The 95330-nt window shown below is 72.8% G+C and carries 77 protein-coding genes and 3 pseudogenes; 43 read left to right on the top strand and 37 right to left on the bottom strand.

Annotated elements, in window-relative coordinates:
• Positions 1 to 62: 62 nt before the first annotated feature.
• The 4 genes from BLT82_RS29135 to BLT82_RS29150 all read right to left on the bottom strand — a co-directional run bounded on the left by BLT82_RS29135 (position 63) and on the right by BLT82_RS29150 (position 4488).
• Positions 63 to 1922 (bottom strand): choline/carnitine O-acyltransferase, encoded by a 1860-nt coding sequence (locus tag BLT82_RS29135; RefSeq protein WP_093660189.1) that lies wholly within the window; start codon positions 1920 to 1922, stop codon positions 63 to 65.
• A complete protein-coding gene (locus tag BLT82_RS29140) occupies positions 1922 to 2764 on the bottom strand; it encodes a class I SAM-dependent methyltransferase (RefSeq protein WP_093660191.1) in 843 nt (280 codons plus the stop codon). Before BLT82_RS29140 ends, BLT82_RS29135 begins: the two co-directional genes overlap by 1 nt.
• A gap of 219 nt (positions 2765 to 2983) precedes the next feature.
• On the bottom strand, positions 2984 to 3853 hold the full coding sequence (locus BLT82_RS29145) for a HalD/BesD family halogenase (RefSeq protein WP_093660193.1): 870 nt from the start codon (positions 3851 to 3853) through the stop codon (positions 2984 to 2986).
• Positions 3854 to 4140: 287 nt separating this feature from the next.
• Positions 4141 to 4488 carry a hypothetical protein gene (locus tag BLT82_RS29150; protein ID WP_244529705.1) on the bottom strand — a complete coding sequence of 116 codons (348 nt, stop codon included), beginning with the start codon at positions 4486 to 4488 and terminating at the stop codon, positions 4141 to 4143.
• A 129-nt stretch (positions 4489 to 4617) separates the two neighbouring features.
• Between BLT82_RS29150 and BLT82_RS29155 the strand changes: the two genes are divergently transcribed.
• Positions 4618 to 4977 carry an ArsC/Spx/MgsR family protein gene (locus BLT82_RS29155; RefSeq protein WP_093660195.1) on the top strand — a complete coding sequence of 120 codons (360 nt, stop codon included), beginning with the start codon at positions 4618 to 4620 and terminating at the stop codon, positions 4975 to 4977.
• Between the two features lie 884 nt (positions 4978 to 5861).
• Positions 5862 to 6203: pseudogene (locus BLT82_RS38975) on the top strand (hypothetical protein); the annotation flags it as partial.
• A gap of 214 nt (positions 6204 to 6417) precedes the next feature.
• On the opposite strand, the gene BLT82_RS29165 reads toward BLT82_RS38975, so the two are convergent.
• A complete protein-coding gene (locus BLT82_RS29165; RefSeq protein ID WP_093660199.1) occupies positions 6418 to 7329 on the bottom strand; it encodes a Gfo/Idh/MocA family protein in 912 nt (303 codons plus the stop codon).
• 499 nt (positions 7330 to 7828) lie between these two features.
• Between BLT82_RS29165 and glnII the strand changes: the two genes are divergently transcribed.
• Entirely contained in the window at positions 7829 to 8860 is a 1032-nt protein-coding gene (gene glnII, locus BLT82_RS29170) for a glutamine synthetase (protein WP_093660201.1), read from the top strand.
• Between the two features lie 599 nt (positions 8861 to 9459).
• Positions 9460 to 10101, top strand: a complete 642-nt coding sequence (locus BLT82_RS29180) for a winged helix-turn-helix domain-containing protein (protein WP_093660205.1) — start codon at positions 9460 to 9462, stop codon at positions 10099 to 10101.
• Between the two features lie 67 nt (positions 10102 to 10168).
• Here the strand turns inward: BLT82_RS29180 and BLT82_RS29185 are convergent, their stop codons facing one another.
• Complete coding sequence (locus BLT82_RS29185; protein WP_093660207.1) at positions 10169 to 11644, bottom strand: PepSY-associated TM helix domain-containing protein; 1476 nt, start codon at positions 11642 to 11644, stop codon at positions 10169 to 10171.
• A 47-nt stretch (positions 11645 to 11691) separates the two neighbouring features.
• Positions 11692 to 12309: a hypothetical protein gene (locus BLT82_RS29190; RefSeq protein ID WP_167746120.1), complete on the bottom strand. Its 618-nt coding sequence runs from the start codon at positions 12307 to 12309 to the stop codon at positions 11692 to 11694.
• Between the two features lie 234 nt (positions 12310 to 12543).
• On the opposite strand from BLT82_RS29190, the gene BLT82_RS29195 reads away from it, so the two are divergent.
• Positions 12544 to 13536 (top strand): NAD-dependent epimerase/dehydratase family protein, encoded by a 993-nt coding sequence (locus BLT82_RS29195; RefSeq protein WP_093660211.1) that lies wholly within the window; start codon positions 12544 to 12546, stop codon positions 13534 to 13536.
• 286 nt (positions 13537 to 13822) lie between these two features.
• Positions 13823 to 15361 (top strand): DUF1996 domain-containing protein, encoded by a 1539-nt coding sequence (locus tag BLT82_RS29200; RefSeq protein WP_093660213.1) that lies wholly within the window; start codon positions 13823 to 13825, stop codon positions 15359 to 15361.
• A 115-nt stretch (positions 15362 to 15476) separates the two neighbouring features.
• Here the strand turns inward: BLT82_RS29200 and BLT82_RS29205 are convergent, their stop codons facing one another.
• Positions 15477 to 15947, bottom strand: a complete 471-nt coding sequence (locus BLT82_RS29205; RefSeq protein WP_404205487.1) for a hypothetical protein — start codon at positions 15945 to 15947, stop codon at positions 15477 to 15479.
• A gap of 111 nt (positions 15948 to 16058) precedes the next feature.
• Here BLT82_RS29205 and BLT82_RS29210 point away from each other — a divergent pair, with 111 nt between their 5' ends.
• From BLT82_RS29210 to BLT82_RS29225, 4 genes are all read left to right on the top strand, one after another.
• The gene (locus BLT82_RS29210; protein ID WP_093660217.1) at positions 16059 to 16871 is read left to right on the top strand and encodes a tyrosine-protein phosphatase; all 813 of its coding nucleotides are present in this window, start codon (positions 16059 to 16061) and stop codon (positions 16869 to 16871) included.
• Between the two features lie 30 nt (positions 16872 to 16901).
• Positions 16902 to 18848, top strand: a complete 1947-nt coding sequence (locus BLT82_RS29215) for a hypothetical protein (protein WP_404205489.1) — start codon at positions 16902 to 16904, stop codon at positions 18846 to 18848.
• A gap of 100 nt (positions 18849 to 18948) precedes the next feature.
• Positions 18949 to 19854, top strand: coding sequence for a metal-dependent hydrolase (locus BLT82_RS29220; protein ID WP_093660219.1), 906 nt, complete (start codon positions 18949 to 18951; stop codon positions 19852 to 19854).
• Position 19855: 1 nt separating this feature from the next.
• Positions 19856 to 20920: a PDR/VanB family oxidoreductase gene (locus tag BLT82_RS29225; protein ID WP_093660221.1), complete on the top strand. Its 1065-nt coding sequence runs from the start codon at positions 19856 to 19858 to the stop codon at positions 20918 to 20920.
• A gap of 51 nt (positions 20921 to 20971) precedes the next feature.
• Here the strand turns inward: BLT82_RS29225 and BLT82_RS29230 are convergent, their stop codons facing one another.
• Entirely contained in the window at positions 20972 to 21355 is a 384-nt protein-coding gene (locus tag BLT82_RS29230; RefSeq protein ID WP_167746121.1) for a hypothetical protein, read from the bottom strand.
• A 62-nt stretch (positions 21356 to 21417) separates the two neighbouring features.
• Here BLT82_RS29230 and BLT82_RS29235 point away from each other — a divergent pair, with 62 nt between their 5' ends.
• The gene (locus BLT82_RS29235; RefSeq protein ID WP_093660223.1) at positions 21418 to 22161 is read left to right on the top strand and encodes a TetR/AcrR family transcriptional regulator; all 744 of its coding nucleotides are present in this window, start codon (positions 21418 to 21420) and stop codon (positions 22159 to 22161) included.
• Between the two features lie 28 nt (positions 22162 to 22189).
• Here the strand turns inward: BLT82_RS29235 and pulA are convergent, their stop codons facing one another.
• From pulA to BLT82_RS29270, 7 genes are all read right to left on the bottom strand, one after another.
• Positions 22190 to 27517: a pullulanase-type alpha-1,6-glucosidase gene (pulA, locus tag BLT82_RS29240; protein WP_093660225.1), complete on the bottom strand. Its 5328-nt coding sequence runs from the start codon at positions 27515 to 27517 to the stop codon at positions 22190 to 22192.
• 245 nt (positions 27518 to 27762) lie between these two features.
• Complete coding sequence (locus tag BLT82_RS29245) at positions 27763 to 29451, bottom strand: carbohydrate-binding module family 20 domain-containing protein (protein WP_093660227.1); 1689 nt, start codon at positions 29449 to 29451, stop codon at positions 27763 to 27765.
• 229 nt (positions 29452 to 29680) lie between these two features.
• Complete coding sequence (locus BLT82_RS29250; protein ID WP_208868074.1) at positions 29681 to 30757, bottom strand: LacI family DNA-binding transcriptional regulator; 1077 nt, start codon at positions 30755 to 30757, stop codon at positions 29681 to 29683.
• The gene (locus tag BLT82_RS29255) at positions 30742 to 32418 is read right to left on the bottom strand and encodes a glycoside hydrolase family 13 protein (protein WP_093660229.1); all 1677 of its coding nucleotides are present in this window, start codon (positions 32416 to 32418) and stop codon (positions 30742 to 30744) included. Before BLT82_RS29255 ends, BLT82_RS29250 begins: the two co-directional genes overlap by 16 nt.
• Before the next feature lie 49 nt (positions 32419 to 32467).
• On the bottom strand, positions 32468 to 33328 hold the full coding sequence (locus BLT82_RS29260) for a sugar ABC transporter permease (protein ID WP_093660231.1): 861 nt from the start codon (positions 33326 to 33328) through the stop codon (positions 32468 to 32470).
• Positions 33325 to 34338 carry a carbohydrate ABC transporter permease gene (locus tag BLT82_RS29265; RefSeq protein WP_093660233.1) on the bottom strand — a complete coding sequence of 338 codons (1014 nt, stop codon included), beginning with the start codon at positions 34336 to 34338 and terminating at the stop codon, positions 33325 to 33327. The genes BLT82_RS29260 and BLT82_RS29265 overlap by 4 nt, the downstream gene beginning before the upstream one ends.
• Positions 34339 to 34358: 20 nt before the next feature.
• Positions 34359 to 35630, bottom strand: a complete 1272-nt coding sequence (locus BLT82_RS29270; RefSeq protein ID WP_093660235.1) for an extracellular solute-binding protein — start codon at positions 35628 to 35630, stop codon at positions 34359 to 34361.
• A 320-nt stretch (positions 35631 to 35950) separates the two neighbouring features.
• On the opposite strand from BLT82_RS29270, the gene BLT82_RS29275 reads away from it, so the two are divergent.
• The 3 genes from BLT82_RS29275 to BLT82_RS29285 all read left to right on the top strand — a co-directional run bounded on the left by BLT82_RS29275 (position 35951) and on the right by BLT82_RS29285 (position 39680).
• A complete protein-coding gene (locus tag BLT82_RS29275) occupies positions 35951 to 37594 on the top strand; it encodes a glycoside hydrolase family 13 protein (protein ID WP_093660237.1) in 1644 nt (547 codons plus the stop codon).
• Positions 37595 to 37619: 25 nt separating this feature from the next.
• Positions 37620 to 38651: a LacI family DNA-binding transcriptional regulator gene (locus BLT82_RS29280; RefSeq protein ID WP_093660239.1), complete on the top strand. Its 1032-nt coding sequence runs from the start codon at positions 37620 to 37622 to the stop codon at positions 38649 to 38651.
• A gap of 165 nt (positions 38652 to 38816) precedes the next feature.
• On the top strand, positions 38817 to 39680 hold the full coding sequence (locus BLT82_RS29285; protein ID WP_093660241.1) for a phosphatase PAP2 family protein: 864 nt from the start codon (positions 38817 to 38819) through the stop codon (positions 39678 to 39680).
• A gap of 233 nt (positions 39681 to 39913) precedes the next feature.
• Here BLT82_RS29285 and BLT82_RS29290 read toward each other — a convergent pair whose 3' ends face one another.
• Entirely contained in the window at positions 39914 to 42907 is a 2994-nt protein-coding gene (locus BLT82_RS29290) for a bifunctional [glutamine synthetase] adenylyltransferase/[glutamine synthetase]-adenylyl-L-tyrosine phosphorylase (RefSeq protein ID WP_093660243.1), read from the bottom strand.
• A gap of 553 nt (positions 42908 to 43460) precedes the next feature.
• Here BLT82_RS29290 and BLT82_RS29295 point away from each other — a divergent pair.
• From BLT82_RS29295 to BLT82_RS29315, 5 genes are all read left to right on the top strand, one after another.
• On the top strand, positions 43461 to 45725 hold the full coding sequence (locus BLT82_RS29295; protein WP_093660245.1) for a PIG-L family deacetylase: 2265 nt from the start codon (positions 43461 to 43463) through the stop codon (positions 45723 to 45725).
• 113 nt (positions 45726 to 45838) lie between these two features.
• Positions 45839 to 46393 carry a pyridoxamine 5'-phosphate oxidase family protein gene (locus BLT82_RS29300; RefSeq protein ID WP_093660247.1) on the top strand — a complete coding sequence of 185 codons (555 nt, stop codon included), beginning with the start codon at positions 45839 to 45841 and terminating at the stop codon, positions 46391 to 46393.
• Between the two features lie 180 nt (positions 46394 to 46573).
• Positions 46574 to 47008 (top strand): VOC family protein, encoded by a 435-nt coding sequence (locus BLT82_RS29305; protein ID WP_093660249.1) that lies wholly within the window; start codon positions 46574 to 46576, stop codon positions 47006 to 47008.
• A gap of 189 nt (positions 47009 to 47197) precedes the next feature.
• Entirely contained in the window at positions 47198 to 47662 is a 465-nt protein-coding gene (locus BLT82_RS29310; RefSeq protein ID WP_093660251.1) for a VOC family protein, read from the top strand.
• Between the two features lie 129 nt (positions 47663 to 47791).
• Positions 47792 to 48232, top strand: coding sequence for a VOC family protein (locus BLT82_RS29315; protein ID WP_093660253.1), 441 nt, complete (start codon positions 47792 to 47794; stop codon positions 48230 to 48232).
• A 96-nt stretch (positions 48233 to 48328) separates the two neighbouring features.
• On the opposite strand, the gene BLT82_RS29320 is transcribed toward BLT82_RS29315, so the two are convergent.
• Positions 48329 to 49690, bottom strand: coding sequence for a glutamine synthetase family protein (locus BLT82_RS29320; protein ID WP_093660255.1), 1362 nt, complete (start codon positions 49688 to 49690; stop codon positions 48329 to 48331).
• A gap of 141 nt (positions 49691 to 49831) precedes the next feature.
• Between BLT82_RS29320 and BLT82_RS29325 the strand changes: the two genes are divergently transcribed.
• The 3 genes from BLT82_RS29325 to BLT82_RS29335 all read left to right on the top strand — a co-directional run bounded on the left by BLT82_RS29325 (position 49832) and on the right by BLT82_RS29335 (position 51718).
• Complete coding sequence (locus BLT82_RS29325; protein WP_093660257.1) at positions 49832 to 50293, top strand: hypothetical protein; 462 nt, start codon at positions 49832 to 49834, stop codon at positions 50291 to 50293.
• Between the two features lie 97 nt (positions 50294 to 50390).
• Positions 50391 to 51038 (top strand): DUF3105 domain-containing protein, encoded by a 648-nt coding sequence (locus BLT82_RS29330; protein ID WP_093660259.1) that lies wholly within the window; start codon positions 50391 to 50393, stop codon positions 51036 to 51038.
• Entirely contained in the window at positions 51035 to 51718 is a 684-nt protein-coding gene (locus BLT82_RS29335) for a DUF305 domain-containing protein (protein ID WP_093660261.1), read from the top strand. The genes BLT82_RS29330 and BLT82_RS29335 overlap by 4 nt, the downstream gene beginning before the upstream one ends.
• 325 nt (positions 51719 to 52043) lie before the next feature.
• On the opposite strand, the gene BLT82_RS29340 is transcribed toward BLT82_RS29335, so the two are convergent.
• Positions 52044 to 52484: a DUF5990 family protein gene (locus tag BLT82_RS29340; RefSeq protein ID WP_093660263.1), complete on the bottom strand. Its 441-nt coding sequence runs from the start codon at positions 52482 to 52484 to the stop codon at positions 52044 to 52046.
• A 105-nt stretch (positions 52485 to 52589) separates the two neighbouring features.
• Between BLT82_RS29340 and BLT82_RS29345 the strand changes: the two genes are divergently transcribed.
• Positions 52590 to 53009 (top strand): CBS domain-containing protein, encoded by a 420-nt coding sequence (locus BLT82_RS29345; RefSeq protein WP_093660265.1) that lies wholly within the window; start codon positions 52590 to 52592, stop codon positions 53007 to 53009.
• 87 nt (positions 53010 to 53096) lie between these two features.
• Here BLT82_RS29345 and BLT82_RS29350 read toward each other — a convergent pair whose 3' ends face one another.
• Positions 53097 to 53942: an alpha/beta fold hydrolase gene (locus BLT82_RS29350; protein ID WP_093660267.1), complete on the bottom strand. Its 846-nt coding sequence runs from the start codon at positions 53940 to 53942 to the stop codon at positions 53097 to 53099.
• Complete coding sequence (locus BLT82_RS29355; RefSeq protein ID WP_093660269.1) at positions 53939 to 54655, bottom strand: DUF998 domain-containing protein; 717 nt, start codon at positions 54653 to 54655, stop codon at positions 53939 to 53941. Before BLT82_RS29355 ends, BLT82_RS29350 begins: the two co-directional genes overlap by 4 nt.
• Before the next feature lie 93 nt (positions 54656 to 54748).
• On the opposite strand from BLT82_RS29355, the gene BLT82_RS29360 reads away from it, so the two are divergent.
• Together BLT82_RS29360 and BLT82_RS29365 are read left to right on the top strand one after the other, a co-directional pair.
• Entirely contained in the window at positions 54749 to 56494 is a 1746-nt protein-coding gene (locus BLT82_RS29360; RefSeq protein WP_107490280.1) for a multicopper oxidase family protein, read from the top strand.
• 150 nt (positions 56495 to 56644) lie between these two features.
• Complete coding sequence (locus tag BLT82_RS29365; RefSeq protein WP_208868075.1) at positions 56645 to 58405, top strand: NAD+ synthase; 1761 nt, start codon at positions 56645 to 56647, stop codon at positions 58403 to 58405.
• Here BLT82_RS29365 and BLT82_RS29370 read toward each other — a convergent pair.
• The 4 genes from BLT82_RS29370 to BLT82_RS29385 all read right to left on the bottom strand — a co-directional run bounded on the left by BLT82_RS29370 (position 58371) and on the right by BLT82_RS29385 (position 63471).
• The gene (locus BLT82_RS29370) at positions 58371 to 59603 is read right to left on the bottom strand and encodes an MFS transporter (protein ID WP_093660273.1); all 1233 of its coding nucleotides are present in this window, start codon (positions 59601 to 59603) and stop codon (positions 58371 to 58373) included. The two genes, BLT82_RS29365 and BLT82_RS29370, sit on opposite strands and share 35 nt — an antisense overlap.
• A 149-nt stretch (positions 59604 to 59752) precedes the next feature.
• Positions 59753 to 60700, bottom strand: a complete 948-nt coding sequence (locus BLT82_RS29375) for an endonuclease/exonuclease/phosphatase family protein (protein WP_404205507.1) — start codon at positions 60698 to 60700, stop codon at positions 59753 to 59755.
• A gap of 354 nt (positions 60701 to 61054) precedes the next feature.
• On the bottom strand, positions 61055 to 61732 hold the full coding sequence (locus BLT82_RS29380) for a TetR/AcrR family transcriptional regulator (protein WP_244529712.1): 678 nt from the start codon (positions 61730 to 61732) through the stop codon (positions 61055 to 61057).
• 119 nt (positions 61733 to 61851) lie between these two features.
• On the bottom strand, positions 61852 to 63471 hold the full coding sequence (locus BLT82_RS29385) for an MFS transporter (protein ID WP_208868076.1): 1620 nt from the start codon (positions 63469 to 63471) through the stop codon (positions 61852 to 61854).
• Positions 63472 to 63655: 184 nt separating this feature from the next.
• Between BLT82_RS29385 and panB the strand changes: the two genes are divergently transcribed.
• The 3 genes from panB (at position 63656) to BLT82_RS29400 (ending at position 66716) form a co-directional block, all read left to right on the top strand.
• On the top strand, positions 63656 to 64522 hold the full coding sequence (panB, locus tag BLT82_RS29390) for a 3-methyl-2-oxobutanoate hydroxymethyltransferase (protein ID WP_093660351.1): 867 nt from the start codon (positions 63656 to 63658) through the stop codon (positions 64520 to 64522).
• Positions 64523 to 64905: 383 nt separating this feature from the next.
• Positions 64906 to 65901, top strand: coding sequence for an ATP-binding cassette domain-containing protein (locus BLT82_RS29395; RefSeq protein WP_093660281.1), 996 nt, complete (start codon positions 64906 to 64908; stop codon positions 65899 to 65901).
• The gene (locus BLT82_RS29400; RefSeq protein WP_093660283.1) at positions 65898 to 66716 is read left to right on the top strand and encodes an ABC transporter permease; all 819 of its coding nucleotides are present in this window, start codon (positions 65898 to 65900) and stop codon (positions 66714 to 66716) included. Before BLT82_RS29395 ends, BLT82_RS29400 begins: the two co-directional genes overlap by 4 nt.
• Here BLT82_RS29400 and BLT82_RS29405 read toward each other — a convergent pair.
• Positions 66691 to 70338 carry an AfsR/SARP family transcriptional regulator gene (locus tag BLT82_RS29405; protein WP_093660285.1) on the bottom strand — a complete coding sequence of 1216 codons (3648 nt, stop codon included), beginning with the start codon at positions 70336 to 70338 and terminating at the stop codon, positions 66691 to 66693. The two genes, BLT82_RS29400 and BLT82_RS29405, sit on opposite strands and share 26 nt — an antisense overlap.
• 174 nt (positions 70339 to 70512) lie before the next feature.
• On the opposite strand from BLT82_RS29405, the gene BLT82_RS29410 reads away from it, so the two are divergent.
• Positions 70513 to 71319 (top strand): site-2 protease family protein, encoded by an 807-nt coding sequence (locus tag BLT82_RS29410; RefSeq protein ID WP_093660287.1) that lies wholly within the window; start codon positions 70513 to 70515, stop codon positions 71317 to 71319.
• A 43-nt stretch (positions 71320 to 71362) separates the two neighbouring features.
• Here the strand turns inward: BLT82_RS29410 and BLT82_RS29415 are convergent, their stop codons facing one another.
• On the bottom strand, positions 71363 to 71542 hold the full coding sequence (locus BLT82_RS29415; protein WP_093660289.1) for a hypothetical protein: 180 nt from the start codon (positions 71540 to 71542) through the stop codon (positions 71363 to 71365).
• A 225-nt stretch (positions 71543 to 71767) separates the two neighbouring features.
• A complete protein-coding gene (npdG, locus tag BLT82_RS29420) occupies positions 71768 to 72478 on the bottom strand; it encodes an NADPH-dependent F420 reductase (RefSeq protein ID WP_093660291.1) in 711 nt (236 codons plus the stop codon).
• A 102-nt stretch (positions 72479 to 72580) separates the two neighbouring features.
• Between npdG and BLT82_RS29425 the strand changes: the two genes are divergently transcribed.
• Both BLT82_RS29425 and BLT82_RS29430 read left to right on the top strand, forming a co-directional pair.
• Entirely contained in the window at positions 72581 to 73189 is a 609-nt protein-coding gene (locus tag BLT82_RS29425; RefSeq protein ID WP_093660293.1) for a hypothetical protein, read from the top strand.
• Positions 73190 to 73233: 44 nt separating this feature from the next.
• Complete coding sequence (locus BLT82_RS29430; protein WP_093660295.1) at positions 73234 to 74526, top strand: MFS transporter; 1293 nt, start codon at positions 73234 to 73236, stop codon at positions 74524 to 74526.
• A 184-nt stretch (positions 74527 to 74710) separates the two neighbouring features.
• On the opposite strand, the gene BLT82_RS29435 is transcribed toward BLT82_RS29430, so the two are convergent.
• Complete coding sequence (locus BLT82_RS29435; protein ID WP_167746123.1) at positions 74711 to 74941, bottom strand: hypothetical protein; 231 nt, start codon at positions 74939 to 74941, stop codon at positions 74711 to 74713.
• Between the two features lie 111 nt (positions 74942 to 75052).
• Here BLT82_RS29435 and map point away from each other — a divergent pair, with 111 nt between their 5' ends.
• Together map and BLT82_RS29445 are read left to right on the top strand one after the other, a co-directional pair.
• Positions 75053 to 75910, top strand: coding sequence for a type I methionyl aminopeptidase (gene map, locus BLT82_RS29440; protein ID WP_093660299.1), 858 nt, complete (start codon positions 75053 to 75055; stop codon positions 75908 to 75910).
• 124 nt (positions 75911 to 76034) lie between these two features.
• Positions 76035 to 76688 (top strand): biliverdin-producing heme oxygenase, encoded by a 654-nt coding sequence (locus tag BLT82_RS29445; RefSeq protein ID WP_093660353.1) that lies wholly within the window; start codon positions 76035 to 76037, stop codon positions 76686 to 76688.
• A gap of 120 nt (positions 76689 to 76808) precedes the next feature.
• Here BLT82_RS29445 and BLT82_RS29450 read toward each other — a convergent pair whose 3' ends face one another.
• Both BLT82_RS29450 and BLT82_RS29455 read right to left on the bottom strand, forming a co-directional pair.
• A complete protein-coding gene (locus tag BLT82_RS29450; RefSeq protein ID WP_244529713.1) occupies positions 76809 to 77471 on the bottom strand; it encodes a PhzF family phenazine biosynthesis protein in 663 nt (220 codons plus the stop codon).
• A gap of 8 nt (positions 77472 to 77479) precedes the next feature.
• The gene (locus BLT82_RS29455; protein ID WP_208868077.1) at positions 77480 to 77854 is read right to left on the bottom strand and encodes a hypothetical protein; all 375 of its coding nucleotides are present in this window, start codon (positions 77852 to 77854) and stop codon (positions 77480 to 77482) included.
• 376 nt (positions 77855 to 78230) lie between these two features.
• Between BLT82_RS29455 and BLT82_RS29465 the strand changes: the two are divergent.
• From BLT82_RS29465 to BLT82_RS29475, 3 genes and pseudogenes are all read left to right on the top strand, one after another.
• Positions 78231 to 78410, top strand: a pseudogene (locus tag BLT82_RS29465) (iron uptake system protein EfeO); the annotation flags it as partial.
• A 173-nt stretch (positions 78411 to 78583) separates the two neighbouring features.
• On the top strand, positions 78584 to 79525 hold the full coding sequence (gene efeU, locus BLT82_RS29470; RefSeq protein WP_093660303.1) for an iron uptake transporter permease EfeU: 942 nt from the start codon (positions 78584 to 78586) through the stop codon (positions 79523 to 79525).
• Positions 79431 to 80420 (top strand): SCO2278 family lipoprotein, encoded by a 990-nt coding sequence (locus BLT82_RS29475; protein ID WP_093660305.1) that lies wholly within the window; start codon positions 79431 to 79433, stop codon positions 80418 to 80420. Before efeU ends, BLT82_RS29475 begins: the two co-directional genes overlap by 95 nt.
• A 192-nt stretch (positions 80421 to 80612) precedes the next feature.
• Here BLT82_RS29475 and BLT82_RS29480 read toward each other — a convergent pair whose 3' ends face one another.
• Positions 80613 to 81377 carry a bifunctional DNA primase/polymerase gene (locus tag BLT82_RS29480; RefSeq protein ID WP_093660307.1) on the bottom strand — a complete coding sequence of 255 codons (765 nt, stop codon included), beginning with the start codon at positions 81375 to 81377 and terminating at the stop codon, positions 80613 to 80615.
• A gap of 198 nt (positions 81378 to 81575) precedes the next feature.
• Positions 81576 to 82181 (bottom strand): TetR/AcrR family transcriptional regulator, encoded by a 606-nt coding sequence (locus tag BLT82_RS29485; RefSeq protein ID WP_093660309.1) that lies wholly within the window; start codon positions 82179 to 82181, stop codon positions 81576 to 81578.
• A 112-nt stretch (positions 82182 to 82293) separates the two neighbouring features.
• Here BLT82_RS29485 and ddaH point away from each other — a divergent pair, with 112 nt between their 5' ends.
• Positions 82294 to 83157, top strand: coding sequence for a dimethylargininase (gene ddaH, locus BLT82_RS29490; protein ID WP_342029428.1), 864 nt, complete (start codon positions 82294 to 82296; stop codon positions 83155 to 83157).
• A gap of 231 nt (positions 83158 to 83388) precedes the next feature.
• Here the strand turns inward: ddaH and BLT82_RS29495 are convergent, their stop codons facing one another.
• The gene (locus BLT82_RS29495; protein WP_093660313.1) at positions 83389 to 84378 is read right to left on the bottom strand and encodes a small ribosomal subunit Rsm22 family protein; all 990 of its coding nucleotides are present in this window, start codon (positions 84376 to 84378) and stop codon (positions 83389 to 83391) included.
• 140 nt (positions 84379 to 84518) lie between these two features.
• Here BLT82_RS29495 and BLT82_RS29500 point away from each other — a divergent pair, with 140 nt between their 5' ends.
• A complete protein-coding gene (locus tag BLT82_RS29500; protein ID WP_244529715.1) occupies positions 84519 to 85856 on the top strand; it encodes a hypothetical protein in 1338 nt (445 codons plus the stop codon).
• A gap of 93 nt (positions 85857 to 85949) precedes the next feature.
• Here BLT82_RS29500 and BLT82_RS29505 read toward each other — a convergent pair whose 3' ends face one another.
• A complete protein-coding gene (locus BLT82_RS29505; RefSeq protein WP_167746124.1) occupies positions 85950 to 87386 on the bottom strand; it encodes a multidrug effflux MFS transporter in 1437 nt (478 codons plus the stop codon).
• Between the two features lie 56 nt (positions 87387 to 87442).
• On the opposite strand from BLT82_RS29505, the pseudogene BLT82_RS38255 reads away from it, so the two are divergent.
• Positions 87443 to 87604, top strand: a pseudogene (locus BLT82_RS38255) (gfo/Idh/MocA family oxidoreductase); the annotation flags it as partial.
• Positions 87605 to 87696: 92 nt separating this feature from the next.
• Here the strand turns inward: BLT82_RS38255 and BLT82_RS29510 are convergent.
• The gene (locus tag BLT82_RS29510) at positions 87697 to 89328 is read right to left on the bottom strand and encodes an alkaline phosphatase D family protein (RefSeq protein WP_093660317.1); all 1632 of its coding nucleotides are present in this window, start codon (positions 89326 to 89328) and stop codon (positions 87697 to 87699) included.
• 134 nt (positions 89329 to 89462) lie between these two features.
• On the opposite strand from BLT82_RS29510, the gene BLT82_RS29515 reads away from it, so the two are divergent.
• Positions 89463 to 90218 carry an SDR family oxidoreductase gene (locus BLT82_RS29515; protein ID WP_208868079.1) on the top strand — a complete coding sequence of 252 codons (756 nt, stop codon included), beginning with the start codon at positions 89463 to 89465 and terminating at the stop codon, positions 90216 to 90218.
• Positions 90219 to 90635: 417 nt separating this feature from the next.
• The gene (locus BLT82_RS29520) at positions 90636 to 91490 is read left to right on the top strand and encodes a PhzF family phenazine biosynthesis protein (RefSeq protein ID WP_093660321.1); all 855 of its coding nucleotides are present in this window, start codon (positions 90636 to 90638) and stop codon (positions 91488 to 91490) included.
• 111 nt (positions 91491 to 91601) lie between these two features.
• Here the strand turns inward: BLT82_RS29520 and BLT82_RS29525 are convergent, their stop codons facing one another.
• A complete protein-coding gene (locus BLT82_RS29525) occupies positions 91602 to 91925 on the bottom strand; it encodes a nuclear transport factor 2-like protein (RefSeq protein ID WP_093660323.1) in 324 nt (107 codons plus the stop codon).
• 524 nt (positions 91926 to 92449) lie between these two features.
• Here BLT82_RS29525 and BLT82_RS29535 point away from each other — a divergent pair.
• Both BLT82_RS29535 and BLT82_RS29540 read left to right on the top strand, forming a co-directional pair.
• Complete coding sequence (locus BLT82_RS29535; protein WP_093660325.1) at positions 92450 to 92914, top strand: hypothetical protein; 465 nt, start codon at positions 92450 to 92452, stop codon at positions 92912 to 92914.
• 261 nt (positions 92915 to 93175) lie between these two features.
• Positions 93176 to 95032, top strand: coding sequence for a glycoside hydrolase family 15 protein (locus BLT82_RS29540; protein ID WP_093660327.1), 1857 nt, complete (start codon positions 93176 to 93178; stop codon positions 95030 to 95032).
• Positions 95033 to 95330: the final 298 nt, after the last annotated feature.

Below are 95330 nucleotides of genomic sequence, written 5' to 3' on the forward strand. Positions count from 1 at the left end.
CCCGGGCCGCGGAGGGCCGCCCCGTGCTCGGTGGGGCGGGCCCTCCGCGTCGGGCGCGGGACTCAGCCGAGCACCCGTGCACCTCCGGGCTCCAGCAGGTCGCGGAGTTCGGCGACCGCCTCCCGCAGGCGGTCCGCGAACGTGTGCATCTGGTCCGCGACCGGCAGCGGCGTGCTCAGGTAGAGGTTGAAGCGCTCGGGGAGCAGTACGTAGGCCACGCCGATGCAGCGGCTGCTGGTGGAGCCGAAGCCGAAGAACTGGATGTTGCGGGAGGGCGCGGAGCTGGTGCTGAGGTAGTCGTCGCGCATCTTCAGCCAGCCCGGGGTGCGGTAGAGCGCGGGCTGTTCGGTGACGCCGAGGTCCGCGCCGCGGCGGCGCTGGATGAGTTCCAGTTCCCACAGGTGCTGTTCGGGGGCTTGGCCGGCCTGGGAGGCCTTCGCTCGGGCCACATGGGCGTCGGCGGCGGCCCGGAAGGCCGCGAGCCGTCCGGCCGGGGATTCGGCGGGGTCCTCCATCGCCGTGACGAACGCCCCCATCTCCGGGGTGACGACACGCATGGCCTCGGTGCGCCCGTTGCGGTACTGCCGGGTGGCGATCGACTCGTACGTGGCGCCCAGGAGGCCCTTGGCGCGCTGGTGGGCGAGCTGGTAGGCGCACTGGACGAAGGCGTCCGGGGACATGCCGAGGGACTTGGCCGTGGTGCTGCCGAAGTCCGGGAAGGACACGGTGGCGGTCGCGGTGGCGTCGCCGTACGCGGCGAAGGACTCGGCCGCTGCCCGCACCTTCTCGCCGAGCGGCGCGTCCACGGCGAAGACGACCGGCTCCGGCGCGGGCGGACCCTGGGGGCGGGCGCCCGAGAGCCGGGAGTGCTCCTCGGCCGGGGTGTTCAGGAGGAAGTCGGTGAAGCCGAGGATGGTGGTGCCGTCGAGTTCGCAGTGCTCGACGTTGATGCCCGCGCGGCCGTCCGCGAAGACGACGAACGACACGGCCTTGTCGAACCAGCGGTTCCCGCGGTCCCCGTACAGCAGTTCGTCGCAGGCCTCCTGGACGCCGGCGGGTGCGAAGTCCTCGAGGCAGACGCAGAAGAGCGCGGTCTCGACGACGTCGAGCGACTCGGCGTTGCGGGGGTCGGCATGCAGCAGTTCCTCGCGTGCGGCCGCCCACTCGGCGCGCGCCATGGTGGTGAGGTGACCCACCGAGGCGGCCGGTGCGTCGGGTTCGGCACCGGCCTTCATGACGGCGCGCAGTCCGGCCTCCAGGTCCTCCAGCCCGTACGGGACGCCGTCCGAGCCGAGCACGTCCAGCCGGAACATGCCGCCGCGGAAGAAGACCACGATGTGGCGGGCGCCGGACGGCCCGGGCCAGTCGTCGCTGTACGGGGCGCGGACGGTGTCCTGCCGCTCGCCGGGGATCCGGGTGGCGGAGTACAGGAACCGGTTCTGCACCATGGACTGGGGCACTCCGCGCTGCACCACGGGCGGGAGCTCCTCCCGGTCGAGAAGGCCCTTGTGGTGCAGCGCCCCCGCGATCAGCCCGGCCGCGCGCTCCGTCTGCCCCTCGCCGCTGTCCCGGAACAGGAAGAAGAAGTTGGCGTTGAGCGCGATCCGGTCCCGCCGGCCCAGGTAGCGGTACGGCCAGAAGGTGTCCAGCCAGCTGTGCACTCCCTCGGTGGCGTCGTACTCCTCCAGCGCGCCGTGCAGTACGCGGCCGGGGCCGTCGGGCCGGAGGAAGGCGGCGACCTCCGCCTCGGTCGCGGCGAGTTCGTCCGCGGTGAGCAGCGGGGCGCACCAGGCGAGGAACCTCTCGCAGCTCGCCTCCGGCGTGGGCAGCGGTACGCGCGGCAGGCTCTCCTCGTTGGCGAAGGTGGAGGGTGCCGTGCCGGGCGCCGGGGCCGCCGGCGGGGAGGTCTGACGGTTGTTCACTACAGGTCTCGTTTCGGGTCGTCGGTGCCTGGGGTGTCGTACGGCCGGGAAAGGTAGAGCTGTGCGTGGAGCCAGCCTTCCGCCTCGAAGCCCCGCGCATCCACCCCGGCGGCCGCCATGCCGTCGAGGACGAGCGCCTGCTCCTCGGGGGAGGCGAACCGCCGCTGCTTGAAGACCTCGTCGACGCGGGTGGTGCGGTATCCGAGCCCGGCCAGGGCCTGTTCGACCGGGTCGAAGGGGAACATCCGCAGCACGAAGTGCGCCATCCAGGGCAGGCGTCCCCCCTGGGCCCGGACGACGCGCGTCAGGGTCCGCTCGGTGACGTAGCCGAGGCAGCCCGTCGAGATCACCAGGTCCGTGCCGGCGAGTTGGGCGCGCTGGCGGGGTGTGGGGTCGTGGTTCTCCAGGTCGGCGTGGACCGCGTCGTCGAGGAAGCCCGCTTCCTGGGCGTAGGCCAGCGCGCTGCCGGCGGCGTCCAGTCCGACGAAGCGGAGGGGCTGCGCGGGGCGGCGGGAACGGGCCAGTTCCCGGTCGCGGGCCAGCAGGGACTCGCGACTGTGCTCCCGGGCCCGGGCATCGCCGTAGCGGTCGTACAGCTCGTCCATGGTCGCGTCGTACTTCACCAGGGCGGCGTTGATGCCGTAGGAGCAGCCGATGTCCAGTACCTGGGGCACGGCGGTCCGCCGGGACTCGCGGTAGTCCTGGATCAGCTTGGTGAACCAGGGTTTGGCCTGCTGGGGAACGCAGTAGCCGAGAGGGCGGAGCACGCTGAAGTACGTGCGGGGGTCGGGCTGGGTGTAGATGTGGTCGAGGGAGACTTTTCCGGTGGCGTCGAATCGCACGGGGTTCTGCTCCTCCGTGGGTCACTGTGTGGGAAACGCCTGTGGGGGCGGGACGGATACGCGGCCGGGCGCGGCCGTCCGGCCGCGTATCCGGCGGGGCGGGTCGTGGGACCGGTGCGCCGAACGGGCGTGGACGCGCGGGACCGGTGTGCGGGCCCCGGCGGTGGGCCGGTGCTGCGGACCCGGACCTCGGCGGTTGCCTGCGCGGCTTCGGACGCCTCAGTCCAGCAGGCCGTCGCCCCGAACGGCCCGGCCCTCGGCCGCCAGGTGCTCGGGCAGCACCCGCCCGAACAACTGCCGGGTGCGGGCGACGCTCCCGATGACGCCGGGGCGCTCGCTGTAGGCGAAGATCGCGGAGTGGCGGGCGGTCGCGCCCCGTACGGGGCTCACCCGGTGCAGGGAGTAGCGGCCCTTGAAGAGCTGCAGATCGCCGGGCCGCAGGGGCAGGCTCCGGATCAGCCGGTGGCCGCGGCCGTCGAGGACGTCCCGTACGTCGGCGAAGTTCTCGTCCTGCGCGGTCCTGATGTTGGGGCAGTACTCGAAGACCCCGCCGTCCTCCGCCTCACGGGTGAGCATGCTGACGGTGAACTCGTTGGTGTCGAAGTGCCAGGGGTGCTCCATGCCGGGCGGCACCACGTTCAGGACCAGTCCGGAGAGCGGGTCGGCCAGTTCGTACAGCCTCGGCAGGCCGAAGCAGCGGGCGACGAAGTCCCTGAACACGTCGTTCGAGTAGAGCCGGCCGATCAGGGAGTCCGCGGGGATGCGGTCCCTGGCGACGAACGCGTTGCCCCGCTGGAAGGTCCTTCGGCCGGGATGGTCCTCGGGCAGGTCCGAGTCGACGGCGATGTTGTAGACGTTCACCGTTTCGATGTCGTGGTACGCGCCGGGGGCGAGCGACGAGCCCTCCTCGCGCAGGACGTCCTGGAGGGACGGACGGATGAAGTCGGGCAGGACGGTGCAGCCGAGGGCCGACAGCTCTCGGCAGGCCCGGGCGACCACCGCCTGTCCCTCGGCACCGTCGAGCTCCGACAGCGGATACCTGTTCGTGTCGACCACCTGGTCAAGCGTCATGGCTTCCAGCGTGCTCATTCGATCCTCTCGGCAGGCGGGCCGCCGTGCGGCCCCAACTCAACTGAGGAACAGCAGAGTTGAACTTCCCACAGCCCCGGCCGCTTGTCTGTGACACGTCACACGAGAACGCGACGGGAACGGGCCCTGGCCGAGGGTGCCACCGACGGCCCCCGGGCACTTGCGCCCGGGGACCGTCGGTGGTGCGCTTCGGCCGTCGGGCCGGCAGGCGTCGGCCGCCAGGTTCGTCGACCGGCGCCCGTCGGCCCTCGGCCGTCGGCCGGGCGCCGTGGATCGGTGGTCGACCGTCAGTCGGCGTCGTGGATCAGTGAACGCACCAGGCGGCACGTCGTGTCGGACGGCGGATGGATGCCGATGCGCTCGGCCGTGGTGCGTATCCGCCGGTTGCTCGCGTTCGCCGGGTGGTACACGCCCGTGTCGAGCAGCGCGATGGCCAGGCGCATGGCCTTGAGCCTGCGGTTGTGGGATTCGTACCACTCGCGCGGGAGCCCCGCGGGCAGTGGCCGCTTCGCCTGCTCGGGCAGTGCGGTCCGGCGCTCCGGCCGCCTCGCCCCCTTCGTCGTGGCCCTTCGGCCGGCCCCCGTCCTCATGCCCTGCTCCGTCCCCGTCATCGTCGTGATTGCGGCAACGCCCATCGGCGACCTCCTGGCGCGGTGGTTGGTCCCTCACGAACTAGTTCGATTTTATCGCCCGCCACTGACAATCGCCCCTGGCCAAACGGTGTTCACGGTGTTCGAGTGGCCCACGGGGAGTACGGTGGCGGAATGGAGATCTGGATCAATCCCGCGTGCTCGAAGTGCCGCAGTGCGCTGCATCTGCTCGACGAGGAGGGCGCGTCGTACACGGTGCGCCGCTACCTCGAGGACGTTCCGTCCGAGAAGGAGATCCGCGAGGTCCTCGAACGGCTCGGGCTGGAGCCGTGGGACATCACCCGGACCCATGAGGCGATCGCCCGGGAACTCGGCGTGAAGGACTGGCCGAGGGACGCGGACTCGAGGCCCCGGTGGATCGCGGCGCTCTCGGAGCACCCGAAGCTGATCCAGCGCCCGATCATCACGGCGGACGACGGCACGGCGGTGGTGGCGCGCACCGACGAGGCGGTACGGGACGCGCTCGGCCGCTGAAGGCGCGGAGCGGGCCGGGCGCACGAAGCGCACCGGAGGCCGCGACGGCCGTAAGGGCGCCCGCCCGTCGGGCGCCCTTCAGCTTCCAGGTCCCCGCCCACCTGCGAAAACTTAAGCCTCAGTTAAGGAAGTCACCGCTGAGACATTGAGCAGGGCCTTCGGCCTACTCGTACGTAACGGCACACGCAACAACCCATCCGGCCGCCGTTCGGAGCCGGGGACAGGAGCCTTACGTGTCGCGCAAGAAGACCCTCAGCGGCAAGAAGAAGATCGCGCTCATGATCGGTGCCGCGGCACTGGTCGGCGGTACTGCGGTTGTCATGACCGGGACAAGCAATGCCTCGGCGGCCTGTGACGGATTCGCCCAGGCCGTTCGCAACAACGAGAACTTCATCGCCGGTCAACGGGCCAATCCCGACGCCCAGTCGGCAGCACGGATCGCCAACCGCGAGGCGGTGATCAGGCAGATCAACCTCCAGCAGGAAGCCGCGGGATGTGCGGACGGCTCCGGCGGCGGAGACCAGGCAGCGGCTCCGGCCCAGCCCTCGGCCGGTCAGGGCCAGGCCGCGGGCGGCGGGGCCGCGGACGCGGGTGCGGGTGCGGGTGCGGGTGCGGGTGCGGCCGGCGAGGTCGTCTGCGCCGGGCAGAACCTCACCTTCTCCAACGACGGGGGCGCACCCGCTGCCTCCAGCGGCCAGTTCCCGATCGGCACCCAGCTCAAGGTCACCAACCTGGCCAACAACAAGACCACCACCGTCGAGGTGACGTCGACGTCCGGCAGCTGCGCCCTGCTGAACGCGGCGGCGTTCGAGCAGGTCCGCGAGGCCGGCAAGAACGTGATCCGCGAGGTCCGCATCGAGCGTCTGGGCGCCGGCGGAGCGGGAGGCGGTGACGCCGCCCAACCCCCGGCCGACGAGCAGCCCCCCGCGGACGACGCCGGTGACCAGGCCGGCGGCGGTGACCAGGGCGGCGCGGCCGGTGAGGTCGTCTGTGCCGGATCGACGGTGACGCTCTCCGGCGAAGGCGGTGCTCCGGCGGCCTCCAGCGGCCAGTTCCCGGTCGGCACCCAGCTGAAGGTGACGAACCTCGACAACGACAAGTCGACGACCGTCGAGGTGACGTCGACGTCCGGCAGCTGCGCCCTGCTCAACAACGCCGCGTTCGAGCAGGTCCGCGAGCCCGGGAAGTTCCTGATCCGGAACGCGCGCATCGAGCGCGTCGGCTGACGCGCCCCCCTGCTCCCGGGTGCCGGCGGCCGCCCTGCGGGCACCCGGGGAAGCGGAGGAGCGGACGGGACCCTCGGCCCGGCCGCTCCTCCGCCCGCTCGTGTGACGGGCCGTCCACTCGCATGCCGGGGACGGCGGACACCCACCGGGACGGCACCGTCTCTCACCCCCGCCGCGCCGGGCCCTCGGCAGCAGACGTCCCGCCGGGCCGAGTTCAGCTCCCGTCGGCCTCCGCCCGCGACTCCCCCAGCCTCTCCTCGGCCTGCGCCAGGATCTCCGTGATCCGCAGTCCCAGACGTACGTCGCAGGCGTGCGGATCCCCCGTGCGGGCCGAGTCCAGCAGGGCGTCGACCGCCGAGCCGAACGAGCCGACGGCGTCGCTCCACGCCGGCATGGCGACCCGCCCGCGCTCCCCGTACAGGTCGATGCTCGCGCCGGCCGCCTCGGGAGGGGCGCTCAGGCCCACGGTCGCCGTGCTCGACGCCCCCGACGCGTGCCGGAAGGCCAGATGGACCGTGTCCGCCTGACCGCGCAGCGCGGTCAGGTCCGTGACATCGCCGAGCACCGGCAGCAGCACGGACAGCGCATGGGGGCCGACGTCCCACAGCCCACCCTTCTCCCGACGCCAGGGCGAGGCGGCGTACGGACTCGCCGAGCCGTGTCCGAAGAGCGAGCCGAGCCAGTGCGCCCGGCCCGTCAACCAGCCGCCCGCGGTGGCCTGTTCGGCGATCCACGGGGCCGTGTCCGCGGCGAACCGCAGCGTGCAGAAGACGACGGACGCGACACCCGAGCCCTCCACCGCCGCCACCACGTCACGGGCCCCGGCCACCGTCGTCGCCACCGGCTTGTCCAAGAGCAGATGCCGTCCGGCGGCGGCCGCGCGGGCCGCCAGCGGGGCCTGGACGTCGGGCGGCAGGGCGAACGCTACGGCGTCGCTCGCCTCGATGAGGGCGTCCACCTCCTCGTACGCTGTGACCCCGTGGGCCCCCGCGAGCGCGGCGGCGGCCTCCGGGCGCCGCCCCCACACGCCGCTGAGGACGGCCTCCGGGTGCGCGGCGAGAGCCGGTGCCTGGGTGCGCTCCGCCCAGGGGCCCGTTCCGATCAGTCCGATCCGCGGCTTCGTCATGCGGCCAGTCTGCACCGGGGACGGGACCACCGGCGGGAGAGCGGTTCGAGCAGAAAACGGCTCGCGGACCAGAGACCCCAGACCACGAACCACGAACCACGGCCCACGGCCCACGAACCACGGCCCACGAACCACGGCCCACGGATCGCGGACACGACGACCACGGATCGCGTGGGCGTATACGACGTGTTCGGCACCGCGGCAGAGGGGCCCGCGCAGCACTTCTCGTGCCCACCGGTTCGCGTCGTCGCCGACCGCCCAGGAGGCGGGCGCGTCCCCGAGGGTCCGGGGGAACCGGCGAACCCTCCCTCCCCGCGTGCCCTGCCGGGAACCGCCGCGAATCCGTTTGCCCGCGGTCCGCGGGCAGCCGGGCGCGCGGAGGTCGCCAGCCTCGTCGCATCGCCGAGTAACACGGGGTTCACAATCGAGCAATGGCCGGGAAATCCTGGGTTGCGAAGCTGCGCCTCATACCCGCTGCACCCGCAAAGGATGAGGGCCCGTGACCATCAAGGCTGAGTACATCTGGATCGACGGCACCGAGCCGACCGCGAAGCTCCGCTCGAAGACGAAGATTCTGACGGGTTCCGCCGCAGACGTCTCCGAGCTTCCCATCTGGGGCTTCGACGGATCCAGCACCAACCAGGCCGAGGGTCACGCGTCCGACTGCGTGCTGAAGCCGGTCTTCTCGTGTCCCGACCCGATCCGCGGCGGCGACGACGTGCTGGTGCTGTGCGAGGTCCTCAACACGGACATGACCCCGCACCCGTCCAACACCCGGGCCCAGCTGGCCGAGGTGGCGGGCAAGTTCACCGCGCAGGAGCCGATCTTCGGCATCGAGCAGGAGTACACCTTCTTCGACCGGGACCGTCCGCTCGGTTTCCCCGTCGGCGGCTTCCCGGCCCCGCAGGGCGGCTACTACTGCGGTGTCGGCGCCGACGAGATCCACGGCCGTGACGTCGTCGAGGCGCACCTGGAGAACTGCCTGAAGGCGGGTCTCGGCATCTCCGGCATCAACGCCGAGGTCATGCCGGGCCAGTGGGAGTTCCAGGTCGGCCCGCTGGCGCCGCTGGAGGTCGCGGACCAGCTGTGGATCGCCCGCTGGCTGCTGTACCGCACCGCCGAGGACTTCAACGTCTCCGCCACGCTCGACCCGAAGCCGGTGAAGGGCGACTGGAACGGCGCCGGCGCGCACACCAACTTCTCGACGAAGGCGATGCGCGAGGGCTACGACGCCATCATCACCGCGTGCGAGTCGCTGGGCGAGGGCTCCAAGCCGCTGGACCACGTGAAGAACTACGGCGCCGGCATCGACGACCGCCTGACCGGTCTGCACGAGACGGCCCCCTGGAACGAGTACAGCTACGGCGTCTCCGACCGCGGCGCCTCGGTGCGCATCCCGTGGCAGGTCGAGAAGGACGGCAAGGGCTACATCGAGGACCGCCGTCCGAACGCGAACGTCGACCCGTACGTGGTGACCCGCCTGCTGGTGGACACCTGCTGCTCCGCTCTGGAGAAGGCCGGCCAGGTCTGATCCCGCAGCCGCTTCGGAAGGGGCGCCCGCCGGTCATCCGGCGGGCGCCCCTTCCGTTTCGCCGGCGGTCGGGTGCTTCCGCCGGGCGGGCGACCCCTCGGCGTTGTCGGTGGCACGAGACCGGGGTCCTGGAGTGGCCATCACCGTGACGCCGCCGGACTGGCGCAGGCGCCTCGTGGACTGAGGGCGCGCGGGTGGCGCGGGTGGCGCGGGTGGCGCGGCGGCACTGGCCGAAAGGGATCGGGGTGGTGTCCGTCTCGTGAGAGGAGTCTGCTGCCGTTCCGTGTCATCTGCTTGAATGGGGGAATGGCCAGCCTTCGGAGCAGTGTGACGGGTCGCAGCGACCTCGAGCCGTTCTGGCCTTCCCGCCAGCACCACGACTTCGACCGTGTGTGTTGCCGCGCGATGAACGCGTCGGCCCTCTAAAGCTTTTCCGGAAGCTCCGTTTCCCCGGACACCGGCCGGTCTCCAGTGACCCGCCCGGCGGTCCGGGCACTTCCCGGGCCTTCGGCCGACGCGCACGACGTACGCACCTCCGTCCGTTCCGCCGCCCGGCCGTACCCGGCCGGCGACTCCTCGCGCGAAAGAGCTGACCTCTCATGGCGAACTCCCGTTCCTTCTCCGCCGCGACCGTCCCCAGTCCCGCGACCGTCCCCAGCCCGGCAGCCGGCGGGCAGCACCGCCACCGGCTCCGGGCCGTCGACCCGGACGAGGTGGTGCACGTGGCGGACTTCCTCCCGCCGGGCGCCACCTGGCTGCCGGCGCCCCAGCACACCGTCCCCTCACTCCCGGGCCGGCCACCGATGGTCGGCTACCTCGTGCTCGTCCCGGCGGACCAGCAGCCGCCGCTCCTGGCATCGGCGACCCCGGTGGCTGCTCCGGTCCCGGGCCCCGGTTCCGCGTCCTCCGTCACGGAGCGGGACGCGGACCGGAGCGGTCCGGACGCGGACGGCGGTCCGGCGGGCCCCGTCCGTGTCGACTCCGCACGGCGCACGGCGGCCGTCGGCGAACGGGAGCTGGACCTCACGTATCTGGAGTTCGAGCTGCTGGCGCATCTGGTCGCGCACCCGCACCGGGTGCACACCCGCGACCAGTTGGTGACCACGGTATGGGGCTACGGCCACGTGGGCGACGGCCGCACCGTCGATGTCCATGTGGCGCGGCTGCGCCGCAAGCTGGGCGCCGAGCACCGCCACACGATCCAGACCGTGCGGCGGGTCGGCTACAAGTACGCGCCCTGACGGGCCCGGGGCTCGGAGAGGCCCGGGGAAGCGGAAGCACCGCGGTCCCCGGGCCGGCCTCGCTCCGTCAGGCCGCCGGGGACCGGCGCCGTGCCCGGGCCACCAGGCCCAGGGCGATGTCGACGGCGAGGAAGACCAGAAGGCTGATGCCGAGCATCGGCACGAACCAGCCCACCAGCACGGTCACAGCGGCGAGGGGCATCATCGCCGTCACCGGGACCCTGCGCCACGCCCCGCGCGGCACGGGACGCCCGAATCGGAAGGATCCGCCGGAGGGGGTTCCGGCGTCGTCCCCGGCGCCGGACTGCCGGTCCCTGGTCGGGCGGCGCTGCCACCACATGCGGTAGCCCCAGACGATCAGCATGATCAACGCGACCATGAGGGCGGCCAGGACGAGCTGGTTGACCAGGCCGAACAGCACGCCCATGTGGGCGTCGATGCCGAACCGGGTCAGCTTCGCGAGCAACGGGTAGTCGGCGAACCGGAGTTCGTCCATGATCCGCGCGTCGGCGGGGTCGATCGCGACGGAGTCCAGGTGGACCGGGAAGGTGGCGTCGGTCTCCTTGACGACGTAACCGCTGCCGTCGGCGGGGAGGATCACCGAGATCCGGCCCTCCACCCCGACCCCCGCGGCGGCGGCGACCGCGTTGTCGATGCCGATGTCAGCGCCCTGGTGGGCGCCCCCGTGGCCGCCGTCGCCGTGGCCCTCGTGCTCGCCGCCGCCCGCGGCCGCGCCGTCGAGGGTGGCGGAGACGACCGGGGTCGCGCCACCGAGCTGGTCCTGCACCGCGCCGATGTTCTCGCCCGCGTACTTCGACCAGGTCAGACCGGTGGCGGAGAGCAGCACCAGTCCGGCCACGGCCCACAGGCCGACGGAGCCGTGCCAGGACAGGGTGCGGCGGCGGCCCTTGGCGCCGCGTTCGGGCACGAGCAGGGCCCGCTTCGACGCCCGCTTGCGGCCGATCCACAGCAGCAGCCCGCCGAGGGCGACCACCCACAGCCAGCTGGCCGCGAGTTCGCTGTAGTTGCGGCCGAGGTCGCCGAGGTGCAGATCGCGGTGCAGCTCGTCGATCCAGGTGCGCAGCGGGAGCGCGCCGGAGCTGCCGTAGCTGGGCAGTTCGCCCCGTATCTCGGCGGTGTACGGGTCGACGAAGACGGCCAGCGACTTGCCCTCCTCGACCTCGGGACTGCTCATCAGGACGCGGGTGGTGGCCCCGTCGTCGGCGGAGGGCCAGACCGCGGTGACGGTGCCCTCCGGGTGTGCCTTCCGGGCCGCGGCCACCTGGGAGTCGAGGGGTAGCTTCCGCTCGCCGACGTCGGTCGTCAGCTCATGGCTGTAGACGATCTTCTCGGCCTGGAAGGAGAGGGCGTAGAGCAGTCCGCTGGTGGCGGCGACCAGCAGGAGCGGGGCGATGAGGATGCCGGCGTAGAAGTGGAGGCGCAGCACGAGGGGTCGCAGGGCGCTCCAGGTGGAGCGCTTCTCCGCTGCGGCGGACGCCTCGGGGGTGTCGGCACTGCCCCGTACGGGGTCGTCAATGGCCATGGTGGTCCTAGGAGTCGGCGTTGACATGGGGATTTCGGCCCCCGGTGTCAGACGAGTGCTCCAGGGGCCGTGGCGCGGGTGACCGGGCCGACGGGCGGACCGCGCCGGGAGAGGCTGTGCGTGAGGACGACGCCGTGGAGACGCCGGGTGCGGTGGCCGGGCCGCGGGGGCCGGGCCGGTTCGGGGACGCGTACGACGGCGAGAAGCAGCCGCAGCGGTGCGAACGGGGCGGCGCAGACGGTGCCGACTGTCCGGGCCAGCCGGAAGAAGGCCGCCTCGCCCCGGGCGAGCCAGAGTGCGCACACCGCGGCGCCGAGGACGTGGGCGGCGAGCATGCCGGCGGGGCCGGTGGCGAGCTGGGTCGAATGCGCGGCGATGTCGGCGAAGAGGGTGCCGGCGGAGTGCGCGGACGAGGCGCCCGACATGACGGCGTCCACCGCCGGGGCGCCGTCGGCGAGCACGGAGTCCGCTGCCGCCGTCCCGGTCCCGCCGCCGATGTGGTGGTGCGGGGCGGTGTGGCCCGCGGCATGGGGCTCGGAGCGGGCGAAGAGCAGATGGAGGGCGCCCTGGACGCCGAGCAGGGCCGCCCCGATCGGGAGCGGGCCCCGGCGCCGGGTGCCCGCGAACCATCCCCCGGCCGCGGTGAGAGCGAGCGCGCCCAGCACGGCGACAGGCGGAAGATCATGCCCGGATGTGAACGAATGCCCCACCGCAGCCAAAGTCACGCACACCGCCGCGAATAGTGCGGCTCGGAGGGCGCGCATCGGCGACCGGGCATCCGTCATGGCCCGCACATGGTGCCATCCCGCGGCGCCCTTCCGGCAGACGGGGGCACGGACCGATTCTTCCCGCAGCGGAATCGCGCACGTCAGCGGGGGCGAGCGGGCACCCTCGACACCATGAGACTTCTGGTGCTGGGCGGTACGGAGTTCGTGGGGCGGGCCGTCGTGGAGGCGGCACTCGCTCGCGACTGGCAGGTGACGGTGTTCCACCGGGGGCGGCACGAGGCTCCGGCGGGCGTGCGGGTGCTGCACGGCGACCGGATCGCGCCCGACGGACTCGGCGCGCTCTCGGAGGGCGAGTGGGACGTCGTCGTCGACACCTGGTCGGCGGCCCCGTCCGCCGTCCTCGCCTCGGCGCGGCTGCTCGCGGACCGGGTCGGCCTCTACGTCTACGTGTCGAGCCGCTCGGTCTACGCGTGGCCCCCGGCCGCGGGGCTGGACGAGGACGGCCCGCTGGTGGAGGGCGCCGCGGCGGACGCCGGAGCCACCGACTACGCGCACGACAAGCGGGGCGGCGAGATGGCCGTGACGGAGGCCTTCGGCGCGGACCGGTCGCTGCTGGTGCGCGCGGGGCTGATCCTCGGACCGTGGGAGAACGTGGGCCGGCTGCCGTGGTGGCTGAACCGGGTCGCGAGCGGCGGACCGGTGCTCGCGCCCGGGCCGCGGGACCTGCCGGTGCAGTTCATCGACGTGCGCGACCTCGCGCTGTGGACCCTCGACGCGGCGGAGAAGCGGCTCACCGGCCCCTTCAACCTGGTGTCGCCGCCCGGCCACACCACGATGGGCGAGCTGCTGGAGGCCTGCGTCCGGGCGACCGGCTCCGCCGCGGAGCTGCGCTGGCTCGACGAGCGGACCATCGCCGGCGCCGGGGTCGAGCCCTGGACGGACCTGCCGATCTGGATCCCGCGCGGCGAGCTGTACGACGCGATCCACGACGCGAACGTCTCCAGGGCCCGTGCGGCCGGGCTGCACTGCAGGCCCGCCGAGGAAACGGTCGCCGACACCTGGGCATGGCTCCGTGAGCTGGGCGGGATCGCTCCCCAGCGCCCGGACCGCGCACCGGTCGGCCTGTCCCCGGCCCAGGAGTCGGCACTGCTCGGCGACTCCTGAGCACGGGGCGGTTCGCCGCACGCCACATCCCGCCACACACCTGCCCCGCCGTGCGCAGCGCCGCCCCGCCGCAGTCCCGTGGTGGCGACCGGTGTGCCGCGGGTGTGCGTGCCGGGAGGGCGTGCCCGCGAGGTTTGGGCAACCTCCGCCGTGGGCACGCCCGTTGGCACCCGGTGAGATCCGTTTTGCGAATGGAGTTTTCTACGAATTCCGGTCCCGCCTGAACGTGGTGCCGCGCGCGTCCGTATGGAACGGCGCGCTGCTCCCACCCCGGGATTGGAGTTCCATGGCACGCACAACACGCAAACGCTCAACGCTGGCAAACCGGGCGATCGCCGCATCGGCTGCCCTGATTCTGGGCGGGGGTGGGCTGATCGCGGTCAACGTCTACGCATCTGCGGGTGAGAGCAGCGGTCAGAACCCCAACGGGACCCAGGCCGCCGGCCAGTCGGTGTCCACCATCGACTGCCCGGACGTCGGAAACGAACTGGGAGAGGTGCCGCAGCAGGAGCGCGGCAACGTCGACCGCGAACTCGCCACGCTGGACACCCAGATCACCACGGCGTACCAGCGGTTCGCCGACCTCAAGCAGCGGATCGAGAGCGACCGCCAGTACGGGCAGCAGCAGATCCTCACGCCGTTGAAGAACGAGCGGACGGTGATCCTCCAGCGGATCGCCGCACTCATCGAGCGCGGCAACGCCCCCAGGCCGCAGAACCTCGAGTCCATGGCGCCGTGCACCCTGAGGGCAGACGACAACGACGGGCAGAACCAGGGCGACGGCCAGAACCAGGGCGACGACCAGGGTCAGAACGGCGGCCAGGACGGCGGCGACCAGGGCGACGGTCAGGACCAGGGCCAGGACGACGGCGGTCAGGACGGCGGCGACCAGGGCAACGGCAACGGCGGTCAGGCCGGCAACGGCCCGGAGCAGTCCGACTTCGTCGACATCCAGTCCGTCCAGCCGAACGTCAGCAAGCCCCGGAACCGGAGCGGCGCCTCCCGGGGCACGTTCACGACCAGCTGCGGCGTCAACGAGAACGGCAAGTTCAACCCGGACAACGTGATCGTCGCGCCCGGTGTCGCCAACGGCGCCCACCACATGCACGACTACGTGGGCAACCAGGCCAACGACGCCTTCGCCAGCGACGACGACCTCGCCAACGGGCAGACCACCTGTGCCAACCAGGGCGACAAGTCGACGTACTACTGGCCGGTACTGCGGCTGCAGAACGGGCAGCAGGAGAACGACGCCAACGCGGACGGCGGCGGCAAGGACCAGAACGTCGGCGAGATCCAGACGCCGTCGCAGGTCACGCTGAACTTCGTCGGAAACGCGCGGTCCAAGGTGACGGCGATGCCGCGGTTCCTGCGGATCATCACCGGCGACGCCAAGGCGTTCGTCAACGGCAACGCGAACGCGAACGCGTCGTGGAGCTGCACCGGCTTCGAGGACCGCCAGCTGAAGGACAAGTACCCGATCTGCCCCGAGGGCAGCCAGGTGGTGCGGACGTTCAAGTTCCAGAGCTGCTGGGACGGCCAGAACACCGACAGCGCCAACCACCGCACCCATGTCGCCTTCGCCCAGGCGAACGGCGCCTGCCCCAACGGCTTCCGGGCCATCCCCCAGCTCGTGCAGCGCATCGTCTACGACGTGCCGCCGCCGGTCTTCGACGGGGCCAACCCGAGCGTCTTCGCGGTCGACTCCTTCCCGGAGCAGCTGCACAAGCCCATCACCGACCACGGCGACTTCATCAACGTCTTCGACCAGAGGCTGATGAACAAGGTGGTCAACTGCATCAACACCGGACGCAAGTGCCGCTGACGCTCTCCGAGCCGGCGCCGATCCCCGGGCTCCCCGCCTGAGTCCCGGGGTTCGGCGCCACCTTCCGCCGAACCCCTCCCCGCCCGTCCCCCTCCCCCATACCTGCGCGGCCTGCTCAGTGATGGCCGGAGTGCTCGTCCTCGTTCCCCCCACTGCCGGCACTGCTCCCCGAGTGCCCGCCATGCGAGGCACCGCTCTCCACGGTCCCACCGAGCCGGCCGCGCAGTGCTGTCACGACCTTCTCGTCGCCCACCGCGACCCACTTCCTGCCGACGAGGTACGAGCCGCCGTAGTCGTTCGCCTCGTTGATCCACTCGCGCTGGCCGCGGTCGGTGGCGAAGGTGGCGAGGACGTACTTGCCGTCCTCCGTCGCGCAGTTCGCCTGCCGCAGCTCCTTCGCGTCCGTCTGGATGTTCGGCTTGCACTCGGCCTGCTTCGCCAGCTGCTCGAGGCTCCCGGACGCCGTCTTCGGCACCTCGGTGGCCTCGTCCGCGTCCCCGCCGCAGGCGGTGAGGGCCGTGGCGGCCGTCAGTGCCAGCGCGGCCAGGGCCATCGGAGTGGTGCTTCGAGCTCGTCGCGTACTCATCCGGCCATCGTGCCCGGTCGGCGGCCCGGTGTGGAGAGGAACGGGGAGTAACGTGCCGCACGTCGCACCCGCACCTGCCGACCCACGCGCACCGTGGGAGAAGCCGCCGCCATGCCCGCGATCCCCGCCACCTCCGTGGCGAATCTGCGCGACCTCGGCCCGACTCCGCTCACCGGCGGACGTGTCCTACGGCCGGGGCTGCTGCTGCGGTCCGGGCAGCTCGACCGCATGGACGCCGCGGCGGACCCGGTGGTGGCGGCCCTGGGCATCACGACCGTGTTCGACTTCCGGACGGAAGGCGAGCGCCGGGCGCGGCCCGACCGGCTTCCGCCGGGCACCCGGGTGCTGGCCGCCGATGTGCTGGCGGACTTCCTGGACTCCGGCACGGTGCCCGCGGCCGCACGGCTGAAGGAGGTGCTCGGGGACCCCGCGGCCGCCGAGCGGGAGCTGGGCGGGGGCCGGGCGCACGCGCTGTTCGCCGACACCTACCGGGCGTTCGTCTCCACGGAGTCCGCCCGGCGCGGTTACGGCGCGTTCCTCGAAACCCTGGCGGAGCCGGACGCGGGGACCGTGCTGTTCCACTGCACGGCGGGCAAGGACCGCACCGGCTGGGCCGCGGCCGTCGTGCTGGGACTGCTCGGCGCGGACGAGGCCACCGTCGAGGCGGAGTACCTGTCCGTGAACCCGGCCGTCCGGCAGGCGTTCGCGCCACTCGTGGAGGGCTTCACGGCCCAGGGCGGCGACCCGGAGATCGCGCTCACCGTCGTCGGTGTGACACGGGACTACCTGGCCGCCGCGCAGGACGAGATGGCCAGGCGCTACGGCTCGCTGGAGCGGTACGTGAGGGACGGGCTCGGGGTCGCCGACGGGACGGTGGACCGGATCCGCGCCCGGCTCACCGAGCCGGCCGGCCGGGGCTGGTGACTATCGCAGTATTCGCTCGTTCTGCTCAAGGTGAGCACCCAGGAACTCGCCCCCGCCGCCGTCGACGTGGAGCAGGCCGAGGCCGCGCTCGTGGAGCACTATCCGCGCCTCGTGCGGATCGCCTACCTCGTCCTGCCGCCCTCCCTCGGCCGCAACCGCCGCGTGCTGACCGCCCACTGGATCGTGCAGCGCTCGCTGCCGCGCGGCCGCGCCGCCCGGCTTCCCCAGGCCGGTGAGGCACGGGTGCCGGCCCCGAGGGGCACGGCCGCGCCGGGGTACGGGTACGTCCGCGGGCGGGTGCTGCGGCAGGCGCTGGACGCGGGCCTTCCGCTGCGGCGGCGGGCCTGGCCGAAGCGGGTGCAGTTCCCGCCGCTGCTGCCCCAGGTGTGGGGGCTGCGGCTGTTCCCCCGGTCCGGCGGCGCCGATGAACTCGCCCTGGACCAGCGGCTGTCCGCGCTGACCGGGGCGGCCCGCGCCGCGTTTGTGCTGCGCGCCCTCGAGGGGCTGCCGGACGCGGCGGTACGGCAGGTCCTGACCGGCGCCGGGGTCGTGGACCCGCACGCGGCACTCGCGGCGGCGGACGGGGTCCGCACCCCGGAGGGCAGGACCGCGGTCGACCTGCTGGGCTCCCCGGAGTTCGACCCCTGCTCCCTGCAGGCGCGGCCGACCGATCTGGTGCGCCGCCGCCGGCACGCGAAGGCGGCGCTCGCGGCGGCCGCTGCCGTGCTGGTGTGCGGCACCCTGCTGGGTCTGCCGGGGGAGGGATGGGCGCCGGCCGAGGCGGCCGCTCCGCTGTACGCGCGCCATCCCGCGTCCGAGGCGGCGCTGGATCCGGCCCGGCTGCAGCGGGCCGGCGCCGTCGCCTGGCGGAGTTCCAGCCGCACCGACTTCTCGGTGTGGCCCGCCCGGGGTGCGCTGACGGGGGACCGCGCGCTGCTGCGCAGGGCACTCGCCGTATGGGCGCGGCCCGGTGCGACGGTGCAGGTGTCCGCGACGCCCGGCACCCCGCCGGGGCCGCCGATGGGGGCCCCGCAACTGCTGTTCGCGGGTGAGGTGGGCCGGGCCCGGGTGGTGCTGTTCCACGACGGGCTGCGCGTCGTGCGGTACGCGGAGCCCGACGGGGGTACGACCGGCGGGCCGGCGCTGGACCTCGCGCGGACCGACTCGGCGGACGCGGCCACCGCCGGGGCGCTGCTGGTCGGCCGCGGCCGCGGCGAGGTCCGCTATCTGACGGCCCCCTGGGTGAGTGCGGCATCGGTACGGGATCTGCTCGATCCGGACGCGGAGCCCCGGGCGCTGCGGCGCGACGCGCACGGGGTGACCGAGGCGCTGCCGAGCCCGGCCGAGGCCCGCGAGTGCCGGTCGTGGCACTCGCTGGAACTGGCCGGGGGCGGCCCACGGCGGCTGCTCACGGATCTGGGCGAGATCGTCCCGGCCCGGCTGACCTGGGGCCCCCCGCTGTCCGCCGGCGACGTCCCGGACGCTTCAGAGGAGGCGCGTACCGCCTGGGCGCGCACGGCCTGCCTGCTGCCCACGATGCGTTCCGGCGGGGTTCGGGAGGTCAACGCCTGGCCGTACACGCGGCAGTGGCTGCCGGACGGGAACGGCAGAGCCGCCTGGCTGTGCACCCGCGCCGAGACCTGGCGCGGCACGGGCGGCCGGGTGTTCGCCCAGTTCCAGCCGCCGCTGTCGGGGCCGCCGGCCGCGTCGCCGGGTGTGGTGGTGGCCCGTTCCGAGGTGTCGCCGGCGTGCGGGCCGCGGGACCCGCGGGTGCTGGCGGGCGTGCTGTGGAAGTCCCGCACGGGCCAGTGGTACGTGCTGGCCGCGGGCAGTGAGGACGTCGCCTCCGTGCGCACGTCCGGTGGGGCCACCGGCAGCGCGGGGGGCAACCACCTCGTCGTACCGGCGAGTCAGGGGGTGCGGGTGGAGCTCGACGGCCGTCTCGCGGACGGCACTCGGATCCCCGCCCTGCGCTGAACACCGCGCCGGGCCACGGCCGGAGCGGTCCTCCACGAGGCCGCCGGTTCCTTGCCGCACAAGGCTGTCGCCGCGGCGTACCCATAAGTACATTGACAACATGTCTAATACGCAGCCGGTCACGGTGGCGTCGGAACACACGGCGCTCAAAGCCCGCAAGGTCGCCTTCGCCTGGGAGGACACGCCCCTCCACTGGGTGCCGGGCGATCCCTTCACCACCCACACCATCAATGTGCTGCACCTGCTGCTCCCGGCCGGCGAACGCTGGTTCGTCCACGTCTACAAGCAGGTACTGCCGCACATCCGCGACGACCGGCTGCGCGAGGACGTCATCGGCTTCATCGGCCAGGAGGCGGTGCACTCCCAGGCCCATGACGACGTGCTGCCCCACCTCAGGGCGCTCGGCCTCGATCCGACCCCGTACACCGCCCAGGTCGACTGGTTCTTCGAGAAACTGCTGGGCGACCGGACCCTGCCGCCGGGAAAGGCGCGGGACTGGTGGCTCAAGGAGCGTGTCGCGCTGATCGCCGCGATCGAGCACTACACGGCGTTCCTCGGCGACTGGGTGCTCGGGGCCGAGGAACTGGACCGGCAGGGCGCCGACCCGGTGATGCTCGATCTGCTGCGCTGGCACGGCGCGGAGGAGGTCGAGCACCGCTCGGTGGCCTTCGACCTCTTCATGCACGTCGACGGCGGCTACCGCCGCCGGGTGCGGACCTGGGCCGCGGCCTTCTCCGCCCTCGCCTTCCTCTGGCAGCGCGGCACCCGCTTCTTCATGGCGAACGACCCCACACTGCTCGACCGCAGGGCGAGCTTCCGCGACTTCCACGACGGCGGCAGGCGGGGCGTCCTGCCCTCCACCCCGGCGATGCTGCGTTCGATCCCGCGCTACCTCAGCCGTACCTACCACCCGAGCCAGGAGGGCAGCACCGCGCAGGCGCTCGCCTACCTCGCCTCCTCCCCCGGCGCCAACGGCCTGCCGCACCCCGCGAACGGGGGCCGCTGACATGACCCGCCCGCTGACCGTGGCACTCGTCGCCGGCGGCGCCCTGCTCGCCCGGCGTGCCCTGCGCCGCCGCATAGGAGCCTCCCCGCTGTGGCCGATGCCCGCGCTGGAGGAGCCCGTATCGGGCCGGCGCAGGGAGAATCGCCGTCCCTCCTCGCACCGGGTGCTGGTCGCCGAACGCACCGAACCCGCCGAGGGCGTGGTCCGGCTGAGGCTCGAGGGGGCGGACCTGCCGCCCTGGGAGCCGGGGGCGCACATCGACGTCGTCCTGCCCTCCGGAGCCGTACGGCAGTACTCGCTGTGCGGCGATCCGGACGACCGCGGCGCGTACACCATCGCCACCAGGGTGCTGGAGGGCGGCCGCGGTGGCTCGCGCGAGCTGCGGGAACGGCTGCACGAGGGAACGGAGATGGAGATCCGGGGCCCGCGCAACCGCTTCCCGCTGGTCGCCGCGCCCTCGTACCTCTTCGTCGCCGGAGGCATCGGCATCACCCCTCTGCTGCCGATGGTCCGGGCGGCGGAGCGTGCGGGCGCCGACTGGCGGCTGATGTACTGCGGGCGGAGCCGGGCCTCCATGCCGTTCCTCGACGAACTGGAGCAGGCGGGGGCGGACGGCGGGCGGGTGACGGTCGTCGCGGAGGACGAGTCGGGGCCGCCCGGTCTGGCGTTCCTCGGCGGACTGCCCGCGGAGACCGCCGTGTACTGCTGTGGTCCCGAAGGCCTGATGGACGCGGTCTCCGGCGCGCTGGGCGAGGCCCGCGCACCGCATCTGGAGCGGTTCACCGCCTCGGCCGCCGTGCCCGGCGGGGCCTTTGCGCTGGAACTCCGCCGCTCCGGACGGGTGCTGACCGTCCCGGCCGACCGTTCGGTGCTCTCCGTCGTACGGGACGAACTGCCGAACGTCTCCTACTCCTGCACCCAGGGGTTCTGCGGCACCTGCCGACAGCGGGTCCTGGAGGGCGAGATCGACCACCGGGACGAGCTGCTCACGGACGCCGAGCGGGAGGACTCGATGCTGATCTGCGTCTCGCGCTGCCGCGGCGGCCGGCTCGTCCTGGACCTGTAGGGACTTTCACCTGCGGGGACTTTCACGACACGCCCTGCGTCGCCGAGCCTCTCAGGGCAGCAGCAGCCAGTCCGCCGCCAGGGCCGCCACCAGGCCCGAGCCCAGCAGATACGTGCCGAGCCGGGTGCGGCCGTGGCGGCTCAGTTCGATGACGACTCCGCACAGGATCATGGCCAGTCCGTACACCCCGACCACGAGCACCGACGTCCGGCTGGCCAGCCGGACCGCCAGGACCACACCCAGCACCACGAGCACGACGGACGCGACGGCGATGCGGAGCACCCGGGCCTGACGGGGAGTCAGACCCTCCGGCTCCGGTACGGGCGCGTCCGCGGACGGGGGCACGGGCGCGACCGCGGGTGCCGGCGCGTCCGCGGGCGGTGGCACGTCCGCGAGTGGTGCCGGCGCAGGTGTCTCCTGGTCAGAAGCGGTCATGTTCCGGAGCGTACCCGCCGAGCGCCGGACGGCGTCCGACGCCCGGCCGTTAGGCTGTTCGCATGACGACCGGGGTTCGCCGCAGGATGGGCGTCGAAGAGCGCAGGCAGCAGCTGATCGGGGTGGCGCTGGAGCTGTTCAGCCACCGCTCCCCCGACGAGGTGTCGATCGACGAGATCGCCGCCGCCGCGGGCATCTCGCGCCCGCTGGTCTACCACTACTTCCCCGGCAAGCAGAGTCTGTACGAGGCGGCGCTGCGGCGGGCGGCGGAAGACCTCGCGAACCGTTTCACGGAGCGGCCCGAAGGACCGCTCGGCGCACGGCTGCTCAGGGTGATGCGCCGGTTCTTCGACTTCGTCGACGAGCACGGGCCGGGCTTCTCCGCCCTGATGCGGGGCGGCCCCGCGGCCGGCACCGGTACCGGCACCACCAGCGCGGTGATCGACGGGGTACGTCATGCGGCCTACGAGCAGATCATGGCCCATCTCGGCGTCACGGACCCGGCGCCGCGGCTGCGGCTGGTCGTCCGGTCCTGGGTGTCGCTGGCCGAGTCCACGGCCCTGATCTGGCTGGAGGGGCGGGACGTGCCGCGCGCCGAACTCGAGCTGCAACTGGTCCACGACTTCGCGGCGCTGGTGGCGGTCCCGGCGGCCTACGACCCGGACATGGCGGCCGTGCTGACGCGCATCATGCAGGACGAGCCGGCCGACGGGCCCTTCGGGGACCTCGTCGGCCGGCTCGTGGCCCTCGTGCCGCGGGCGCCGGGGACGGCGCCCGCGACCCGGGTTCCGCAGCAGCGCGCCTGAGCCCGGGGGCCCGGCGCGCCGCCGCGCGTCAGCCGCGGGTGAAGACGGCGACCGTGCGTCCCGGCACCGCGAAGGTGCCGGTGGCGCCCTCGTACGACGCCGACTTGACCACCGTGTCGGCACCTCCCGCCTGGACCGGGTGCAGCCCGTAGGACGTGCCCGCGAGGGCGCCGATCCGCTGGGTCCGCCGGTCCGGCGTGGCGTTGAACACCACGACCAGGTCGCCGAGGCGCATGGTGATCACGCCCGGGGTCTCGTCCTTCCCCGACAGCGGGAAGGACAGGGCCGACTGCACCTCGTCCGCCGAACCGAGTCCGAACGCGTCCTCCGTCGTGCGGATCCTCAGCAGATCGCGGTAGGCGGCGGAGGTGCCGGTGATCTCCGCGCAGCCGGGCTTCAGCGTGGGCGCGGTGAGCAGCGGCTTGGCGTACGGCCACTTGGGCTTGTTGTCGGCCGCCGGCGGCAGGCCGCGGCCGAAGCCGTTGCCGTCGCGGCAGTCCCAGTGGACGGGGTTGAACCAGTCGCCGCTGTCGTAGGAGTTGCGGTCCAGCGACTTCGACCGGAGGAGGTCGGTGCCGGCCTGGGACAGCGCGGGCCCCTGCGAGAGCGCGGCCGTCGCCATCGCGAGGACCTGCATCCGGGCGCGGCCGGACGCGGAGACGGACGGCGGCAGCTTGAAGGCCAGTGCGTCGTAGAGCGTCTCGTTGTCGTGTGCGTCCGCGTAGGCCAGGGCGTCACCGGGCACGGCCGAGTAGCCCGCCGGTGAGCCGTTGTAGTCGACCTCGGAGCCCTTGACCGTACGGCCCCTGGTGTCGGTGAAGGTGTACGACGCCAGGTTCCCGGACAGCCCGACCTTGATCAGGTCCTGGTAGTGCAGCAGCCGGGCCCGCTGCTCGGCCGGAGTGCCGTTGGCCCCGGAGGCGTTGGGCTCCGTGAACAGACCGGAGGCGAAGCCCTGGACGCCCGGGTCCTCGTCGAACGGGCCGCCGCCGCGGACGGCGTCCCGCGCCCGGTCGGAGAAGGTCGCGATCCCCGTGCCGGCCATGTTCTTCTGGGTGGCCTGGACGAAGCGGACGTCGTCCGCGATCTCGCCGAAGTTCCACCCCTCCCCGTACAGGATGATCTTCCTCCCGTCGACACCGTCCTTCTCGACGGTGAGCGAGTCGAGGGCCTTGCGGACGGCGAGCATGTTCGCCTTCGGGTGGTGGCCCATCAGGTCGAACCGGAAGCCGTCGACCTTGTAGTCCTTCGCCCAGGTGACGACCGAGTCCACGACGAGCTTGCCCATCATGGTGTTCTCGGGCGCGGTGTTGGCGCAGCAGGTGGACGTGGCCACGGATCCGTCGTCGAGGAGCCGCTGGTAGTAGCCGGGGACGATCCGGTCCAGCACGGACTTCTCCGACTGGCCGCTCGCGACGGTGTGGTTGTAGACGACGTCCATGACGGTCCGCAGTCCGGCGCCGTTGAGCCCCTGCACCATCCGCCGGAACTCGACCGTGCGGCGCGTGCCCTCGGGGTCGGAGGCGTAGGAGCCCTCGGGGACGGTGTAGTGCAGCGGGTCGTAGCCCCAGTTGTAGGCGTCCTTCGCGGCCGCCTTCGCGACGCAGGCCTGCTGCTCCTCGGAGTCCGGCGCGTACACCTTCAGATCGCAGTCCGGCACCGCCTGGTCCGACTTCCTCTCCGGGATGGTCCCGATGTCGAAGGCGGGCAGCAGGTGGACGTAGGAGGTGCCGCTCTTCGCGAGCGACGCCAGGTGCTTCATCCCGGCCGAGTCGCGCTCGGTGAAGGCGAGGTAGCCGCCCTTGTGCTTGGCGGTGCGGTCGGCGACCGAGAAGTCGCGGACGTGCAGCTCCTGGATCTGGGCGTCCTTCAGCGGCGCGGCGGCGGGCTTGCGCAGTGTGGACCAGCCCTCGGGCGCGAGCTTCGGGTCGGCGAGGTCGACGATGAGGCTGCGGGCGGAGTCCGTGGTGAGGGCGGTGGAGTACGGGTCGGTGACCTTGTTGGTGACCAGCTTGCGCACGCTGGGCGCCCAGACGGTCACGGCGTACCGGTAGGGCTTGCCCCGCCAGCCCGCCGGCCCGGTGACCGACCAGACGCCGGAGGCGTCGTCGCGGCGCATCGGGACGGTCTTCCCGTCGAGTTCGAGGGCGACCTTGCGCGCGGTGGGCGCCCACACGGACAGCGTCGGGCTGCCCTTGCGGAACACCGGTCCGAGCGCGGCCTTCTGCGCCCTGCCCGCGTACAGGTCGTCGAGCACGCCCGGGATCTGCACGCCGGTGGCGGCGAGCAGGGCGCCCGCCGCGTTGCGCTGGGTGGCGATCAGCTGGCCGCGCAGGGCGTCCTCGACGCGGTCGCGGTCGCGCGGGTCGACGGTGAAGGCGGGGAAGTCCTTCAGATGCGGGAACCTCGCCTTCTGGGCGTCGGTCAGCGTCGACGGGGCGAGGCGCAGCCACTGCCCCTCGTCGGAGAGCGCACCGTCGACCACGTCGATGCCGCCGCCGGGTGCGTACACGAGCTGCTGGCTCGTGGCGTCGGTCGCCTTCACCTTCCAGACGACGGTGCTGCGGTCGATGAACTGCGCCTCTGCCTTCGACAGGTCCGGCGCGGGCGCACCGCCGCTCATGGGGAGCAGGTACTTCGGCTGGCCTGCGAGCATCCACACCTCGCGGCCGTGGCTGCCGAAGGACAGCGACTGGTCGGTCGGCAGGTCCTTCTCGTCGCCCTTGTGGACGATGTAGCTGAGCGAGCCGGCGCCGTCGGCGAGCGGGACCTCGAAGGTGACGCCGTACGCGTCCTTCCGGACCGGCATCAGCGGCTTCGACCAGTCGGTGGGCTCGGCGGCACCGGTCCAGGTGTGCAGGCCCCAGCCGTCGTAGTCACCGTCGGCCCGGTGGTAGTGGAGCACGGCCTTCTTCGGGTCCTGCGGCGGGCGGGCGCCGTCGGGAGCGGTGTCGGACTGGCCGTCCTGGCCCTGCGTGATCCAGACCTCGCCGGTCCGGCCGAGGTCGATGCTCCGCTGCGGTCCGTCGGCAGTGCCGTCCTTCTCGACGGTGTACGCGAGGGTGGAGGCGCCCTCGGGGACCTTGACCCAGGCGAAGGCGCCCCAGGCATCGCGGCCGGTGAACGCGGCCGTGGTCCCGGCGGCCTTCAGCTGCGCGCCCTCGTAGTCCCCGTCGGCGCGCTTGTAGTGGACGACCGCGTGGGTGCGCTCGACGGCCGTGGGTTTCTCGGGCGGCGGGACCTGGCCGGCCGTGGTGGCGGCGAGGGCGCTCGCGGTGCGGCCGAGGCTGTCGACGACGACCGCCTTGTAGCGCAGGGGCGTTCCGGCTGCCGCGGTGATGTGCTGGGTGACCTTGTACGGGGCGTGGTCGGCGGTGCCGAGGGTGCGCCACTTGCCGTTGCCGACCTGCGCGGCGAACACGACCCGGTTGAGCCGCCCGCCGTCGGTGCCGGCGGAGATCTCGACGGTGCCGGTCGCCCCGGCGGCCGGGGCCTTGAGGATGAGGGTCGGCTTGGCGGCGGGGGGCGCGAGGGGCCCGGTCGCGCGCAGCACCAGCGACGACAGCGCGGGCACGGTGACGGTGATCTTCCCGTCGGCGGCGCGGACGGTGCCGGAACCGCCGTACAGCGCCCGGAACTCCGCCGAGTCCACGGGCAGGGTCACGGTCTTCGCGGTGGTGGCGTTGTTGACGGCCACGAGGTACTCGACGGCTCCCGCGCGCTTCGTCGCGTCCGTGCGGGAGAAGGCGTACACCGAGTCCTTCGCGTACCGCTCCTGCTGGACGCCGTCGCGCAGCGCCGGGTGCTCACGGGTGAGCTTCGACAGCACCGAGATCGAGCGGTAGACGGGGTGCCCGGTGTCGTACGCGTCGTCGGCGTGGGTGCGGTCCGTGCCGAGCTGGTCGTCGTCGAGGTAGTCGGCGGTCTTGGAGGCGAAGAGGGTCTGGCGGGCGTCCTTGTCGCCGCCGGCGCCGGTGAAGCCCTGCTCGTCGCCGTAGTAGACGACCGGGTTGCCCCGGCTGAGGAACATCAGCTCGTTGGCGAGACGGGCCCGCCTCAGCAGTTCGGCGTCGCCGGCGGCGGGGTTGTCCTGCCTCAGGAAGGTGCCGATGCGGCCCATGTCGTGGTTGCCGAGGAAGGTGACCTGCTCGTAGGCGTTGGCCTTGTCGGTGGTGTACCGGTAGTCGTCGGCGAAGACCTTCGCGAGCCGGCCGGCGTCGGCGCCCTGCGAGGCGTAGGCACGGGCGGCGTCCTGGAAGGGGAAGTCGAGGGTCGAGTCCAGCCGGCCCCGGGTGACGTACGGCGAGGTCACCGACGTGTCGGCGGAGAACACCTCGCCAAACATGAAGAAGTCCTCGCGGCCCCGCTCGGCGGCGTACGCGTCGAGCGCGGTCGCCCACTGGGTCCAGAAGTCCAGGTCGACGTGCTTGACCGTGTCGATGCGGAAGCCGTCGATGTCGAAGTCGCGGACCCACTTCTCGTAGATCCGCTTCATGCCGTCGACGACCTCGGGCCGCTCGGTCCACAGGTCGTCCAGGCCGACGAAGTCGCCGTACTCGGCGCTCTCCCCGGCCCAGGTGGAGTCGCCCCGGTTGTGGTACATCGTCGGGTCGTTGAGCCACCCCGGGACCTTGGAGACGGCGCCCTCGCCCTTGACCGGGGTGTACGGGAAGGAGTCGGCGTCGACCGCGCCGCGCGGGATCCCCTCGCGGTCGTCGAACGGGCGGCCGTCCTTGTCGAGGTACGGGTGGGAGCCCTTGGGGCGGTAGCCGTAGGCCTTCTCGGCGTAGTCGACGGTGTCGGCGGTGTGGTTGGTGATGACGTCGAAGAAGACCTTCATGCCCTTGGCATGGGCCTTGTCGATCAGTGTCTCCAGGTCCCGGTTGGTGCCGAAGTGCGGGTCGACCTGGGTGAAGTCGGTGATCCAGTAGCCGTGGTAGCCGGCCGAGGCGTCCTTGCCGCTGCCCTGTACGGGGCGGTTCTTGAAGATGGGTGCCAGCCAGATGGCGGTCGTGCCGAGGCCCTTGATGTAGTCCAGGCGTTTGGTGAGGCCCTTGAGGTCGCCGCCCTGGTAGAAGCCCTTGTCGGTGGGGTCGTAGCCGGTCTCCAGGCGCGAACCGGCCAGTCCCCCGCGGTCGTTGGCGCGGTCGCCGTTCGCGAACCGGTCCGGCAGCACGAAGTAGAACTGCTCGCGGGTCAGATCGTGCCGGGCGGGCTGCGCGGCGAGCTGCGCGTCGGACGGTGGGGCGGGTGGCTTCGCCGCCGCGGCGGGCACGGCGGGCGCGAGCGCGGCGCACACGGCGACGGCCAGGCCGGCCGCCACCGTTCTGCGCCTGCCGCGCGAGGGGGGTATCACGAGGGTTCTCCTCACTGGTCGGGACTGGTCGGGACCCGGCAGGACTCGTCGGGACTCGTCGGGAACGGAGGCTGTGTGCTGAGCGCTGAGTGCCGCGGAGCTCACCCGCGCCGTACGGCGGCCGGGCCGGCCGCCGCGGGGGGACGGGCCCGGCCATGGGCGGTCCACCCGGCCGTGCACGCCCGGTGGGCCGGACGGGCTGCGGCGCGGGCCGTTCGTCCCGCCGCGCTCGCCCGGCCCCGGGGTCAGGACCGCCAGGTGTCGTCGAGGCTCACCCTGCCGGTCGGCGGGACCGTCGCCGTGCGGTTCGCCCCGGTCTCCCAGGTGACGTTGCCCGCGCCGTCCTTGCGCAGGTACTTGTACTGGAAGGAGGTACCGGCGGGGAGGCCGGCGTCGAGCTTCCACACGGGGTAGGCCGCCGGGTCGAGCTTGAGTGCACTGCTGGTGTTCCAGTTGCCGAGGGCGGCCTGGTCGCCGGTGACGTAGACGTCCTGGCCCGGGACGGTGGTGGCGTTGACCGCGAACGCGGCCCCGGAGGCGGTCGCCCCGCCACCGCAGTTCCTCGCACCGGCGTGCAGCGCGACCGCGGTGTTCGGGCCCAGGGTCCGGGTGAACTGGCCCGCCCCGTTCACCGTGACCCCCGTGCCCGACTGGACGTCGCAGTAGTCGCCGGCCGGGAGCGAGGTCTGGAAGGTGCGGGTCAGCGCGGAGGTCTCGTGGTTGATGGCGACGTACGCCTTGTCGCCCCGGCCGAACGCGATCGCGTCGGCTCCGTTGTCCCACCAGTTCGTGACGCCCTGACCGCGGGCCACGTTCCGGAAGGCGACCATGGAGGAGATCTCGCGCCAGGCGTGCTGGCACTTCCAGCCGTCGCTGTAGCAGGCGTTCACCGTGCCGCCGTTGGGCGGTCCCGCGTCCTTGTCGGACCACTCGTAGCCGGAGTGGACGTCCGGCGCGCCGTACGGCCAGGCCAGCATGAAGACGTTCGCCAGGGTGTAGTTGGCGCCGTCCTTGTAGTTGAGCGTGTCGCCACCGCGCTCGGTGTCGTGGTTGTCGACGAAGACGGCGGACCTGCCGCTCGTCATGTAGCCCCAGCCCTCGCCGAAGTTCTTGAGGTACGCCAGGTTCTCGTTGTTGAAGACGCGCTTGAGATCGCGGGCGTAGCGGAACTCCTGCACATCGCCGTTGCCGAGGTACTCGCTGGGCTGGACGGCCTCGCCGGCGCCGTGGATGGCCTCCTGCTTCCAGTACACCCCCGGGTTGGCGAGCTTGGACTTGATCGCGGCCAGGTCGGCGGCCGGCATGTGCTTGGCGGCGTCGACGCGGAATCCGTCGACGCCGAGCGACAGCAGGTCGTTCATGTAGCCCGCGATCTTGTTGCGGACGTACTCCTCGCCGGTGTCGAGGTCGGCGAGCCCGACGAGCTCGCAGTTCTGGACGTTGACGCGGTCCTGGTAGTTGGTGATCTGCGCGGTGCAGTCGTCCATGTCGGGGGCCGAGTACAGGCCGGGGTAGCCGTACTTGGTGTACGACGAGCCGCCCGTGCCCGTGCCGTTCCCGGCCGCCATGTGGTTGATGACGGTGTCGACGACGACCTTGACGCCCGCCGAGTGGCAGGCATCGACCATGTTCGCGAACGCGGCGCGGTCGCCCAGCCGCCCCGCGATCCGGTAGCTGACGGGCTGGTACGACGTCCACCACTGCCCGCCCTGTATGTGCTCCTGGGGCGGGGAGACCTGGACGTATCCGTAACCGGCCGGGCCCAGGGTGCCGGTGCACGCCTTGGCGACCGAGTCGAAGCGCCATTCGAAGAGGACGGCGGTGACGTCCTTGGTGCCGGGCGGGGCCGCCTGTGCTGCCCCGGGTGGCGCGATCACCGCGGCGGCCGTGCCCGCCACGACGGCGAGCGCGGCAGCCAGAGATCTGCTGGCCATGTGCTTCCTCCTGCGGCTCAGGAAGGGAGGTGGGAGGTTGTGAGCGAGGACTCCCGGGTGGGGGTTGAATGTTCTTGCTGCAAAACTGAAAGAGCCCTCTGCGCAGGTGACCGTAGGCCCGAACGGTTGCGCGGTCAACCGTCAGGACACATCCGGGAAACACGAACGCCATCTGCCTGCAAGGTTTTTCACCCTGCGGGCAGATGGCGTGGCGGCCGTCGCCGGCCGGTCAGCTCCGCGCCCGCGCCGTCGAGCCGCGTACCACCAGCTCCGGCTGGAAGACGTACTCGGTGCTCGGCACGGGGTTGCCGCGGATCTCCTCCAGCAGCGCGCCGACCGCCGCCGACGCCATGGCCTGGACCGGCTGCCGCACGGTCGTCAGCGGCGGGTCGGTGAAGGGGATCAGCGGCGAGTCGTCGTACCCGACCACGGACACGTCGCCCGGCACGTCCAGGCCGCGCTCCCGCGCCGCCCGGATCACCCCCAGCGCCATCATGTCGCTGCCGCAGACGATTCCGGTGCAGCCCGCGTCGAGCAGTTCGGCGGCGGCCGCGTGGCCGCCCTCGACGCTGAACAGGGTGTGCCGGACGTACCGTTCGGCGTCCGGGCCGGCCGCCGCCAGGAAGCCCTCCGTCTTCCGCCGCGACGGCACGTAGCGCACCGGGCCCACCGCGAGCCCGATGCGCTCGTGGCCCAATTCGGCGAGATGGCGCACGGCCATGCCCGCGGCCATGTGGTCGTCGGGCGAGACGAACGGCGCGGAGACCTGCTCGTTCCAGCCGTTGATGAGCACGAACGGAACCCGGCGCGCGGCCAGTTCGGCGTAGCGGCCCTGGTCCGCCGCCGTGTCGGCGTGCAGCCCCGAGAGGAAGACGATGCCGTCGACACCGCTCTCCTCCAGCTGCTCGACGAGCTCGTCCTCGCTGGCCCCGCCGGGCTGCTGGCAGCACAGCACCGGCGTGTAGCCGTGCCCGGCCAGCACCTGCTCGATGACCTGGGCGAACGCCGGGAAGATCGGGTTGGTGAGCTCGGGCACCACCAGTCCGATCAGTCCCGCGCTGCGCCGCCGCAGCCGCACCGGGCGCTCGTAGCCGAGGATGTCGAGCGCCGCGAGCACCCGGGTGCGGGTGGCCGCCGACACGCCGGGCTTGCCGTTGAGGACACGGCTGACCGTGGCCTCGCTGACCTCGGCCTGCGCGGCGATGTCGGTGAGCCGGGGAGCGGCCGCCCCCGCGGCGCCCCTCGGGCCTCGCGTCCGAACCCTGCCTGGCTCGCGCGGCCCGGGGATCGTCACACCGTCCACCACGCCGTGGCGTCCGCGGGCAGGACGGCGAAACCGTCGTTCACCGCGACCGGCGCACTGGCCAGCAGGAGCGCGCCGGGTGCGGGGAGGCGGACCGGCGCGCCCGTGGTGTTGGTGGTGCAGACGAACCCTTCGCGGGACAGGGCCAGGACGCCGTCAGGTGCGTCCAGCCATGTCACCGCTTCACCCGCGCCCAGGCCCGGGTGCTCTCGGCGGGCGGCCAGGGCCGCCCGGTACAGCTCCAGGGTGGATCCGGCCACCCCGGTCTGGGCCTCCACGCTCAGCTCGGCCCACTCGGCCGGCTGCGGGAGCCAGCTGCCGCCGCTGCCGAACCCGTACGACGAACCCTCGCGGGTCCAGGGGATCGGCACCCGGCAGCCGTCGCGGAAGCCGTCCTGCCCCTCCGCCCGGAAGAAGGACGGGTCCTGGCGCACCTCGTCCGGCAGGTCCGTGACGTCCGGCAGGCCCAGCTCCTCGCCCTGGTACACGTACGCCGATCCGGGCAGCGCCAGCATCAGCAGCGTGGCGGCCCGGGCCCGGCGCAGACCGAGCTCGCGGTCGCCCTGCTCGCGCAGCTGGGTGCCGAGGCCCGGCGGGTTGCCGAAGCGGGTGGCGTGCCGGGTGACGTCGTGGTTGGACAGCACCCAGGTGGTGGGCGCCCCGACCGGGCGCATCGCGGCGAGCGAGCCGTCGATGACCTCGCGCAGCTCCTTCTCGTCCCAGTTGGTGGTGAGGTACTGGAAGTTGAAGGCCTGGTGCATCTCGTCGGGGCGGACGTACAGCGCGGTGCGCTCCACGGTCGGGGTCCACGCCTCGGCGACGAGGACGCGCTCGCCCTCGTACTCGTCGAGGATCCGCCGCCAGGAGCGGTAGATCTCGTGGACGCCGTCCTGGTCGAAGAACGGCATGACATCGTTTCCGAGCAGCTTCAGCTGGTCGCCGGAGCCGATGTCGGGCAGTCCGGGTGCCTTGACCAGGCCGTGGGCGACGTCGACGCGGAAGCCGTCGGCGCCCAGGTCCAGCCAGAAGCGGAGGATCGAGCGGAACTCGTCCTGGACGGCCGGGTGCTCCCAGTTGAAGTCCGGCTGCTCCGGGGCGAAGAGGTGCAGGTACCACTCGCCGGGGGTGCCGTCCGGGTTCGCCGTCCGGGTCCAGGCCGGGCCGCCGAAGATCGACTCCCAGTCGTTGGGCGGCAGTTCGCCGTCCGCGCCCTTGCCGGGCCGGAAGTGGAACCGCTCGCGCAGCCGGGAGCCGGGGCCCTCGCGCAGCGCCTGCCGGAACCAGTCGTGCTGGTCCGAGCAGTGGTTGGGCACGAGGTCGACGATGATGCGCAGGTCCAGGGCGTGCGCGCTGCGGATCAGCGCGTCGGCGTCGTGGAGCGTGCCGAACATCGGGTCGATGGCGCGGTAGTCGGCGACGTCGTAGCCGGCGTCGGCCTGTGGGGAGGCGTAGAACGGGCTGAGCCAGACCGCGTCGACGCCGAGCTCCTTGAGGTACGGGAGCCGGCTGCGTATCCCGGCGAGATCGCCCATGCCGTCGCCGTTGCCGTCGGCGAAGCTGCGCGGATAGACCTGGTAGATCACCGCGTCCCGCCACCATGGCGCAGGCTCGGCACGGTGGCCGGACGTCGTCGCGGTGGCGGGGGCAGCGAGGTGCTGGGTCATTTCATCCCTGGGATGGTGGTGGTTGGGGGGAACGTACGGCACGTGCGGGTCAGCCCTTGACTGCGCCCGCCGACACGCCCGTGACCAGATGGCGCTGTGCGAAGAGGAAGACGATCGCGGCCGGGATCGCGATGAGCACGGAGGCCGCGGTCATCGGGCCCCACTGGGCGCCGTACTGGTTGACGAACTTCTGCAGTCCGCCCGCGAGGGTCAGGTTCTCGTCGCCGACCATGAAGGCCGAGGCGTACGCGACCTCGCCCCAGGCGGTGATGAACGAGTAGAAGGCCGTGACCGCGATGCCGGGCTTGGCGAGGGGCAGGATGAGCCGCCAGAAGGTGCCGAACGGGGTGAGCCCGTCGACCTGGCCCGACTCGTCGATCTCGCGCGGGATGGTGTCGAAGAAGCCCTTCATCATCCAGGCGCAGAAGGGCACCGCGATGGTGAGGTACGTGATGACGAGGCCGGCCGGCTCGTTGAGCAGGCCCAGGTTCGACATGATGTTGTAGATCGGCACGATCAGGACCGCGACCGGGAACATCTGGGTGATCAGCAGCGTCCACATCAGGCCCCGCTTGCCGGGGAAGCGGAAGCGGCTGACGGCGTAGCCGGTGGTGGCGGCCACGAAGACGCCGAGGACCGTGGTGAGGCCGGCGACGAGCAGCGAGTTGCCGAACCAGGTCAGGAACTCGGTGTCCTCCAGCAGCTTCGTGTAGTTCTCGAGCGTCGTCTCCTTCACGAAGTCCGTGGTGGTCGCGTAGCTCGCCGGCTTCAGCGAGGTCAGCAGCACCCACAGCACCGGGAAGACGGCGATCACGGAGGCGACGAGCAGCGTGAGGTGCAGCGCGGCCGAGGCCAGCGGCGAGCGGCGGCCCCGCGCCGGGGCGTTCGCCGGGATGTTGGTCGTGGTCACCAGGTTTCTCCCTGCTTGCGGAGGACGCGCTGGTAGACAGCGGCGAAGACCATCAGGAGGACGAGGATCAGCACGCCCCAGGTGGAGGACTGGGCGAAGTCGCGCGGACTGATCTCGAACGAGAACTTGTACGCCTGGGTGACGAGGATCTGCGTGGCCTCACCGGGACCGCCCCGGGTGAGCAGGAAGATCACCGGGAACATGTTGAAGGTCCAGATGGTGCTCAGCAGGACGACGGTGGTGGACACCGACCGCAGCCCGGGCATGGTGATGTTGCGGAACCGCTGCCAGGCGTTGGCGCCGTCCATCTCGGCGGCCTCGTACAGCTCGCCGGGGATGGACTGCAGTCCGCCGAGCAGGGCGACCATCATGAACGGGACGCCGAGCCAGACGTTGACGGCGATCACCGAGAACTTGGCCCAGGTCGGGTCGTTCAGCCACGGCACCGCGTCGATGCCGCCGCCTGCGAGGAGCTTGTTGAGCAGGCCGTTGTCCTCGTTGTAGAGGAAGCGCCAGGCGAAGACGGAGACGAAGCCGGGCACGGCCCACGGCAGGATCAGCATCATCCGGTAGAACGACCGGCCGGCGATCCTGCGGTTGAGGATGTTGGCGAGGGCGAGGCCCAGACCGAAGGTGACGGCCACGCAGGAGACCGTCCACACCAGCGTCCACCCGAGCGTGCCCAGGAACTGACTGCCGGTGAGCGCGTCGGTGTAGTTGTCGAGCCCGACGAATTCGTACGTCGCGGGGAGGTGGTTCACCCCGATCGACCGCTCGACGTTGCGCTCGTTGGCGTTCGTCAGCGACAGGTAGACGCCGCGGACGAGCGGATAGCCGATGATCACCCCGATCACGATCACCACGGGGGCGACCATGGTCCAGGCGTACCAGTGCGTGGAGAGGGCGCGGCGGAACCTGCCGGGCGCGCCTGCGGTGTCGCGGCGACGGCCGCGGGCCCTTCCGGGCTCCGCGGCCTTCGCCACCGACTGGCCGCTGGTGTGGACAGCCATCAGTCGGGGTTCCTCTTCCCTTACTTCCAGTCCTTGAGGAGCTTGCGGTAGGCGTCGCCCGCCGACTTGGCTCCCTTCTCCGGGGTGGTCTGGCCGGTGAGGACCTTGGTGTACTCGGTCACGAGCGGGGCGAAGAGGCTGCCGCCTTCGGGGATCCAGGGGCGCTCGACGGCCTTGTCGACGACCGGCTTGAAGAAGGCGACCATCTCGTTGCCGGAGACGCTCGGCTTGTTGTAGACGGCGGAGCGGGTCGGGAGGAGGCTGAGCTCCTTGGCGACCGTGGTCTGGGACTCGGCCGAGGTCATGTACTCGACGAAGGCGTAGGAGGCCTCGAGGTTCTTGGAGCCGGCGTAGACGGCGAGGTTGTGGCCGCCCTGCGGGGCGCCCTGGCCGTCGGAGCCCGCCGGGACCGGGACGATGCCCAGGTTGGACTTGTCCTTGAACTCCTTGCCGGCGTAGGTGTCGGTGACCGCCCACGGGCCGTTGATCATCATGGCGACCTTGCCTTCCTTGAAGGCGGTCTGCATGTTGTTCCAGCCGTCGGTGGCGTCGGTCTTCGCGGCGCCGGAGTCGACGAGGTCCTTGACGACCTTCATGGCCTTGACGCCGGCCGGGTTGTCGACGGTGATCTGCTTCTTCTCGGCGTCGACCAGGTTGCCGCCCTCGCCGTAGAGGAAGGACAGGAACCAGTACGCGTCGTCGCCGCGCAGGTAGAGGCCGGTCTTGCCGGTCTTGTCCTTGATCTTCTTGGAGACGGTCTTCAGCTCGGCGATCGAGGACGGCGGCTGGACACCGGCCTCCTCGAAGATCTTCTTGTTGTAGAAGATGCCCATGGAGTCGATGACCTGCGGGACGGCGTAGGTCTTGTCGTTGTACTTCGTGGAGGCGGCGGCCTGCGGCAGGAAGTCCTTGTCCTCCTTGAGGGCCGAGGTGCCGTCCAGCGGGGCGAGGTAGCCGAGGTCGGCGAACTCGGGGGTCCAGGCCACCTCGGAACGGATCACGTCGGGGGCGCCGGAGCCGGACTGGGCGGCGTTCTTGAACTTGTTCTGCGCCTCACCGAAGGGCACGTTCACATAGTTGATCTTGACGTCGGGGTGCAGCTTGGTGAAGCCCTCGGCGAGCTTCTTGAAGACCTTGTCCTCGCTGCCGACGGTCGACGTGTCCCACCAGGTGACCGTCCCCGACAGCTTGCCCGAGGCGCTCTTGCCGCTCTCGGCGTCGTCCCCGCCGCACGCGGTCGCCGTGAGCGCCAGGCTCGCGACCAGAGCGGTGGCCGCTATGCCACGTCGCATGTGAACTCCTTCAACCTGGGCCGCTCCATCACGGCGCCGATTCGGTCAGGAACGTAACAAGCTTGAAAGAAGACCGAAAGACCTTGCGAGAGATTTCCGCAAGCAGCCGGGATCGTTACATCCGCGTGTCCTCACAGTTGCCGTTGTGCGCCTTGCCAACTGCGACTGACCCCGCTCCAGCGCTTCCGTGCGCCCGCGCAACCGCTTCCGCAAGAGATTGCAGCGCTGTTACCTTCGACATAGGTCGGTGTTGAACCGGAAGGTCCCGAAGATCCACGGAACATCCGGAACATCCAGAAACAGCATCCGAAGGAGCGCCCATGACGCAGGAGCTCGGCACGACCACCACGCCGCGGGCCGGCACGGTCGCCCCGGCGAGGCGCCCGGACCCGGCCGGGGACTGGTGGCGGAGCGCCGTGATCTACCAGGTGTACGTCCGCTCCTTCGCCGACGGGGACGGCGACGGCATCGGCGACCTGCGCGGCATCCGCGACCGGCTCCCCCACCTCGCCGGGCTCGGCGTGGACGCGGTCTGGCTGACTCCCTTCTACGCCTCGCCGCAGGCGGACGGCGGCTACGACGTCTCCGACTACCGGGCCGTGGATCCCCTCTTCGGCGCCCTCGACGACGCCGACGACCTCGTCCGGGAGGCCCACCGACTGGGGCTGCGGGTGATCGTCGACATCGTGCCGAACCACACCTCCGACCAGCACGCCTGGTTCCGCTCCGCGCTGGCGGGCGGACCGGAACGCGCGTACTACCACTTCCGGCCCGGCAAGGGCGCGGACGGCGAACTGCCGCCCAACGACTGGGAGTCGGTCTTCGGCGGCCCCGCCTGGACCCGGACGACGCACCCCGACGGCACCCCCGGAGACTGGTACCTCCACCTCTTCGCCCCCGAGCAGCCCGACCTGGACTGGGAGCACCCCGCGGTGCGCGAGGAGTTCGACGCGGTCCTGCGCTTCTGGCTGGACCTGGGCGTCGACGGCTTCCGGATCGACGTCGCCCACGGGATGGTCAAGGCGGCCGGGCTGCCCGACATCGGCGCCCGTGAGCAGGCCAAGATGATCGGCGCCCAGGTGCTGCCCTTCTTCGACCAGGACGGCGTCCACGAGATCCACCGCTCCTGGCGGCGGCTGCTGGACGGCTACGGCGGCGAGCGCATCGGCGTCGCCGAGGCCTGGGCACCGAGCCCGGAGCGGCTCGCGCTGTACGTGCGCCCCGACGAACTGCACCAGGCGTTCAACTTCCAGTTCCTGCGCTGCCCCTGGGACCCGGAGCGGATGCGGGAGGTCGCCGAGGCCTCGCTGGCGGCGACCGCGTCCGTGGGCGCGCCCACCACCTGGGTGCTGTCCAACCACGACGTGCCCCGGCACACCACGCGCTACGGCGGCGGGCAGGTCGGCCTGCGCCGGGCCCGGGCCGCCGCGCTGCTGATGCTGGCCCTGCCCGGTTCCGTGTACGTCTACCAGGGCGAGGAGCTGGGCCTTCCCGAGGTCCTCGACCTGCCGGACGAGGTGCGCCAGGACCCGTCCTTCTTCCGGGCGGAGGGGCAGGACGGCTTCCGCGACGGCTGCCGGGTGCCGATCCCCTGGACCCGCGAGGGTTCGTCGTACGGGTTCGGCAGCGGCGGCAGCTGGCTCCCGCAGCCGGCCGAGTGGGCCGAGCTGAGCGTGGAGGCCCAGACCGGGGTGGCCGGATCCACCCTGGAGCTGTACCGGGCGGCGCTCGCGGTGCGGCGCGAGCACCCCGGGCTCGGCGCCGGCACGGGCGTGACCTGGCTCGACGCTCCCGAGGGGGTGCTGGCCTTCGCCCGTGACGGGTTCGTCTGCACGACGAACACGCGCGGCACGGACGTGGAGCTCCCCGCTCCCGGGAGCCCTCTGCTGTCCTCCGCGACCCCCGAGTTCAGCGGCGGGACGGTCCGGCTTCCCGCCGACTCGACCGTCTGGTGGGCAATCTGACATGCGACCGGTACAGTCCAATCCCATGACCGCACGGCTTGCCGACATCGCAGCCCAGGCGGGGGTCAGCGAGGCGACGGTCAGCCGGGTGCTGAACGGCAAGCCAGGCGTTGCCTCGACCACCCGCGAATCAGTGCTCGCCGCACTCGACGTCCTCGGCTACGAGCGTCCCGTGAAGCTGCGCCGCCGCAGCGCCGGGCTCGTCGGACTCATCACGCCCGAGCTGGAGAACCCCATATTCCCGGCCCTGGCCCAGGTCATCGGACAGGCGCTGACCCGCCAGGGCTACACGCCGGTGCTGGCCACCCAGACACCGGGCGGCTCCACCGAGGACGAACTCACCGAAATGCTGGTGGACCGGGGCGTCTCGGGCATCATCTTCGTCTCCGGGCTGCACGCCGACACCACGGCGGACATGCAGCGGTACGAGAAGCTCCGCGCCCAGGGCGTCCCCTTCGTCCTCGTCGACGGCTTCTCCCCGCAGGTGCAGGCGCCCTTCATCTCGCCCGACGACCGCGCGGCGATGCAGCTGGCCGTGACCCATCTCGTCTCCCTCGGGCACACCCGGATCGGACTGGCCCTGGGGCCGCGCCGCTTCGTGCCGGTCCTGCGGAAGATAGAGGGCTTCGTCAAGGCCGTGCACGACCAGCTCGGCCTGAGCGAGCAGCAGATCGAGTCCGAGCTGGTCCAGCACTCCCTCTACACCCTGGAAGGCGGCCAGGCCGCGGCGTCCGCGCTGATGGACCGGGGCTGCACGGCCGTGGTGTGCGCGAGCGACATGATGGCGCTCGGCGCGATCCGGGCCGCGCGGCAGCGGGGGCTGGAGGTGCCCGACGACATCTCGGTCGTCGGCTTCGACGACTCCCCGCTCATCGCCTTCACCGATCCGCCGCTGACGACGGTCCGCAAGCCCGTCCCCGCGATGGGCCAGGCGGCGGTCCGCACGCTGCTGGAGGAGATCGGCGGAACGCCCGCGCCCCACAGCGAGTTCGTCTTCATGCCGGAACTGGTCGTCCGCGGCTCGACCGCGGCGGGCCCTTTGCACGGTTCGCCCTGATCCGTCCCACCCGGTCGGCGGGCCCGCCGACCGGACTCCCGAATTCCGCGAAATCCCCGGGAAATGCGGGGGCTCCGACTAGTCCTCAGGAGGGACCGGGGCCCCTCCCGAACCCGACCGAGGGATGATCGGAGCGGCCGCACCCATCTGGCAGACTCTGCTCCTATGGGTGAAGCGACCGTGAAGACTTTGGAAGGCCGGACCGCGTCCCCGTCACCCATGGTGACCGAGGACGGCCCGGCCCCGGAGCGGACCAGACTGGGGAAGCTGCGGTCGGTCCGGCGGCCGCGCATCTGGTTCGAGATCCTGCTCATCGCGGTCAGTTACTGGACGTACTCCCTGATCCGGAACGCCGTTCCCGAGCAGAAGGCCCAGGCCCTGCGGAACGCCGACTGGATCTGGGAGGCCGAGAAGGCCCTCGGCATCGCCGTCGAGCAGACGGTCAACCACGCCGCCAACTCGGTGACATGGCTGATCGTGACGATGAACTACTACTACGCCACCCTGCACTTCGTCGTGACCATCGGCGTCCTGGTGTGGCTCTACCGCCGGCACCCCGGCCGCTACGCCCCCACCCGGCTCGTCCTCTTCGCCACCACCGGTGTCGCGCTCGTCGGCTACTACCTCTATCCGCTGGCACCGCCGCGGCTGATGAACGGCCAGAACTTCATCGACACGGTGCTGGTGCACCACACCTGGGGCTCCATGGCCTCGGGCAACCTGAAGAACATGTCCAACCAGTACGCGGCCATGCCGTCGATGCACATCGGCTGGTCGCTGTGGTGCGGGCTGACGATCTTCGCGCTCGCTACGGCGCCCTGGGCGAAGATCCTCGGCCTGCTGTACCCGACGCTCACCCTCGTGGTGATCGTGGCAACCGCCAACCACTTCTGGCTGGACGCCGTCGGCGGACTGCTCTGCCTCGGTTTCGGCTACGGCCTGTCCTACGTCTGGTACGGGTCCCTGCCGCACCGGCTGCCGCGCCAGGTGCCGGACCGGGTGCGCGGCGGCACCGTCCTCACGGCGTAGCCGGACGCGCGGCGCGGGCGAACGCGCCGCACGGCCGAGCCCGGGCCGAGTGAACGCGCCGCGTCGCCCGGCCGAAGCCAAGGCCGCGGGCGGGCGCCCGTCCTCACGGTCCGTGAGGACGTCGGTCCTGCCCACCCGGTCCCGGCGGCACGGCCGGACGCGGCTCGTGCACGGCCCGCACCGGGCAGCGCCTCCCGGGCCGAGCGGCTTCGACCGTTCCCGCGCCCCGTCCGCTACGACCCGTAGAACAGCCGCTCCACCACCGCCCGCGCCCGCCGGGTCGCACGCCGGTACTCGTCGACCATCTCGCCCACGTGCCCCTGCCCGTACCCCAGGTAGCGGCCCACCGCGGCCAGCTCCTTCGCCTCGGAGGGGAAGGTGTCGCCCGCCCGGCCCCTGACCAGCATGACGCCGTTGCGGACCCGCGTCGCCAGCACCCAGGCGTCGTCGAGGATCTCCGCGTCCTCCGGGGACAGGAGCCCCGCGTCCCGGGCGGCGGCGAGGGCCGTACGAGTACGCGTCGTGCGCAGGCCCGGCTCGGACCAGCCGTGGCGCATCTGCAGCAGCTGGACCGTCCACTCCACGTCGCTCAGACCGCCGCGCCCCAGCTTGGTGTGGAGGGTCGGGTCGGCACCGCGCGGCAGCCGCTCCGTCTCCATCCGGGCCTTGAGCCGGCGGATCTCCCGGACCTCCTCCTCGCCCAGGCCGTCCTCCGGGTACCGCAGCGGGTCGGCCAGTTCGATGAAGCGGGCCGCCAGTTCCTCGTCCCCCGCCATCGGCTCGGCGCGCAGCAGCGCCTGGCTCTCCCAGACCAGGGACCAGCGGCGGTAGTAGGCCGCGTAGGAGGCGAGCGTGCGCACCAGCGGGCCGTTGCGCCCCTCGGGCCGCAGATCGGCGTCGATCAGCAGCGGCGGGTCGGAACTCGGCAGTTGGAGCAGCCGCCGCATCTCCGCAACGACCGTCGCGGCGGCCTGCGCGGCCCCCTGCTCGTCGCCGCCCTCGCGCGGCTCGTGGACGAACAGCACGTCGGCGTCGGAACCGTACGACAGCTCGTGTCCGCCGAAGCGGCCCATGCCGATGACCGCGAACCGGGTGGGGAGCTCGTCCCCCCACCGCTCGCGCACCACGGCACGCAGCGCGCCGGCGATCGTCGCCGCGTTGAGGTCGGTGACGGCGTTGCCCACCCGGTCGACGAGCGTGCCCGGGTCGTGCCCGGCCGGGTTCTCCTCGGTGCCGTACGAGCCGATCAGGTCCGCCGCCGCGGTACGGAACAGCTCCCGCCGGCGCACCGCGCGGGCCGAGGCGACCGCCGCCTCCGCGTCGTCCGCGCGCCCGACCGCCGCCAGGACCTCCTGCTCCAGATGGTCACGGCTCCGCGGCCTCAGCCCCTCCGGGTCGCCGAGCAGCGCCACGGCCTCCGGGGCGCGCAGCAGCAGATCGGGGGCGAGCCGGCCCGCGGAGAGCACCCGCGCGAGGTTCTCGGCGGCCGCGCCCTCGTCCCGCAGCAGGCGCAGGTACCAGGGCGTCTTGCCCAGCGCGTCCGACACCTGACGGAAGCCCAGCAGTCCCGCGTCCGGGTCGGCGGAGTCCGCGAACCAGCCGAGCAGCACGGGCAGCAGCGTCCGCTGGATCGCCGCCTTGCGCGAGACTCCCGACGACAGGGCCTCCAGGTGCCGCAGGGCCGCGGCCGGATCGGCGTAGCCGAGTGCCTCCAGCCGCTGCCGCGCGGCCTGGGTGCTGAGCCGGGTCTCACCCGGCGCGAGCTGGGCGACCGCGTCCAGCAGGGGACGGTAGAAGAGCTTCTCGTGCAGTCTGCGCACGACGGAGCCGTGCCGCCGCCACTCCTTGTCGAGCTCGGCCACCGGGTCGGCGCGCAGCCCCAGGGACCGTCCGAGGCGCCGCAGGTCCTCCTCGCCCTCCGGGACGAGGTGCGTGCGGCGCAGCCGGTACAGCTGGATCCGGTGCTCCATGGAGCGCAGGAAGCGATAGGCCACGTCGAGTTGCGCCGCGTCCGCCCGGCCCACGTACCCGCCGGCCGCGAGCGCCCTCAGCGCCTCCAGGGTGGAACCGCTGCGCAGTGCGGGGTCGGTCCTGCCGTGCACCAACTGCAGCAGCTGGACGGCGAATTCGACGTCCCGCAGCCCGCCCGGACCCAGCTTCAGCTCGCGGTCTATGTGCGCGGCGGGGATGTTGTCGACGACGCGGCGGCGCATCTTCTGCACGTCGGGCACGAAGTTCTCGCGCTCCGCGGCCTGCCAGACCAGCGGCGAGACGGCGTCGACGTACTCGGCGCCGAGTTCCGGGTCCCCGGCCACCGGCCGCGCCTTGAGCAGCGCCTGGAACTCCCACGTCTTCGCCCAGCGCTGGTAGTAGGCGAGATGGCTGGAGAGGGTGCGCACCAGCGGGCCGTTGCGGCCCTCCGGCCGCAGATTGGCGTCCACGGGCCAGATGGCGCCTTCGACCGTGGTCTCCGAGCAGATCCGCATGAGGTGCGAGGCGAGGCGGGTCGCGGCCTTGACCGCCGCGGCCTCCTCCACCGACTCGGAGGCCGGCTCCCCGACGAAGATCACGTCGACGTCGGAGACGTAGTTGAGTTCATGGCCCCCGCACTTGCCCATGGCGATCACCGCGAGCCGGCAGGCGGCCGCGTCCTCGGGGGCGTCGGTACGGGCGATGGCGAGGGCAGCGCGCAGCGTCGCCGTCGCGAGGTCGGCGAGCTCGGCGGCGGTCTGCGCCACGTCGGTGGTGCCGCACACGTCGCGGGCGGCGATCGACAGCAGACAGCGGCGGTAGGCGACGCGCAGCGACACAGGGTCGGTCGCCTCGGCGAGTCCCCGCTCGAAGTCCTCGACCCCGGGGTGCAGATCGGCCGATTCGTACATCACCAGCGCCTGCCAGTCGTGCGGGTGCCGGGCCAGATGGTCGCCGAGCGCCTCGGACGCGCCGAGCACCCCGAGCAGCCGGTCGCGCAGCGGCTTCGCGGAGATCAGCGTGTCGAGCAGCACCTGCCGCTCGTCCGGCTGCTGCGCCTCGACGAGGCGCACCAGCCCGCGCAGGGCCAGGTCGGGGTCGGCGGCGGCGCCGAGGGCGTCGAGGAGGACGGAGTCGGCACGGACGGGCGCCATCTCGGGCAGGTCCAGGAGCCGCTCGGCCGCGGCGGGGTGGGTGAAGCCGTGCCGCAGCAGACGGGTGAAGGTACTGCTCCTGCGCCCCGGCACCGATGTCATCCCGCCGCCTCCGATCAAGGTCCGGATCCGGCTCCGAGCGTAGTCGCAGGGATACGGGGGCCGCCCCCCGGAGGGCGGCGCGGGCGCTGCGGTGCCGTGATGTTCGCCATGTTCTTCGTGGTTCGGGCGGGACAACCCGTATTCCTGGAATCTCCGTCTTCCGTGGTGTCCGGGTACCGCGCGTGCCCGGGCGGCACGGACACGTCCGCCGAGGACTGCTCGCGCCCGCCGGTTGCCGGTGCGCCGTCGGGTCCTGTCGCGCCCGCCGGCCACGGTGACCGGCGGGCGCGCGTACGCCCGCCGGTTGCCGGTGCCCAGCGGGCGCGTGCACCCGGGCGTCGCCGGCCCCGACCGATCACGAAAGCACCCGACCGCCATGCCCAGCCGGCCCCGCCGCAGCCGCCGTTCGGCGGCCCCCCGCGCTCACGCGCCCCGTCGCGTCCCCGCGCCCCTTCGCGCCGTCGCGGCCCGCCTGGGCTTCCCGGCCGGCCCCGGTCCCGCCCTCGGCTCCCACGCGGCGGACGCTCCCGGATCCCCTGAGGGTCCCGGCCCGGTGGCGCACCGCGGCCGGCGGGGCCTGGCCGCCGGGCTGGCCGCCGCGGTGCTGCTGGGTGTCGCGGGCACCCTGGCGGCCGTGCCCGGCACCTCGGCGGACACCCGGACGAGGACGTTTCCCCCGGCCGGGCCGGCCGTCCAGCCGGTCCGCACGACCGCGGGCGAGCGGGTGGTCCAGATCGTCGCCCACCCCGACGACGACCTGTTCTTCATGAACCCGGACACCGCCCAGTCCCTGGCCACGGGCCGCAGTCTGACGTCGGTGTACCTGACGGCCGGCGAATCCGACGGCGTCAACGCCCGGCGGGACGACCCGGATCCCCCGGCCGCCGACAAGGCCGCGTACGCCGAGGCCCGCCAGAACGGCATACGGGCCGCCTACGCCGAGATGGCCACCGGCGACCGGAGCAGCCCCTGGTCGCGTACGGCCGTGCCCACCGCCGGCGGCGGCACGGCCGAGCTGGACACCCTCCGTGCCAAGCCCTGGATCAGCCTGGTCTGGGTCCAGCTCCACGAGGCGGGCAGCATCAACGGCGACCGGCCGCACAGCCTCCACGGCCTGTGGGACGGCCGGGTGGACGCGCTCTCGTCCCAACTGTCCTCCGGGACGCCCGTACGCGAGGACTTCGCGTACACGAAGCGGCAGGTCGTCGAGACCGTCGCCGGTCTCCTCCGGCGTTTCCGGCCGACGTTCGTCCGCATCCAGGACCCCACGCCGGGACGCACCCCGAAGGGCACGTACACCGACCACCAGGACCACATGTACGGCGCACGGTTCGCGCAGGCGGCGCTCGCCCGTTACGCGGCCGTGCCCGGCCACCCCGCCTTCGGAGTCCAGACCTATCTGGGCTACTCCACCGGGGCGCTGCCGCGCACCCTGACCCCGGCGGACGCCGAGGCGAAACTGCGCACCCTGAAGACGTACGCGTGGACGGACGGCACCGACCACTGCGGCGCACCGGCCGGCTGCGGCGACCGCAAGGTGGCGGCACGGCCCGCCGGCCACGGCTGGGCGCAGACGGTCCGCCACACCCGCGGCGAGTCCACGACCTGGGCGCAGCCCGGGCCGGGCGGCAGCGCGTGGGCGTTCTCCGTGCTCGACCAGCGGCTCGCCGTCTGGCACCGCGCGGGGGCCACGGCGGGATGGAGCGGGCCCCGGCTGCTGGACGGGGGCGGCATCGACGGCGGGGTGACCTCGGTACGCCTGCCCGACGGCCGGACAGCCGTGCTCGGCACCCGTACGACGCTCGGCGGACGCGCCGCCGACTACCGCCGCGACGTGGTGCTCCGTGTGCAGCGCGCCAGCGGGGACTTCGGCCCGTGGGCCTCGCTGGGCACTCCCGAACGCGACGACGCAAGCGGTACGTCGGCCATCAGCGCGCCGGCAGCGGTCGTGGACCCGTCGGGCCGGCTCACGGTGTTCGTCCGGGACTCCGCCCACCGGCTGACCGGCCGGACCGGGCTTCCGGGCGGCGGCTGGGGGCCCTGGACACCGCTGGGCGGTTCGGGTCTGCGGGGCGATCCGGTGGCGGCGACGGACGCCTCCGGCCGGCACACCGTGCTCGTCCCCACCCCGTCGTCGGTGCTCGCCTGGACCCAGGGCGAGCCCGGTGGCCCGCTGTCCGGCCCGCTGCGGACCGGCCTCCCGGCGACGACGCTTGCGCTGAACGCGACCGCCGACGCCCGGGGCGACGGCATCCGCCTGTGGTACCGGACGCCGGTCACGGGCGAGGTGCGCGGTGCCCACTTCCGCGGCGCGGGCGCAGGCGCAGGCGTGCCGGGCACGGGCGACCGCGGCAACGCGGGCGGCACGTCGGCCGGCTCCCGGCAGGCCGGCACCGCGGGTGCGGGCGCGGGCATGGGTACGGGTATGGGCAAGCGGGTGGGCACCGGCGCCGTCCCGACCACGGTTCCTGCCAAGGCGGCGATGTTCGTCCCCGTCACCTCGTTCGTGCCCTCGACCGGAGTGGCGGGCTTCGGCCCCGTCGGCCGGAGCGGCGATCTGCTGGCCGTCCGGTCCCGTGCCGGCGTGCTGGCGACGACGCGGACGGAGGCGCGGCCCCGCCCGGTGCCGGGGACCGACCCCGCGGCCAGGTCCGGCTGGACCGAGGGCGGCTTCCTCCTCGCCGGCGCGCCCGCCGGCCTCCCCGGCGGCATCGCCGCGATCGGCCTGGACGGCACGCTGCACTGGACGCCGTCGGACCGCACGGGGACGGCCGCGCTTCAGCCGCCACCGGAGGGGCGGGAAGCCCTCCGGCGATGAGTTCCGCCGGCGCGCGGGGTCGACACCTCGAAGGGACGCCGTCCGCGGACCGGCGACCGGGACCGGAAGACGGGACCGGCGCCTGGGACCGGAAGACCGAAGGGACACGCACCATGCCGGCAGAAGGAACGGGGCAGACGCTCCGGGAAGCACCCCCGGAACCGCGGACCGATCTGGACCCGCGCTACAGCTCACCGGGCGCCACCCCGACGCCCTGGCCGGAGGCGGTGGCCCAGCTGACGGAGTCCGAGATCTTCTGGCTGTCGACCGTGCGCCCCGAGGGCCGGCCGCACGTCACGCCGCTGCTCGCCGTCTGGCTGGACGGCTCGCTGCACTTCGCCACGGGCGGCGAGGAGCGCAAGGCACGCAATCTGGCAGCCAATCCGCAGGTCGTTCTCACCACGGGCGTCAACCGCGACGAGAAGGGACGCGACCTGGTCGTCGAAGGTGCGGCCGTCCAGGTGGTGGACGAGGACCGGCTCGCCCGGCTGGCCCGGGCATGGCGGGAGAAGTACGGTCCGGAGTGGCACTTCGAGGTCCGGAACGAGGCCTTCTGGCACGAGGGCGGGGGTCGCGCCCTGGTCTTCGAGGTGGCGCCGGTCACGGCCTTCGGCTTCGGCCGGGGTCCCGAGTCGTACAGCCAGACCCGGTGGCGCTTCACCCGCTGAGACGCCGGGCCCGGCCCTCGGACGGACGCCGGACGGACGGGGTGGCCGGACACCGGGCCGGCGGACGGAACACCGGACGGGCCGGACGGAACACGGCCGAACCGTCGCGGACGAACGACCCGTGGATGAGTCCCCTCATCACGGCTGACCGACCCATCTCGGACGAGGAGAGACCACACCATGGAATGGACCCTCGAAGTGGTCGCGATCCCGGTCACCGATGTCGACCGGGCCAAGAACTTCTACGTGGACCGGTGCGGGTTCACCGCCGATCTCGACATGTCGCCTTTCGAGGGCGCCCGCCTCGTCCAGATCACCCCGCCCGGCTCCCGCTGCTCGATCGTCCTGGAGTCCGGGATGCCGGAATCCCCGGGGCAGCCCCGGATGACGCCGGGCTCGCTGCAGGGCCTGCAGATCTGCGTCACCGACATCGAGGCCGCCCGCAAGGAGCTCGTGGACCGCGGTGTGGTGGTCGGTCCGGTGCGGCACGTCGGGCCGTCGGGCTGGGCGGACGGCAAGGGCGCCGAGCCCTGGAACTCCTTCGCGTTCTTCCAGGACCCGGACGGCAACGGCTGGATCGTCCAGGAGGCCCCGGCCCCACTGGCGGACCGCTGACCGGAAACCGTGCCGCCCCAGGCCCACCCGTACCGCGCCGGCCAGTCCCGTGCCGCGGCCGGCCGTACCGACGACCACCGCCCGTACCGTGACCACCGCCCTGCCCATGACCGCCGCCCGCATCGCCGGCCACGGCCCGCTGCCGCCGGCCCCGTTCCGTGCCGGTGAACACTCTCCAGGAGGTTGCCCGTGGAGTTCACGCTGGAAGTCGTCCTCGTACCGGTCACCGACGTGGACCGGGCCAAGGAGTTCTACCGCGACAAGGTGGGATTCCGCGTCGACCACGACACCCGCATCGACGAGCGTTTCCGCATCGTCCAGCTGACCCCGCCGGGATCAGGCTGCTCCGTCGTCATCGGCGAGGGCATCCCGCTCCCCGGCGGCAGGACCCTCGAACCCGGCTCGTACCAGGGGCTCCAGCTGGTCGTCGGTGACATCGAGGCCGCGCACGCCGAGCTCGTGGCCCGCGGCCTGGACGTCACCGAGCCGGAGCAGGTCGCCCCGGGCGACGGCGGCACGTTCATGTACTTCTCCGACCCCGACGGCAACGGCTGGGCCGTCCAGGAGTGGACCCGGCGCGCCTCGCAGCCGCTCCACGCGCTCCTGGCGGAACAGGCCCGGGAGCGCGCGGAGCGCGGCGACGGGACGGATTAGGGCGCCGGGACGGCCGGTCGGCGTCCCGGCTGCGGCGACGCCGCGTCGCGGGTGCACTCCCCCCGGGCGCACACTGATCTGGGGGAGCCACCCCCACGCGGTCCCCACGAGCGACCCGGGGCGGTGCCCATGGAATGGACCCTGGAAGTGATCGTCGTCCCCGTCTCCGACGTGGAGCGGGCGAAGACCTTCTACGCCGACAAGTGCGGCTTCGCCGTCGACCACGACACCCACATCGCCGACGGCGTCCGCATCCTCCAGCTGACCCCGCCGGGATCCACCTGCTCGATCGTCATCGGCGAGGGCATGCCCCCGGCACCGGGCCAGACGACGATGACGCCCGGGGTGATCCAGGGCCTCCAACTCTGCGTCCCCGACATCGAGTCGGCCCACGACGAACTGCTCGCCCGGGGCGTCGAGGTCAGCGCGGTCCAGCACGTCGCCTCCTCGGGCTGGGCCCCGGGCAAGGGCGAACCGTGGAACTCCTTCATGTTCTTCCGGGACCCCGACGGCAACGGCTGGATCATCCAGGAGGCCCCGGCCCCGCTGTCGAAACGGCACAGCGCCTGACGGACGGACGCAACGCCTGACGGACCGTCGACAGCCGAACAGGGCCGGCTGTCGGCGACCGTCGGCCCTGTTCGCTGCCCGGGCAGAGGAGCCCGCCTACAGCACCGGCAGGTTCTTGCGCAGCTCGAACGCCGTGACCTCGGAGCGGTACTCCTCCCACTCCTGCTTCTTGTTGCGGAGGAAGAAGTCGAAGACGTGCTCCCCGAGCGTCTCCGCCACCAGTTCGCTGCGCTCCATGAGCATGATGGCCTCGCCGAGGTTCTGCGGGAGGGGCTCGATGCCCATCGCGCGGCGCTCGGCGTCCGAGAGCGCCCAGACGTCGTCGTCGGCGCCGGCCGGGAGCTCGTAGCCCTCCTCGATGCCCTTGAGGCCCGCGGCGAGCAGGACCGCGTAGGCGAGGTAGGGGTTGGCGCCCGCGTCGAGGGAGCGGACCTCGATGCGGGACGAGCCGGTCTTGCCCGGCTTGTACATCGGGACGCGGATCAGGGCCGAGCGGTTGTTGTGGCCCCAGCAGATGTACGAGGGGGCCTCGCCGCCGGAGCCGGCGGTGCGGGCCGAGCCGCCCCAGATGCGCTTGTAGGAGTTGACCCACTGGTTGGTGACGGCCGAGATCTCCGCGGCGTGCCTGAGCAGGCCGGCGATGAAGGAACGTCCCACCTTGGAGAGCTGGTACTCGGCACCCGACTCGTAGAACGCGTTCCGGTCGCCTTCGAAGAGGGACAGGTGCGTGTGCATGCCGGAGCCCGGGTGCTCGGAGAAGGGCTTCGGCATGAAGGTCGCCTGCACCCCCTGCTCCAGCGCGACCTGCTTCATGACCAGGCGGAACGTCATGATGTTGTCCGCCGTGGACAGCGCGTCCGCGTACCGGAGGTCGATCTCCTGCTGGCCCGGCGCGCCCTCGTGGTGGCTGAACTCCACCGAGATGCCCATGGACTCGAGCATCGTGATGGCCTGGCGGCGGAAGTCCATGCCGACGTTCTGCGGGGTGTGGTCGAAGTACCCGGAGTTGTCCGCGGGGGTCGGGCGCGAGCCGTCCAGCGGCCGGTCCTTGAGCAGGAAGAACTCGATCTCGGGGTGCGTGTAGAACGTGAAGCCCAGGTCCGAGGTCTTCGCCAGGATGCGCTTGAGGACGAAGCGGGGGTCGGCGAAGGACGGCGAGCCGTCGGGCATGAGGATGTCGCAGAACATCCGGGCCGTGCCGGGGGCCTCCGCGCGCCACGGCAGGATCTGGAAGGTGCCCGGGTCCGGCTTGGCGATCATGTCCGACTCGTAGACGCGGGCGAAGCCCTCGATCGCGGAGCCGTCGAAGCCGATGCCCTCGTCGAAGGCCTGCTCGAGCTCGGCGGGGGCCACCGCGACCGACTTCAGGAAGCCGAGCACATCGGTGAACCACAGGCGTACGAACCGGATGTCGCGCTCCTCGAGCGTACGGAGCACGAATTCCTGCTGCTTGTCCATAGCCACATCCTTGCAGTTCAGACGGCCTGTGCACCACCGCCAGGGCGTAGAGGAGAGCTTCAGTATCACGACCCTGGGTTTCGCCCAGATTACGCACCCCGTATGACACGGAGCACGCACCCGCCATTACCATCTGCGCCCATGGGGGGCATGCGGAACGCCCGCACCGCGCACACCGCGCGTCCCATGGCGCTGTGGAGTGCCGTGGCGACGCTCCTCGCCGCGCTCTTCCTCTGTCTGGGACAGGCTGACACGGGACCCGGGGCGGCGCGCAAGCACGGCGCTCACGGGGAGGCCGCGGAGTTCCCAGCCGCCGCCTCGGTGTCCCCGGCCCCCGGGCCGACCGGCGGGGCCACCCGCGCCGTGCCGGGCACCCGGGCCGACTCGGCCGCCGCCTACACCTGTCCGTACGACCGCGGCGACTGCGGGCTCTTCCCGCACCTCACGGCGGCCGTCCTCACCGCCCCGCCCCAGGACGCGCCGCCGGCCGCGGCCGGGCTCACGCCCGGCGCCGTGCCGGACCGCGTGCCGGGCGGTCCACCGCGCACCGGTGCGCTCCCCCGCGCGCCGGATCTCCACGTCCTTCAGGTGCTGCGGACCTAGCAGGACCGTTCCACCGCGATCCGTGCCGCCGCGGCCCACGGCCGTGGGAGCACGTGCACACCCCACACCCCCCGACGCAGACGAAGGACGAAGCAGAGTGTCGAGCAAGACGAACAGGACGAACGACCGCCGCGCCCGCATAGAGGAGCTGCGCCGCGCCGAGAAGGCCCGCGAGCGCCGCAACCGCATCATCACGATCTCCCTCAGCGGGGTGCTGGTGGCGGGCCTCGTCGGCTTCGGCGCGTACGTGCTGAACAAGGAGTCCGAGAAGAAGGAGCAGGCCGAGGCCGCCGCCAAGGCCCCGATCAAGGACGAGAAGTCCTGGGACGCCAAGAAGCTCGGGCGCAACCACGTCACCGCGGCCGTGAAGTACCCGATGAAGCCTCCGGTCGGCGGTGACCACCACCAGGCGTGGATGAACTGCGACCGCAACGTCTACGACAAGCCGATCCCCGAGGTGAACGCCGTGCACTCGCTGGAGCACGGGGCCGTGTGGGTCACGTACAGCGACAAGGCCCCGGCCGCGGACGTGCAGAAGCTCAAGGACAAGGTCGGCAAGACCTCGTACTCGATGATGAGCCCGGTGAAGGACCAGGCCGGGGCCATCATGCTCAGCGCCTGGGGCAAGCAGGTGACGGTCGACAGCGCGGACGACCCGCGGGTGGACCAGTTCTTCACCAAGTACGTGCAGGGTCCGCAGACGCCCGAGCCGGGTGCCGCGTGCACGGGCGGACTGAGCGCGTGACGCTCACGCTGACGCGTACGCACTGGTTCTCGATCGCGGCGGTGGTGCTGGCGCTGCTGTTCGCGGGCGCGGCCACGGTCGCGTCCGCGGGCGGCGACAGGCACTCCGGCGGGCATGGAGGCACTGCCGGGGCGGCGGCCGCCCCGGCGGCCGGCTCGGCCGACGCGGGTTTCGCCCGTGACATGGCCGTCCACCACCAGCAGGCGGTGGAGATGTCGTTCATCGTCCGGGACCGTACGCAGGACGAGGAGGTGCGGCGGCTCGCCTACGACATCGCCAACACCCAGGCCAACCAGCGCGGAATGCTGCTGGGATGGCTCGATCTGTGGGGGCTGCCGAAGGTGGACCCCGGGGCCGGGCCCATGGCCTGGATGGCGCACGGGGACGGCGGTCACGCGGCCCACGGCGCGCAGCGGCCCGGCGCCGTGATGCCGGGCATGGCCACCCGGGCCGAGCTGGACCGGTTGGCGAAGGCGAGCGGCAAGCAGGCCGAGGTGCTCTTCCTGCAGCTGATGACCGACCACCACAAGGGCGGCGTCGCGATGGCGGAGGGGTGCGCGGACCTGTGCACCGTGTCCCAGGAGAAGGCACTGGCCCAGGGCATGGTCGACGCCCAGCAGTCCGAGATGGACCTGATGGCGGACCTCCTGAGGGCACGGGGCGCCGCGCCCCGCGCCTGAGGACCGGCGAGCCACCGCGTGGGCCGGGCGGCCGGCCCGCCCCACGCGGTGGTCCTGTGACGCGGGGTGCCGTTCGATCGGCGCGGCGGTGCCCGGCACGGACCGGAGGCGCTGGAGGCCGGGCCGCTGAGCAGGGGTGGAGCGCACACACGTGCGGTGACGCGCCGATGCCGCGCAGGGGCCTGGCGCGAGGTGCCGGCCCGCCCGACAACTGCCTGGCCCGTCCGAACGGCGTCACGGCCCGCCCGACACGGTGGAGGGCCCGCCCCGTGGTGGACCCGCGCCACGCGTCGTCGCACGCCGAGGCGGACCGCCGGCCGGCCGCTCAGCCCTTCTGCGTGCCCCTCGCCCGCCACACCACCCGCGGCGGACGGAGGGCCGCGCACAGGGGGAGGCCGTGGCCGTCGGTCAGGCCGATCGTGGTCTCGGCGTGGCCCCCGGCCACCAGTTCCGGCGGGATGTCGCCCAGGAAGAGCTTCGCCCGCCGGAACATCGCGAACGCGCCGCCCGCGGGCAGTTCGCCCCAGGTCAGGTAGACGAAGCGCGCCCCGCGCGGGCCGTGCACCCAGGGGCCGCGGAAGTCGGTCGTCCCGTCGGGCGCCGCCACGACGTCGGCGGTAAGGTCGAAGACGGCTTCCTCGGCGTCCGCCGGGACCAGTTGGTCGGGCTCCTTGCCGCGCTGGGTGCCGACGTGCACGTCGAAGAAGTCCCCGCAGTCCCGGCCGGGGAGATCCCGGCCCGTGATGCGCAGCGTCAGCAGGGCCATCGGCAGGTTCCTCTCCGCCCGCGCGGGACGAGGGGCGTGACATCGGGTGACAACGTGACATCGGGTGACAACGGGCGTGGGCCGCGCCCAGGAGGTACGAACCCCATGACCACCGCCAAGGACATCATGCATCCCGGGGCCCAGTGGATCCCGGCGCACGAAACTCTCGACCGTGCCGCGCAGTTGATGCGCGAGCTGAACGTGGGCGCACTGCCCATCGCCGACGCCGACGAACGGCTGTGCGGCATTCTGACCGACCGCGACATCGTGGTCGGCTGCGTGGCCATGGGCCACGACCCGTCGAAGATCACGGCGGGCGACATGGCCCGTGGTACCCCGCGCTGGATCGAATCGGGCGCGGACGTCGGCGACGTACTGCACGAGATGCAGGAGCACCAGATCCGCCGGCTGCCCGTGATCGAGAACAAGCGTCTCGTCGGCATGATCAGCGAGGCCGACCTGGCGCAGCACCTGTCGGAGGACCAGCTCGCCCAGTGGGTGGAGCAGGTCTACGCGCGGGCCTGACCCACCGTCAGCCCGTCGGCGCCGTCCGGGCACGGGGCCCGACCCGGGCCCCGAGCGGGGGCCGACGGCCGTGGACGGGCCGGGCTCTCATCCCGTTTTCAGGACCGCCCGGGCCACCGCGTCCGGGCGGTCCAGCATGACCAGGTGTCCCGACGGCTCGACGGCCTCGAAGCGCGCGTCGCCGAGTTCCCGGGCGAGGGCGCGCTGCCGTTCCAGCCAGCGGGCCGTGGAGCGCCGTCCGCCGCCGTCCGCCGCCGCCAGTACGGTCACGGGCACACCGCGCGGGAGCGGGAACCGCGCACGCAGCGCGAGGAGTTCGGCGGCGACCGCGCGGTAGTGGGTGTTCTCCAGCAGGGCGCCCTGCAGCACGCGCGAGGTGCCGTAGCAGCGGCGTACGAGCTCGGCGGGAGCGGGGTCGCCTCCGCCGGCGCGGGACAGCCGTACCAGGGCGCGCCGGAGGGCCGGGCCGATCGCGGCGGGCGCGCCGACGGCCGTCAGCGCCGAGCCGAGGCCGTGCGCCACCGCGGTACGGACGGCGGGTGCGACGGGCGCCCTGGCGTCCTCCTCGATGCTGGCGTCGACCAGCACGAGGCCAGCCGTACGGGCGGGGTGGAGGCGGGCGAAGGCCTCCGCGTGGAAGCCCGCGATGGAGTGGCCGACGACGGTGGCGGGCGGCCCGCCGAGCCCGAGGGCGTCGAGGAGCCCGGCGATGCGGTGGGCCTCCCCGGCCGCGGACGGGGGCACCGCGGCGGGGCCGCTCAGTCCGTGCCCGGGCCGGTCGAACCGGACGACGGTGCGGTACGGGGTCAGCAGAGGCACGACGGGGTCCCAGTCGAACCAGCTCATGGCGAGGCCCGCGCTGAGCACGCACACGGGCCCGCCGCCCTCGACGACCACGTGGTGGGGCACTCCGCCGATCCGTACGAACGTCACGCCGTCCCCCTCGCTCCCGGCCGCCCCTGGCCGGGCCGGCTCGCGCCCTCCCGCGCCACGGACAGCGCGAGCACCGCCAGCCACCCTGCCACGATCAGCACCTGGAGTCGCTGCCCTGCGCCGAGCCACCAGATGCCGCGGCCCGCCTCGAAGGCGGCGACGGCGGTCAGCGTCCAGACGGTGGCAGCGAGTTCGAGGACGACGAGGACGGGGCCGACCCGGCCCAGCAGCGGCCACCGGCGGTAGCGGCGGGCGGCGACGGTGAGCGCGGCCATCCCGGTGAGGGCGCCGGCCATGGCGAGGCTGGAGCTGACGGCGTGCGCGGTGTGGGTCGCCGGGACGAGACCCGCCGTCTCGAGCGCCGCGCACTCCGGGTCGTCGGTGGGCGCGCAGCTGAGCGGCAGCCGTGAGTCGACGGCGGTCGCCAGCCCGAATACCGCGAGGGCGGTCCAGCCGGCGAGGGACCACGGCCGTCTCGGGGGCATCGGCAGCGCGGCGGCCGCCCCGGCGAGGACGAGGAGGCCGGCGGCGAGGTCCGTGGCCCGGAACAGGCCGCCGAAGGGCTGGTCCGCGGCCGAGAGTTCGCTGACGTACGCCCGGACCGGGTCGAGGCCGGTGGCCAGGAGCAGTTCGAGCACCCACGCGGTGTACAGGAGGGCGCCGAGTGCGATAAGCAGCGCGACAGTTCTGGATGTACGGGATGTTTCGGGCATCGTGCCCCATGCTAGGTCGTGCCGCGTTCAGCCCCACCCGGGGCCCGTCCCCCCGCGGGGGCGGTGCGCGCATGTTCGACCGACCGGAGGGCCATGTCCAGTCAGGAGCACACCCGTCAGACCTCTCACACCCGGCGCGCCGTGCTCGGTGCCGGGATCGCCGCCGCCGGGTCGGGGCTGCTCGCCGCCTGCTCGGGCGGCGGGGCGGCCGACGGCGGCCGTGGCGCGGCGGGTGCCCCCGCCGAGGGGTCCGTACCGGCCGACGGAAAGAAGGTCGGCGGCCCGGCGGCGGTGCGCAGCGTGGGCCCGCTCCGCACACGTACGTTCACGGCCACGCCCAGCACGGTCGACATCGGCCGCGGGCGCACGTTCAGGACCTGGACGTACAACGACCAGCTGCCGGGGAAGGAGGTACGGATCAACGCCGGGGACACGCTCGAACTCACCCTGTCCAACCATCTGCCCGTGCCCACCACCGTGCACTGGCACGGCATCGCCCTCGAGAACAAGATGGACGGCGTGCCTGGCGTGACGCAGCCGGCGGTCAAGCCGGGCGGGACCTTCGCGTACCGCTTCACCGTGCCGCACGCCGGCACGTACTGGTTCCACCCGCACTACGGCGTGCAGATCGACCGCGGCATGTACGCGCCGCTGATCGTGGAGGACCCGAAGGAGCCCCTCGCCTACGACCACGAGTGGATCATCGTCCTGGACGACTGGATCGACGGCGTGGGCGGGTCCACGCCCGACGACGTGCTGTCGCAGCTCCGCAAGGGCAAGCCCGCCATGGGCCACGGCAACGCGCACGACGGCGGCCACGGCGGCCGGGACGAGGACGACGACGAACGCGAGCGGGACCGCGGGGAGGACGACGACGAGGAGCGCGGCGGCCGCCCTCGGTCCCGGCCCTCCGGCGGCGTCGACGCCGGGTACGGGCCGGCCAGGGCCCAGGAACCGGACAGGGGCCACGGGTCACCGGGGCCGGCCGGCGGCAGGGGTCCGCGCCGGCTGCTGAGCGACGCCACGAGCAAGCTGCTCGGCGGCCATGCGGGAGATGTCGCGTACCCGTACTACCTCATCAACGGGCGCACGGCGGACGACCCGGCGGAGTTCAAGGCCAAGCCCGGCGACCGGATCCGGCTGCGCATCATCAACGCCGGCGGCGAGACGGCCTTCCGGGTGGCGCTCGGCGGCCACGAGATGACCGTGGTCCACTCGGACGGTTTCCCCGTCCACCCGTACAAGACCGACGCGCTGCTGCTGGGCATGGCCGAGCGGTACGACGTGATGGTCACGGCGAAGGACGGGGTTTTCCCGTTCACGGCGCTGGCGGAGGGCAAGCGGGGCTCGGCGATGGCCGTGCTGCGGACCGGCAGCGGGGCGACGCCCAAGCCGTCGACCCGGCCGTCGGAGCTGGACCGCAGGGTGCTCCAGTCGTCCGCGCACCTGCGGCCGGAGGAGTCGGTGAAACTCGACCGGCGCCGCCCTGACCGCCTCATCCGGTTCACGCTGACCGGCGGCATGAAGCGCTACGACTGGGCCTTCGACCGGCAGCCGTACGACCCGGAGGTGCTCCACAAGATCGAGTACGGCGAGCGGGTGCGGCTGGTGGTCATCAACGCCACGGACATGTGGCACCCCATGCACCTGCACGGCCACACCTTCGCCCTCGCCGGCATCGACTCCCTGGGCGCCCGGAAGGACACGGCGATCCTGCTGCCGCACCGCAAACTGGTGGCGGACTTCGACGCGGACAACCCGGGCCTGTGGATGTTCCACTGCCACAACATCTACCACTCGGAGTCCGGGATGATGACGACGCTGGCGTACGAGGACTGATCCTCGGGAGGGTCCGTCCTCCTCCGGGCCCCACCCGGTCACCCAGAGGTGGGGCCTTCGGCGCGGGCGGGCCCGGCGGGCGGGGCCCGCGGGGGTGGCGCGCGCCACACCGCCGGGACATCGCGTCAGAGAGACGATTACACTGGGCGCGTGCCTCAACTTCGCCTCGCTCTGAATCAGATCGACTCGACCGTCGGCGATCTCGCCGGCAACGCCGAGTCGATCGTGCACTGGACCCGGCACGCGGCCGCGCAGGGCGCGCATCTCATCGCGTTCCCCGAGATGGTGCTGACCGGCTACCCCGTCGAGGACCTGGCCCTGCGGTCGTCCTTCGTCGAGGCGTCACGGGCCGCCCTCCGCGCGCTCGCCGCGCGCCTGGCCGACGAGGGCTTCGGGGAGATCCCGGTCGTCGTCGGCTATCTCGACCGCTCCGAGAAGGCGCAGCCGCGGTACGGCCAGCCCGCCGGCGCCCCGCAGAACGCCGCGGCCGTGCTGCACGGCGGCCGGGTGGCGCTGACGTTCGCCAAGCACCACCTGCCCAACTACGGCGTCTTCGACGAGTTCCGGTACTTCGTGCCGGGCGACACCATGCCCGTGGTACGCGTCCACGGTGTCGACGTCGCTCTCGCCATCTGCGAGGACCTCTGGCAGGACGGCGGCCGGGTCCCGGCCGCGCGCTCCGCCGGGGCCGGGCTGCTGCTCTCGATCAACGCCTCGCCGTACGAGCAGGACAAGGACGACACCCGCCTGGAGCTGGTTCGCAAGCGGGCCCAGGAGGCCGGCTGCACCACCGCGTACCTGGCGATGATCGGCGGTCAGGACGAGCTCGTCTTCGACGGCGACTCCATCGTCGTCGACCGGGACGGCGAGGTGATCGCGCGGGCTCCGCAGTTCGCCGAGGGCAGCGTGATCCTGGACCTGGACCTCCCGGCCGCGTCGGCCGACGCCCCGACGGGACGGGTGGACGACGGGCTGGCCATCGACCGGGTCGTCCTGTCCGAGGACCCGCTCCCCGCGTACGAGCGCGAGCTCACGGGCGGCTACGCACAGCGGCTCGACGACGAGGAGGAGGTGTACTCGGCGCTGGTCGTCGGCCTGCGCGCGTACGTCGCCAAGAACGGTTTCCGCTCGGTCGTCGTCGGCCTCTCCGGAGGCATCGACTCGGCACTGGTCGCCGCGATCGCCTGCGACGCGCTGGGGGCGGAGAACGTCCACGGCATCTCCATGCCGTCCAAGTACTCCTCGGGCCACTCCCGCGACGACGCGGCCGAACTCGCCCACCGCACGGGGCTGAACTTCCGCACCGTGTCGATCGAGCCGATGTTCGACGCCTTCATGGGCTCGCTCGCGCTGACGGGTCTGGCGGAGGAGAACCTCCAGTCGCGGCTGCGCGGCACGACGCTGATGGCCGTCTCCAACCAGGAGGGGCACATCGTGCTCGCGCCGGGCAACAAGTCCGAGCTGGCGGTGGGCTACTCGACGCTGTACGGCGACTCGGTCGGCGCGTACGGCCCGATCAAGGACGTCTACAAGTCCTCGGTCTTCCGGCTGGCGAAGTGGCGGAACCGGGCTGCCGAGGAGCGCGGCCAGACCCCGCCGATCCCCGAGAACTCGATCGCCAAACCGCCGAGTGCCGAACTGCGGCCGGGGCAGGTCGACACCGACTCGCTCCCCGATTACGACGTGCTCGACCGGATCCTGGAGCTGTACGTCGACCGCGACCGGGGCAAGGACGCGATCGTGGCGGCGGGCCACGACGAGGAGCTGGTCGCGAAGGTCCTGCGGCTCGTGGACACCGCGGAGTACAAGCGGCGCCAGTACCCGCCGGGCACGAAGATCTCCGCCAAGGGCTTCGGCAAGGACCGCCGGCTGCCGATCACGAATCGCTGGCGCGAGACGACGACGCGCTGACGGACGGCGCGTCCGTGGCGAGGGGGCTTCCCGCGACGACGCGGGAGGTCCCCTTCGCCGTGCGGTCGAGCAGTCCGGCCGTCACCGCGACGGCCAGGCCGGCGACGGCGAGGACCGCGCCGACCAGCGCCGGGGAGGTCCAGCCCCAGCCCGCCGCGATGGCCGCGCCGCCGAGCCAGGCGCCGCCCGCGTTGGCGAGGTTGAAGGCGGAGTGGTTGGAGGCGGAGGCCAGGGTCGGGGCGTCCTGGGCCTTGTTCATGACCAGCATCTGGAGCGGGGTCGTGGTCATGAAGCCGACCGCGCCGAGCACGACCACGGTGACGAGCGCCAGCCACGGGATGTGCGCGGTGAAGCGGAAGGCGACGAGCACGAGCGCGAGCGCCGCGAGCGAGCCGTACAGGGTGGGCCGCAGGGCGCGGTCGGTGAGCGGGCCGGCCGCCAGGGCGCCGAGCGTCATGCCGATGCCGAAGAGGGCGAGCACGAACGTAACGGAGGTCTCACCGAGTCCCATCACCTCGGTCGTCATGGACGCGAGGTAGGAGTACACGGCGAACACGCCCGCGAAGCCGAGGACGGCGGTGAGCAGTCCGAGGAACACCTGCCGGTTGCCGAGGGCGCGCAGTTCGCGCCCGAGGCCCTGGTGGGCGTCGACGGGCACGTGCGGGACGAGCCGGGCGAGGGCGGCCATCGCGACCAGCCCGATCGCGGTGACGACGAGGAAGGTGGCGCGCCAGCCCAGGTGCTGGCCGAGGAGGGTCGCGGCGGGCACGCCGACGATGTTGGCGACCGTCAGCCCGAGGAACATCGTGGCCACGGCACGGGCCTGCCGTCCCTCGGCGACGAGCCGGGCGGCGACGACCGCGCCGACGCCGAAGAACGCGCCGTGCGGCAGCCCGGCGAGTACGCGGCCGGCGAGGAGGGTGCCGAAGCCGGGTGCGAGCGCGGAGGCGAGGTTGCCGACGGTGAACAACGCCATGAGCAGGAGCAGCATCCGCTTGCGCGGGACGCGGGAGCCCAGTGCGGTCAGCAGCGGTGCTCCGATGACGACGCCGATCGCGTACGCCGAGACGAGCTGCCCGGCCGTGGGGACGGACGTGCCGAGGTCCTCGGCGACGTTGGGCAGCAGTCCCATCATGACGAATTCGGTGGTGCCGATGCCGAAGGCGGACACGGCGAGCGCGAGCAGCGCCAGAGGCATGAGAGAGCCCTTCCGGTTAGTTCGTTACCGGAACAAAGTCTCTCAGACGGATTGTTCCCGCGGATGAACGGGCGATTCTGCCGGCAGGCCGGTGGCCGGGACCGGGTCCCGGCAGGCCGGGAAGCCCGGTGCCGCCGGGTGGACGCGCCTCAGAACCGGACGCTGGCCGCTATGGGCAGATGGTCGCTGGCCGTGCGCGGCAGCGTCCAGGACGAGACCGGTTCGACGCCCTTCACCATGATCTGGTCGATCCGGGCCATCGGGAACGCCGCCGGCCAGCTGAAGCCGAAGCCGTCGCCCGCGGCGCCCTGCGTGGAGCGCATCTGCGAGGTGACCGAGTTCAGGGCGCGGTCGTTCATCGTGCCGTTGAGGTCGCCGAGGAGGACGACCTTGCCCACCGGGTCGCGGGCGATCGCCTCACCCAGCGCGTCTGCGCTGGTGTCCCGCTGGCTGGCGGTGAAGCCCGCGTTCATCTTGACCCGCACCGACGGCAGGTGGGCCACGTACACCGAGACGTCGCCCGCCGGGGTGGCGACCGTGGAGCGCATGGCGCGGACCCAGCCGAGCCGGATGTCGACGGGCCGGGTGTCGCTCAGCGGGTACTTGCTCCAGAGACCGACCGTGCCCTGGACGGAGTGGTAGCGGTACTGGGACGCCAGCGCCTTCTCGTACGCCGGGACAGCGTCGCCCGTCAGCTCCTCCAGGGCGACGACGTCCGCGCCCGACGAGGCGACCTCGCGGGCGGTGCCCTCCGGATCGGGGTTCTCGGCGTTCACGTTGTGGGTGGCGACGGTGAGACTTCCGTTGCCACCCGACTTGTCCGTGAGGAGTCCGCCGAAGAGATTCAGCCATACGATCGCCGGGACGAGCAGCGCGATCAGCGCCGTCGCGGAGCGCCGCACGAGCGCCGACACCAGCAGCACGGGCACCAGAAGCCCCAGCCAGGGCAGGAAGGTCTCGGTGAGACTGCCCATGTTGCCGACCCTGTTGGGGATCTGCGCGTGCAGGATCATCAGCAGGCCGGCGGCGATCGCGACGACCGCCAGGACGACGCCGCGCCGCCAGATGCCCGGATCGCTCCGCCAGCGGTCGAGCAGGGCCCGGATCCGGGAACCGGAGCGGGGGTCCTCCGCGCTGCCGTGTCCCGCTTCCGTCATGTATGCCTGCCGCATGTGCGTAGTCCTCACTGCCTTGCCGTGCACACCCTGCCCGCCACGACCCTAGGCGATACCGGGTGCGTTTCCGCCGTACGGGTTCGAGGACGGCAGGGCTCCGCGGCGGGTTCCGATCAAGGTCCGTGAGGGCGCGGCTGTGACAGAACGCGCATATTGGCCGGAGGCCGGGCAGGCCGGTGGGCCGCGGCGGTCACCGGGCGGACGGTGACGGGTCGACGGCCGGCGGGCAGGGCCGCCGTCCGGGGTCGCGGCGTGGCGGCGACCGTAACCGGGCGGTCAGGACGACGGCGGTGCGAGGCCCTCCAGCACGGCCGCGACCATGCGTTCCGCGAGGTCGCCGGGCAGCGGAGCATCGGGCCGCATCACCGCCCGGACGAGCATCGGGCCGACGATGAGGTCGTTGAGCAGGTCGATGTCCAGGTCGCCGCGGATCTCGCCGCGTGCGACTCCGCGGCGCAGGATCTCCAGCACGGTCGCCCGGCGCGGGTCGATCACGGTCGCGACGTAGGCGTCCCACAGTTTGGGGTGGCTCTTCATCTGGGCGCGGACGTTGTGCAGCAGCGCGGAAGAGCGCTGGGCGAGACCGCGGAGGCGGACCGACTCCAGCATGACGACGAGGTCGTCGCGGGCGCAGGTGCCGGGCAGGTCGGGGTCCGGCGGCTCGATGTCCCGCAGGACGTCGACGAACAGTTCCTCCTTGTCCGCCCAGCGCCGGTAGATGGTGGCCTTGCCGACCCCCGCGGTACGGGCGATGCGCTCGATCGAGATGTCGCCGAGCGGCAGCCCGTCCTCCAGCAGGGTCACCACCGCCTCGCGGATGGACCGTTCGGCCGCCTCGCTCCGGGGCCGGCCGCGCCGCGGGGCTTCCGCACCGGCCCTGCGGGCGGCCGCGGGCCCCGGGCGCCCGCCCGTTGCCGTACCCGTGCCACGCGCCGATCCGGTCCCGCTCGCCACAGCCGCCTCCACTTCGCCCCGCCCTCCCGGTCGCGTGCTTCCGTGCGTCTCCCGGTCCGCGCCGAGGCGCGTTCCTCGATGGGTTTCCCGATGCGCTTCCCGATTCTCGCGGACCCCGGTCATCCGCGGGCCACCCCCGCCGCCGGGCGCTCGTCCGGCACGGGCGGTACGTCCGTACCCGGCTTGCGGCGGCCGGGGAGGTACACCGCCACGACCACGGCGCCGATGAGCGTCACCGTCGCCGCGCACAGCGCCGCCAGGTGCATCGCGATGAGGAACGCCTCGTGCGCGGGCGCGATCAGGACCTGTCCGGCGGGGCCGAGCCGTTCGGCGACGGCCAGCGTCGCCTCCAGCGACTCGCCCGCCGAGTGCCTGGCCTCCTCCGGGACGCCGGGGGCCCGCTGCAGGGTGCTCTCGATCCCGCCCCGGTACGCGGCGGACAGCAGCGAGCCGAGCACGGCCACGCCCAGCGCACCGCCGATCTGCCGGAAGGTGTTGTTGATCGCGGAGGCGACGCCCGCCTTCTCCCTCGGGAGCGCCTGCATGACCGTGACCGTGACCGGCGACATGACGTGTCCCATGCCGGCGCCCTGGACGAAGAAGGCGAGCTCCAGCGCCCACACCGGGGTGGAGGCGTCGAAGAAGGCGAAGCAGGCGAGCCCGGTCGCGATCATCATCATTCCGGCCGTGCAGGTCACCTTGGCTCCGAACCGGGCGACGGCCAGCCGGGCACGGGGCGCGAACAGCGACTGGGCGACCGCGAGCGGCAGGACCAGCAGACCGGCCTGCAGCGGGCTGTAGCCGAGCACGCTCTGGAGGTAGAACACCGAGAAGAACGCGACGCCCATCATCGAGAGGAACGCCAGCGCGGTCGCGGTGATCGCCGCGGAGAACGCGGGATTCCTGAAGTACGAGAAGTCCAGCGCCGGATGGTCGATGCGGTGCTCGTACACCACGAACACCGCCAGCACGGCCAGTCCGCCGACCAGGGGCAGCAGCACGGACCGGTCGGAGAGCGAGGCGAGTTCACCGCCGTGGATGATCCCGTAGACCACCAGCACGAGGCCGACGATGGACAGCAGCACGCCCACGGGGTCGATCCGGCCCGGGTCGGGGTCCCGGGAGTCGGGGATGAGCAGCGCCATCGCGATGAAGCCGACGATCACGACCGGCACGTTGACCAGGAAGATCGAGCCCCACCAGAAGTGTTCGAGCAGCAGCCCGCCCGTGAGCGGGCCGAGGGCGATGGCGATGCCCACCCCGCCCGCCCAGATGCCGATGGCCTTGGGCTGCTCGTCCCGTTCGAAGACGTTCATCAGGACGGCGAGGGTCGCCGGCATCACGAAAGCGGCGCCGAAGCCCATCACCGCGCGGTACGCGATGAGCTCGGCCGACGAGCCGGAGAACGCGGCGAGCGCCGAGCCGATGCCGAACACGGCCATGCCGAACAGCAGGGTCCTCCTGCGGCCCGCCCGGTCGCCGATCAGACCGGCCGTGAACAGCAGGGCGGCGAAGACGAGGGTGTAGGAGTTGATGGCCCATTCCAGCTCCCCCTGCGTGGCGCCGATGCCCACGGGGGCGGGGGAGGCGATGGTCTTGACCGCGACGTTCAGGACCGAGTGGTCCAGAACCATGATGAGCACGGTGAACATCAGGACGGCCAGAATGAGCCAGCGGCGTCGGTGAACGGCTTCCGGAACCCGGGGTGGGGCGGGGGGTGCGCCCGGCGGTGTGGACATGACCGCAGCGTATTTCTATACGGCACCGTCTCGTATAGAAAAGTTGGGCCGTTGGTGTCGGGACCGGCCAACATTGCGGCAGTGTGAACGGGGACACTTCACGCGGCGGGCACGGGGATGCCACCATGGACACGGTCCGGGGACGCCGTAAGGGCGCCTCGAGATGACGAAGGAGCCGTTCACCATGACGCTTCAGGCTGCCCAGACGCAGCCCGCCGACAGCAGCGGCAAGGCGCTGTACGGCGGCAAGGGCACTCGCCGCATCTCCGTCCACGACATCGCCGCCGCCAAGGAGCGCGGCGAGAAGTGGCCCATGCTCACCGCCTACGACGCCATGACGGCGTCCGTCTTCGACGAGGCCGGCATCCCCGTGATGCTGGTCGGCGACTCGATGGGCAACTGTCACCTCGGCTACGACACCACCGTGCCCGTCACGATGGACGAGATGACGCTGCTGTCCGCGGCCGTCGTACGGGGCACGAAGCGCGCCCTGATCGTCGGCGACCTCCCCTTCGGCTCGTACCAGGAGGGCCCCGTCCAGGCGCTGCGCTCGGCGACCCGGCTGGTGAAGGAGGCCGGGGTCGGCGCCGTCAAGCTGGAGGGCGGGGAGCGCTCCCTGCCGCAGACCGAGATGCTGGTGCAGGCGGGCATCCCGGTCATGTCCCACCTGGGTCTGACCCCGCAGTCGGTCAACACGATGGGCTACCGGGTCCAGGGCCGCGGTGACGAGGCCGCCCACCGGCTGCTGCGCGACGCGAAGGCGGCGCAGGACGCGGGCGCCTTCGCACTCGTGCTCGAGCTGGTCCCGGCGGAACTGGCGGCCGAGGTCACCCGTTCGCTGCACATCCCGACGATCGGCATCGGCGCGGGCCCGGAGACGGACGCCCAGGTCCTCGTCTGGACGGACATGGCCGGTCTGACGGGCGGCAAGGTGCCGCGCTTCACCAAGCAGTACGCGAATCTGCGGCAGACGCTCGGCGACGCGGCGAAGGCCTTCGCCGAGGACGTCGTCGGCGGTGCGTTCCCGGCCGAGGAGCACACCTTCCACTGACCGCGTCCGGGTGCCGGGGCCCGCACGGCCGGGCACCGGCACCTCCCACGCCTCACAAGCCACTGCGGCACCACGGCAGCCCGCCGATCTTCCCCCGTCGGCGGGCTGTCGCCTTTCCGCCACCGGCGACGGTGCGGGCGCCCACGAAGGGCGGACGGTGCGGGCCGGGTCCCGCGGGCGGACCCGCCCGACGACGGCCCGTTCGGTGGTCCGACGACGGCCCGTTCGGTGGTCCGACGACGGCCCGTCGGCGGCTCGTCGGCGGCTCGTCGGCGGCTCGTCGGCGGCTCGTCGGCGGCTCGTCGGCGGCTCGTCGGCGGCTCGTCGGCGGCTCGTCGGCGCAGTGTCGGTGTCCTGTCGGCGGTGGTTGGGACGGTTGCGGCATGACGCGAACCGACAACAACGCCGTCGAGGTACGGGGCCTCGTCAAGCACTACGGCGAGACCAGGGCGCTGGACGGGGTGGACCTCGATGTACGCGAGGGCACCGTCCTCGGTGTCCTCGGGCCCAACGGCGCCGGCAAGACCACCCTCGTCCGCTGCCTCTCCACCCTGATCACCCCGGACGCCGGACGTGCCACGGTCGCCGGCCACGACGTGGCGCGCCAGTCCCGGCAGCTCCGCCGGACGATCGGCCTCACCGGCCAGTACGCCTCGGTGGACGAGAAGCTGTCCGGCCGGGAGAACCTGTATCTGATCGGGCGGCTGCTCGACCTGACCCGCAAGGACGCCAGGCGCCGCGCCGACGAACTGCTGGAGCGCTTCTCGCTGACGGACGCCGCGAAGCGCCCGGCCGCCACCTACTCCGGCGGTATGCGCCGCCGGCTCGATCTCGCCGCCTCGATGATCGGGCGGCCCGCGGTCCTCTTCCTCGACGAGCCCACGACGGGCCTGGACCCGCGGACCCGCAACGAGGTGTGGGACGAGGTGCAGCGGATGGTCGCCGAAGGGGTCACCGTCCTTCTCACCACCCAGTACATGGAGGAGGCCGAGCGGCTGGCGCACGAGCTGACGGTCATCGACCGGGGCCGGGTCATCGCCGAGGGCGGGGTCGCCGAACTGAAGGCGAAGGTCGGCGGTCGGACGCTGCGGATCCGCCCGGCCGACGCGGCGCACCTGTCGGCGATGGCCGCGGCCGTGCGCGAGGAGGGCCTCGACGGTGTCGCGGGCGTCCAGGCCGTCCCGGACGAGGGCGTGCTCCACGTCCCGATCCTGAGCGACGAGCAACTGACCGCCGTCGTGGGGCTGCTGGGCGCCCGGGGCTTCGCCGTATCCGACATCGGGACCGAGCTGCCCAGCCTGGACGAGGTGTTCCTGGCCATCACCGGCCGGCAGGCCGCGTCCGTCACCGACACGATCCCCCAGGAGGTCGCGGCATGAGCGCCGCCACGTCAACCGCCCCCGCAACCGCCGACGACGACGGCCGGATCGGTCTGCGCGGCAATCTCCGGCACATAGGCGCGCTCGTCCGCCGCAATCTGCTGTGGATCCGGCAGGACCCGGAGTCGATGTTCGACGCCGTGCTGATGCCGATCGTCTTCACGCTGCTGTTCGTGTTCGTCTTCGGCGGCGCCATCGCCGGCAAGGGCAACCAGGACGCCTACGTCAACTACGTCGTGCCCGGACTGATGGCGATGATGGGCATGAACATCGCCATGGGTGTCGGCACCGGCTTCAACCAGGACTTCCAGAGCGGGGTGATGGACCGCTTCCGGTCCCTGCCGATCGCCAGGTCGTCCGTGCTCATCGCCAAGATCGTCGTCGAGATCGGCCGGATGCTGGTCGCCACCGCCATCCTGCTGACGGTCGGTTTCCTGCTCGGTCTGTCCGTGAGCGACGTCCCGGGTCTCCTGGCGGCGGTCGGACTGTCGATGGTCTTCGGCTCCTCGATCATGTGGATCTTCCTCACCATGGGCGTGACCATGAAGAACGCCCAGGCCATTCAGGGAATGGGGTTCCTGGTGCTGATGCCGCTGCAGTTCGGTTCCTCGATCTTCGCCCCGACCGGCTCCATGCCGGGCTGGCTGCAGACGTTCACCGACCACAACCCGCTGTCGTCGCTGGCGGACGCGGCCCGCGGGCTGATGAACGGGGGGCCCGTCGCCCACGACGTGTGGGTGACGCTGATCTGGTCGGCGGTGATCACCGCGGTGATGGCCCCGGTGGCGATCAGGAGGTTCCGGACGAAGTCCTGAACTGCCGGCTCCGGTCGTGCACGAGGGCGGTGGCCTCCTCCAGGGTGAGGGCGCGGCCCTCGGCACGCCGGGCGGCGAACGCCGCGTCGCCGAGCAGGGCGCGGACGACCCGCTCCGTGCGGTCGCGGTTCTCCCGCTCCAGGGCGCTCACGGCGACGTGCCCGGCCGGCTTCACGTGCTCGTACGCACCGAGCAGCCGTGCGGCGTCGTGTGCCGGCTCCGGGCCGAGTCCCGCCAGCGCCTCGGCCGCGGTGAGCAGTTGGATCGCGGGCATGTGCGGCGCGACCATGGCCGACAGCGGGGTCAGGGCACGCTCCAGTGCCTGGCGCACGTGGACCAGGGCGTCCTCGTACCGGCCCTCCAGGCAGTCGAGCCAGGCGACTCCGCCCAGCCGGAGGCCGTCGAAGAGCGCCAGGGCCGGCGCCGCGAACTCCCGTGCCAGCAGGTCGAACTGCTCGCGGGCCTCCCGGACACGGCCCCTGCGGCCCAGGCTCAGGGCCAGGATGAGCCGCGCGGCGGGCACGACCTCGACCGTCGCGCCGTCGCCGGCGCCGGCGAGGACGTCCCTGAGGATCTCCTCGGCCTCCTCGCCCCGGTCGAGTTCGTCCAGGACGCCGGCGAGCCGGGCGCGCAGGATCGGCACCTGACCGCGGGCGCCCAGCCGCTCGGCGCGGTCGATGGCCTCGGTGAAGTCGTCGGCGGCGAGCTCGAACTCGCCCCGCCGCTCCCGCGCCTCACCGCGCGCCGAGAGCGCCTCCGCCGCGCCCCACAGGTCCCCGAGCCCTTCGAAGATCTCCAGGCTGCGGTCCGCGTCGGCGCTCGCGTCACCGGCCCATTCGGTGCGGTTGGCCAGGACGTTGGCGCGCATCTGGAGCGCGGCGGCGAGCGACCAGGTGTCACCGGACGCCTCGCAGCCGCTCACGGTCTCGTCCAGGACGTCGCGCAGCCGCTCGGCGTCCCCGACGAGCACCAGGGCGAAGAACCAGAGGCTGCCGGGGAACCGGCAGGTCTGCGGCAGCCCGGGCCGGTAGACCTCGGCGACCCGGCCGAGCCACGCCAGCTGCTCCGGGGTCGTCCAGTCCTCCATCCCGTGCTCCATGCTGGCCATCGCGATCAGCCGCACCCCGCGCCGCGCCTCCAGCCGCAGGGCGGGCTCCAGCGGCGGGGCGGCCCCGGTGACCGGGGTGTGCAGGGGCGGGGCGGGGGCGGCGGGCGGGGCGAACGGGTCGGGGCCGAGGGCGGCGACGGCCTGCGCCCAGTGCCGCGCGTCGGCCCGCATGTTGCGCATCTGCCAGTACCAGGCCAGGGACAGCACCAGGCACAGGGACTCGTCCTCGTCGGATGCGGCGACCGCCCGGCGCAGAGCGGTGCGCAGATTCTCGTACTCGCGCTCCAGCCGGGCGACGGCGGCGTTCTGCTCACGGCCGCGGAGCAACGGCTCCGTGCGGCGGGCGAGTTCGCGGTAGTGCGTGAGATGGGCCCGCTCGGCGTCCGCGCGGTCACCGGCCGCGTCGAGTTGTTCGGCTGCGTACTCGCCGACGGTCTCCAGCAGCCGGTAGCGCATCCCGCCGTCCGCCGAGGGCTCCGCCATGACCAGCGACTTGTCGACGAGCGCGCCGAGGACGGTGAGTACGTCCCGGGCGTCCACCGGGGTGCCGGGGGCGCCGCCGGACGCCGGCGCAGCGGAGCCCGAGGCGGGCGGGGCGGAGGCTGCCCCACCGGAGGCGGCCCGCGGATCGGCGGAGTGCGGCACGACGGCCCGCGGATCGGCGTCGGCGCGAGGTACCGCGGCAACGGGCCGCTCGTCGTGGGCGCCGCCCGCGGCCGACCGCGGGCCGGGACGCTCGGGGTGCCCGCCCTGCGTGGCGCAGACCGCTTCCGCCGCGGGGAGGTCGCAGCCGCGGGCGAACACGGACAGGCGGCGCAGGACGGTGCGTTCCGCCGGGTCGAGCAGGTCCCAGGACCAGTCGACGACCGCGCGCAGCGTCTGCTGGCGCGGCAGGACCGTACGGCTTCCGCTGGTCAGCAGACGGAAGCGGTCGTCGAGACGGTCCGCGATCTGCCGCGGGGTGAGCATGCGAAGGCGCGCCGCGGCCAGTTCGATGGCCAGCGGCAGTCCGTCGAGACGGCGGCAGATCTCCTCCGCGGCCCCGGCGTCGTCCCCGGCCCGGAAGGCGGGGTTCGAGGCGGCGGCCCGGTCGGCGAACAGCCGCAGCGCCATCGGGTCCGGCAGCGGGCCGACGGGGCGCACCACCTCCCCCGGCACGCCCAGCGGTTCCCGGCTGGTGGCGAGCACCGTGAGCCCCGGGCAGCCCTCCAGCAACCGCTCGGCGAGCGTCGCCGCCGCGGCCACGACGTGCTCGCAGTTGTCGAGGACGATCAGCATGCGTCGGCGCGCGCAGTGCTCGACGAGCCGCAGCAGCGGATCATCGCCCTGACGTTCGGACGCGACCCGCAGTTCCTCCGCCCGTGCGCCGCGCAGGACGGTCTCACGCGCGCCGAGCCCGGTGAGGACGGCTTCGGGCACGCTGTCGGGGTCGCCGACGGGCGCGAGCTCCACGAGCCAGACGCCGTCCGGGTACGCGCCGGACACCCGTTCCGCCGCCTCCTGCGAGAGCCGGGTCTTGCCCGCCCCTCCGGTGCCGAGCAGGGTCACGAGCCGCGCCGCGGCGAGGTCCTCGCGGATGGCGTCGATGTCCGCCTCCCGCCCCACGAAGCTGGTGAGCCGGGCCCTCAGATTCCCGGTACGGGCACGGGAGTCCGCAGCATCCGACGCGGGCGCGGAGGACTGGGCCGATGACGAGGCCGGGGCCGGGGCGGGCGGGGCGGCGGAGCCCGGGACGGAGGAGGCGGCACCCGCCGGCCGATGGGGGCCAGCGGTGCGGGGGTCGGGTGCGGCCGGCTGCGGCCGCAGCAGTTCCGCGTGCAGGGCGCGCAGTTCGGGCCCCGGATCCGTACCCAGCCGGTCGGCGATCCGGCGCCGCACGGTCCCGTAGGCCGCGAGCGCCTCCGCCGTACGGCCGGCGGCGCGCAGGGCGCGGATGCGCAGGGCCTGGAGCGGCTCGTCGAGGGGATGCCCGTCGCAGAGCCCGGCGAGCTCCGCCAGTGTCTCCTCGGCTCGGCCGAGTGCCAGGGCGGCCTCCAGCCGGGCACGCCGGGCGGCGAGCAGCCGCGCCTCCCAGCGGGCCGCCTCGGCCGTGCGGTCCGGCAGATCGGCCAGCACCGGGCCCCGCCACAGCCCGATCGCCTCGTCGAGCAGTTCCACCGCCTTGCCGGGGTCCCCGCCGGCGAGCGACCTCGCGCCCTCGGACGCGAGCCGCTCGAACCGGTGCAGGTCGATGTCCTCGGGCCCGGCACCCAGCCGGTAGCCGCCGTCCGCGGAGAGCACCGCGCCGTGCCCGAGTACCCGCCGGGTCCGTCCGACGAGGGCCTGGAGCGCGCCGACCGCGTCGGCGGGGGCGTCGCCGTCCCACACCTCTTCGACCAGCACCCCGACGGGGACGGTACGGCCGCCGCGCAGGGCCAGCACGGCCACCAGCGCGCGCAGCCGCGGACCGCCGAGCGCGGCGGGGCTGCCGTCGTCGTGGTGGGCCCTGGTGGTGCCGAGTACGGAGTAGCGCACCCGCCCATTCTCCGTGACGCCCGCACCGCTCCCGGCACGGTTCGGGCAGCGCGGCGGAACTCCCGCCCCGTCCGGGACGTTCTGGCCGTGCCGCCTGTACGGTCGGCATGCGGATCCGCCGATCACCCGTCCGCCGATCACGCACCAGCCGATCACGCCCCGGGAGCGCCATCGATGACCTCGGCCACCACCCGCACCAGCGACCGGAGGATCTCGCCCGTCTTCCTCGGCATCGCCTCGATCATGGCGGTCACGGGCTGGGCGGTGTGGACGGACTTCGCGAACAGCCCGGGCGTCGCGGTGTTCCTGTTCGTCACGGCCGCGTGGATCGTGTCCCTCTGTCTGCACGAGTACGCGCACGCCCGCACCGCCCTGCACGGCGGCGATCTCACGGTCGGCGCGAAGGGCTATCTGACGCTCAACCCGCTGAAGTACACGCATGCGGTGCTGAGCATCGTGCTGCCCGTCCTGTTCGTGATCATGGGCGGTATCGGTCTGCCCGGCGGTGCGGTCTTCATCGAGCGGCACCGCATCAAGGGCCGCTGGAAGCACAGCCTGATCTCCGCGGCGGGCCCGCTGACGAACGTCCTGTTCGCGGTCGTGTGCACGGCGCCCTTCTGGCTCGGCGCACTGGAGGGGGTGCCCCTCGGGTTCCGCTTCGCCCTGGCGTTCCTGGCGCTGCTCCAGGTCACCGCCGCGATCCTGAACTTCCTGCCCGTTCCCGGCCTGGACGGGTACGGGGTGATCGAGCCCTGGCTGTCGTACCGCTTCCGGCGTCAGGTGGAGCCGTTCGCTCCGTTCGGGCTGCTGGCGGTCTTCGCCGTCCTCTTCATCCCCGAGGTGAACCACGCGTTCTTCGACGGGATCTTCGCCGTGATGGACGCACTGGGGGTGTCCCGGGCGGAGGTCGCCTGCGGCCAGGACCTGTACCGCTTCTGGACCGAGCAGTACCCGGAGTGCACGGCGCTGCTCGACCGGTAGCCGGCGGCCCCTCGCCTGCGGCGGGGCGCGGGCGGGCGCGTGGTCAGGAGGTGGGCGTCGTGCGCGCCTTGCCGCGGCGGATGTAGTAGATCGCCATGTTCGAGGACACACCGGCCAGCAGCACCCAGACGATCCCCAGCCAGCTGCCCTCGACGAAGGAGACGACCGCCGCGGCGACGGCGAGCACGCAGATGATCAGGGCGTAGATGGCGAGGCGGGGCATGGGGGTCGGCTCCTGTCCGGTCACGGGTGTTCCGGACCAGTGTCCCCCATGCCCGTACGGCGCCGGGTACGCGGCACCCGGACCGCCGGAGGCCGGCCCTGGCCGGGCCCGGGTCCACGGCCGGAAGCCCTCGGGCCGTCGGCGGACGCGGGTGACCCCGACGTCGCCCGGGCACCGGATCGGACCGCGACCGCGTTCCCGGTTCGGGCGCGGACGGGCGCCGGCTCAGACGTCGGTCACGCGCAGGCCCGCGTGCGCCTTGTAGCGCCGGTTCACGGAGATCAGGTTGGCGACCAGCGACTCGACCTGGTGGGCGTTGCGCAGCCGGCCGGAGAAGACCCCGCGCATGCCGGGGATGCGGCCCGCGAGGGCCTGCACGAGGTCCGTGTCGGCGCGGTCCTCGCCCAGCACCATCACGTCCGTGTCGATCTCCTCGATCGACTCGTCCTGGAGCAGCACCGCGGACAGGTGGTGGAACGCGGCGGTCACCCGGGACTCCGGCAGCAGGGCCGCCGCCTGCTCGGCGGCGCTGCCCTCGGCCGGCTTGAGCGCGTAGGCGCCCTTCTTGTCGAAGCCGAGCGGGTTCACACAGTCGACGACCAGCTTCCCGGCGAGCTCGGAGCGCAGCGCCTCCAGGGTCTTGGCGTGTCCGTCCCACGGCACGGCCACGATCACGACGTCGCTGCGCCGCGCGCACTCGGCGTTCTCGGCGCCCTCGATGCCGAGGCCCAGCTCGGCGGCGGCGGTCTCGGCGCGCTCGGCGGCCCGGGAACCGATGATCACCTTCTGCCCCGCGCGGGCGAGCCGGTAGGCGAGGCCGCGGCCCTGGTCCCCCGTACCGCCCAGGACGCCGACGACCAGGCCGGAGACGTCGGGGAGGTCCCACGGGTCCTTGGCTGCGGGCTTCGGAGCGCTGGCGTTGTCTTGAGAAGTCATGATCCGACCTTACTCGCAGGTAGCACGGCGGGCCGTCCCGTACGGGTGGACCGTTGACGAACCGCGGGCAGCCGCCTCGCCCGTGGGGCAGGATGCCCGGCCATGGATGCCGTACGCGTCGCGCTCTTGCGAGAAGTCCTCGCCGGGACCGAGTGGCCCGCGGCCAGCCGGCGGTTCGCGGGGGCGCTGCGCTCCTCGGTCGTTCCGCAGGGCGGCGGACTGCTGCTGGTGGGGACGGCCGAGTACGAGCCGTGGCACCTCGCCGCGCACCTGGTGGACGAGGCTGCCTGGTCCGGGCAGCCCGAACTGGCGCCCACGCTGGTGCGGCACCGGGTGCTGCCGGGGGACCCGGCGCACCTCGCCGTCGGCCTCGGCCGGGTGGCGGCGGCCGGGCGCGGGGAGACGCTGCTGGTGGTGGCACCGCAGCGGCCGGACGCAGGGCTCCTGGAGCGGGTCCACGACGCGCGGCGCTCCGGGGCGACGGTGCTCTCGCTGGACGCGGGCGATCCCGAGGTGCTCGGGCTGGCGCACGAGGCGCTGACGGTGCCCGGGTCGGCGGAGGTCGACCTGGACACGGTGCAGCACCTGGTGAGCGCGGCGGCCGGCGAGAACGTCCTCCCGTCGCCCGGCCCGCGCGGCCGCCGACGCCTCCGCGACCGTCTCGCCCGGCTGGCCGACCAGCTGACCGCGCCGCCGCCCGCGCGCTGGTGAAATTCGGTTGCCGCGACCGTCCCGCCCACCGAGCATGGCCGGACGTGGCATCACGACTGCGCGGCTCGCTGCTCCCCGACCTCTCGCCCTGGCGCTCCTCACGCGACTTCCGTCTGCTGTGGGTGCAGGGGCTCATCGCGTTCTTCAGCAGCTTCATGGCGATGGTGGCGCTGCCGCTGCAGATCAAGGACCTCACGGGCTCGCCGCTCGCGGTCGGGATCATGGGCGCCGTGGAGCTCGTGCCGCTGATCGTGTTCGGGCTGTACGGGGGCGCGCTCGCCGATGCGGTGGACCGGCGCAGGGTGCTGGTCCTCACCGAGGGCGGCATGGCCGCGATGGCCACGATCCTGCTGGTCAACGCGTTGCTGCCGACGCCGGCGCTGTGGCCGCTGTACGTCGTCGCGGCCGGTGTCTCCGCGCTCGCCGGTCTGCAGCGCCCCGCCCTGGACTCCCTGACGGCCCGGATCGTGCCGCACGACCAGCAGACCGCGGCGGCCGCGCTCAACGCGCTGCGCTGGCAGCTCGGCGCGATCGCCGGGCCCGCGCTGGCCGGGCTGGTCGTGGCGTACGCGGGACACGCGACGGCATATACCACGACGGCCGTCGGCTTCGTCGTCTCCGTGCTGCTGTGTTCCCGGCTCTCCCCCACCCCGCCCGCGCACGACGCCGAGAAGCCGTCGCTGCGCGGCATCGCGGAGGGCGCCCGGTACGCGTGGAGCCGGCCGGTGCTGCTCGGCACGTACGCCGTGGACCTGGCCGCGATGTTCTTCGCGTTCCCCAACACGATCTTCCCGTTCCTCGCCGACGAACTCGACGCGGAGTGGTCGCTGGGGCTGATGTACGCGGCCGGGTCGGTCGGCTCGCTGCTGCTCAGCCTGACCAGCGGATGGACGTCGCGGGTGCGCCGGCACGGCCTGTTCGTGGTGTTCGGCGCCGCCGGATGGGGGCTGGCGGTCGCCGCGGCCGGCTGGTTCACGAACGTCTGGCTGGTGCTGCTCTGCCTCGCCTTCGCGGGCGCCGGCGACATGCTGAGCGGACTCGGCCGCTCCACCATCTGGAACCAGACGATCCCGGAGTCCCTGCGAGGCCGCCTCGCCGGCATCGAGGTGCTGTCGTACAGCGTGGGGCCGCAGCTGGGCCAGGTGCGCGCGGGCGCGGTGGCCGGCTGGACCGGCACCCGGGCGGCGTTCTGGAGCGGCGGGCTGCTCTGCGTGGCCTCGGTGGGCCTGCTGACCGCGGCGCTGCCGAAGCTCGTCACCTACGACGCCACGACGGACGAGGACGCCCTGCGCCGCCGCGCCCAGAAGGAGGGGACGGCGGCGGAGGCGGCGGTGTGACGGACGGCCCCGCGGACGGCCTGCACCCGGCGAGCCGGTGGGACGGCTCCGCGAACGGCGGACCGAAGCGCGGCCCGGGCGCACGGCCGGCGGCTCGAAGGGACGGCCCGGCGCGACGCACGGCCGGCGACTCCGGGCGGCGCACGGCCGGCGCCCTCGGCCGGCGGCGCGGTACGCCGCGCGGTCAGTCGGTGGTCTCGCCGCCACGCGGCGCGTCGTGCCACCGCGGGTCGTTCTCCCACTCGAGGTTCCGCTCCCGCGCGAGTTCCATCGCGTGCGTGGCCTCCTCGCGGGTGGCGTACGGACCGAAGCGGTCCTTCGCCGGGCACTCGGGCCCCTCCTCGACCTTCTTGTGCTCCAGGCAGTAGTACCACTCGCCCGGCTTGCCCACCGTGCGCTTCTTGAACAGGGCCATCGTCGGCTCCTTCCTCTGACCCATGCTGCCCCGACGTCTTCCCCTTCGCCCGGGGACGACGCCTCACCCGGCGCCCCGGGACGCCGGGAACCCCCGGTTAGACTCGCTGGCATGTCTGGCCAGTCGCTGCTCGTACCAGGGAAGCTCTCTCCCACCCGTTCCGTACCCGGAAACATCCGGCGCCCCGAGTACGTCGGGAAGCCCGCCCCCAAGCCGTACACCGGGCCCGAGGTCCAGGACGCCGAGACGATCGAGCGGATGCGCATCGCGGGCCGTATCGCCGCTCAGGCGATGGAGGAGGCCGCGAAGCTCATCGCCCCGGGCGTGACCACGGACGAACTCGACCGGGTCGCACACGACTTCATGTGCGACCACGGGGCGTACCCGTCGACGCTCGGCTATCGGGGCTTCCCGAAGTCGCTGTGCTCCTCGGTCAACGAGGTCATCTGCCACGGCATCCCCGACTCCACGGTGCTGCGCGACGGGGACATCGTGAACCTGGACGTCACCGCGTACCTCAACGGCGTGCACGGCGACAACAACGCCACCTATCTGTGCGGCGACGTGGACGAGGAGTCGAAGCTGCTGGTCGAGCGGACGCGGGAGTCGCTCAACCGCGCGATCAAGGCGGTCAGGCCCGGCCGCCAGATCAACGTCATCGGACGGGTCATCGAGTCGTACGCGAAGCGGTTCGGCTACGGAGTCGTGCGCGACTTCACCGGCCACGGCATCAACTCCTCCTTCCACTCCGGGCTGATCATCCCGCACTACGACAGCCCGCACGCGACGACGGTGATGCAGCCCGGCATGACGTTCACCATCGAACCGATGCTGACCCTCGGGACGCACGAGTACGACATGTGGGACGACGGCTGGACCGTGGTGACGAAGGACCGGAAGCGGACCGCGCAGTTCGAGCACACGCTGGTGGTGACGGAGACGGGCGCCGACATCCTGACGTTGCCCTGACGTGTTTCCCGGGTAGCGTTTTTACCGACAGGTCGTCGGGAACCAGTTGACTTAGGTAAGCCTAAGTAAGAGGATCCCACTGGTTCCCGTCCCCATCGGTCCCCGGAGGCCCGCCTTGGACACGCTGGACACGCCCTTCTCGACCCTGATCCGTGTCGCGTCGCACGAACAGCACACCGAGGCGGAGACGTCGACCTTCATGAGCGATCTGCTCGGCGGCCGGCTGGCGGTCGAGGCGTACGCGCGCTACACGGAGCAGCTGTGGTTCGTGTACCGGGCGCTGGAGGAGTCCGCGGGCGCGCTCGACGGCGACCCGGTCGCGGGGCCGTTCATCCGGCCGGAGCTGTTCCGCACGGCCGAGCTGGAGCGGGACCTGGCGCACCTGCGCGGCCCGGGCTGGCGCGACGACCTGCGCCCGCTTCCCGCCACTGCCGCGTACGCGGCACGGGTCGAGGAGTGCGCCCGCACCTGGCCGGCGGGCTATGTGGCCCACCACTACACCCGTTACCTCGGGGACCTCTCCGGCGGCCAGATCATCCGCGACAAGGCCGAGCGCACCTGGGGCTTCGCCCGCAAGGGCGACGGCGTCCGCTTCTACGTCTTCGAGCAGATCACCAACCCGGCGGCGTTCAAGCGGGGTTACCGGGAACTGCTGGACGCGGTGAACGCGGACGACCTCGAGAAGCAGCGCATCATCGAGGAGTGCAGGCGCGCCTTCGACTTCAACGGCGCCGTCTTCCGCGAGCTGGGACGGGAGTTCCCGCTCAGCGCGGCGTGAGGGCGGACTGACGGGCGGTGGCGGCCCCGCGTGATCCCGGGATCCGGTTCCTCGCGAGCCGGCACCCCCGCCACGCCCCGGCACCCCCGCCGCCTTCCCTGACAGTGGCCGCGCGAGCCGTCAGTGGCGCGCGAGCCGCACGCGGCCGCCGAGTTCGATCAGGCCGTCGGGGCCGGGAGCCGTCAGGATCTGGGAGCCGCTGCCCTGGGTGATGTTCAGTGCCCGTCCGAGCTGTTCGGTCAGCAGCAGCGCCGCCGCTCCGGTTGCCTCGTCCTCGTCGATGCCGTCGCCACGGCCGGGGAAAGCGCGGGCCCGGATCCGGCCCGCGGCCTCGTCCTCCCACGCCCACGCGTACGTCCATTCGCCGGGTGGGGGCACGTCCAGCGCCTCGACCTCGGCCGCCGAGCCGTACCGGCGCAGGGTGCGCGGCGGGGCCCACTCGGCGGGTGCGGTGATCCAGGTGAACTCGCCGTCGGAGCGCACCCATACCTCTCCCGCAGGCGGGTTGACCGCTTCGAGGTCCAGCAGCCAGGCCACCCCGACGAGCGGGTGGCCGGCGAACGGCAGGCGTGCGGCCGGGGTGTAGATGTCGACGACGCCGCGCTCGGGGTCGTCGACGAACACGGTCTCGCTGAAGCCGAGTTCGGTTGCGAGCGCCTGGCGGGACTTCTCGTCCGGGTACGGCCGCCCGTCGCGCACGACGCCGAGGGCGTTGCCGTGGCGGCCGTCGCCGGAGCAGAAGACGCGCAGGACGTCGAGGCCGCGGGGTCGTTCGTGTGTCACCCGGGCATTCAAGCATCCCCGTACGACACGGACCGGCAGGGCCGCGTCCACCGGCTCGGTGGCGGACGCGACCCTGCCGGGTCTTGAGGGGGCGTCAGCCCTGGGCGGCGGCGGACCGCGACGACGACACCGGCGCCGGCGGCGGCGATCGCGCCCGAAGCGGCGAGCAGCGCGCCCGCCGGGACCTCGGAGCCGGTGGTGGCGAGGGCTCCGCCGCCGCCCACCGAGCCGCCCGCGGAACCGCCGACCGTGCCCCCACCCGTGGTGGAGCCGCCGGAGGTGGAGCCGCCCGACGTGTCACCGCCGGAGGTGGAGCCGCCCGAGCTGCCGCCGGTGGTGGCGGGCAGTTCGGCGTCCGGGTCCAGCGAAAGGGCCACGGTCACCGGGTCGACGGCCGTGCCCGGCTGGTAGAACGGCTCGCCGTTCGGACCCGCGAACTGCGCGGCGCCGTCCTTGCTGATCCGCGACGAACTGCTCAGCGACGTCTACCGGCAGCCGGTCGAAGTGCTGCCCCACCCGCGTACCGGCACCCCGCTCGTCGTGCCGAAACGGGAGTTTCGACCCGCACTTGCCCCGCCCGGGGGGCGGTCACAGCGGTGCCGTGACCTCCTCTTTTCCGGTGCGCGGGGATGAGATCCGAATCACTGGACGGGCCGGTGCCACTCAGGTAAGGCTCGGTTAAGTTGGGCCCGCCTCAACGGCCTTGCCGCCGCGTCGGCACCCTGACCCGTCCCCGTCGCCCGTCCCCGTGGAGCCCGTATGCGACCCGCCCGCCTGTCCGTCGTCACCGCCGTCGCAGCGGTTTCCGCGCTCACCGCCGTCACGGGCTGCGCCGAGAAGAGCGACGCCAAGGGCGGCAGCGGTGCCATCGCCGTGACCGCGAAGGACGATTCCTGCGAGGTGTCGGTGAAGGAGTTCCCGGCCGGCCATGTCCGGCTGGACACCGACGTCGCCCGCGGCTTCGTACCGGTTCGGCGGAGCCTGGCCGCCGACGACCTCAACGAGTACATCCAGCACGTGGGTTCGGCGCTGTACGCGATCCCGCCGGGAGTCCGGGGACAAGGACGACTGGTGGGGCCGGGCGCTGTTCTCGTGAGCGGAAGGGACCTCCTGTGTTCGGCAACTATCTGATCGGGCTGCGCGAGGGGCTGGAGGCCGGACTGGTCGTCTGCATCCTCGTCGCCTATCTGGTCAAGACGGGCCGCAGGGACGCGCTGAAGCCGGTGTGGGCCGGCATCGCCGTCGCCTGCGGGGTGTCCCTCGCCTTCGGCGCCGCGCTCGAATTCGGCTCCCGGGAGCTGGCGTTCGAGGCTCAGGAGCTGCTGGGCGGCACCCTGTCGATCGTCGCGGTCGGCCTGGTCACCTGGATGGTCTTCTGGATGCGGCGCACCGCCCGGCAGCTGCGGGCCGAACTGCACGGGAGGCTGGACGCCGCGCTGCGGATGGGTACCGGTGCGCTGGTCGCCACGGCGTTCCTGGCGGTGGGCCGGGAGGGCCTGGAGACCGCGCTGTTCGTCTGGGCGTCGGTCCGGGCGGCCGCGGACACCGCCGGGTCCTCCGCACCGCTCGCCGGGGTCCTGCTGGGCATCGCGACGGCTGTGCTGCTCAGCTGGCTGTTCTACCGGGCCGCCCTGCGGATCAACCTGGCGAGGTTCTTCACCTGGACGGGCGGGATGCTGGTGGTCGTGGCCGCCGGTGTCCTGGCGTACGGCGTCCACGATCTGCAGGAGGCCCGCTTCCTGGACGGCCTCGCCGACAAGGCGTTCGACATCAGCGCCACCGTCCCGCCGGACAGCTGGTACGGCACGCTGCTGAAGGGCGTGTTCAACTTCCAGCCGAACCCGACCGTGCTCCAGGTCACGGTGTGGGCGCTGTATCTGGTCCCGACACTCACGCTGTTCCTCGCCCCGGTAGGGTTCGGACGGTCAGTGCGGGGCGGCGAGGAACAGAAGGCAACCGATGAGCAGGCTGGGTCGGGCGGCAACGGGGCTCGCGGCGGTGACGGTGCTGTCGCTGACGGCGAGCGGGTGCGTGACGGTGCACGGCGAGCTTGAGGTCGTACCGTCGGCGACGAATGCTGAGGCCGAGCAGGCCCTCCAGGACTTCACCGACGCCTACAACGCGGCCGACAAGGCCTACGACCCGGCCCTCGACGCCGGCCGGGTCACGGGCGCGCTGGGCGCGATCAACCAGGCGGGCCTGAAGGCCCGCAGCATCACCACGCCCGGCGGCAATCCGCGGCACCGCCCGCTGGAGCTGAGCGACACGACCTACCACATCCCCAAGAAGGCGGGCTGGCCGCGCTTCTTCGTCGCGGACGCCGACAGCAATCGGGACACCGACTCGGGCGACCAGGACAGCCGCTGGCTGATCGTGTTCGTCAAGAACAGCAACAAGCAGCTGTGGGAGGCCGCGTATCTGGCGATCCTCTCGCCGGGCGAGGTGCCGAAGTTCCGCACCGACCAGGAGGGCTGGGCGGAGCCGGTGGCCCCCGACTCCGACGTGACGGCCGTCGCCCCGCGCGATCTCAGCGAGGAGTACGCCTCGTACCTGCGGACGGGCAGGCCGCGGCACTTCGCCGACGGCGCGCACACGAGCGGCTGGCGGCAGGTGCGGGAGCAGAACGGCCGGCGGGCGGGGCTGAGCACGCAGTACGTCGACCAGGCACTGGACACCGGGGACTTCGCACCCCTCGGCCTGGCCACGCAGGACGGCGGGGCGCTGGTGTTCTTCGCGCTGCGCTACTTCGACCGGCAGACGGCCGCGCAGGGCTACCGGCCCAAGGTGAGCCAGGACGTGAAGGCGCTCCTGACCGGCGAGGTGAAGAGCACGCTCACCAAGGAGTGGGTGTCCAGCCAGGCGGTCACGGTGGCCCCGAAGGGCGCCGCCGGCCCGCCGGTGCGGATCATCAGCCGGCTGCAGGGAGTGACGGCGGCGCGCGGGTCGTAGCACCGCGCGGCCTGCCGGGCGCGCGAGCCCGACGGCACAGCGGACAGCGGTCCGGCGGGCGGGTGGTACGGCGGCGGGCGGTAAAACGGCCCACGGCACAGCCGTCCGCCGACTCAACCGCCAGGCGGCCCAACGGCTCGACGAACCGCCGGCCCGCGGCTCAACGGCTCGACGGCTCGACGGCTCAACGGCTCAACGGCTCAACGGCCAGGCGACCGAATGGTGGTCCGGATCGTGCTGCCCGGTCTCTTCCGCGTACCTGGAGCAGGCGTCGGCCAGCGCCTCCAGCAACGTCAGCGGGTCCGGCAGCGGATGCCCGGGGCCACGCACCCAGGCGACGCCGAGGTCACCGGGGAGCCGCGAGGGCGGTACGAGGACGTAACTGCCGCGGCTGTGCCAGCGCAGGCCCGGATGCTCGTCCATCGTCTCGGGATGGCAGTCGAGTTCGCAGGGCCACCACTCGTCCTCGTCCTCGGGCGTGCCGCGGGTGGCGGTGAAGAACAGCATCCGCTCTTCCCCGGACTCCGCGACGGGTCCGACGTCCGTGCCGTCCGCGAGCAGCCGCTCGAGTGCGGCCCGGCCGGCCGCCAGTGGGACGTCGAGGACGTCGTGGACCATGCCGGTGGCGGTGATGAAGTTCGCCTCGGGCTGGTCTTCCGCCCAGCGCTCGACGGCGGCCGGATCGTGTGTGGACTGGGTCTGCCAGGCGAACGAGACGGGGTGCCGGGCGGGGGTCGGACAGCCGATGCGCTCACAGGAGCAGCTGTACCCCGAGGGGTGCGCGGCGGGTGCGAGCGGCAGGCCCGCGGCGGCGGTGGCGAGGAGCTGGTCGAGGCGGTCCCGGGCGGCCGCGTCGCCGGCGTCCTCCCGTGAGCGGCGGCGCAGCCACTGCGGCAGCCGGTTCTCCCAGGAAAGCCTGCTCTCCGTGCCGCGGTAGCGGCCGTTACCGTCACCCATCTATCCCCTCACATCTCCCTGCTCGCCCCGGCTCGCGCGGGTGGGGCCGCGCGTCGGCACTGCTGCCATCGTCCCACCATCGGACGCGCCGGGCGGCCGCACCCCCCGATCGAGTGGCCGAACCGCCGGTCAGGGGCGGGGGCGAAGCCGCCCGGGGCCGCGAGCGAAGCCGGTCGGAGGCGCGGGGAGCGGGGCCGGTCAGGGGCGGGGGGCGAGGCCGTGGAGGGCGTACTCGACGACCTTGTCGGCGTAGTCGTGAGTCAGGGGCAGGGTGCGCAGCAGCCAGCGGTGTGCCAGAGGGCCGACGAGCAGTTCCAGGGCGATGCGGGGATCGATGCCGGGGCTCGCCTGGCCGGCGTCCTGGGCGGCGCGCAGCCTGTGCACGTACAGCCGGAGCTGCGGTTCGAGGAGCTTCTCCACGAACTGGGCGGCGAGGGCGGGATCCACGACGCTCTCGGCGGCGAGGGCGCGCGCGGGGGCGTCGTAGACGGGGGAGTTGAGCTCGTCGACGGTGGCTCGCAGGACGAGCTTCAGGTCCTTCTCGAGGTCCCCGGTGTCGGGCAGCTCGTACTCGCCCTGCGCGGCCTGCTCGGCGACGTCGAGGAAGGCCTCCAGGAGGACGGCGGCCTTGGAGGGCCACCAGCGGTAGATGGTCTGCTTGCCGACGCCCGCGCGCGCGGCGATACCCTCGATCGTCGTACGCGCGTAGCCGACCTCTCCGACGAGCGCGAGGGCGGCGTCGTAGATGGCGCGGCGGGAGCGCTCGCTGCGGCGTGAGGAGACGGGCTTCCTGCTCTCTGGCATGGGCTCAATCTAGCAACAATCGCGACGATACGTATCGTCTTGTTTCACATCAGGCGTACGTCTGATGAACCACCCGATCGGATCACTGCGCGAAAGCGCGCGAGGCCGCACCATGGCCTCACGCACAACCGTGCGCCCAGTCGTCCGGGAGGAGCCCGCATTGCCTCGTGACGCCAGATCCCGCCGCTACCTCATGTGCCCACCCACGCACTTCGAGGTGACGTACTCCATCAACCCCTGGATGGACCCCGGGAAGCCCGTCGACCTGTCGCTGGCCATGACCCAGTGGGAGGTCCTGCGCGACCGCTACCGCGCCCTCGGCCACACCGTCGAGCTGCTGGAACCCCGTGAGGACCTGCCCGACATGGTCTTCGCCGCGAACGGCGCCACCGTCGTCGACGGCCGGGTGCTCGGCGCACGCTTCGCCTTCCCCGAGCGGGCCGCCGAGGCGGACGCCCACCTCGGATGGTTCCGCGCCCACGGCTTCACCGAGATCCACGAGCCGGCCCACATCAACGAGGGCGAGGGCGACTTCGCGGTGACCTCGACGTACGTGCTGGCGGGCCGGGGCTTCCGGTCGAGCCCGCTGTCGCACGACGAGGCGCAGGAGTTCTTCGGGCGACCGGTGATCGGGCTCGATCTGGTCGACCCGCGCTACTACCACCTGGACACCGCACTGTCGGTACTCGACGACGAGACCGGCGAGATCATGTACTACCCCGGCGCCTTCTCACCCGGCAGCCGGGCCGTCCTCGCCCGCCTCTTCCCCGACGCCCTCATCGCCCGCGAGGCGGACGCGGCGGCCTTCGGCCTCAACGCCGTGAGCGACGGACGCCACGTCCTGCTGCCGCAGGCGGCCCTGGGCCTGTTCGAACCCCTGCGTGCCCGGGGCTTCGAACCGATCGGGATGGACACGGGTGAGCTGCTGAAGGGTGGCGGCAGCGTGAAGTGCTGCACCCAGGAGCTGCGCGCCTGACCCAGAAGGCGGGGGCGGTCCGCCGCCCCCACCTGCCCCGGCGGGACGTTGGTCGCGGGTGCCCGTGGCGGGTCGTCCACGGCGGGCGTGCACGGCGGTCGTCCACGGCGATCGTCCACGGAGAGCGTGCACGGCGGATGTCCGCGGCACGCCTCACGGAGTGCCGGCGTCCGCGCCCCCGCGCACCCATGAAATGTCACGCGCCACACAGCACGCGGCACACGGCACGTGTCACGCGTCGTCCGCCTCGGGCGGCGGCCAGGCCGCGCCCCAGGACGTGTCGCGGGCCTCGCGGTAGAGCGGGCCGTGGCGTTTGGTGACCGTGTCGCGATGGAGGGTGCCGTCGGAGGAGCACAGGTCCAGCAGTACCTGGCCCTTGCGGATCTGGGGCTTGCGCGTCACGCGGGACGGCGCCGGGGTCGCGGGAGCCCGGGTGGCGGCGACGTAACCGAACTTCTCGTCCTCGTAGGGCAGCGACCCGCCCTTCACCCGCCGGTGGATCGACGACCGGCTCACCCGCGCCGCGAAATGGCACCAGTCCGAGCCCGGCACGATGGGGCACCGTTCACTGTGCGGGCACGGCGCCGCCACCCGCATCCCCGCCTCCACCAGCAGGTCGCGCGCCGCGATGATCCGCTCGTAACCGTCCGGCGTGCCCGGCTCCACGACCAGGACCGTCTGCCCCGCCGCAGCGGCCTGGCGCACGACCGCCGCCCGGGTCGCCTCGTCGAGCTCCTTCAGCACGTAGGAGACCGTGATCAGGTCCGCCGGCTCCAGCCCCATCGACGCGCCGATCCGCGCCCGCTGCCACCGCGCGCCCCGCAGCGCCGGCGAATCGGCCGACTCCGCCAGCTCCCGGCCGAGCTCCAGCGCGGGCTCCGCCCAGTCCAGGACCGTGGTCCGGTGCTCCCCCTCCGGCCAGGCGTCGGCGACCGCCCAGGTCGCCGCGCCCGTACCGCCGCCGATGTCGGTGTGCGTCGCGGGCGTCCATCCGGGCGCCGCGGCACGGAACGCGCCGAGCGCGGACCGCACCGCCTCGAACGTCGCGGGCATCCGGTACGCGGCGTACGCGGCCACGTCCGCGCGGTCGCGCAGCACCGGCGCGTCGGTCGGAGTGTCCCCCCGGTAGCTGGCGATCAGGCGCTCCACAGCCTGTGCGGCGCGGCCCTGCGGCAGTCCGTCGAGAAGACCGGCGAGAGCGTCGGGGAGGGTCGTGTTCACCGGCGAATTCTAGGCATGCCTCCGCCCTCCGGGCCCGTGCGGAACCGGGACGGAACGAGGACACGACCGAACTACTTTGCGTACACGCTCAGTTGCTAATCTGACGGCCGTTGTACGAGGCAACGCTCATCGGGGGGACCATGAGACAGAGGATCGTGCGCATGGCCCTGGTGGCCGGCGTCGCCGTACTGGCCATGATCCTTCTGCTCGCCACCTGCGGCGGCGGAGGCGGGAAGGACGAGGGCCGCGGTGACCGGCCGAAGCAGCCGGTGAAGCGCGGCTCCGGCCCGGCCACCAGACTCACCGTCCCCGCCGTCTACGACACCGCCAGGGGCTGGGAGGTGCCCGACGCCTCACCGGACCACGCGCTCGCCACCCGTTCCGGGCTCATCGCCTACCTGGAACGGGTGAGGGACGACCGTTTCCGTCTGCGCACGCTGTACACCGGCATCGGGCGCCCCGGCTGGTCGGGCGAGCCCTTCTCCCCGCTGGCCGGTCCGGAGAACTTCCCGCGGCTGCTGTCCGTCACCAAGGACGACCGGCAGTTCTTCGTCGTCTGGTCGTACGGCAAGACCGGCCGCGGCTCCCTCGACCCCTCGGGCTCCTTCGTCTCCCTCGACGTGTACGACGCCCTCGACGGCTCGCGGCAGCGGGTGGAGGTGCCGTGGACCGGCGCGCCGACGGTCTCCGGGACCGGGCCCGGCATCCTCGTCGGCGACGGCGGCGCCCGCAGCGCGGTCGTCGATCCCGACAGCGGCGAGGTGTCCGTGGTTCCGCCCAAGGACCTGCGCCCCCCGAAGGGCTGCGGCACCTGCCGTCAGCTCACCGCGGTCCAGGGGCTGACGGCGAAGGGCCTGCTGGTCCGCGGGGCCCGGGAGTTCTGGGTGCGCGACGGCTGGTTCAGCCGCGACGTCGCCCCGCGCGGCGCGGACCGTGCGAACGGAATGCCGGTGTCCCTGGTGTCGGGGCGGCTGCTCGTGCGCTGGCAGAAGGCGAAGGGCACCAAGGCTGCCACCACCCGTGACCTCTGGGCCGTGCACGACGCCGCGTCCGGCAAGCCGCTCGTCACGGCCGAGTGCCACAAGCCGGCGATCGAGCCGGGGACCTACCCGCAGGCCGTGCTCTCCCCCGGTCTGCGCTATCTCGTCGCCGGGAACCTCGCCTTCGACCTGGATCAGCGCACCGGCCGCTGCTTCGAGGAACCGGACGGAACCCGTCCGCTGACACTGGCGACGGTCACGGACGCGGGTCTCGCCTACGGGGCGACCGACGCCCGCGGCCCGGCCGACGCGCTGTCCGGCGGAGGGGCGCCGCACGTCGTGGACCTGGCGACGGGCGTGCCCGAGCCGCTTCCCCCCAGTGTCCGGCTGCCCGCCGCGGAGGCGTCGGGCGTCGGCGTCTTCCGCTGGACGGACACCCGCGACCGGCTGCACCTGATCGGCTACGTCCGCAAGGACCGCCCCGCCGCGGCCCCCTGACTCCGCGGAGCGCCACCGCGCAACGGACGGCCGGCGCCCCGCCCCGCCGGGACACGGACGGCCGGCGCCCCGCCCCCGCCGGGACGCGGACGGCTAGTGCCCCGCCCCGCCGCGCTCCTCGTCGGCCGACGCCCGTACCGCCGGGTCCGGGCCCCGCCGCGCGTGCCACGGCCGGCAGAGCCCGAGGAAGCAGCCCAGCGCGCCCAGCGCGCACACCAGCTGGACGACGGCCATCGGCACCGCCGTCGCCTCGCCCGCGATCCCGACGAGCGGGGAGGCGATCGCCCCGACGAGGAAGGAGGACGTGCCGAGCAGCGCCGACGCCGACCCGGCGGCGTGCGGGGCGCGCATCAGGGCCTGGGCGTTCGTGTTCGGCAGGGTGACGCCCATCGCCGACATCAGGACGAAGAGCCCGGCGGCCACGGGGAGGAGTCCGGTCTCTCCGAAGACGCCGGCGGTGATCAGCAGCAGCGCGAGCGCCGCCAGCACGATCACGGCGAGGCCGAACCCCAGGGCCTTGTCCAGGCTGACCCGGCCCACCAGCAGCTTGCCGTTGATCTGGCCCACCGCCACCAGGCCGATCGAGTTGACGGCGAAGAGCAGACCGAACGTCTGCGGTGAGGCGCCGTAGAGGCTCTGGACCACGAACGGCGAGGCGGAGATGTAGGCGAAGAGCGCCGCGAAGGCGAGACCGCCCGCCAGCGTGTATCCGGTGAAGACCCGGTCGGCGGCCAGCGCGCGCATGGTGCGCAGGGCGTGGCCGACGCCGCCGCTGTGACGCCGCTCCGGGGGCAGCGTCTCGTGCAGCCACTTCGCCACGACGAGGGTGAGCAGCAGTCCGACGGCGGTGAGGACGTGGAAGACGCCGCGCCAGTCGGTGACCCGGAGGATCTGCGCGCCGATGAGCGGCGCCACGATCGGGGCCACTCCGGAGATCAGCATCAGCGTGGAGAAGAAGCGGGCCATCTCCACACCGTCGTAGAGGTCGCGCACGACGGCCCGGGCGATGACGATCCCGGCCGCCCCCGCCAGGCCCTGGAGCAGCCGGAAGGCGATCAGCATCTCGGCGCCGGTCGCGAAGGCGCAGGCCGCGGTGGCCGCCACGTACACCGCCATGCCCGCCAGCAGCGGCCGGCGGCGGCCCCACCTGTCGCTCATCGGGCCGACGACGAGCTGTCCCAGCGCCATCCCGGCCAGGCAGGCGGTGAGGGTGAGCTGGACGGTCGCGGCCGGTGCGCGGAGTCCGACGGTGACCTCGGGGAGGGCCGGGAGGTACATGTCCATGGAGAGCGGCGGGAGCGCGGTGAGGCCGCCGAGGACCAGGGTGACGAGCAGACCCGCCCGGCGCGCGGCCGTGACGGCGGCGGGTGGCACGACCCGGGCCGAGGACGTGGCCGGGGGCGGGGGCGGGGGCGGAAACGGGGCAGAGGCCGAGGCGGAGGGCGGAGACGGGGCCGGGGCCGGGGCCGGAACCTGCCCGGAAGCGGAGGGGGATATGTGCTCTGGTGAGGTCGGGCCGCTCTCCGGCATCAACAGCTCCTGTTCTGTTCGTCGCCCCTATGCTCTCAGCTCGTCCTGGCAACGACCGGTACTCGCTCCGTCCCGAGGCCACCGAGGTGATGCGGTGCCTGCGGGCCGGCGAGACGGAGTCCCCGCTCGTACCGCTGGACGGCACGCTCGCGGTGATGCGGACGCTCGACGCGGTGCGCGACCGGGTCGGCGTCCGCTACCCGCAGGAAGCCGGGAACCCGGAGGGAGTCGGGTACCTCCCGGATCAGGGGCGCGGCCCCGTCCCGGCCGGCGGCCCCGTCCCCCCCGCAGGACGAGGCCGCCACCCCGGTCACACCTGCTCGAGGCCCGGGTTGCCCGCCTCGGTGACGAAGGACGCGGCCGTGGAGACCGGCGCACCGGGCGTGGTCACCGCCGAGACCGTACGGAAGTCCGCTCGGGCCCGCTCGCTGGTGAGCGTGACCGTCACATAGCCGCGGCGGCCGTCGTAGAACCTCATGTGCGGGTTCGCCCGGGTCAGGTTGTCCCAGTTGGCGGGCTTCTCGGCACCGTCCTTGCCGCTGCTGACGGATGTGGCGACGAACTCCGTGCCGACTGTCCGCGAGGACGGGTCGTCGAAGTCCTCCTTCAGGTCGAACGCGTAGCCGACGTGGACGTCGCCGGTGAGCACGACGAGATTGTCGACGCCGGCGGCCTGGGCACCGTCGAGGATCCGCTGCCGGGAGGCGGGGTAGCCGTCCCAGGAGTCCATCGACAGCTTGAAGTCGGGCGTGGGGAGATTGCGCCGCCGGGCGAACGTGACCTGCTGCGGCACGACGTTCCAGACCGCGTCCGAGGCCCGCCAGCCGTCGAGCAGCCAGCGCTCCTGGGTCTCGCCCGTCATGGTGCGCGCCGGGTCCTCGGACTCGGGCCCGGGGGTCTGCCAGCCGTCGCCGTACGCCTGGTCGGAGCGGTACTGACGGGTGTCGAGGACGTCGAACTGGGCGAGCCGGCCGAACCGCAGCCGCCGGTAGAGCCGCATGTCCGGGCCGGCCGGCCGCTGGGGTCTGCGCAGCGGCTGGTTCTCCCAGTAGGCGCGGTACGCGGCGGCGCGGCGCAGCAGGAACTCCTCCGGCGGGACGTCGTTCTCGGGCGTCTCCCCCGCGTAGTTGTTCTCGGTCTCGTGGTCGTCCCAGGTGACGACGAAGGGGTGGGCGGCGTGCGCGGCGGCGAGGTCCGGGTCGCTGCGGTAGAGCGCGTAGCGCAGCCGGTAGTCCTCCAGGGTGACGGTCTCGCGGTTGAAGTGGGCCGGCAGGCGCCTGTCGGTGTAGTTGCGGGCGCCGCCGACGGCGTTGACGGCGTACTCGTAGAGGTAGTCGCCGAGGTGGAAGACGGCATCCAGGTCCTCGTCGGCGAGGTGCCGGTACGCGGTGAAGTAGCCGTCGTGGTACGCCTGGCAGGAGACGGCGGCGAGCTTCAGATCGGAGATCCGGGCACCGGCGCGGGGCGCGGTGCGGGTGCGTCCGACGGGGCTGGTCCAGCGGCCCGCGCGGAAGCGGTAGTGGTAGACGCGGTCGGGGTCGAGTCCGGTGACGTCGACGTGGACGCTGTGGTCGAACTCGGGGTGGGCGGTGATGTGCCCGCGTCTGGCGACGCGGGTGAAGCGGGCGTCGTGGGCGACTTCCCAGCCGACCTGGACCCGGGCGCTGGGCAGCCCGCCGCCGGGCTCGTACGGGCGGGGTGCGAGCCGGGTCCACAGCAGTACGGAGCCGGGCAGCGGGTCGCCGGACGCCACGCCGAGGGTGAAGGGGTCCTCGGCGAGTTTCCCGGTGTCGAGTTCGGCGGCGGCCGCGGTGCCGGCCGCCGGCAGGTTCACTGCGAACGCGAGCGCGGCGGCTGCTCCGGTGGCGGTCAGGAAGCGGCGGCGACCCAAGTGCCGCGCGACGGCGCGAAGTTCGCGCGTGTGCCGGTGTGCGGTTGTCATCTGGCCCTCCCCTTGCGGACGTTGTCACTCCGCATTTGAGCCGGGCCCGGCATCCCTGGATTGTCCGGTACACAACATCCGTGTGTCGGGCGGATGAGAACCGTGGCGGCAGGTCTGCCGTACGCTGCGGCGCCATGAACGCTGAACGGAGAAGTGCGGTGGTCACGGGCGCCGGCTCGGGCATCGGGCGCAGTGTCGCGCTGGCGCTGGCGGGCGCCGGCTGGGCACTGGCGCTGGCGGGCCGGCGGACGGGCGCGCTGGAGGAGACGGCTTCACTGACGGGCGGGGCGGACGTCCTCTGCGTCCCGACGGACATCACGTCCCCGGACGCCGTCTCGGCGCTCTTCGCGGCGGCGCGGGAGCGGTTCGGGCGCGTGGACCTGCTGTTCAACAACGCGGGCACGTTCGGCCCCGGCGGGGTGCACCTCGAGGACCTCCCCTACGAGGCGTGGCGCCATGTCGTCGACGTCAACCTGACGGGCTCCTTCCTGTGCGCCCAGGCCGCGTTCCGGGTGATGAAGGACCAGGATCCCCAGGGCGGCCGCATCATCAACAACGGCTCCATCTCCGCGCACGCGCCGCGTCCGCACTCGGTGGCGTACACGGCGACGAAGCACGCCATGACCGGCCTCACCAAGTCCCTGTCCCTGGACGGCCGCCCCTACCGCATCGCCTGCGGCCAGATCGACATCGGGAACGCGGCAACGGAGATGACGGCCCGTATGGAGACGGGCGCCCTCCAGGCCGACGGCCGCACCGCCCCCGAGCCGGTCATGGACGCGGAAGACGTGGCCCGGACGGTGCTCCACATGGCGGAGCTGCCCCTGGAAGCGAACGTGCAGTTCGCGACGGTGATGTCCACGACGATGCCGTACATCGGCCGGGGCTGAGGGAGGGCTCCGGCGGGCGCGGTCCGGGAGCCCGCGGCCGAAGGCCAGGGCCGGGGCTCCCGTTCGCGGCCCGCGGGACCCGGGATGGGCCGGGACCGGGGTGGGGCGGCGGGCCCACCGGGCGCCTCGGGGCGGGGCAAGTCGCCGCCGACGCGCTCGCTGTCGCGCGAGGCGCGGTGGCCGCCGGCGGACTCGACCCCGTGCACCTGCCGGAGCTTCGGCGGCAGCAGCTCCACCATCCCGTTCGCGGCCCGCGGGACCCGGGATGGGCCGGGGCCCTCGTATCGCGACCCGGCCCAACCCGCCGGGGCGGCCCGGGTGGGGCGACCGGGCCCGCCTGGGCGGCCCGGGCTCGGGCGACGCACGGGGGCGTCAACCCGCGGAAACAGCGCACACCCCCGCGGTGTTGGGTGCGGCATGAGCACCGACGCGCGCCCCGAAGTCCTGCGGTACACCGCGTTCTCCACCGACCCCGCCGGCGGCAACCCCGCGGGGATCGTCCTCGACGCCTCCGCACTCGCCGACGCCGAAATGCTGGCCCTCGCCGCCGAGCTGGGGTACTCGGAGTCCGCGTTCCTCGCCCCGCGAGGCGAGCGGGCCTTCAACGTCCGCTACTTCAGCCCCAAGGCCGAGGTCCCGTTCTGCGGTCATGCGACCGTCGCCGCCGCGATCGCGCTCGCGGAGCGCATCGGGTCCGGAGAGCTGGAGTTCGCCACCCGGGCCGGGACCGTCCCGGTAGAGGTCACCGAGCGGGACGGCACGTTCCGGGCCACGCTCACCAGCGTCGAGCCGAGTGTCGAGGGCATCGCCGGCGACGACCTCACCGAGGCGCTCGCCGCGCTCGACTGGACCGGTCCGGCGGACCTGGACCCGGCCTTCCCGCCCCGTGTCGCCTTCGCCGGCGCCCGCCATCTCGTCCTCGCCGCCGCGACCCGCGAGCGCCTGGCGGACCTCGCCTACGACGTGGACCGCCTGGAGGCCCTGATGCTCCGGCTGGACCTCACCACCGTGCAGCTGGTGTGGCGGGAGTCGGCGACCGTGTTCCACGTGCGCGATCCGTTCCCGGTCGGCGGAGTCGTGGAGGACCCGGCGACGGGCGCCGCGGCGGCCGCGTTCGGCGCCTATGCCCGCGAGCTGGGGCTGGTTCCCGAGGACGCCGAGCTCACCCTCCACCAGGGCGAGGACCTCGGGCGACCGGGCGAGCTGACGGTGACGCTGCACGCGGGGGACCCGAGGGTGCGCGTGAGCGGCGTGGGCACCCGCATCGGCTGAACCGCCGCGGCCTGGGGCCGGGCGGGACCGGCCGCACCCACTCCTCCCGCCTCCCGCCGCCCGCCGCCCGCCGCCTGCCCCAGCCCTGCCCGGACTCAGCCCTGCCCGACCTCAGGCCTGGCCGGTGTCGAAGCGCGCGATCTTCCCGTCCTCGACCGTGAACCGCCACGCCGTCCGCATCTCGCCCCATGCGTCATTGCGGTAGCGGACCACGAGGGAGCGCCCGCCGCCGGATTCGGACTCGACGTCCATGTGGCCGCGCGTCGCGAAGACCTCGCGGTCGGTCCACTCGGTGAGGTCCCGGTCCGAGCCGTCGTCGGACATGGTGGCCCCGGGTGCCAGCGCGGCCTCGAAGGCGGTTCGGTCGCCCGCGTTGACCGCCTCGACGAAGGCGCGTACGGCGGGATCGCTCAGCTGGTCGGGGCGGATGGTCATGGGAACTCCTCCGGTCGTGCGGCGTGAGGCGGTCGGGGCGAGCAGGCCCGTGGTCCCGGCCTCCACCGGGGCGGGCGCGCCCGTCCCACCCGTACACCTCGGGAGGTCCGGCACTCCGCACCTTGCGCCACTCGTGGCGCGTCACCGGCACGCACCCCGCTCCGGCTCCGGCTCCCGCACCGGCACCGGCTCCGGCCGGGAGGGGGTTCCCGGCCGGAGCGACGGGTTCCGGCGCCCCCGCGACACTCTCCCGATCCCCAGCCCTCAGCCCCCGGCCCCGGCCCCGGCCCCGGCCCCGCGGCTTCCTCCCCGTCCGCAGCCTTCCCGACCCCGCCCGGTCGGCCGGAATTGACCGATCCATGTCAATGATCTCCGTCGATGCGCTTGCATTCTGCGGAAGTTCCTGCCCCAATGACAAACGTCCCTGACTGCCCATCAGCCCCGAGCCGGGGCCGGTGCCCACGCAGGCAGCGGCGGTCGGCGACGGCATCCCGTGACCCCCACACACGAAGGCGGGACCCCCGATGAAGCACCGCACACTCGGCACAGGCACGGCCTTACTCACCGCGACGGCCCTCAGTGCGCTCGCCCTGGCGCCGGCGGCCGTCGCGGTCGAGCCCACGACAGCGACCCTGTCGTTCGACTGCGGCTCGTTCGGATCCGGCGAGGCGTCCCTCACGGCCACCCAGGACGGCACCGCGGCCACGATCACCCTGTCCACCTCGGCCATCACCTCCCCCTTCCCGCTCTCCGCCAACTCCGTCAGCTCGACCCTCACGCTGACCAAGAACGGCTCCGGCACCACGACGTTCACCGGCAACGCCAACCCGGCGATCCCCGCCGGCGGCGCGGTGTCCACCGGACCGCTGACCGGCACGGTCGCCGCTGGTGACAGCCTCGAGGCGACGTCCCTCAAGGTCGTCGTCTTCGGCATCACGGCGACCTGCAACGCCACCTCGCCGCAGAACCCCGGCCCGTTCGTCTTCTGACACACCCGCCGGCCCGGCGGTCGCCCCGAAGCGCGGTGTCACCGCCACTCCACCGACGGTGACACCGCCCGGCGGCAGTGTCGCCGCCCGCCCCGGCCCTCTCCCAGCCTTCCCGCGATCCACCCCGGCGCGCGTCCCAGCCTCCCCGGGACCGGGCCCGGCAGTGCTCCGTCGCCCTCCCGGCGCCCACCTCCACCCGGCGGCCTAGTATGAAATGCGAGGTACGGGCGCATTTGCCGGAAGGCAGAGGGAGGACGACCCGTGACTGCTGAGTCTCCGGCGCACGAGGCCACCCGTGGAGGCGTCCCCGGCGGCGCCGGCACCCCCCTGTACCTGCCGATCTCCGAGCACGGACTCATCGGCGACCTGCGCAGCGCCGCCCTCGTCGGGACGAACGGCACCATCGACTGGTACTGCTGCGGCCGCTTCGACGCGCCCAGCGTCTTCGCGTCGATCCTCGACGCCGAGAAGGGCGGCTGCTTCGAGCTGGCGCCGGACGTGCCGGCCCGGACGAAGCAGTTCTACTTCCCCGACACCAATGTGCTCATCACGCGCTTCTTCGCGGAGGACGGCGTCGGCGAGATCCAGGACTTCATGCCGATCGCCGACGACTCGCGCGAGGCCGACCGGCACCGGCTCATCCGCCGGGTGGTGTGCGTCCGCGGTTCGCTGCCTTTCCGAGCCCTGGTCGCACCGCGCTTCGACTACGGATCCCAGCCCCACACCATCCGCATGGAGGGCGACTACCCGGTCTTCGAGTCACCCGCGCTGAGCCTCTCGCTGACCTCCAGCGTGCCGGTCGAGACCGACGGCCGCGACGTGTGGTCGCTGTTCAAACTGCACGAGGGGGAGACCGCCGTCTTCGCCCTCGACCGGCTGGGCAGCGGCGCGTTCCCGCAGGCGTGCCCCACCACGACGGCCGAGGAGGCGTTCCAGGCGACGGTGCGCTACTGGCGGCGGTGGCTGTCCAAGTCGCGCTACCGCGGGCGCTGGCGCGAGATGGTGCACCGCTCCGCCCTGACGCTCAAGCTGCTCACCTACGCCCCCACCGGCGCGATCGTGGCAGCACCCACGACGAGCCTGCCCGAGCAGATCGGCGGGGAGCGCAACTGGGACTACCGCTACGTCTGGATCCGCGACGCCGCCTTCTGCGTCTACGCCATGCTCCGGCTGGGCTTCACGGACGAGGCGCAGGCATTCATGCGGTTCCTGACGGAGAACGTCTGCATCTCGTACGGCGACGAAGGCCCCTTGCAGATCATGTACGGAGTCGACGGCCGCCGTGAGCTGCCGGAACGCGAACTGCCGCATCTGGAGGGCTATCTGGGCTCCTCCCCCGTCCGTGTCGGCAACGACGCGGTGGACCAGTTGCAACTCGACATCTACGGCGCGCTCATCGACTCGATCTACCTCTACGACAAGTGGGGCGAGCCGATCTCCAGCGAGCAGTGGGACCACGTCTGCCGCATCGTCGAGTGGGTCTGCGAGAACTGGGACCAGCCCGACGAGGGGATCTGGGAGACCCGCGGCGGACGCAAGAACTTCCTGTACTCCCGGCTGATGTGCTGGGTGGCGATCGAGCGCGCCATGCGCATCGCGCGGCGCCGCGGACTGCCCGCCGACATGGTGCGCTGGGGCGGCGTGCGCGACGCGATCTACCGGCGGATCATGAGTCGCGGCTGGTCGGCCGAGCGCAACGCCTTCGTGCAGCACGAGGACGACAGCGTCCTCGACGCCGCCCTGCTGATGATGCCGCTGGCCAAGTTCATCTCCCCGACCGACCCGAAGTGGCTCCTGACCCTGGACGCGCTCGGCGACGAACTGGTCTCGGACTCCCTGGTCTACCGCTACGACCCGCAGGCCAGCCCGGACGGGATGCGCGGCGAGGAGGGCACGTTCTCGATCTGCTCGTTCTGGTACGTCGAGGCCCTGGCCCGCGCCGGCCGCCCGGACGAGGCGAGGCTGGCGTTCGAGAAGATGCTCACGTACGCCAACCACCTCGGCCTGTACGCGGAGGAGATCGGGCACACGGGCGAGCAGAACGGCAACTTCCCGCAGGCGTTCACCCATCTCTCCCTGATCAGCGCGGCCTTCATCCTGGACCGCGCGCTGGGCTGAGAGCACGCCTCCGGGACACGTCTGGGAGGCGCCGGAGCCGCCCTCGCTGAGATGGACAGGGAGGCCGGCGGCCTCGGGGGTTGCTGTGGCGGGCGAGGTGGTGGGCCCTCTGTGGGCCCGAGGACGTCGCCGGACCAACGCGACCAGGTGGAGCAGTGTTCAGGACGCAAGACCAGGGGAAACGCCCTGGTCAGGGCCATAATGGCAGACGAGTCGGGCTGTACGCCGGGTTCTGTCGCCCGGTGTTGCGGGATCAGGGGCAACTCGCTGCGGCCTCGGTGACGCCCTCGTGACCTGC

Origin of the sequence: Streptomyces wuyuanensis, from assembly GCF_900103455.1 — a bacterium.
Classification (GTDB): Bacteria; Actinomycetota; Actinomycetes; order Streptomycetales; family Streptomycetaceae; genus Streptomyces; species Streptomyces wuyuanensis.

Bases quoted from the DNA above. Each gene is read 5' to 3' on its own strand.
- BLT82_RS29145 (WP_093660193.1), bottom strand. From the start codon at position 3,853: ATGAGCACGCTGGAAGCCATGACGCTTGACCAGGTGGTCGACACGAAC.
- BLT82_RS29150 (WP_244529705.1), bottom strand. From the start codon at position 4,488: ATGGGCGTTGCCGCAATCACGACGATGACGGGGACGGAGCAGGGCATG.
- BLT82_RS29155 (WP_093660195.1), top strand. From the start codon at position 4,618: ATGGAGATCTGGATCAATCCCGCGTGCTCGAAGTGCCGCAGTGCGCTG.
- BLT82_RS29165 (WP_093660199.1), bottom strand. From the start codon at position 7,329: ATGACGAAGCCGCGGATCGGACTGATCGGAACGGGCCCCTGGGCGGAG.
- BLT82_RS29180 (WP_093660205.1), top strand. From the start codon at position 9,460: ATGGCGAACTCCCGTTCCTTCTCCGCCGCGACCGTCCCCAGTCCCGCG.
- BLT82_RS29185 (WP_093660207.1), bottom strand. From the start codon at position 11,644: ATGGCCATTGACGACCCCGTACGGGGCAGTGCCGACACCCCCGAGGCG.
- BLT82_RS29195 (WP_093660211.1), top strand. From the start codon at position 12,544: ATGAGACTTCTGGTGCTGGGCGGTACGGAGTTCGTGGGGCGGGCCGTC.
- BLT82_RS29200 (WP_093660213.1), top strand. From the start codon at position 13,823: ATGGCACGCACAACACGCAAACGCTCAACGCTGGCAAACCGGGCGATC.
- BLT82_RS29205 (WP_404205487.1), bottom strand. From the start codon at position 15,947: ATGAGTACGCGACGAGCTCGAAGCACCACTCCGATGGCCCTGGCCGCG.
- BLT82_RS29210 (WP_093660217.1), top strand. From the start codon at position 16,059: ATGCCCGCGATCCCCGCCACCTCCGTGGCGAATCTGCGCGACCTCGGC.
- BLT82_RS29220 (WP_093660219.1), top strand. From the start codon at position 18,949: ATGTCTAATACGCAGCCGGTCACGGTGGCGTCGGAACACACGGCGCTC.
- BLT82_RS29225 (WP_093660221.1), top strand. From the start codon at position 19,856: ATGACCCGCCCGCTGACCGTGGCACTCGTCGCCGGCGGCGCCCTGCTC.
- BLT82_RS29230 (WP_167746121.1), bottom strand. From the start codon at position 21,355: ATGACCGCTTCTGACCAGGAGACACCTGCGCCGGCACCACTCGCGGAC.
- BLT82_RS29235 (WP_093660223.1), top strand. From the start codon at position 21,418: ATGACGACCGGGGTTCGCCGCAGGATGGGCGTCGAAGAGCGCAGGCAG.
- BLT82_RS29245 (WP_093660227.1), bottom strand. From the start codon at position 29,451: ATGGCCAGCAGATCTCTGGCTGCCGCGCTCGCCGTCGTGGCGGGCACG.
- BLT82_RS29255 (WP_093660229.1), bottom strand. From the start codon at position 32,418: ATGACCCAGCACCTCGCTGCCCCCGCCACCGCGACGACGTCCGGCCAC.
- BLT82_RS29265 (WP_093660233.1), bottom strand. From the start codon at position 34,338: ATGGCTGTCCACACCAGCGGCCAGTCGGTGGCGAAGGCCGCGGAGCCC.
- BLT82_RS29270 (WP_093660235.1), bottom strand. From the start codon at position 35,630: ATGCGACGTGGCATAGCGGCCACCGCTCTGGTCGCGAGCCTGGCGCTC.
- BLT82_RS29275 (WP_093660237.1), top strand. From the start codon at position 35,951: ATGACGCAGGAGCTCGGCACGACCACCACGCCGCGGGCCGGCACGGTC.
- BLT82_RS29280 (WP_093660239.1), top strand. From the start codon at position 37,620: ATGACCGCACGGCTTGCCGACATCGCAGCCCAGGCGGGGGTCAGCGAG.
- BLT82_RS29285 (WP_093660241.1), top strand. From the start codon at position 38,817: ATGGGTGAAGCGACCGTGAAGACTTTGGAAGGCCGGACCGCGTCCCCG.
- BLT82_RS29290 (WP_093660243.1), bottom strand. From the start codon at position 42,907: ATGACATCGGTGCCGGGGCGCAGGAGCAGTACCTTCACCCGTCTGCTG.
- BLT82_RS29300 (WP_093660247.1), top strand. From the start codon at position 45,839: ATGCCGGCAGAAGGAACGGGGCAGACGCTCCGGGAAGCACCCCCGGAA.
- BLT82_RS29305 (WP_093660249.1), top strand. From the start codon at position 46,574: ATGGAATGGACCCTCGAAGTGGTCGCGATCCCGGTCACCGATGTCGAC.
- BLT82_RS29315 (WP_093660253.1), top strand. From the start codon at position 47,792: ATGGAATGGACCCTGGAAGTGATCGTCGTCCCCGTCTCCGACGTGGAG.
- BLT82_RS29320 (WP_093660255.1), bottom strand. From the start codon at position 49,690: ATGGACAAGCAGCAGGAATTCGTGCTCCGTACGCTCGAGGAGCGCGAC.
- BLT82_RS29325 (WP_093660257.1), top strand. From the start codon at position 49,832: ATGGGGGGCATGCGGAACGCCCGCACCGCGCACACCGCGCGTCCCATG.
- BLT82_RS29340 (WP_093660263.1), bottom strand. From the start codon at position 52,484: ATGGCCCTGCTGACGCTGCGCATCACGGGCCGGGATCTCCCCGGCCGG.
- BLT82_RS29345 (WP_093660265.1), top strand. From the start codon at position 52,590: ATGACCACCGCCAAGGACATCATGCATCCCGGGGCCCAGTGGATCCCG.
- BLT82_RS29355 (WP_093660269.1), bottom strand. From the start codon at position 54,655: ATGCCCGAAACATCCCGTACATCCAGAACTGTCGCGCTGCTTATCGCA.
- BLT82_RS29360 (WP_107490280.1), top strand. From the start codon at position 54,749: ATGTCCAGTCAGGAGCACACCCGTCAGACCTCTCACACCCGGCGCGCC.
- BLT82_RS29370 (WP_093660273.1), bottom strand. From the start codon at position 59,603: ATGCCTCTGGCGCTGCTCGCGCTCGCCGTGTCCGCCTTCGGCATCGGC.
- BLT82_RS29385 (WP_208868076.1), bottom strand. From the start codon at position 63,471: ATGTCCACACCGCCGGGCGCACCCCCCGCCCCACCCCGGGTTCCGGAA.
- panB (WP_093660351.1), top strand. From the start codon at position 63,656: ATGACGCTTCAGGCTGCCCAGACGCAGCCCGCCGACAGCAGCGGCAAG.
- BLT82_RS29395 (WP_093660281.1), top strand. From the start codon at position 64,906: ATGACGCGAACCGACAACAACGCCGTCGAGGTACGGGGCCTCGTCAAG.
- BLT82_RS29400 (WP_093660283.1), top strand. From the start codon at position 65,898: ATGAGCGCCGCCACGTCAACCGCCCCCGCAACCGCCGACGACGACGGC.
- BLT82_RS29410 (WP_093660287.1), top strand. From the start codon at position 70,513: ATGACCTCGGCCACCACCCGCACCAGCGACCGGAGGATCTCGCCCGTC.
- BLT82_RS29415 (WP_093660289.1), bottom strand. From the start codon at position 71,542: ATGCCCCGCCTCGCCATCTACGCCCTGATCATCTGCGTGCTCGCCGTC.
- npdG (WP_093660291.1), bottom strand. From the start codon at position 72,478: ATGACTTCTCAAGACAACGCCAGCGCTCCGAAGCCCGCAGCCAAGGAC.
- BLT82_RS29425 (WP_093660293.1), top strand. From the start codon at position 72,581: ATGGATGCCGTACGCGTCGCGCTCTTGCGAGAAGTCCTCGCCGGGACC.
- BLT82_RS29435 (WP_167746123.1), bottom strand. From the start codon at position 74,941: ATGGCCCTGTTCAAGAAGCGCACGGTGGGCAAGCCGGGCGAGTGGTAC.
- map (WP_093660299.1), top strand. From the start codon at position 75,053: ATGTCTGGCCAGTCGCTGCTCGTACCAGGGAAGCTCTCTCCCACCCGT.
- BLT82_RS29475 (WP_093660305.1), top strand. From the start codon at position 79,431: ATGAGCAGGCTGGGTCGGGCGGCAACGGGGCTCGCGGCGGTGACGGTG.
- BLT82_RS29480 (WP_093660307.1), bottom strand. From the start codon at position 81,377: ATGGGTGACGGTAACGGCCGCTACCGCGGCACGGAGAGCAGGCTTTCC.
- BLT82_RS29485 (WP_093660309.1), bottom strand. From the start codon at position 82,181: ATGCCAGAGAGCAGGAAGCCCGTCTCCTCACGCCGCAGCGAGCGCTCC.
- ddaH (WP_342029428.1), top strand. From the start codon at position 82,294: ATGGCCTCACGCACAACCGTGCGCCCAGTCGTCCGGGAGGAGCCCGCA.
- BLT82_RS29500 (WP_244529715.1), top strand. From the start codon at position 84,519: ATGAGACAGAGGATCGTGCGCATGGCCCTGGTGGCCGGCGTCGCCGTA.
- BLT82_RS29505 (WP_167746124.1), bottom strand. From the start codon at position 87,386: ATGCCGGAGAGCGGCCCGACCTCACCAGAGCACATATCCCCCTCCGCT.
- BLT82_RS29510 (WP_093660317.1), bottom strand. From the start codon at position 89,328: ATGACAACCGCACACCGGCACACGCGCGAACTTCGCGCCGTCGCGCGG.
- BLT82_RS29515 (WP_208868079.1), top strand. From the start codon at position 89,463: ATGAACGCTGAACGGAGAAGTGCGGTGGTCACGGGCGCCGGCTCGGGC.
- BLT82_RS29520 (WP_093660321.1), top strand. From the start codon at position 90,636: ATGAGCACCGACGCGCGCCCCGAAGTCCTGCGGTACACCGCGTTCTCC.
- BLT82_RS29525 (WP_093660323.1), bottom strand. From the start codon at position 91,925: ATGACCATCCGCCCCGACCAGCTGAGCGATCCCGCCGTACGCGCCTTC.
- BLT82_RS29535 (WP_093660325.1), top strand. From the start codon at position 92,450: ATGAAGCACCGCACACTCGGCACAGGCACGGCCTTACTCACCGCGACG.